Consider the following 113181-nt stretch of genomic DNA (forward strand, 5'->3'; position numbering starts at 1 on the left):
TGTTGGAGTCGGAATAGCCGAGCATCACCTCTTGGCGCATGCCCTGCGCGGCCACCAGGTCGTGATAGACACCCACCTCCAGCGCCGCGGACAACGTCGCCGCTCCGGCGCCGAGATCCTCGATGGTCTCGAACAGCGGGACGATGCCGACCGGGCAGCTCGGCGGCCCGTCCGGCTCCCCCGGGTCGAGCAGTCCGCCTTCCTTCAAGAGCAGGGCGGCTTCGAGCAGGTCGCTGACCGACGTGCACATGCTGATGATGTAGGTCGGCACCGCCGCAGCGCCGAGCGTGTCCACCACCTCGCGTGCGGCGCGGACGATGTCGAGTTCCTTGACGGCCAGTTCGCTCAGCCGTGCGTGCGGGCCGAGCAGCGGGCGGCGGGTGCGCAGCTCGGCCGCGAGCAGTTCCACCCGGCGCGACTCCGGCAGGCTCGCGTAGTCCGGGTGCACACCGGCCCAGGCCAGCAGTTCGGCGACGACCTGCTCGTGCACCTCGGAGTTCTGCCGCATGTCCAGACTCTGCAGGTGGAAGCCGAAGGTCTCCAGGGCGTGGCGCAGCGCGGCCAGGCGATCGTCGGCGAGCAAGCCGTCGCCGCTGCTGCGCAGGGAGGCGTCTATCGCGTCCAGGTCGTCCAGCACCGCCTGCGGGGTCGGGTAGGGCCGCGCCCCGGCGTCCAGTCCGTTCGGCGGAACCTCGCCGAGCGCGGCCGACGCGGTGGCGGTCAGCCGGGCCCGGACATGGTGCAGCGCACGGCGATACGGTTCGTCGGCGTGCGCGGCCGGATCGGGATATCCGGCCGCGGCGAGCGCGGCGACCTCGGGCGTCACGGCGACCAGCCGAGCCGACAGCGACAGCGTCTTCTCCAGTTCCACCAGCTCGCGCAGGTAACGCTCGAACGCGACGCCCGCCGCGCGGTAGGCGGCCTGACGCACGACCTCGGCGGTGACGTTGGGATTTCCGTCGCGGTCGCCGCCGATCCACGAGCCGGGACGCAGCATCGGGCGCGGCAGCAGCTCCACGCCCGGCCAGCGCGAGCGCAGCGCGGCGCGCACTTCGGCGTTGATCGCCGGGATCACGTCGAACAGGGTGAGGTCGTAGTAGCGCAGACCCACCGAGATCTCGTCCTGGATCCGTAAGCGCGCCAAGCGGATCAGCGCGGTTCGCCAGAGACTCAGCACTTGGCGGCGGATCCGCAGTTCCAGGTCCGCCCGCTCGCGCTCGTTCTCGGCGTAGCGCTGACGCAGGCGCATCAATTCGGTGATACGCGCTTGCGCGTCGAAGACGGTTCGCCTGCGCGTCTCCGTCGGGTGCGCGGTGATCACCGGCGACACCAGCGCGTCGGCCAGCAGATCGGCGACTCGCGTCCCGTCCAGCGCCGCCGCGTCCAGCTTGCGGTAGGTGGCCGCCAGCGACGAGTCCTGCGGCGGTTCGCCCGCCGCCTCGTGCGCCGCGCGGCGGCGATCGCGTTGGATGTCCTCGGCCAGATTGGCCAGCAGCACGAAGTAGCTGAACGCGCGGATGAGCGGCAGGGCCACCGCGATGTCCACACCGTCCAGCATCTCCGCGACGGCGCTGCGCTCGACCTCCTCGCGGCGCACCCGGAACGCTTCGATACGTACCCGCTCGATGAGGTCGAAGACCTCCGGTCCCTCGTGGTCGCGAATGGTGTCACCGAGCACGCCGCCGAGAAACCGGATGTCGTCGCGCAGCGGCCGGATGGCGTCCTGTTCGGTCGCGCTCATCGATTCGCCCATGATCAGACAGTATTGCCCGCCGGGCCGCCGGGGTATGCGACGCGGCCCACACCGGCCGCGACCGGCTCAGCCGGGAAGCTGGGAGAAGCGCAGGTGATTGCCCCACGGGTCGCGGAAGCCGCAGTCGCGCACGCCGTACGGCTGGGAGATCGGCTCCTGCGTCACCTCTACACCGGCGTCGCGCAGCCGGGCGAAGGTGGCGTCCACATCCTCGGTGGTGAAGATCAGCGTGCCCTGCGCGCCGTTGGCCAGCCGCGTCCGCGCCGCCGCACCGGCCGCCTCGTCCGGCACCATCTCCGGCGTCTCCAGGATGAACTCGATGCCCGGCTGCTTCGCCGGGCCGACGGTCAGCCAGCGCCCACCGGCGAACGGCAGGTCGGCCCGCACCTCGAGGCCGATCACGTCGCGGTAGAACTCCAGGGCCTTGTCCTGGTCGGCGACCAGGACGCCGATGTGGGTGAGGGCGAGATCTGCGCCGTTGCTCATGCTGCTGCTCCTTGTGTTCGTCAGGGTCGGGCAACAGTACAGACGACGCACGCGCGGCGAATTCATCGGCGGCGCGGCGCACTGTCGCAGCAGGCCGATCGACCCGATTTCAGCCCGCGTCTCGGGCGGTGAGGTGATCCGCACGGTGCAACAGGACCTGTTCGAGCAGCGACACCAGCACCTGCTTGACCGAATCACGTCGCCTGGCATCGCATTCCAGCACCGGGATCCACGGCTCGAGCTCGAGTGCCTCACGGACCTCGTCGAGATCGAAGCGGGTGCCGCCGTCGAAGCGGTTGACCGCCACGACGAAGGGCGTGCCGCGCGCCTCGAAGTAGTCCAGCACCGGATAGCAGTCGTCGACGCGGCTGGTGTCCACCACGATCACCGCGCCGAGCGCCCCGTCGACCAGGTCGTCCCACAGGAAGACGAAACGGTCCTGGCCCGGCGTGCCGAACAGGTACAGCAGCAGTGCGCTGTCCAGGGTGATGCGCCCGAAGTCGAGTGCGACGGTGGTCTGTGTCTTGTCCGCTCCGTGTCCCGCGTCGTCCACGCCGACCGCCACCTCGGTCATCGCCGCCTCGGTCACCAGGGGCTCGATTTCCGAGATGGCCCCGATGAACGTCGTCTTCCCGACGCCGAATCCGCCGCTGACCACGATTTTCACCGAGGACGGCATGGCAGGCGTGCGTGTGTCAGAGTGCCCGGACAAGGTCCCTGATCCTCTCGATGGCGGCGGCGGTGAGCTGATCGGCGGCGCGCACGGTCACGTGTCCGGTGGCGGCCAGGTCGCTGACGACGACCTTGGCGACCCCGATGGGGACGCCGAGCGCGGTGCCGATCTCGGCGATGGAATGCGGCCGCTGACACAACCGCACGAGGGTGTGCTGCTCGAAGCGCAGCGGTGCGGACAGCGCGGCGGGTTCGGCCCGCACCAACGTCTCGACGCGCAGTCCGTCCAACAGCGGTGTGGTGCGTCCGGCGGTGACCACGAACGGACGCACGAAACGGTCGTCGCCCCGAGCCGGTTCGTGTCTCATCGCGGCAGCGACTCGCGCAGCTCGGCGATGAGCGCGGGGTCCAGCAGCGCACCCGCACGGTCGGCGAGCACCGCCATCTCGTAGCCGACCAGTCCGACATCGCAGCCGCTGTCGGCGATCACGCCGAGACAGCTGCCGCCGCCCATGGCGGACACCAGCAGGAATCCGCGTTTCATCTCGATCATGATCAACTTCAGCCCGTCGAAGGAATAACTGCGCGACGCGCTTCTGGCGAGCCCGACCAGCCCGGACACCATGGCGGCGAGCCGGTCGGCGGAGGCGCGGTCCAAGCCGTCGGACATCGCGATGAGCAGGCCGTCCGAGGAGACCGCGACCGCCTCGCGCACACCGTCGGTGTCGCGGACGAAGTTGGCCAGCAGCCAGTCGAACGTGTGCTGGTCGGCGCTCGATATGGGGGTGGTCACCGGATCTCCTCTGTCATGGTCGCTGCGGGTTGGAGTTCGTGCGCCGCGTCGGCCACGGGGACGCGGTGGTCACGTTCGGCGGCGTGCCGCGCGGGCGCGCCACGCTGATGGCCCGATCGGAAGGCCGACAGCATGCCGCGGATCTGTTCGGGCGAGCGCTCGACCGCGGGGGCGGGCTCCGGCCGGGGTACCGGGTCGGGACGAACGCCCGAAGTGGCGGCGCGAGCCTTCTTGTTGCGTTTGACCAGGCCGTTCTCGGTTCGCCGCACGGGGTTCTCGCCCGCATCGGATCGCATTGCGGCGCGGGTTGTTTCGGCTGCGCCGAGGCTTGCCGCCGGCCCGGATCGTGCGGCACCGAACTGGGTGCAGGCCGAAGACCCCGCCTGAACCGCTGTGTGAACTCCGACAGTGGCGGTGGGGCGCGCCATCGGCGAACTGGAATCGCTCTGCCTGGCGGAGCTGGGCGCGGGCTCACGCGGGTCGCCGCGCTGTTCCTGCTCCGTCTCGAGCATCCCCGGCGGCAGCGTCAGGCGCGCGACGATGCCGCTCACCGGCGAGACGCTCAACTCCACCGCGATGCCGAGCCGCTCGGCGAGCCTGCCGACCACGTAGTGACCGAGATTACGGGTCGGCGCGACGATGAAATCCTGCTCGCCGCGCAGTCGCGCGTTGGCCTGCGCCAAGTGACCCGGGGGCATGCCGACACCGTGATCGACCACGGCGAGCAGGTATCCGTTCGGTCCGGCGCGCCCGTAGATCTCCACCTCGAGATCCGGCGGGGAGAACGCCAGCCCGTTCTCGATCAGCTCGGCGAGCATGTGTGCCAGTTCGCTCGCCGCGGCACCCGCGACCAAGACATCGTCCATCCGCCGCAGCACCACCCTGCGGTAGTCGTCGACCTCGGACAAGCCGGCGCGGATCACGTCGCTGAGCGGGATCGGTTCGGCCCAGCTGCGCGGACTGGCCTCGCCGACCAGCACGAGCAAGCTCTCGGCGTTGCGGCGCATCCTGGTGGCGAGATGGTCGAGTTCGAACAGATTCGACAGCGCCTTGGGATCGAGCTCTTCGCGCTCGAATTCGCTGATCAGGCCGAGCTGGCGACGCACGAGGTTCTGGCTACGGCGAGCCAGGCTGACCATCGACTCGGTGGTGTTGCGGCGCACCAGCGCCTGCTCCGACGCGAGGTCGAACGCGGTGGACTGCACGCGATCCAGCGCTCGGGCCACAGCGGCGATCTCGACGCCCGCGCCCGGCGGCGCCCGCACCGGGGCCGGCGGGTCCGGCGGCCGGGTGTCGGCACCGGTGCGCCAGGCGGAGATCACCTCGGGCAGTCGTCGGCCTGCCACGTCGTCGGCGTCCGCCGCCAGCGTGGCCAGCGGCCGGACGATCGCGCGCACCGCGGCGACGACCAGCGCCACTTCTGCCGCGATCGCCGCCAGCGCGGCCAGCACGAACGCGCCGAGGATCAGGGCGGCGTTGCGGCGCAGCGTCTCCGCCCGCAGCCGGACGTCGTCGCCGACCGCCTGCTGCACGGTGCGCTGCTCGTCGATGACCGCGGTCATCCGGGCCCACCAGGTGATCGGATCGACCGGTCGTGCCAGCGGTCCGGCGCTGGAGGCGATCGCGATGTTCTCCGACTCGGCCGCCGCGACCGCGTCGGCACCGTCCAGCACGGCGTCCAGACGCTCCTGTTGGGCCGAGGTCGCGTCCCGGGCGAACGCGGCCAGACCGGCCAACTTGGCTGCCCGGATGTCGAGGAACTGCACGTACTCGCCCGGCCCGAAGGCATCGGAGGCGAAGACGCCGTTCAGGAAGCCGCGTTCCCGGGCCGTCTGCTCCTTCGCCTCGCCCAGCGCGTGCAGCGCTTGCAGCCCGTGCCGGACCGCCGGGTCGGCGGCCTGGTCGAGACCGAGGGACAGACGGTTCAGTCCATCGATGGCGTCGGTGTAGAACTGGAACGCCGCCTGCCGGGATGTCCGCTGGGCATCGATCCCCGACCGGGTCGAGTCCAGGTCGGTGAACGGCCGAGCCGCCGCACGCACCCGCTCCGAGCCGGGCGGGCCGTCCGCCGAAGCCTGCCGCAACGTGCGCAGGGCGCGGTCGACCGCGTCGCGCTGGTCGTCGACCGGCTGCCGCAAGCGCTGGTCGCCGCCGAGCAAGCCATTGGTCAGGCCGCGCTCGCGCTGCGTCTCGTGCACCAGATCCTGCACCGCCAGCGCCAGCGACACCGCGCCCACCGTGTCCCGGCTCTTGCGGTACGCATCTATCTCGCGGGCGACCATCGCGCCCAGAAGGGCGAGCACCAGAACGAGCGAGACGACGAGGATGCGAGCCAGCTGCCCGCGGATGGTCCGCGGACGCACGATGCCACTGCCCGGCATTCGGCGTTCGCCATCGGGAGCGCGGAGCGGGACAACCGTTGCGCCCCCGGAATTCTCCGGTCGTCCAGGTGACCGCACCACCCTCTGCTCCTCCGATCAGCCGCCGCGCCTGCTCCACAGCGAGCACACGGAAATCAAGGGCAAACTGTCACAGGGCCACCGCGCCGTCAACGCGAAAATCGGGCAAATCGGACAGTGTGCGGACTTCTAAACACACTGGCAACGAGGAGTTACGAGCACGACAAACCGACCTCCGCGCGCACGCGCGAGCGAACGCCGAGACCCGTTGGCTCACATCCGCCTTCGACCGCCGTGAAACCTTCGGGCGCGAGTCCGATACAGCGGACGGGTGCGGCGCACAGTCACGAGACCCTCGTCACGACCGGTGCCGGAGCGCCACGCTCAACCCGCGCTCCTGGCGACAAGGTGATCCGCCCGGTGCGACAGCACCTGTTCGAGCAGTGCGACCAATACGTCTTTGACCGAGTCGCGCCGGCTGGCATCGCATTCCAGCACGGGGATCCAGTCCGCGAGCGCGAGCGCGGCACGCACCTCGCCGAGGTCGGCGCGGGCGCTGCCGCGGGCGTGGTTGACCGCGACGACGAAGGGCGTGCCGTGTCGCGCGCAATAGTCCAGCACAGCGTGGCAGTCGTGGACGCGGCTGGTGTCCACCACGATCACCGCGCCTAGCGCACCCTCGGCCAAGTCGTCCCACAGCCAGGCGAGGTCGTCCGCACCCGGGGCGCCGAACAGGTACAGCAGCAGGGAGCTGTCCAGGTCGATCCGTCCCACGTCGACGGGGACGGTGGTCGGCTTCCAGTCCGCCCGCCGCTGCGGGTCGTCCAGGACGACGATCGGCTCGGCGGTCTCCGCCTGGGTCACCAGCGGGCCGATCTCGGAGACGGCCCCGACGAACGTCGTCTTCCCGGCGCCGAGTCCGCCGCTCACCACGATCTTCACCGAGGACGGCATGGTTTGCTTTCGCGTGTCGCAGTGCCAGGACAATGGCGCTGATCCTCTCGATGGCAACGGCGACGCGCACATCACGTGTCGGGCGGCCCGGCCGCGGACGACGGCTTGCCGACCCCGATCGGGACTTCCAGCGCGGTACCGATTTCGGCGATGGAAATGCGACTGCCGGCACAGCCGCACGAGAAACGTGGTACCCGTCCTCGCCCGCCGCGAAACCTCGCGGTGCGACTCTGATACAGTCCGGCGCGACACACCGGAGGGCAAGAGGGCTGGATGGCGCACCGAATTACGTTGGTTCCCTTGGCAATAGCACTTGTACTCGGAGCGGCCGCCTGCGGCGACGAGTCCGGCGGGGCACCGGTGACCACCACCACCGCGCAGGCCGCGAGCACCGCCACCCAGCTGTTCGATCCCTGCACCGGCATCCCCGACACCGCGCTGACGAGCGCGGGCCTCGATCCGGCGAGCAAGCAGGTCGGTGTCGGCGGGGTGAAGCAGCCAGGCTGGGAGATCTGCGGCTGGAAGGGCGCCGACTTCACCCTCGGCGTGTTCTCCAACGGCATGTCCGTGGCCGAGTTCGAGCGCAAGCCAGGCAATGTCGACTTCCAGGACGTCACGATCGGCGGGCGCACCGGACGCCAGTTCCGCGTCGACGACGCCGCCAAGGACCAGATGTGCGATGTGCTCTTCCCCGCTCGCCAGGGCCTGCTGCAACTGACGCTGGTCAACAAGACCACCGATCAGAACCCCTGCGAACGCCTCGCGACCGTCGGCGAAGCGATCGTGCCCACCCTGCCGAGATGAAAGCCCCTCGGCCTCAGCCGCCGAGGATGTCGAGCACCTTGTCGGAGGTGTAGAAGGGGGCGAGGCGCTCGCGGATCAGCCCGGCGAGCACTCCTTCGCGCTTCGCGCCCTCGATGACCGCCGGTCCGTACCGGAGGATCTCCCGCATGATGTCGTCACCGGTGAGGCCGAGTTCGGGCAGCATGGCCGCCAGGGTGTAATCCCCGTACTTGGTGAAGAACACCTCCACGCACTCGTCCAGTAGCAGGCCGAAGTAGTGCTTCTCGCGGGTGGTGACGGCGATCTCGTAGCACAGCAGCACCAGCTCGTTGAGGTCCTTCCGGCTGAGGTATTCGCGCAGGCCGCTGACCGGTTCGTCGGCGTGCAGGTCCCAGAACTCCATCGCGGCGGCGTGTACCGGCGCGTCGCGCAGCATCTCGCGGATGGCGTTGTTGGTGCGTTTGAGCGCGAACAGCGCGCCCTTGCCCGCAAGATCGCCGACGAACGTGCTGTCGGCGGCGACCTTCTTGGCGCGATTGGCCGCCGACTGGCCCAGTGACATCAGCGAGGAGACGCCCGGGATCTTCTCGGCGCGCTCCCGGTTGGCTTGCATGAAGTCGTTGATCAGCTTGTCCACGAACTTCGACGCGACGGTGGCCACCAGCGGGCTCTCGGTGAGCCGGTCCAGGATGCGCTCCTGCGCCTGGTGCATGCCGAAGATCTTCTCCAGCAGCGCCTCGACCGGTTCGCGTTCGACCACCTCGCCGAGGGTGTAGTCGTCGTTGGCGGCGATGTGGTCGTAGATGGAATCGGCGAACACGCCGACCATGTCGGCGAACACCGGACTGCCGCCGATCAGTTCGACGACGGTGCGGACGGTCTGCTTGGCCTGCTCGAGCTCCACGACGTCCCGGAAGACGAGCGTGTCGGCGACTGCGAGGACCGCCTCGGTGTCGCGCGCGATCACCTCCGCGAAACGCTCGCCGGTCACCTCCGCGAGCAGGAATTCCACCTGGGCGTCCAGTAGCCGTTCGGCGATCTCACGCGGCTCGCTCATCGAATTCCACCCATCACTGTTCGTCCGGCCCGCCCGGCCCGGATCACGGCTGGTGCGGGTCGATGTCGTTGCCGTGCAACGATTTCCGTATCCGATCCAGGCGCTCCCGCGCGGCCTTCTCGCGTGCCTGCCATTGTTCGTCCACGCTGCGGCCCGCTGGAGTCTGCCGGTCGAGTTCGCCCATCCCCTGCGCGGTGCCGTAGCGCTGCTCGACCTTATCGCGAACTGACTCGAAAGTAGGAACACCGGAAGCCGAATATCCGCCGCTCGCGGCGTCGCCGGTGATACCGGGCGGCGGTACCGGTACCGCCGGTACCGCAGAACCGCCGCCTACCTGGCCGGATACCTCCGGAGCCGGGTGCGGAGGCATGTCCGCGTCGGCGGGAGTGGCGGGAGTCACATCGTCGGCGGCTCGCGCATCACCGGTCTCCAACAGCCCGGTCAGCGCCGCATGGACCGCGGCGAACCCGGGACGCCCCGCCGTGGCGACCAGCAGAACCCCGGCGAGTTCCGCGTCCGACAGCCCCGCCAACCGGGTCACCATTTCGCTGTTGTCGCTCATACCGCCAGGCTACGCAGGCGGGGGCGCACCGCACGTCGTTCAGGATCGCACGAGCGCACCTGCCCACTCACGCACCAGGTCGTACCAGGCCGATCCGCCGACGACGATCAGATCGTTGTGCCCGGCCCCGGGGAAGACGACGAGTCGTTTCGGCTCCGGCGCGGCGGCGTACAGCCGGTGCGCGTGCCGCAGCGGAAGCAGTTCGTCATGGTCGCCGTGCATGATCAGCACCGGGGCGCGCAGCGCGCGGATGCGACGTTCGTTCGGATAGGCGTTCGGCACCAGCGGGGCGGGCAGGAACGGATACACCGACCGAGCCGCATCACGCAGACCGCTGAAGGTGGACATGAGCATCACCCCGGCGGGCGGATGGTGCTGCGCCAGCTCCAGCACGACACCGCCCCCGAGGGATTTGCCCAGATACAGCACCCGGTTCGGATCGACATCCGGCTGCGCGAGCAACGCACGCCGCGCGGCATGCGCGTCCAGGTAGGTGCCGTGCTCGGTCGGTCTGCCGGTGCTGCGGCCGTATCCGCGATAGTCGAAGGCCAGCACGTCGAAACCGGCCTCGGTGAGCAAGGCGAAGATGGGCACCCGGTCACCGAGATTGCCCGCGTTGCCGTGCGCGAACAGGACGTGCCCGACCGAATGCGCGGCGGGCATCCACCACGCGTGCAGCGTTTCCCCGTCCGAGGTGCGCAGGGACAGGTCGGTGTACGCCATGCCGAGCAGCGCCGGGGTCTGCAGCAGCGTCCGTTCCGGCAGATAGGTCAGCGCGTTGAGAATCGGACGGGCCGGATGTCGCATGCCCACGTTCTTACTCCTGGACAGGCGCGGCCGGGTCCGGCGGGGTGCCGTGACACCGGCGGATCACCGCACTTCGATCTCGATGACCGAGGCCTCGATCACGAAGGCGACGAAGACCGAGGAGACGGCGACACCGGCAGAGCGGCTCGAAGCGTCCGGCCGACATCGCGTCCAACGGGCCACGCTGTCGACCGGCGGCGACGATCCACCCGCGCACCGGCCGGATGCTCTCGCTATATCGGCGAACGAGGTCCGCGCGCGGCACCGCATCGGACGGTCGAGCGAACCGGCCGAGACCCCGGCGCACCACCTCGACCGGCCGCCAACGAGCGTCGGAACACAGCGGGCGGTGACAACGAGGCCGTACGCCCTCAGCCGCACGGCCTCTGTCGCCACGAGAACTCGGCGTCAGCCGCGCAGCACCGCGCCCACGGCGTCGGCCGCCGCCGCGACGGCCGCGTCGCGCGCCGCACTGGCCTCGTCCTCGGTGAGGGTCCGGTCGCCGGCGCGGAAGCGGAGGGCATAGGTGAGCGACTTGCGTCCCTCGCCCGCCTGAGCGCCTTCGTACACGTCGAACAGGGCGATGTCCTCCAGCAGTTCGCCGCCACCGGTGCGCAGCGCGGCCTGCACCGACGCCGCGGGAACCGTCCTCTCGACGCTCACCGAGACGTCCTGGAGCACCGCCGGGAACGGCGACACCGTCGGAACCGGCCGGGCTTCCCGCAGCGGCAACGCGTCCAGGTCGAGTTCGACGGCGCAGGTGCGTGGCGGCAGACCGGAACGTTCCAGCACGGCGGGGTGCAGTTCGCCCGCGTAGCCGACGACGGCGCCGTCCACCACCAGTTCGGCGCAGCGGCCGGGGTGCCAGGGCAAGTGTGCCGCCGCGCGGCGCTCGATGGTCACACCGGCCGCGTCCGCGACGGCGTCGGCGAGAGCGAACGCGTCGGCGGCTTCGACCGGACGGCCCGGCCCCCACGGCCCGCGCGGCTCGCGACGGCCGGTCAGGACGGCGGCCACGTGCACCGGCTGTTCGGGCAGCGAGTCGAGCAGCTCGGCGATCTCCTCGTCGGTGGGGCGACGGTCCACCGGCAGCGGATCGATCGCCCTGGTCCTCGCCCCGGGCAGCACGACCTGCGCGATGCCGTAGATCGCCAGATCACGCGCGCCCCGCGAGATATTGCGGGCGGCCACCTCGAGCAAACCGGGCAGCAGGGTGGTGGCCAGCTCGGCGCGCTCGACGTCCAGCGGATTGAGCACCTTCGTGGTGGCGCGGCGCGGGTCGTCGGCGTCCAGACCCCAGGTGTCGAACACCCCGGCGGGCAGGAACACCGGCGGCGGGACCTCCACAGCGCCCGCGAACGCCAGCGCGCGGCTGACGGCGCGGCGACGGCGCTGGGTGGCCGTGAGTCCCCGCCCGGCCGGTGCGGTGGGCAGCACGGACGGGATCTGCTCGAGACCCTCCAGCCGCAGCACCTCTTCCACCAGGTCGGCGGGCTGAGCCAGATCCGGCCGCCAGCTCGGCGGGGTCACCACCAGCTGACCGTGCCCGGCCTCGCTGACGCCGACCTCGACGGTGCAGCCGATCTGGGCCAAGCGCCGCGCCGAGGTCCCGGTCGGGTACGTGACGCCCGCGACGCGGTCGGCCAGATCGATGTCGATCCGGATGGGCGCGGGCGCCGGAAGCGGGGCCCGGACGTCGGTCAGCACGGGTTCGACGGTGCCTCCGGCGATCTCGGCCAGCAGCGTGGCCGCCCGGTCGAGTGCGGCGACGTTGATCTCCGGATCGACGACCCGCTCGTACCGCTTACCCGCCTCGGACACCAGCTTGTGCCTGCGCGCGGTGCGGTAGATCAGCAGCGGGTTCCAGGTAGCCGCCTCCAGCAGGATGTCGGTGCTGTCCGCGCCGACCTCGGTGCTGGCCCCGCCCATCACACCGGCCAGCGAGATGACGCCGGAATCGTCGGCGATCACCACGTCCTCGGCGTCCAGCGTGCGCTCCACGTCGTCCAGCGTGCGCAGCGTCTCGCCCGCGTTCGCGGCGCGGACCACCAGGCCGCCCGCCACCCTGGCCGCGTCGAAGGCGTGCAGCGGCTGCCCCAGCTCGAGCATCACGTAGTTGGTGACGTCCACCGCCGGCGAGATCGGGCGCACGCCCGACAACAGCAGCCTGCGCTGCAACCACCACGGGCTGACCGCGTTCGGGTCGATGCCGGTGACCCGGCGCGCCGCGAAACGGGTGCACTTCGAATCCGGCTCGACCCGGATCGACCAGGCTTCCTGCTCGTGGTCGGGCAGGGTCCGCACCGCCGGGTCGGCGTATTCGAGATCGAAACCACAGGCCAGTTCGCGGGCCAGGCCGCGCACCGAGAAGCAGTAGCCCCGGTCGGGCGTGATGTTCAGCTCGATGACCGTGTCGTCCAGGCCGAGCAGCGCGTTGGCGTCGACACCCGGCTCGGCGGTGCCCGGCTCCAGCACCAGGATGCCGGAATGGTCCTTGCCGATGCCGAGTTCGGCGACCGAGCAGATCATCCCGTTGGAGACGTGGCCGTAGGTCTTGCGCGAGGTGATCTCGAACCCGCCGGGCAACACGCCGCCGGGCAGCACCACCACCACCAGGTCACCGACCTGGAAGTTCCGGGCGCCGCAGATGATCTCCTGCAGCTCGGGCTTGCCGATATCCACCTTGCAGAAGCGGATCGGCTTCTTGAACTCGGTGAGTTCGGTGATCTCGGCGACCCGGCCGACCACCAGCGGCGGCTCGCCGCCCTCCGGGCCCGCGACCCGCCGGAGCTCGTCGACCTCTTCGACTTCCAGCCCGACCCGGACGAATCCCGCGTCGAGCTCCTCCGGCGTCACCGACCACTCCGGGTTGGTGCGCTGGATGATATCGGTCAGCCAGGACTGCGCTACTCGCACTTGACGTTTCGCTCTCTCGATCGAAGGGTGGGGTCAGGACCGGATACCGAAGGGCAGCGTGAAGCGCACGTCGCCCTCGACGATGTCGCGCATGTCCGGGATGCCGTTGCGGAACTGCAGCGTCCGCTCCAAGCCCATGCCGAACGCGAACCCGCTGTACACCTCGGGATCGATGCCGCTGGCGATCAGCACCTTCGGGTTCACCATGCCGCAGCCGCCCCATTCGACCCAGCCGGGACCGCCCTTCTTGTCCGGGAACCACACGTCGACCTCGGCGGAGGGCTCGGTGAACGGGAAGTAGTTGGGGCGCATGCGCGTCCGGGTATCCGGGCCGAACAGCGCCCTGGCGAACGCGTCCAGCGTGCCGCGCAGATGCGCCATGGTCAGGCCCTTGTCCACCGCCAGACCCTCGACCTGCGAGAACACCGGCGTATGCGTGGCGTCCAGCTCGTCGGTGCGGAAGGTGCGGCCCGGGCAGACCACGTAGATCGGCAAGTCGCGTTCCAGCATCGAGCGCACCTGCACCGGAGAGGTGTGCGTACGCAGCACCTGGCGCGACCCTTCCGGCGCGATGTGGAAGGTGTCCTGCATGGTGCGGGCCGGATGGTCGGGCAGGAAATTCAGCGCGTCGAAGTTGAAGTGCTCGGTCTCCACCTCGGGACCTTCGGCGACTTCCCAGCCCATCGCGACGAAGACGTCGGCGACCTGCTCGGAGATGACGGTGATCGGGTGGCGGGCGCCGACGGCGGCGCGGCTCGCGGGCAGCGTCACGTCGATGGTCTCGGCGACCAGCACCGCGGCGTCGCGCTCGGCCAGCAACGCGGCACGGCGGGCCTCGCACGCCTCCGAGACCCGGGTCCTGGCGACGTTGACGCGCTTGCCCGCATCGGCCTTCTCCGACTTGGGCAGGCTGCCCAGCGCCCGCTGCGCCAGAGCCAGCGGCGCCTTGCCGCCGAGGTGCTCGGTTTTCGCGACCGCGAGCGCATCCAGGTCGGCGGCAGCGGCGAACGCCTTCTCGGCGGCCGCCGCGGCCGCGGCCAGTGCCTCCTCGGTCAGCGCTGCGTTCTGCTCGCCTGCGTCGATGTCGTCGGCCACGATGCTCCGTCTCTCCCCTTCGGTTCGCGGGCACAGCTGATCGCCTGCCCGCCCTGCTGCTGGTGAACGGCCTAGCGTTCACGGAACACTATTGCGTCGACTACACACTATTGGATCGGCCGCAGGCCCTTCACGTGGATTACCCTCGACACGGCGCAGGCCCCGGTGTCGGTCGCCGCACTGCCGTGGCGCACCGAGTGATGTGCCGGCTACTCCCGCAGGGTTTCCTCCGCACGATGAGCGGAATCGGCCGCCGCGCAGCGTACGACGCGCCGATGGTCATCCGCCCCGAGCCGCGGAGCGGGCACGTCATCGGGCCTACTGCGCATGGCGGTGACGCGCGCGGGACGACTGTGGCGCGGTCGCGGCGCGCAGGCAGACGACGAACCCTGTCCGCGCACAGCACGGACAGGGACGCACGGATCGGGCTCAGCTCGCCGCAGTGACCCGGCGCGGCAGCAGCAGCGAGGTCAGCGCCCCCGCCCCGACGATCGCCGCCCCCACCCAGACCGCGGGCACGAGACCGTCCACGAAGCTCTGCGGATCCAGGTAGGAGCCCGACGAGGCGAACACCGACGCCAGCACCGCGACACCCATCGCGACACCCACCTCCCGGACGGTGTTGTTGGTGCCCGAGGCCATCGCCTGGTCCTCCGGAGCCGCGCTGGCCATCACGATGGTCGACGCTGGCGCGAAGGTCAGCCCCATGCCCACGCCCGCCAGTACGAACGGTGCGACGTACGAGCCGTAGCCAATGTCCACCGTGGTGATGGCGGCCATCCAGGCCAGCGCGACGGCCAGCAGCACCTGCCCGGTGGTGATCAAGGTGCGCGCGCCGATTCGGTCGACCAGCAGGCCCGCGATCGGCGCGACCACCATCGGCGCCATGGTCCACGGCATGGTGCGCACGCCCGATTCCAGCGGACTGTAGCCCTGCACCACCTGGAAGTACTGGGCGAGCAGGAAGATCGAGCCGAACACGCCGACCGAGAAGGCGAAGCCGACCACGTTGCTCACGCTGAAAGCCCGGGAGCGGAACAACCGCAGCGGCAGCATCGGCTCGGGCACGCGCAGTTCCCAGACGAGCAGGCCGGCCAGCAGCACGGCGCCGCCGATCAGCGCGGACAGCACGCTCGCCGAGGTCCAGCCGTCGTCGGCGCCGTGGATGACGCCCCACACGATCGCGAGCACGCCGCCCGCCGACAGCAGCAGGCCGACCGGATCGAGGCGGCGGCCACGGCCGTGCGATTCGGCGAGCACCCGCGCCGCGAACGGCAGGACGGCCAACCCGATGGGCACGTTCAGCCAGAAGATCCACTGCCAGCTCAGTCCGTCGACCACCGCGCCGCCGATCAGCGGCCCGAGCGCGACACCGAGGCCGGCGATGCCGCCCCAGATGCCGATGGCCGCGTTGCGCATCCGCTCCGGGACGGCCGCCGACAGCAAGGTCAGCGACAGCGGCATCACCGCGGCCGCGCCGAATCCTTGCACCGCCCGCGCCGCGATGAGCAGGCCCGGCCCGGTCGCCAGCGCGCACGCCGCCGACGCCAGCGTGAACAGGGCGATGCCGAGCAGGAAGATCCGGCGCCTGCCGAGCCGGTCGCCGACGGCGGACGCGGTGAGCAGCAGGGAGGCGAACGACAGCGTGTAGGCGTTGACGAACCATTGCAGGTCGGCCAGCGAGGCGCCCAGCTCGGTGCGGATCACCGGCAGCGCGTTGGTCACGACCAGGTTGTCCAGCGTGACCATGAACATCGGGATGCCGACCGCGGCCAGCACGGCGGCGAGCCTGCGGCCGCCGATCTCGGCCGCGGGCGCGCCGACGGGCGGCGCGGTGGTGGGAAGAGTCTCGGTCATGTCCAGTCCTTGTTGTAATCGACCGATAACTTATGGAGAACGGTATGCATCGACTGATAACATGTCAAGTGAAAGCACGATTACCTTCGGAAACGGAGCATGATGGCGACCAGAACCAGGATGACGGCCTCCGAACGGGGCGAGCAGGTGCTGCGGGCAGCGGTGTCCGCGTTCGCCGAATCCGGTTACGCCGCTACCCGCACCGACGAGATCGCCCGGCGCTCCGGCGTGTCACAGCCGTACGTCATCCGGCTGTTCGGCACCAAGCAGAACCTGTTCCGGGTGGCCCTGCATCGCGTATGCGACCGGATCGAGGAAATCTTCCGCACCGCGCGGGCCGAGGCGGAGCCGGAGGCGGACCCCGAGGCGGCGATGGCCGCCCTCGGCAACGGCTACCACCACTTCCTCGCCGAACGAGAATTGCTCCAGGTGCTGCTGCACGGATTCGCCGCCAGCGCGGATCCGGAGATCGGCGACGAGGTCCGGAGCCGATTCGGCGACATCTACCACCTGATCCGGGACCTGACGGGCGCATCGGAAACCGAGGCGCGGCGCTTCCTCGCCACCGGAATGCTCCTCACCGTGATGAGCGCGATGCGGGTAGCGGGCCCGGACGCGGGGCCCGCCGCATGGGCGATGGAGATCATGGAAGACCTGATCACCCGAGGCGACTGACGACCTCGGCCACGTCATGAGCGGCACAACCCGAAGGCGACGCCACTGAAGGCGAGCGGTCACCCCATAGGAGCGCCGCGAACAGGCAATGCCGCATACGCGGGAGAATCAACCCACTGGCACCAGTAGTCACAGGAGTACCGGCGGCACATCACCGAGCACCGTATCGGCGACCGCCGTGCGGACGAAGTAGTACACAACCGTCGTGTATCGCAGGATCTCTTCGACGGCTTCGGGAATGTGACTCGAATACCCGCGGTCAGATCGAATTGGGCCGGCACCGCGCGCACCGCGTTCCGAGCCGGCCTCGGGCCGCGAACACGCCGCGCCGAAGGCGCGGCAGATCGAACACAGCTCAATACCGCACGCGCGAATTCGCGTAGAGGCAGATCGCGGCGGCCGTCGCCAGATTCAGACTTTCGGCGCGGCCGCGGATCGGGATGCGGATGCGGTGGTCGGCGCGGCGTGCGACGGCCGGGTCGAGACCGTGCGCCTCGTTGCCGAACAGCCAGGCCACCGGCCGGGTGAACAGTTCGTCGGCGTCGTCCAGGTCGACTTCGCCGTTCGCCGCCGTCGCCAGGATCGTGATTCCCGCCGCGGCGATGGAATCGAGCGTCTCGGCGACGTCGCGGTGCCGCGCGATCGGCACGTGGAAGATGCTGCCCGCACTGGCCCGCACACATTTGCCGTTGTGCGGATCGACGGTGTCGCCGGCCAGCACCACGCCGTCGGCGCCGACCGAATCCGCTACCCGCACGAGCGTGCCCGCGTTTCCCGGCTCGGCGATCTCGACGGGGACGGCCAGCATGCGCGGTCGAGCCTGGAGAATCCGGGACAAGGGCACGTCGAGCAGATCGCACACCGCCACCAGTCCGGGTGCGGTGACGGTCTCGGCCAGATGCTGTGCCGCTCGATCGCTGACCAGCGTGGTGCGAACACCCGTCGCGGCCGCCCCCGCGATCAGCGCGTGGTCGCGTTCGGCGGCCGTCTTCGAATAGAACAGCTCATGCACGCGCGTGGTCTCCAGCGCGGCGGCCACGGCATTGGCGCCTTCGGCGAGGAATCGGCCCGCCTTGCGACGCTGCGCTCCGCGCTGCAGCTTGACAGCGGAAACGACCCGCGGATTGCGCTCACTGAGCGCTTCCACGGGTCGTTCCGAAAAGTGTCCGTGTGCCAACGACTGCGGCTCAGGCGGCCGGCGCGTTGACATCCTGCGGCAGGGCGGCCTTGGCGACCGCGACGAGACCGGCGAACGCCTCGGCGTCCGACACCGCGAGCTCGGCGAGGATCTTGCGGTCCACCTCCACCCCGGCGGCCTTCAGGCCCTGGATGAAGCGGTTGTAGGTGATGTCGTTGATCCGCGCGGCGGCGTTGATGCGCGCGATCCACAGCTTGCGGAAGTCACCCTTGCGCGCCCGGCGGTCCCGGTAGGCATAGGTGAGCGAGTGCAGCTGCTGCTCCTTGGCCTTGCGGTACAGCCGCGAGCGCTGGCCGCGGTAGCCCTTGGAGGCCTCGAGGATGGAACGGCGCTTCTTCTGAGCGTTGACGGCCCTTTTGACGCGTGCCACTGGTCAGTCCTGTTCGATCTGGGGGCGCGGGGCGGCGCCCGGAAATGGGGTCGGGGGGTGGCGACGGAGTTGCTCCGGTCGCGGTGTGCTTGCCGGTCTGCGCGGGGGCGCGATCAGAGACCGAGCAGCTTCTTCACGCGACGGACGTCGGCGGCGGCGACGACCTCCACGCCGTCCAGACGACGCGTCCGGCGGGTGGGCTTGTGCTCGAACAGGTGGCGACGGTTCGCCTGCTGGCGCAGCAGCTTGCCTTTGCCGGACACCTTGAATCGCTTCGAGGCGCCGCTGTGCGTCTTCATCTTCGGCATGGATGGATTCCTCTATCTGTCGTCCCGGCGGTCGGGGCGGACCGCCGGTGTTCTGATCGGTGTTACTGCGGGCCGGCCGTCTCGGCCTGCTCCGCAGCGGGCTGACCGGCCGGGGCGGCGCTCGGCGCCGGGCGCGGAGCCGACTCCTGCTGCGCCTTCACCCGGGTCTTCGCGCCCTTGTGGGGGGCGAGGACCATGGTCATGTTGCGACCGTCCTGCTTGGCCGAGGTTTCCACGAAGCCGAGGTCGGCGACGTCGGACGCCAGCCGCTGCAGCAGCCGGAAGCCGAGTTCGGGGCGGGACTGCTCGCGGCCCCGGAACATGATCGTCACCTTGACCTTGGACCCGGCCTCGAGGAAGCGAACGACGTTGCGCTTCTTGGTCTCGTAGTCGTGGTCATCGATCTTCGGGCGGAGCTTCTGCTCCTTGATCACCGTCTGCTGCTGGTTCTTCCGAGACTCGCGCGCCTTCTGCGCCGTCTCGTACTTGAACTTGCCGTAGTCCATGATCTTGCAGACCGGCGGACGGGCATCGGGTGCCACCTCGACCAGATCGAGGTCGGCTTCGAGGGCGACGCGTAGTGCATCTTCAACACGCACGATCCCAACCTGCTCGCCGCCAGGTCCGATGAGCCGGACCTCGGGAACACGGATGCGATCGTTGATGCGGGTCTCAGTGCTGATGGGGCCTCCTAGGTCAAGCGGTGTCGTCAGACGACCGCGCGCAATAACTGCAACCCCTTTTCAACACGAAGGCCCCGGTGCGGTATTCCGCGCACGGGGCCCGATGTCGACCGATCACCGACCACGAGAGAACTCGGATCGACTCTCGTGGTCGGGTTCTCCGCGAGAACCACTACACGAGAAACCCGCCCTCGAGGGCGGGTGACCGGACCGCTGGACCGTACGATGACTCGTCGGCAACGGTGGGAGTCGGGCTCCACTTATCAGCCCCAGGGCAAGCCCGGGGCGGTCGTCAGCGGAAAGTCTAACATTCCGTTCGGCTATCGCCGAATCGGCTCTAAATCGGTTGCCCGGCCGCCGCCACCGTGCCAGGCTCCCCCGATGCGTGCACCCCGCCGTGACCTGCTGCGATGGCAGTTCGACCTGACCTGGGCCCTCGCCGGTATCCACCTCGACGCCCTCACGCCGGAGGACTTCCTCTGGGAACCCGCCGACCTCACCTGGACAGTACGTCCCGACGCCGAGGGCGTGTGGCGCCCGGACTGGGCCGACACCGAACCCGACCCCGTGCCCGTCCCGACGATCGGCTGGCTGACCTGGCACATCGACTGGTGGTGGGGCGCGGCCATCGACCACGCCGAGGGCCGCACCCCACCCGCGCGGGAGGACGTGCACTGGCCCGGTGACGGCGCCGCGGCCGTCGCCCGCCTGCGCGAGCTGCACACCGAGTGGACGCGGGCGCTCGACGGGTTCGACGAGACCGAGTTGGACCGCCCGTCCGCCCACCCGTGGCCCGCCGACGCCGGTTTGACCGTCGCCCACTCGGCGGGCTGGGTGAACGCGGAGCTGATGAAGAACGTCTCGGAGATCGGCCACCTCCGGATGCTGCGGGCGGCGTCGCTAGCCTGAAGACATGACTGACGAGCTCGACGCCTCCGTCCGCGAACTGGCCGACATCCCCGCGGTCGAGGTGATCAGCCGCGCCGCCGTGATGTTGATGAGCTCGGCGGCCGAGAAGCTGGGGCTGGCCGACGAGAACCCGGACACCAGCCCGCGCCGCGACCTGGACGAGGCGCGCCGCGTGATCACGGCGCTGGCCGGACTCGTCACGGCGTCGGTGGAGTACCTGGGCCCGCACGCCGGGCCGATTCGCGAAGGGTTGCAGTCGCTGCAACGGGCCTTCCGCGAGTCCTCCGCGCATCCGGATGAGCCGGGTAAGGGCCCGGGCGAGAAGTACACCGGCCCCGTCTACTGATCGGCTCGGCTGGGCCACCGCGACCGCGCGAACCAAGCCTCGGTCGGCGTGCTGGGCGACGACGGCCGGTACCGCACTGCGATGAGCCGCCGACCGCGAGCATTCGTCGGCATGCGGCAGGGACAGGCGCGACCGGTCCACCCCGCCTCGGCGACGATCAGCGGACCGGCCCCTCGGCGCGTGCGACCGGTGGTCTCACCGCCGCCCGCCTCGTCGCGCCATCGCCGGCAGTCGGATATGTCGGATATCGATGGCGCCGCAGGCCGAACCCACCATCTCGACGCCCCACGGAATTCCGAAGCGCGGCCGGAAATTGTGCGCGAATCACGCATGGGGACACGAAGTTTAGGAAATTTCCCAATGGGTAGGGCACAGTGAGCCCATGGCTACTCGGATTCTGCTCGCTCCCGGATTCTGGCTCGGCGCATGGGCGTGGGACGAGGTCGCACCCGATCTGCGGCAGCGTGGCAACGAGGTATCGGCGCTGACGCTGCCGGGTCTGGACGCCACCGATCCCGACCGGTTGTCGGCCACCTTGGAATCCCAGGCGCAAGCGATCATCGACGCGGTACCCGCGGGCGAGCCCGTCGTGCTCGTCGCGCACTCCGGCGGCGCGGCGCCCGCGTATCTCGCCATCGACCGGGCACCCGGCTTGTTCCGCCGGGCGATCTACGTCGACAGCGCGCCGCTGCCGAACGGTTTCGTCATCAATTCCGCACTGGACGTCGCCGCACGCGAGTGGACCCTGCCGGACTGGCCGGAGCTGGAGGCCGCGGGCAACAGCTTGGCCGGCCTCGACGACGCCGTCCTGACGCGGTTCCGCGAGCGCGCGGTGCCGCAGCCCGCGTCCGTCGCGGCCGCCCCGCTGCGCTTGAGCGACTCGCCCGCCCGGCTGGCGGTGCCGACCACCGTGATCTGCAGCAGCATGACCGCCGAGCTGGTCGAGAAGCTGCGCGACAACGGGGAAGCCCCGCTCTTCGCCGAGCTGGCCCGCATCGATGCCGAATACGTCGACCTGCCCACGGGCCACTGGCCGATGTGGTCCAAGCCGAAGGAACTCGCCGAGCTGATCCACGTCATCGCCAACCGCTGACGCGAGCAGCGGCGCGGTCCGCGGAAACACGAACCGCGCCGCATCGCAGGACGGATCAGCCGACCGCCGCGGCCTTCTTCACCGGACGCTTGGCGGCCTTCGCCGCGGCAGCCTTCTTCGCCGGAGCCTTCTTCACAGCGCTCCGTGGCGCGGGCGGCTGGTCCAGCACCTCTTTCAGGAACTGGCCGGTGTAGCTGTGCGCGACGGCGGCGACCTCCTCCGGCGTGCCTTCCGCCACGACGGTGCCGCCGCCGGAGCCGCCCTCGGGGCCCATGTCGATCACCCAGTCGGAGGTCTTGATGACGTCCAGGTTGTGTTCGATGACGATCACCGTGTTGCCCTTGTCCACCAGGCCGTTGATTACGTTGAGCAGCTTGCGGATGTCCTCGAAGTGCAGGCCGGTGGTCGGCTCGTCGAGGATGTAGACGGTGCGGCCGGTGGACCGCTTCTGCAACTCGGCGGCAAGTTTCACCCGCTGGGCCTCGCCGCCGGAGAGGGTGGGAGCGCTCTGGCCCAGGCGCACGTAGCCGAGCCCCACGTCCACCAGTGTCTTGAGGTAACGGTGGATCGAGGTGACCGGCTCGAAGAACTCGGCCGCCTCCTCGATGGACATGTCCAGCACTTCGGCGATGGTCTTGCCTTTGTAGTGCACCTCGAGGGTTTCCCGGTTGTAGCGGGCGCCGTGGCAGACCTCGCAAGGGACGTAGACGTCCGGCAGGAAGTTCATCTCGATCTTCAGCGTGCCGTCACCGGAGCAGGCCTCACAGCGACCGCCTTTGACGTTGAACGAGAACCGGCCCGGCTGGTACCCGCGCACCTTCGCCTCGGTGGTGGCCGCGAACAGCGTGCGGATCTTGTCGAAGACGCCGGTGTAGGTGGCCGGGTTGGACCGCGGCGTGCGGCCGATCGGCGACTGGTCCACCTGCACCAGCTTGTCCAGGTGGTCGAGCCCGTTGACCCGGGTGTGCCTGCCCGGCACCTGCCGCGCGCCGTTGAGCCGGTTCGCCAGCACGGTGGCCAGGATGTCGTTCACCAGAGTCGACTTGCCCGAGCCGGAGACGCCGGTCACCGAGGTCAGCACGCCGAGCGGGAAGGCCACGTCGATGCCCTTGAGGTTGTGCTCGTTCGCTCCCACGACGGTGAGCTGCCGTTTCTTCGTGACCGGACGGCGCACCAGCGGCACCTCGATCCGCTCGCGGCCCGACAGGTACGCCCCGGTCAGTGAGTTCGGATCGGTGAGCAGCTCTTCGTAGGGCCCGCTGTGCACCACCGTGCCGCCGTGCTCGCCGGCGAAGGGGCCGATGTCGACCACCCAGTCCGAGGCGCGGATGGTGTCCTCGTCGTGCTCGACCACGATCAGCGTGTTGCCGAGATTGCGCAGCCGCGTGAGGGTTTCGATGAGCCTGCGATTGTCCCGCTGGTGCAGGCCGATGGACGGCTCGTCGAGTACGTACAGCACGCCGACCAGACCGGAGCCGATCTGGGTGGCGAGCCGGATCCGCTGCGCCTCACCGCCGGACAGCGTGGCCGCCGCGCGCGACAGCGTGAGGTACTCCAGGCCGACGTCGAGCAGGAAGCCCAGCCGCGCCTGCACCTCCTTGAGCACCTGCCCGGCGATGGCGGCTTCGCGCTCGCCGAGGGTGAGCGAATTGAGGAACGCCGAGCATTCGCCGATGGACAGGTCGCTGACGTCGGCGATGGACTTCTTGTCGCCGTTCGCGGCGATGGTGACGGCGAGGATCTCCGGGCGCAGCCGGGCGCCGTTGCACACCGGGCACGGAATGTCGCGCATGTACCCGTCGTAGTGCTCTTTCATCTGCTCGGACTCGGTGCTCTCCATGCGCCGCTGCAGGAACGGCATCACGCCCTCGAAGTCCGCGTAGTACGAGCGCTTACGGCCGTAGCGGTTGGTGTAGGACACGTGCACCTGGTCGGCGCTGCCTTCCAGCACCGCCTTGCGCGCCTTCAGGGGCAGATCCTGCCATGGGGTGTCCATGGAGAAACCGATGGAATCCGCCAAGCCGGACAGCAGCCGGGTGAAGTATTCGGCGGTCTGCCCGCGCGACCACGGCGCGATGGCGCCTTCGTTCAGGCTCAGCGCCGGATCGGGCACCACCAGTTCCGGGTCGACCTCCTTGCGGATGCCGAGGCCGGTGCAGTCCGGGCAGGCGCCGTAGGGCGAGTTGAACGAGAACGAGCGCGGCTCCAGGTCCTCGATGTCCAGCGGGTGACCGTTCGGGCAGGCGAGACGCTCGGAGAAACGGCGCTCCCGGTCGTGCGCGTGCTCGTCGCGGTCGACGAAATCGAGGACCACGATGCCGTCGGCGAGCCGCAGTGCGGTCTCGATGGAATCGGTCAAGCGCTGTTTGGACGTCGGCTTGACCGCCAGCCGGTCGATGACGACCTCGACGTCGTGCTTCTCCTGCTTCTTCAGCTTGGGCGGATCGGTGAGCGGGTACACCACGCCGTCGACCCGCACGCGGGAGTAGCCCTGCGTGTTGAGCTGGTCGAACAGGTCGACGAACTCGCCTTTGCGGGTGCGCACCACCGGCGCGAGCACCTGGAAGCGGATGCCCTCCTCCATGGCCAGCACCTGGTCGACGATCTGCTGCGGCGTCTGCTTGGCGATCAGCTCGCCGCACACCGGACAGTGCGGGGTGCCCGCCCGCGCGTAGAGCAGCCGCAGGTAGTCGTAGACCTCGGTGATGGTGCCCACGGTCGAGCGCGGATTGCGGTTGGTCGACTTCTGGTCGATGGACACCGCGGGCGACAGGCCCTCGATGAAGTCGACGTCGGGCTTGTCCATCTGCCCGAGGAACTGTCGCGCGTACGCCGACAGCGACTCGACGTAGCGCCGCTGCCCCTCCGCGAAGATCGTGTCGAAGGCCAGGCTCGACTTGCCGGAGCCGGACAGGCCGGTGAACACGATGAGGCTGTCGCGGGGCAGGTCGAGATCGACACCCTTGAGGTTGTGCTCCCGAGCTCCGCGCACAGTGAGGCGTTCCGCCACAGGCCGTCCCTTCTCCTTCGTGTTCGGCGTCCAGACATACCCCCGGCCGCCATGCTAGGCATGGGCACCGACAAGTTTCGCGGACCGCCCGTCACCTCGACGAATGGCGGCAACACCGGCGGGCGGACGGTACGGATGGGGCCGGGAAACAGGCCAGGACGCCTTCGTAGCATCGCCCTCCCGGCACCACTGGTCAACAGCGCGACAGCGCCGGTCATTCCCCTCGGCCGCCGTCGCCACCGCCCGCCGGGGCAACCGGTATCCCACCGACAAGGTACCGGCAGCGGGTCCGCCCGGCTGCCGCGGGCGCGATGGTGTTCGACTTCACTCCGCGTCCGTGTGGCGGAGAACATGGTGCACACGGGGTGACCGATCCGGACGGACCGGCCACCTGGCCCGGGCCGGCGCCTCCGGCGACGTCCGCTCATCGCGATGCACAATCCGCGCCGTACGCACCGGCGTGCGATTACACTGAGCCCGCTGTGCGCACCCCACCGGCCTCCCCGACTCCTTTATGACGCACCTCATCCCCCCTCTTCCGTCAACGGTTCTCGACACCTTGCGCGCCCTTCTGCGCACCGCTACCCGCCTGGTCGACGCCCGGTACGGAGCGCTCGGTGTTCGCGGGCACGACGAGCGACCGGTCGAATTCCTCTTCGAGGGCGTCGACGACACGACGCACACCCACATCGGACGCTCGCCCGCCGGGCAGGGCGTACTCGGACTGTTGTTGGCGCACCCGCGACCGATCCGGCTGGACGACCTGTCGGAACATCCCGCCTCCGTAGGTTTTCCGGCCGACCATCCCGCGATGGGCAGCTTCCTCGGGGTGCCGGTGCGGATCGGCGAGGAGATCTTCGGCAATCTCTACCTCACCGAGAAGACGGGGGGACAACCCTTCACCGAGGACGACGAGGCCATCGTGCTGGCGCTGGCCGCCGCGGCGGGCATCGCCATCGAGAACGCCAGGCTGTACGAGTCCGCGCGAACCAGGCAAGCCTGGATCGAGGCGACCCGCGACATCGCGACCGAATTCCTCGCGGGCACGGCGCCGGACCTGGTGCTGGCGCAGGTGGTCGCGCGCGCCCGCGCGCTGACCGGCTCCCAGCAGGCGCTGCTGGCCGTGGCGCCGCCCGCGACACCACCCGACGAAGCCACCGAACTCGTTGTGGCGCAATGGTTCGGCCCCGGGCCGGGACCCGAACGACTGCGCGTCGCGGGCACCGCGACCGGCGCGGTGTTCACGCAGCGCGCGCCGGTGCAGGTGCCCGATGCCGGTCCGGATGATCTCGGCGCCGCGGTCGGCGCGGCAGGGCCCGCGCTGGTGCTGCCGTTGCAGACCGCGGACCTCGTGCTCGGCGTGCTGATCCTCGTGCGTCCACCCGACGGCGCCCCGTACCCCGGCGAGCTGGTCGAGCTGACCGCCGCGTTCACCGACCAGGCGGCGCTGGCCATGCAATTGACCGAGACCCAGCGCAGGATGCGCGAACTCGACGTGCTGGCCGACCGTGACCGCATCGCGCGCGATCTGCACGATCATGTCGTCCAACGGCTGTTCGCGGTCGGGCTGGGGTTACGCGCCACGGCGGCGCGCACAGAGGATCCCGAAGTACGGCGACGGCTTTCGGCGGAAATGGACGGTTTGCAGGAGGTCGTGCAGGAGATCCGCACATCGATCTTCGACCTGCACGGCGGCGATCCGCTGCGGCGGCGGCTGGAGGACGCCGTCCGCCAGCAGACCGCGGGCGGCGCGTTCCGCACCAGTATGCGGTTCGCCGGACCGCTGTCGGTGGTGGGCGACGCGCTCGCCGACCACGCCGAGGCCGTGGTGCGCGAATCGGTCAGCAACGCCGTGCGCCACTCCGGCGGCAGCCGGCTCGCCGTCGAGATCACCGTCGGCGACGAGCTGACCGTCCTCGTCGAGGACAACGGCACCGGGATGCCCGCGGAGGTGACACCGAGCGGGCTGGCCAACCTCGCGCAGCGCGCGACCATGTCCGACGGCCGCTGCACGGTCGGGCGGACCGAGAGCGGCGGGACGAGGGTGCACTGGTCCGCACCGCTGGCCTAGCTCAGGCGGGCGCGACGAGCGCCAGATCACCGTCGTGGCGCCGGTACAGCAGCCCGCCGCGTCCGCTGCTCGGGTCGGTGCAGAACAGGAACGGCAATCCCTTGCGGCACAACATATTCGCCGCTTCGACCGGATCCAGGCAGGCGGCGGGTGCGGCGTCCACGACGATCGGCGGGGTACTCCGGACCGTCTCCGGCGACCAGATCGGCGCAGAGGTCGCCCGCTGGCGGATGAGCCGCACACCCGCCGCCGCCCAGTGCACCACCGCGTCCTCACCGGTCTCGGCGTCGGTGAACAGGTGGGCGTCGTAGTCCATGGCGTCCAGCACCGCGACCGCTTCGGCCGGCGTGCAGGTGGACAGGGCGCACCGCTTACGGCGGACGATCGGACGCGGTGCACCGGCGCTGGCCAGCGGAGGCCGGGCCGGATCGGGCCAGGTCCGCGCCTCCCGCGCGGCCATCCTGGCCAACCGGCGGTCGAGCCGTTCGGCGGCGAAGGTCACCGCGAACCCGCGCGGCCCGGTGACCTGGACCCGGATGACGACGTCGAGATGGCGCACGTCGACCTGCACCACCGTCGGCACCTCCGGGTCGGCCGGCGCGCTCAGACGCACCCGGGCCGGAGCGTCGAGATGATGTCGGCGCAGCACGCGAGCGACGGCGCGCACCGCCCGCGTGACGTCCGTGGCGGCCACCTCCCCTCGCGTGGTCACCGCCACTTCCGGACCGGCCGCCGTCGTCCACTGTTCCGATGCGCATCGCAGCCCCGATGAGACCATCTGCATTGCCCCGCTTTCCAGAGCGATCCGTCCCGATCCATGCCAGCACCGCCTGCGGTGCCGCGAACAGGGCCGAAAGTCCCCATCGGCCGGTGGCCGCACCGGCGGGTTGCGGACTCGGGAACGACCCGGCGGTTCGAACGCCTCCGTCGAATGACGTCCGGTCCGTGGGCATCACGGCCGGGCGGGGCCGAGCACCACCGCGGAGTTGTTGCCGCCCATGCCGAGCGAGAGTTTCACGGTGATGCCGCCCTCGAACGGCGCCGGGCCGTCCAGCAACCGCGGATGCGCGGGCGCGACGATCGGGGCCGCGGGCACGATGCCGCGGTCGTAGGTGAGCGCGGCCGCCGCCACCTCGACCGCGGCGGCAGCGCCCTGGCAGTGGCCCGCCAGCGGTTTCAGCGCGTAGATATGCGGGCGGTCGGCGAACACCTGCTCCATCAGATGGTGCTCGGCCGCGTCGCACTGCCGGGTCCCGGTGCCGTGCGCGTTGAAGTAACGGACGTCCGCGGCGGCGACTCCCGCGGCGGCGAGCGCGCGGCGAGTGCATTCGAGGATCTGCTCGTGGGCCGGATCGACCGACACCACGTGATAGGCGTCGTTGGACATCGCGCCGCCGAGCACCGCGGCGTAGGGCCGATCCGCCGAGCCGGTCAGTACGAACGCCACCGAGGCCTCCCCCATGCTGAACCCGCGACTGCCCGCTTGGAAGGGGCGGCACGCGTCCATCGGTTCGGCGTCGGTGACCGCGGCGCCGAGCCGGACGAAACTCGCCAGCATGTCCGGGGTGGCGGACAAGTCGGTCGCGACGAAGATCACGTCGTCGGCCATGCCCGCGTCCAGCCAGAGCTTCGCGGTGATCAGCGCCACGTTGGCGGAACTGCACGCGGCCGAGACGTTCATCGCCGGACCGTGGAAGCCGAATTCCTGCATCAGCATCGAGACCGGCGTCGAGGGCAACAGCCGCAGGTACTCCCTCGACCGGCGGTTGCCCCCGTCGACGAGGTAGAAGTCGCGCCAGTTCGCCACGTCCCCCAGCACGATGGCGTGCAGCAGGCCCACGGTGCGGCCGGGCCGCCAGCCGCGGTCGCGGGCGTCCGCGACGGCCTCCCGCGCCGCCTCGTGCACGGCCCGGCCGTACCGGCTCGTGCTCACCTCCGGGTCGCCGCCGTCGGGCACCAGCGCGACCCACGCGTCCTCGTCACGGCCGGGCCCGTAGCCCGAGCGCAGGGCGGCCGCCGACTTGCCGCTGAGCAAGCCGTCCCACAGTCGTTCCCGCCCCCATCCGTAGCCGGTGATCGCGCCGATCCCGGCGATGGTCATCTGGTTTCCGTGCCCCGGCGGAGTAGGCACCCGCGCGGCGGTATTCGGGTCGGCACCCGGCATGTATCGCTCCTTCGCCGGCCGCCCGGGACGCTAGAGCGGTTCGCCCCTTCTCGACGCGGCAGCCGGTCTCTGCCATGATCGCCGGATCCAGGCCGGGAACGTGCCGGTACTGTGATCGAAGCAATAGCGTGGACGGTGTGATCTTGTCCACGTCGATACCAGAATAATCCCGTGTTCCAATGGCCATAATGGGGTCGATGATCGGGGGTTCGAGTGGGTGACGACAAGCTAGCCGCCGCGGTCGACGCCGCCGAACAGCTGGCTGCGCGCTACCGCTCCCTGGTCGAACACACTCCGGACGGCATCTGCGTGCACGAGCGCGGCCGGGTCGTCTACGTCAACCCGGCGACGGTCCGCCTGCTCGCCGCGGAGGACGCCGAGGAGATCGTCGGCCGCCCGCTGACCGACTTCGTCCACCCCGCGTCGGTTCCCGCGATGCTCGACCGCATCAGCACCCTCACCACCGCGGGCGCAGCCTCCGTCCCCACCGAGATGACCTTGATGCGGGTGGACGGCGGCACCGTCCCGGTGGAGACGGTGTCGGTGCTGACCGCCTGGCACGACCGCCTCGCCTACCAGGTGGTCATCCACGACCTCACCGCCCAGCGCCACGCCGAGGCGGCGCAGCGCCGAGCCGAGCACTACTTCACCACGGTGGTCTCCCAGTTGGAGGAGGGCGTCGTGGTGATCGATCCGGAGGGCCGGATCGAATCGATGAATCCGGCCGCCAAGCGCATCTTCGGCACCGAGGGGCCCGACCGCCAGGTGATCGGGCGCACCATCCAGTCACTGCCGCTGGTGCTGCTGGACGCGAACGCCCAGCCCCTGCCGCCGAGCCGGCATCCGGTGGCGCGCACGCTGGCCACGGGCGAGACCATCACCGGGTACATCTTCGGCGTCGACCGGGTGGACGGTCAGCGCCGCTGGCTGTCGGGCAGCAGCAGGCTGCTCAATCCCGGCGACTCGCGTTCGTCGGCGGTGTCCTCCTTCGCCGACATCACCGAGTTCCGCGCCAGCAGAAGACAGTTGGAATACCAGGCCACGCACGACTCGCTCACCGGGCTGGCCAACCGCTCGCTGATCCTGTCCCAGCTGGCCGCCGCGCTGGCCAGCACCGAGGAACTGCTGCCGGTGTCCACCGTGCTGTTCATCGACCTGGACGGGTTCAAGGCGATCAACGACACTCTCGGGCACGCGATCGGCGACACCGTGCTGCAGATCGTCGCCCAGCGGTTGCAGCGCGCGCTGCGCGGCGACGACATCGTCGGCAGGCTCGGCGGCGACGAGTTCCTGGTCCTGCTGTCCGGCCGCACCCGCCGCGTCGACATCGACGCGCTGGTCCACCGGCTGCGCTCCACCATGGCCGAGCCGATCATCGCGCGCGGGCACCGGATCGAGGTGAACGCCTCGATCGGCGTCACCGAACTCGGGGTGGGCGACCGGCGCAGCCCGGAGGCCGTGCTGCACGACGCGGATCTGGCGATGTACCGCGCCAAACCGCCCGGGCGACGGGAAGGCACCGTCACCAAGGGCCGCAGGCCGAACAGCACCCACGCGTCCTGACGAGCCCGCGCATGATCATCGAACACGCCCTGCTGCCGGTTCGCCCCGAGCGCGCCGCCGATTTCGAAGCCGCCTTCGCCGCGGCGCGGCCGATCATCGCGAGCATGCCCGGCTTCCGGTCGCTGTCGCTGTCGCGCGGGGTGGAGTCGCCGGGCAGCTACCTGCTCCGGGTGGAATGGGACCACATCGACGATCACGTCGTCGGATTCCGCGGCTCGCCGGAATATCAGCGCTGGAAGGACCTGTTGCACCACTTCTACGACCCGTTCCCGGCGGTCGAGCACTTCGCGCCGGTGCTCCTCACACCGTCCGGCAACCCCGCCCCTGTTCCCCCGCAAAGCACCCGACCTGGGCTTACGGCGAGCCCGCCGCAACCCCAGTAGACTCGACAACTCTGCTTTCCGTGCGTGCGCCTGCCCGGCCGGGCGGTGTGCTCGCGCCTGTTCGCGGTGACAAGGAGTTCAGTTTGCCCGACCTCACTCAGGACCGTGCCGCCCACGACGGCGCTCCCGAGCGGACCCGCGAGACCGAGCAGGAGCAGGCGTACCTGTCGGTGCTGTACGAGCGGCTCGACGAGATGCGCGATTACGCGCGCAACCGGTTGCGCACCGTGCTGCTGGAGACCGGCGGCACGCCGCAGGCCCGCAGCGAGCGGGAGTCCTTCAGCCAGCTGTACACCGAGGACCTGGCGAAATACGACGCCGCCGAACACGGCCTGTGTTTCGGCCGCATCGATCTCGACGGTGCGCAAGAGGAGTACCGCTATATCGGCAGGCTCGGCATCCTCGACGAGAAGGACGACTACGAGAGCCTGCTGCTGGACTGGCGCGCCCCGCTGGCGCGGCCGTTCTACCTGGCCACTACCGCGGCGCCGGATGGCGTGACCCGGCGCAGGCACATCCGCTCGCGCAACCGCAAGGTCACCGCGATCAACGACGAATACCTCGATCTCGAGGCCGCGCGCCGGGCCGGAGTCACCGGCGCCGACGGCGGGGTCGGCAGCGAGAGCGCGCTGCTGTCCGCGCTCAACGCCGCCCGCACCGGCCACATGAACGACATCGTCGAGACCATCCAGCACGAGCAGGACGCGATCATCCGCTCCGAGCACAAGAGCGTGCTCGTCGTCCAGGGCGGGCCGGGTACCGGCAAGACCGCCGTCGCGCTGCACCGCGCGGCGTATCTGCTCTACACCTATCGCCAGCAGCTGGCCAAGAGCGGCGTGCTGATCATCGGACCGAACGCCACCTTCCTGGACTACATCGGGCAGGTGCTGCCGTCGCTCGGCGAGACCGGCGTGCTGCTGTCCACCATCGGCGATCTCTACCCAGGGGTGCGCGCGGCCCGTGAGGACTCGCTGCGCGCCGGCGAGATCAAGGGGTCGCTGACCATTCTGGAAGTGCTCAAGCAGGCGGTGCGCGACCGGCAGGAAGTGCCCGCCGAACCGATCCGGCTCAGCTTCGACGGTTATCCGGTCACGCTGGATCGCAAGATCGCCACCAAGGCCCGCGGGCGCGCGCGATCCTCACGCCGCCCGCACAACCTGGCCCGCCCGATCTTCGCCGCGTCGGTGATCGACGCGCTGACCGATCAGCTCGCCCAGACCATGGGCGCCGACCTGTCCGGCGGCCCGAGTCTGCTCAGCTCGGCCGACCTCACCGAGATCCGCGACGAGATGCGCGCCGACCCGCATATCCAGGCCGCGATCGCGAAGCTGTGGCCGATCCTGTCCCCGCAGGACGTGCTGGCCGACCTGCTCGCCGACCCCGGACGGCTGGACCGGGCCGCGCGCTCGCTGGACGCCGCCGACCGCGCCGAGCTGCTGCGGCCGGACGACGGGCAGTTCAGTGCCGCGGACGCGCCGCTGCTGGACGAGCTGGCCGAACTGCTCGGCGTCGACGACACCGAGGAACGCGAACGCGCCCGCCGCCGCTGGCGCGCCCAGATCGCCGAGGCGCAGGACGCGCTCGACATCCTCACCGGCTCCGCGCCCCAGGATCTGGAAGACGACCTCGACCCCGAGATCCTGATGGCCTACGACCTGATCGACGCGAGCCAGCTGGCCGCGCGCCAGGACTTCCGCACCCGCCAGACCACCGCCGAGCGCGCCGCGGGCGATCGCACCTGGACCTACGGCCACGTGATCGTGGACGAGGCGCAGGAGTTGTCGGAGATGGCCTGGCGCATGGTGATGCGGCGCATTCCGAACCGGTGGGTCACCGTGGTCGGCGACGTCGCGCAGACCGGCGACCCGGCGGGCACGTCCTCCTGGCAGCGGATGCTGGAACCGTACGTCGCGTCCCGCTGGAAGCTCACCGAACTCACTGTGAACTACCGCACGCCCGCGGAGATCATGGACGTCGCCGCCGACGTCCTCGCCGCCATCGATCCGGCGGCGACCGCGCCCCGCTCGGTGCGCGAGACCGGCGTCGCGCCCCGTGCCTACCGAGTCGCGCCCGGCGACGTGCACGCCGAGGTGGCCCGGCTGGTCGCCGCCGAGACCGGGCCGGGCACCACGGCAGTGATCGCGCCGCAGGCGCTGGTGGCGGGCCTGGCCGACCTCGCGGGCCGGGCCGTTCGAGTGCTGACCGTGCACGACGTGAAGGGCTTGGAGTTCGACGCGGTGTACTTGGTGGAACCGCAGGCCATCCTGGACGAATCACCGCGGGGGCTCAACGACCTGTACGTCGCGCTGACCCGCGCGACCCAGCGGCTCGGCGTGGTGCACAGTGCGGACCTGCCCGGCGTGCTCGACCGGCTGCACTGATCGGCCGCCACGCGCGCAGACGACGAAAAGGCTCCGTGCCATCTCGCACTCGGCGAGAACACGGAGCCTTCGACCGTCGCGGGACTCAGCGCACGGTGTGCACGATCAGGACATCGGAGCGGGACTTGCGCGCCACGTCGGAGGGCACCGAACCGAGCAGCCGCCCGGCCAGCGTGTTCAGGCCCCGGTTGCCGACGACCAGCAGGTCGGCGTCGACCTCCTTGACCAGCGCCAGCAGCGACTCCACCGGCTCGCCGACGATGGCGCGCTCTACGATGTCGGCCGCACCCGCCGCGATCGCCTTGTCCCGGGCGATGCGCAGGATCTCGTTGGTCGGCGCGGAACCGCGGACCTGGTAGGCCTCCTCCTTGAGCACGTCGGCCGCGGCGGCGACGTCCCGGTCGTCGGTCGGGTAGTACGCGCAGGCCACGATCAGCGTCGCGCCGGACACGCCGGCCAGAGCGCCTGCCTTCTCGACGGCGACATACGACGAGTCCGAGCCATCGGTACCGACGACAATGGTCCGGTAGGCGGTCATTCTCTCCTCCAACTATGCGGTGGGCCGGTGCCGCGCTCGGGTTCGTTCCGGGGCGACCGGGGCGTCGGCGCGGCGACTGGGGTCGACCATAGCGGCAAACGGTACGGAAATTTCAGAAATCGCAAGACATCACACCGGGGGTGCTCGGCCATTCCCGCCGCGGATTCGCCAGGGAATGCGAGAAAGGCCGGACCAACCAGGGCAGACGCAATTCCACGGAACTAAACCTGTGAAGTGCCACAACCGCTTCGAACTCCATTGTGGGGCTGGGATATTCATCACAGAGCCAGGTCCGTCACACGAAGGGCGGCCGTTCCGCACGTGAATCGACGCGCACTGAACGGGCCGATCAGACCCGGAGCGCCGTGCCGCCATGGCCGCTGTCGATAGTTTGCCAAGAATATGCCGTGAATCGCTCCTGCGCCGTCTATGGCTTCGCCTTCCTGCGGCGAAAAGGATGCGCGGAATTAGCGCGCGGGCGCGCGCCTAGAGGTCGAAAAGCGGCCCGGTGATGGTCAATCCGAGTTCATCGACGTGGGCGAAGAACGCGAACAACATCAGCGCGGCGCCCGCAAGGGACACGTCCTTGCTGAACTGGATCAGCTCGGTCTGCTTGCCCTCCGGATCGGCCTCCTGCCAGAACCGGTGCATCACGACAGCGGTCGGCAGCAGGCCGAGGACGAGGAGCAGCGACCCGAGGTCGGCCCAGATGCCCAGCAGCACGCTCAGGCCGCCGAGCGCGAACAGCGCGCCGGATCCGAACACGGCGGCCTTGGCCATCGGCACCCCTTTGCTCTGCGCATACCCGGCCATCGCTTCGGTGCGGGTGAAGTGGCCGAGGGCGGAGGTCAGGAACAGCATCGCGAACAACACGCGTCCGATCAACACCACGACATCCATGTCCGGCTCCTCGTCGCTGTCGGGCAACTATGTCCTCGTCGGCATGACCTTGGCGGTGACCTCGTTGCGGAAACGGAGCGAATTCTTGGCATATTCCAGGGGAGCCATACCCACTTCCGTGGTGAACTCACGCGAGAAGTGCGCTTGGTCGAAATATCCGAGATCCGCGGCCAACGCGGCGAGGTCTTCGGTACGGCCCTTCGCGAGCAGTTCGGCGCCGTCCTGCAATCGGTAACGCCGCAGCACCCATTTCGGTCCAGCGCCGACATACCGGCGGAACATGCGCTGCAGCGTGCGGGCGGGCACGCCGAACCGCTCGGCGATCTGATCGACCCTGGTCAGCTCCTGGTCGGTGGCCATGGCATCGATGATGCGCAGCACCAGCCGGTAGGTCGGGTCCTCGGCCACGGGACGGTCCGCGAGGTACTCCTCGACGACGCGGCAGCGCTGTTCGACCGTCGGCGCGTCGAGCACCCGCTCGGTCAGGCGCGCGCCTTCGGGCAGCACGTCGGCGACGGGCACCGCGCGGTCGCGCAACGAGCCGACGTCCACACCGGTGAACGCGCCGAATCCGCCCGCCCGGAAACGGATCCCGAACGTCTCGCCGAGCCCCGCGAGTTCGCGGATGAATTTCGTGGTGACCACACCGTTGACGAATCCGCCGGTCCGCGACTCGGACCGTTCGAAGGTGATGTTCACGCTCGGGTACGACAGCACCTCCGCCCGATACGGCGGCCTGCCGCGCAGGTCCCAGCGCACCGCCCAATACCACTCGACGTAGCGGTCGACCGCGGATCCCGGCGGCAGGCGGACCAGGGACCGGTGCTTCGCCTGCTCGTCCGGATGCAGGATTCCCTTGGTGTCACCGGGCGCGAGGGGATTGCGGGCCCGTGGCGGCTCGGCGGCGGGTTCAGCGCTACGTGGCACGATGTCGCTTTCTTACAAGACCCCCCGGCCACGACCGGCAAAAGTTGAGGCCATGACGAACACAGTGAATCCCATCGCCGAGGGCTACCACTCGATCACCTGTTTCCTCGCGGTCGGTGACGGCAATAAGGCGATCGATTTCTACACCGCCGTTTTCGGGGCCGAGGTGATCACTCGCAACGACCTGCCCGACGGTCAGCCGGCACACGCGGAACTGAAGATCGGCGACTCGACCTTGCAGCTGGGGATGCCCATCCCGGACAACGGCGTGCTGGCGCCGAACGGCGAGTGGGTGCACACCTCGATCGTGCACTACTGCCCAGACGTCGACGCGGTGGTGCGGCGCGCCGTCGAACACGGCGCTCGCAAGGTCGAGGAGCCGCAGACCTTCGTGACCGGCGACCGGTTCGGCGTGGTGATCGATCCCTTCGGCCACCGCTGGGCGGTGCTCACCAAGGTGGAGGACGTCTCGCGCGAAGAGGCCGAGCGCCGGGTGAACGAATGGATGGCCACCCAGGCCTGACGGCTCGGCTGCCTCCGCGGTCGTTCGAGGGACGGCCCGCGGAGGCGACGGCGCGCCCCGGGTCAACTCAACCCGGCGGCGTCCATGCCGCGCAGTTCCTTCTTCAGATCCGCGATCTCGTCGCGCAACCGCCCGGCGAGCTCGAACTGCAGCTCGCGGGCCGCGTTCATCATCTGCGCGGTGAGCTCTTTGACGAGATCGGCGAGTTCGGCGCGCGGCATCGACTTGACGTCGCGGCCCTCGTAGACACCCGCGCTCACCGCCCGTCCTGGCTCGCCTTGCGCCCGCCTGCCGCGGCTGGCGTTGCGCCCGGAGCCGCCGACCTCGACCTCGGTCTCGTCGGCCTCGCGGTACACCTGGTCGAGGATGTCGGCGATCTTCTTGCGCAGCGGCTGCGGATCGATCCCCATCTGCTCGTTGTAGGCGACCTGTTTCGCGCGGCGGCGCTCGGTCTCATCGATGGCGTACTGCATGGAGTCGGTGATCTTGTCCGCGTACATGTGCACTTCGCCGGAGACGTTGCGCGCCGCGCGGCCGATGGTCTGGATCAGCGCGGTGGTACTGCGGAGGAATCCTTCCTTGTCCGCGTCGAGGATCGCCACCAGCGACACCTCGGGTAGATCGAGACCTTCGCGCAGCAGGTTGATGCCCACGAGCACGTCGTATTCGCCGAGCCGCAGCTGCCGCAGCAGCTCGACGCGGCGCAGGGTGTCGATCTCGGAGTGCAGGTAACGCACCCGCACGCCCAGCCCGAGCAGGTAGTCGGTGAGATCCTCGGCCATCTTCTTGGTCAGCGTGGTGACCAGGACCCGTTCGTCGCGCTCGGTGCGGCCCCTGATCTCGTGGATCAGATCGTCGATCTGACCCTTCGTCGGCTTCACCACGACCTTGGGGTCCACCAGGCCGGTCGGCCGGATGACCTGCTCGACCACCTCACCGCCGGTCTGCCCGAGTTCGTACGGACCCGGCGTGGCCGACAGGTACACCGTCTGCCCGATCCGGTCGGCGAATTCCTCCCACGTCAGCGGACGGTTGTCCACCGCGGACGGCAACCGGAAGCCGTACTCCACCAGGTTGCGCTTGCGGGACATGTCGCCTTCGTACATCCCGCCGATCTGCGGCACTGTGTTGTGCGACTCGTCGATGACCAGCAGGAAGTCCTCCGGGAAGTAGTCCAGCAGCGTCGCGGGCGCCGAACCGGCCGGACGGCCGTCGATGTGGCGCGAGTAGTTCTCGATACCGGAGCAGAACCCGACCTGCCGGATCATCTCCAAGTCGTACTGGGTGCGCATGCGCAGCCGCTGCGCCTCCAGCAGTTTGCCCTGCCGTTCCAGCTCGGCGAGCCGATCCTCCAGTTCGGCCTCGATGTCGCGCACCGCGCGCTCCATCCGCTCCGGCCCCGCCACGTAGTGGGTGGCGGGGAAGATCCGCACCATGTCGACCTGGCGGACCACGTCGCCGGTGAGCGGGTGCAGGTAGTACAACGCCTCGATCTCGTCGCCGAAGAACTCGATGCGGACGGCGAGTTCCTCGTAGGACGGAATGATCTCCACCGTGTCGCCGCGCACCCGGAACGAGCCGCGGGTGAACGCCATGTCGTTGCGGGTGTACTGCACATCGACCAGCAGCCGCAGCAGCGCGTCCCGGTCGATCTCCGTACCGACCTCCAGTTGCACGGAGCGGTCGAGATACGACTGCGGAGTGCCGAGGCCGTAGATGCACGACACCGAGGCGACCACCACCACGTCGCGCCGGGACAGCAGGCTGGAGGTCGCCGAATGGCGCAACCGCTCGACGTCGTCGTTGATCGAACTGTCCTTCTCGATGTAGGTGTCGGTCTGCGCGATGTACGCCTCGGGTTGGTAGTAGTCGTAGTAGGAGACGAAGTACTCGACGGCGTTGTTGGGCAGCATCTCGCGCAGTTCGTTGGCCAGTTGGGCGGCGAGCGTCTTGTTCGGCGCCATCACCAGCGTCGGCCGCTGCAACCGCTCGATCAGCCAGGCCGTGGTGGCCGACTTTCCCGTGCCGGTGGCGCCGAGCAGCACCACGTCGCGCTCCCCCGCTTTGAGCCTGCGCTCCAGCTCGGCGATCGCGGCCGGCTGGTCGCCCGCCGGCTGGTGTTCGCTGACCACCTCGAACCGGCCGCCGACGCGCTCGATCTCGCCGACGGGGCGGAACTCCGAGTGCGCGAGCGGCTGCTCGGCGGCCCTTTCCTCGAAGCCCTCCGCCGGAATCTCGGTTGCGAATGCCATGCTCACCAGCCTAGGCCCACCCACCGACAGGTTCCCGGGTGCAGGCGGATGGTCACCTACCGAGCAACCGTCACTGTGATCCTGATCACGTCGAGGCGGTGGCGTCTCACGGTGCCGACGAGGCGGCGCGGTGCGCCGCCGAGCCGCCCCACTACTTCCGAAGGCGCCGCGGAACGGCGAGCCGACCCGGCCCGGGGAGGCCGCCGCAGGCAATTGAGGAATGCGCGAAAGCCAATGGGGGTATACCGAAAACAACCGGCCCGCAACACTTTCGCCGAGCACGCGCAGGCGCGCACCGCGATCACCCTCGGGGACCGGACAGTTACCGCGGACGGCCGCGGGAACGCGCGGGACGCCTGCGCATCGCACAACCGCGCCGAGGCCACTGCGAGCGGATGGTTACATGTCCGAAATGTCCATTGCGGCAACAGGTTTCGTGTTGGCGAACACCTTATCGCGAACCGCGCGGCGACCCCGCGCCAGGTGTAACCTGATCTGGTTGTTCGGACGTGGTGAAGGACAAAGCCATGAGCGGTCTGCTTCCATTGCTCGTCGCCGTGCCGGCCGTGACCGGCCTCGCCGGGTACGTCGCCAGAGATATCCGCGCGGTGGTTCCCTCCGTCACCGGCGCCGCCACGGCCGCCCCACCGGGGCCGATCGCCGCGGCCGCACCCGCGCCGCACCGGCCCAGGGTGGAGTTCTTCAATCTGGCCGAACTCACCAATACCGACGCCAAGGGCTTCGTCCGGCCGGTCGATCGTTTCCACGCCGAGCCGTGGGGCCTGTACATGGCCCGCCGGGTCGGCGGACCGGATTCGCACTACCTCGAATCCTGGTTGCTGCCACAACTCTCATTGCGCGCGACGCTGGCGCGGACCAACCCGGCACACCACCGGGAACCGGTCTACCGCCTCGACGTCGGGGAGTTCACCCGCGTCGGCCAGAAGCGCTGGAAGGCGGTGGACCAGTACTTGTCCATCGCCGTGCGCCGCGGGCGCACCGCCGAACTGCTCGGGGTCGATGAGCTGCTCGCCGCACACGCCGCCGGGCTGGTCGACACGGCGCAGGCGCACCGGGCCTTCGAGCGGGCCACGGCCGTGCTGGACGGGCTCGCCGCGCACGAGCACCGCGTGGAGAGCTGGCTTGCCACCCACGGCATCGTCCTCACCTGGATGTAGCCCGCGGATTACTGCCCCGGCTCGACGCGTCGAGAACGGCGGTAGATCCTTGATGCATGACGCAGGCACCCATCGTCGACGTGCACCGGCCCAAAGTCGAGTACTTCAACATCGCGGATCTGACGAACACGGATCCGAAAGGCTTCGTGCGCCCGGTGGAGAAGTACCACGTCGAGCCGTGGGGGCTGTACATGGCCCGCACCTCGGATCATCCGCAGTTCCACTACATCGAGTCGTGGTTGCTGCCCAAGCTGCACCTGCGCGCGACGATCTTCCACTATCTTCCGGCGCATCGGCGCGACCAGGACTTCTACCTCGACATCGGTGATTTCACGGCAGTCGCCCCGAAGAAGTGGAAGTCCGTCGATCACTACCTCGACATCGTCGTGCGCTCCGCGCGCGACACCCAGCTGCTCGACGTCGACGAACTGATCGCCGCCCACGCCGCCGGGCTGATCAGTCTCGCCGACGCCGAAGCCGCCGTGCAGCACGCGACCGCCGCCATCGACGGCATCGCCGCCAACGGCCACACCTTCGAGGGCTGGCTGGAAACCATGGACATCACCTTGACCTGGCTGTAACCGAAGCGGTGCGGCACACCTGCCGGCCGCTAGGGCGCCGACGAGTCGCGCCAGGCAAGAGCCCGGGGATAAGCGGCGTCGAACCACGGCTCCTTGACTCCGAGGTAAGCCGCGGTCGCCTCCGCGCCGCTCAGCCCGGCCGCCTTGGCTTCGCCCTCGCGCTTGACGGCCACATACTCCGCGCGGGCCTCGGCGTCGGCGCGCAGCCAGTCCCGCAGCAGCAGCGCGTACTGCTGCCCGGGCGAACCGTCGACGCGCACGTGCACGTTGGCCAATCGGCCGGGGTCGGCGCTCTGATGGAAGCGCTTGGTCCACAGCGTGGCGTCCACACCCGCAGGGTCCTGCGGCGTCGGCTTGGGATTGTCCTGGGTGTTGTCCGGCCGCACGGGGAATCCCGCCGCACCGAGGGCGTCGCGCAAGCCGTCGGCGGCGGTCAGATCTGCGACCGTGATCTGCAGATCGATGACGTCCTTGGCCGGCAACCCCGGCACCGAGGTGGAACCGATGTGATCGATCCGGGACGCGGCGCCGCCGCAGGCCACCCACAACCGGGCGATCAGCCGCTGCGCCTGCGCGGGCCAGTCCGGATCGGCGGGCACGAGCCGGATGTCGCCGCGGCGAGCGGGCGTCCCGGCACGCAGGTTCCGCTCGAACGGCAGCAGACGCTCGTCCCACAGCCGACGCACCTCGGCCTCGACCGCACCCGGCGCGCCGCTGTTGTCCAGCAATACATCGGCAACGGCCCGGCGCTGTTCGTCGGTGGCCTGCGCGGAAATACGCGCGCGCGCATCGGCTTCGGCGACGCCACGGAATTCCACCAGACGGCGAATACGCGTTTCGGCATCGACGTCGACAATGAGCACGAGATTCATCAGGGGGGCCAAACCGTTTTCCACCAGAAGCGGAATATCCTGCACCACAACGGCGTCGAGGGGCGCGGCGGCGATCAATTCCGCCGTGCGTTTACCGACGAGCGGATGAGTGATCGCGTTCAATTTCGCGCGCGCCGCGTCGTCACCGAATGCCTTGGCCGCCAAGGCCGGCCGATCGAGGCTGCCGTCCGCGGCGAGGATGTCGGCGCCGAACGCCTCCACCAGCGCGGCCAGGCCCTCGGTGCCCGGCTCGACCACCTCGCGGGCGATCAGGTCGGAATCGATGACCACCGCGCCGAGGTCGGCGAGCGCCCGGGCCACCGTCGACTTCCCCGCTCCCATGCCTCCGGTGAGGCCGATTCGTAACATTCGACCAGTCTCGCATCCGGACCGGCCTCGGGCGTCCGCCGCCCCGATCCCTGCACCGGCCACGAAGCCGATTCGGTCGATTACCCGATGGGCTCGCACATTCCACCACTCGGGCCAGCATTTGCCCGTTCCGTGACAACGCCGAGACCGATTCGCAACAATTCCGGATGTTTGCCGTTGCGCGGCGGCGACTTTCCGACACGCCGGGGCAATTACTCGGGCAAAATACTCTGCCGGGCACTTTCGTTCCGCTAATCTTCGCCGTGGCGATCCAGGCCGACACCAGCGAAGCAAAGGAACACCATTGGGCACCAGAATCAACCAGACGGGTCGCCACCGCCTGGGCATGGCGGGGCGAGTGCACTGCATTCAGATCCCCGCTGTCGCGGCGGCGCTCGCCGAGCACCGCCGCTCTTGGTTCACCGCGTTCATCAGTCCCGCGCGGCACAGTTTCGCTGCCATGCGGAACCGTCCGGCCGCACCCGCGGTCCGGTGGGTACCTGCTACCGCAAGCTGAACCCGAGTTCGAAGTGGCCCAGCCTCTCGCCAAGGCTGGGCCACTGTTTTGCGCGCTCCCAGCGCATACGACGGGACAAGACGTCGGCACCGCGAATGCAAGTACAGATGCAAGAACGAACGCCGACGGACCGGTTCCGGCGGAACTCTGTGTCGTCTGTCGGCGAAACATCCTCGCCCCCCGAGAAGGGAACTCGGAGCGGTCCACAGACGCAGCGAACTTCGAATACTGCCGGCCTTCCCTCGATGCGCCGGAGCAAGCGAAGCCCGCCGATGCCACGGGAGACAATCCACGCCCGGTTTACATTTCGTGGCAGTCACCGGAACAACAGGAAAACCGCGCCGAACCCCGCCGATGGATTCCACCCACCTTCCCCCGGCACACTCCAAAGCACGCACCCGTACGCGTCAGTCACGGGTTCTTGCTATTTTTCCGAACCATAACGCATTCGCCGACGCCGGATGCGTTGCGAATTCTGGACGTTGGCTCATTTCTGGCTAACCATCCGGACCGGGTCACGCACTCGCATGCCACTGCCGCGGCGGATTCGGCAACCCGAGCGCGGTGTTGAGCCGGTGGGCTCCGCCCAATCCGTGGAAGATCGCCATGCTCAGACCTCCGAGGCCGATACTCGCCGCGCCGGCCCAAGGATGATCAGCCAGATCGGCCCAGTACACGATCAGCGCCGTCAGCAGCAGTCCGAGGAATCCCGCCACGGAATTGCGTACCGGCGCGTTACCCGTCACGTTCGGGAACTCCTCCCCCATCATCCCTTTCACGAAGTGCGGCACGGCGTTCACTCCGAGCTGCCTGCGGCCGAGGACAAGACGACAGTGGACCACATCGGGGCCACCTGACTCTCCAATTCAGTCAACGGTTGTAGACCGAAAATACCCCGCGGTCGTCCGCACATCCCCGCAGAGCCGATGCCGCTCCGAAATCGCCGCGGCGGCCTTTACCTAGAAGCCGAGGGAGCGAACCAGATCGCGCATCTCGACGCGGAAAAGCTTTGCCGGGTCCTGGGATTGCGGACGCAGGTGGCCGTACACCTCGAGTGCGATCGGTCCGTGCATCCGGCCCCACATACGCAGTGCGAGAGCGAGCGCGTCGGGAGGCAACTCCGGGAACTCGGACCGGACATGCTCGGCCAAGCCCGCGTCGAAGTCGGACCACGCGCAGTCCTCCGCGGACTGCGTCGCCGCGGCCCGTGGCCACGCGGCGGCCGCGAGACCGACCAGGCCCGTGCAGGCACGCAATTCGGCCGCGGCGGCGGCCCCGCCCGGCGGCGGCCGATAACCGGCGACCGGGTCGCCGTAGATGAGCCGGAATTCGGCGGGCCGCTCGACCGCCCATGCGCGCACAGCCTCGGCCCAGGCGACGATGCGCCCGGCCGGGTCGTCGAGCGAAACGGCGTCGCGCGCCGCTTCCAGCCGGTCCACCAAAGCGGTGTAGACGTCCGAGATGAGGGTGGAGATCAGGTCGTCGCGCGTGGGGAAGTAACCGTAGATCGCGCCCGCCGTCATCCCCATCTCGCGGGCGATGGCCCGCAGCGAGATCGCATCCGGGCCACCCTCGGCCAGGAGCCGCATCGCGATGGTCTCGATGTCCTCCAGCGTCTGGGCGCGCAGGCGCTCCCGGCGACTTCTCACGATCTCGGCCACGGTTGACACCCTACAGTGTTCGGCTACTATCTGCCGTATCTTTACTGAACGCCGTGCAGTAAATGAATAGCGTTAAGGAGTGGTCATGGATATCGGTGTGTTCGGGGCTACCGGCATCATCGGTTCGCGCGTCGTCACCGAAGCGCTGCGCCGGGGGCATCGGGTCACCGCTTTCACCCGCGACGCGGCGCGGTTTCCGGCCCGGCGCGGGGACGAGGCGTGGGCGGTGGCCGACTGGCTCGACGCCGACAGCATCGCCGAGGCGATCGCCGGACGCGACGTCGTCGTGAGCGCCGTGAACGCCGGGCACGGCATTGCCGACACCATCGCCAGGGCGGACGATTTCGTGGTGGGCGCGCGGGCGATGGTCGCCGCGCTCGACCGGCACCCGCGCGTACGCCTGATCGCGGTGGGCGGGGCGGGCAGCCTCGAGGTGGCACCCGGCATCCCACTGCTGGACACGGGAGACGAGTTCACCCGCACCCTCACCGAGGTGCTCGACGTGCCCGCGGAGTACGCCCGCGTCGTGCGCGCATTACGCGACGCCTTGAACATCTATCGGCTGTCCAACCGCAAGTGGACCTACCTGAGCCCCTCCTCCGGGCGGATCAATCCCGGCGAGCGCACCGGCCGCTTCCGGATCGGCGGTGATCAACTCCTGGTCGGCGGCCCGGACATCTCCGCGGAAGACGTGGCCGTCGCCCTCCTCGACGAAGCCGAACTACCGCGCTTCGTCCAGCGCCGCTTCACCGTCGGCTACTGAGCGGACGCATCAGGCAGGAAGCCGCGCTCCACCACGATTGCCACACCCGCGGGACGTGGCGTCGGCCAGGTGGCCGGCGCGAAGGCTGAGCGAGCGCGGCTCACAGCGGCTGCCGGGATGGGGTCGGCAGCGTGCGAATGGTCACCGGCGCCCTACGCGCATCGCCGCTGTCGCGTACCCGACCGCTGCGCATGCCCACGGCACCGGCCCGATCATCGACCACGGCGCGCTTGCACGAGCTGACCATCGGGACCGGTGCCGGGCACGCGGTTTCTGTCGGACCCCTCCGGCACAATACGAAGTGTCGGAAGTCGATCCGGTTGCCACACAAAGTAACCCGCAACCGGAGAGATAGGGGTCCCCATGCCCGACGTCCAAGCTTCGACGCCCGACCGACGCGCCGTGGACCACGAAGAGCTCGTGGCCTTCGCGGCGGAAATCGACCGGCACCGGTCCCTGCTGCGCCCCGCTGCGCAGGATTACCGGTGGCGTGTGGCCCAGCGGATCGAGCACCTGGATCCGTCGGACCAGGAGCCGTGGCTGCGGCAGGCGGACCACATGGTCGAGTCGCTGATGATCGACCCGGTCCGGCACAGCGATTTGGACTTGGATGCTTACCGAGCCATCCGGGACGGCATCCCGGTCCAGTACGACACCGAACGCCGAACGTACGTCTTGCGGCGTCCGGGGCAGGACCCGCTGGTGATCCGCCCCGGATTGCCCGAGCATCGACTCGGCGTCATCGCGCGGTTGGCCTCGCGCGGGTTGCGGCTCGAGCAGATACAGGTCGTCGCGCTCACCACGGCTCAGATGATGGCGCCGCACGAGGCCGCACGGCGGCCCACGCACCTGCCACAAGTCGAACGCGGCGGTACCACGAATACCTCGCGCACCGGGAAGGTCTGAAAACGCTCAACGAAAACGACTGTGCCCCAACCGAATGACGGTTGGGGCACAGTCGTTCGAACTATTGCCTATCAGGCGTTGCCGGACAGCTTCTCCCGCAGCGCCGCCAGCTGGGCGTCGCTGGCCAGCGAACCACCGGCGGGCTCGGCCTGGCTGGCGGAGGACTGCGAACCGCTCTCGGAGGAGTAGTTCGACGCGCCGCCGCCGTTCGCGGCCTCGGCCGCGGCGTCGGCCGCCATCTTCTCCATCTGCGCGGTGTGCATCTTGTGGCGACGCTCCGCCTCGGCGTAGCGGCCTTCCCACTCCTCGCGCTGCTTGTCGAAGCCCTCGAGCCACTCGTTGGTGTCGGGGTCGAAGCCCTCGGGGAAGATGTAGTTGCCCTGCTCGTCGTAGCTGTCGGCCATGCCGTACTTCGACGGGTCGAACTCGGCGTGGTAGTCCTCGTTGGCCTGCTTGAGGCTCAGCGAGATCCGGCGACGCTCCAGGTCGATGTCGATGACCTTGACCATCGCGTCGTCGCCGACGGCCACGACCTGGTCCGGCACCTCGACGTGGCGCTCGGCCAGCTCGGAGATGTGCACCAGGCCCTCGATGCCCTCCTCGACGCGGACGAACGCGCCGAACGGAACGAGCTTGGTGACCTTGCCCGGCACGATCTGGCCGATCGCGTGGGTGCGGGCGAACTGACGCCACGGGTCTTCCTGGGTCGCCTTGAGCGACAGCGAGACGCGCTCGCGGTCCAGGTCGACGTCGAGCACCTCGACGGTGACCTCGTTGCCCACCTCGACGACCTCGGACGGGTGGTCGATGTGCTTCCAGGACAGCTCGGAGACGTGCACCAGACCGTCCACGCCGCCCAGATCGACGAAGGCGCCGAAGTTGACGATCGAGGAGACCACACCCTTGCGGACCTGGCCCTTCTGCAGCTGGTGCAGGAACTCGCTGCGGACCTCGGACTGGGTCTGCTCCAGCCAGGCGCGGCGGGACAGCACCACGTTGTTGCGGTTCTTGTCCAACTCGATGATCTTGGCCTCGATCTCCTTGCCGACGTACGGCTGGAGATCGCGGACCCGCCGCATCTCGACCAGCGACGCGGGCAGGAAGCCGCGCAGGCCGATGTCGAGGATCAGGCCGCCCTTGACGACCTCGATGACGGTGCCCTTGACGGCCTCGTCCTTCTCCTTGAGCTCCTCGATGGTGCCCCACGCACGCTCGTACTGCGCCCGCTTCTTCGACAGGATCAGGCGGCCTTCCTTGTCCTCCTTGGTGAGAACGAGGGCCTCGACCTCATCACCCACGGAAACGACCTCGTTGGGGTCGACGTCGTGCTTGATGGAGAGTTCGCGAGAGGGGATGACGCCTTCGGTCTTGTAACCGATGTCGAGCAGGACCTCGTCACGATCGACCTTGACGATGGTTCCTTCGACGATGTCGCCGTCGTTGAAGTACTTGATCGTGGCGTCGATGGCGGCGAGGAAATCCTCGGCGGAGCCGATGTCGTTGACGGCTACCTGCGGCGAGGTGACGGTGGTGGGCATATGTCGGTTTGCTCCGGACGGATTGTGGTCGGTTGCGGACATTGGAACTTTCGGTACGCTGCGATCTCACCGCGAGGTGTGAAGACGGACACTTAGGAACGTACCGCACGCGACGCGCGTGAAACTCAGCACGGGTTGAACTCCGGTACGGTTGTACGGAAGACACTCGCGCGTTCAGCGTACGCGACCTCGGTCCGGGCGGGCAAACCGTCGGGTCGCCACGCCGATAGTCTGATCGGCGTGTCGGAAGATCGCCATGCGCAAGCAAACGTACTGCTCGGAACCGCGGGCACGGCGCGGACCCGGATCGGCTCGGCGGCCAGCAGGGTGGCCAGCCGGCGGTGGTGGGACGCCGACGCCGCCCAATACCACGATACCCACGCGGATTTCCTCGGCGTGGACTCCCCCGGCGGCGAGTTCGTGTGGTGCCCCGAAGGTCTCCACGAGGGCGACATGCGTTTCCTCGGGGACGTCTCCGGCAAGCGGGTGCTGGAGATCGGCTGCGGCTCGGCTCCGTGCGCGCGCTGGCTGGCGGGCCAGGGCGCGCATCCGGTCGGGCTCGATCTGTCGCGCGGCATGCTGGAGCGGGGTGCGGCGGTGATGGCGCGCGGCGGGCCGCGGGTGCCGCTGGTGCAGGCGGACGCCGAGGCCCTTCCGTTCGCGGACGCGTCGTTCGATCTGGCCTGCTCGGCGTTCGGCGCGGTGCCGTTCGTCGCGGATTCGGGGTTGGTGATGCGCGAGGTGGCGCGCGTGCTGCGGCCGGGCGGCCGCTGGGTCTTCTCCGTGAACCACCCGATGCGCTGGATCTTCCCGGACGATCCCGGCCCGGCGGGGCTGACCGCCACCATCCCGTACTTCGATCGCACGCCTTACGTCGAGGTCGACGGCGACGACGTGCCCGTCTACGTCGAGCACCACCGCACCATCGGCGACCGGGTCCGGGAGATCGTCGCGGCGGGACTGGCGGTGGAGGACATCGTCGAACCGGAATGGCCGGAGTGGCTCGAGCGCGAATGGGGGCAGTGGAGCCCGCTGCGCGGCGAGCTGTTCCCCGGCACGGCCATCTTCGTCACGAGGAAGCCCGGACCGTGAGGCGGCGGTCGTCGACCAGCTCGAGGAGGGATACCTCGTGGCTGACCAGCAGCATCTGCGTTCGGGGCAGGTCGATGAGTTTGTGCAGGCTGTCCCGGAAGGCTTCGGCCTCCGCCATGGTGTCGAAATCCAGCTCCACGAGCACCCGGTTCGGGTTGTGCGTGAATCGCCCCACCCGGCAGTTGCGGGCTCCGGCCTCCGCGAAGAACTGCTCCAGACCGTCGAACGCGGGCTTCCACGTCTCGTAGTCACGTACGGTGTCGTCGATGTGCACGATCGTGGTCATCATTTCCCCTCTCGGTGCCGATGGCCGGACATTTGCTGACACCTTGCAGTCTTCGCGCCCTCGGGCCGGGGCACCATCTCTGATCGGTATCGAGGTCGTGTCACTGCGACTTCGGTTTGCGCCCCGCCTGCTCCAGCGCCAGACGCAGCGCGTACTCGATCTGGGCGTTGATACTGCGCAGGTCGTCGGCCGCCCACTTCGCGATGGCGTCGTGGACGGCCGGGTCCAGGCGTAGCAGCAGTTTCTTGCGCTCGGCCATGGGCAGTCCGCCTCAGGAGTAGAGCGAACCGGCGTTGACGACGGGCTGGGTAGGGCGGTCACCGCACAGGACGACGAGCAGATTCGACACCATCGCCGCCTTGCGTTCCTCGTCCAGCTGCACCATGCCCTCCTGCGCGAGCCGCTCCAGCGCCAGGCCGACCATTCCGACCGCGCCTTCCACGATCCTGGTCCGCGCCGCCACCACCTGGGCGGCCTGCTGACGCACCAGCATCGCCTGGGCGATCTCGGGCGCGTACGCGAGGTGGGTGATCCGCGCCTCCAGCACCTCGATACCCGCCATCTCGGTGCGTTCCCGCAGTTCGACGGTCAGTTCCTCGGCCACCTCGGCGCCGTCGCGCAGGCTGGTGGTCTCGGCCTCGTGCGCATCGTAGGGGTGCGTCGTGGCCAGGTGCCGGACGGCCGCTTCGGACTGGGTCTCGACGTACTCCTCGTAGTCGTCGACGGCGAAGGCGGCTTTGAAGCTGTCCACCACCCGGTAGACGACCACCGCCGCGATCTCCACAGGGTTGCCGTCGGCGTCGTTGACCTTCAACTTCTGGGTCTCGAAGTTGCGCACGCGCAGCGAGATGCTCTTGCGGTCGGTCAACGGGAGCACCGAGAAGAAGCCCGGCTCGCTCACCGAGCCGATGTAGCGGCCGAAGAACTGGACCACCTTGGCTTCGTTCGGGTTCACCACCGTCAGCCCCGTCGCGAGCAGCAGCAGGACGACGACCACGACGGTCGCCGCCACCGCGCCGCCCACGGCGAGGGCGTTGCCGTCGCGAGCGCCCACGACGAAACCGAGCACCGCACCGCCGCCGGACAAGACGGTGAGCACGAACCACCCCAGCAGCACCAAGAAGCCGTTGACGTGGAACGCGGGTCGAAACTGCATGACATCCTCCCAATATCAGAGTGATATCACGAAGATAGCATGCTGCCGCCGCGCCCGACCAGGGCGCGGCGGCGGCGAATCACCCGGCGTCCGGCCGGATGTTGCGGTTGAAGCGGAACAGATTGCGGGGATCGTGCCGAGCCTTGAGCGCGGCCAGCCGGGCGTAGGTGTCCGGCCGATAACCCGTGCGGGTCTGCGCCTCGTCCGCTTCGTCGCCCGCGCCGTAGAGGAAATTGAGGCTGTGACCGAGCGTCCACGGCGTCAGCGCGGCCCGGATTCCCGCCCGGGTCGCGGTGTCGGCCGGATCGGTGATGATCCGCACGATGTACCCCGCGTCGCGATGGTCCACCGCGATCCCGGCGTCGCCGGTACGGGCCAGCGCGCCACCGAGATGACGCACGTCGACGACGGCCCCGGCGCCGGAGTCCGGGCCCGCGACGCGAAGCAGGGCCGCGGCCATCTCCCCGCTGAACTCGCCGAGCAGGGCGTTGGTGGCCGCGTAGGCGTGCGGGTGGTCGGGGTCGCTGTGAATGGTGTGCGACTCGGTGTACGGCATCGCGCGCAGGTCGTCCTTCAGGCGTTCCCCGACCGCCCGCAACGGCGCGACCAGTCGTTCGCCTTCCTCGGCGGGCCCGTTGTACGCGATCCGGACCGAGGCGACGTACCGTCCCCGCAGCGGCGCGGGCACCTGCGGGATGTCCGGGAAGGCCAGCATGGTGACCGTCGAGGTCACTTCGTCCGGCACGGTCGCGGTCCACCGCCGCCACGCCTCCAGCGCCCGCTCGACCAGCGGCGTGTCGAAGAGCAGCTGTCCGCCGTACACCGTCGTCACCGGGACCAGACCGACCTCCAGCGCCGTCACGACGCCGAAGTTGCCGCCGCTGCCGAGTGCGGCGCCGAACAGCTCGTCCCCGGGTGTGAGAGTGCGCACCCGGCCGTCGGCGGTGACCAGTTCGATCGTCCGGACATGCTCGGCCGCGTAGCCGAACCGGCGCGCCAGCAGGCCGACGCCGCCGCCGAGCAGATAGCCCACCACGCCCACCGACGGTGACGACCCGTTCAGCGGCGCCAAGCCGTGCTCGGCCGCCGCCTCGACCAGCGCGCCGGCGCGGACTCCCGCGCCGACGTACGCGGTCCGGCGGGCCGGGTCGATCCGGATGCCCGTCATCCGCCGGGTGCTGATCAGCAGCCCACCGTCGGTGGCGACGGACAGCCCGTGGCCGGTGGCCTGCACGGCGATCGGCAGATCGTGGCGCCCGGCGTACTCCACGGCGGCCCGTACGTCCTCGGCGTGTACAGCCCCGACGACCAGCGCGGGCCGATGCGTATAGGCGGTTTGGAAGCCGGCGATCTCCGCGTCGTAGCCCTCGTCACCGGGGCGGAACACCGGACCGGTGAAGACGTCGAGTTTTTCCGTGGTCTGTGCGGCGTTGTTTCCCATGCTTCGACCCTGCTCCGCCAACGCGGAGAAGTAAAACAGATAGTTCTTCTTCCTTCTATAATGCTCAGTTATGGAATTGCGCCAGCTGCGCTACTTCGTCACCGTCGCGCAGGAGGGAAGCTTCACCCGCGCCGCAGCACGGCTGCACTTGGCTCAGCCAGGGCTCAGCGCCCAAATCCGCCAATTGGAGCGCGAACTCGGCCATCCCCTGCTCGACCGCGGCGGGCGCAGCGTCACCCTGACCGAAGTCGGCGCCGCCGTCCTACCGCACGCGCGAGCGGCGCTGGCCGCCGCCGAGCGAGTCACTCACACGGTGGACGAGTTCACCGGCTTGCTGCGGGGTCAAGTCCGGATGGGCCTCATCTCGGGAGCGGCCGTCGAGGAGTTCGACGTCGCCGCCGTGCTCGCGGACTTCCATCACGACCACCCGCAGGTCGGCATCAGCCTCACCGAGGACACCTCGGAGCGGATGCTCGCCGCCCTCGGCCGGGGTGAACTGGACGTAGCCCTGATCGGGCTGACCGGCGCGGAGCTCGATCCTGCCATCGGCATCGAAGTAGTGCTGGAGACCGCGCTGGTGGCCGCGATCGCGGCGACGGATCCCGGCTGCGGTCCCGAGTTGCCGCTCACCGCGCTGCGCGATCGTCCGCTGATCTGCCTGACGCCGGGCACCGGCATCCGCGGCGTCTTCGAGCGAGCCTGCGCCGCGGCCGGATTCGAGCCCACCGTCGCTTACGAGGCGGCGGCGCCCGCGTTGCTGCTGCGCCTGGCGGCCCGCGGTCTCGGCGTCGCCGTCGTGCCCGAGCTCACCGCCGCGGAGGCCGCGGCCTTCGGGGTGCGGACCATCCGCGTCGTCGAGCCGGAACCGCGTGGGCGACTCGCGCTGGCCTGGCGCACCGACCGCCCCGCGAGCCCGGCGGCCAAGGTGCTGCTCGGGCAGTTGCGTCTCGCTCTGCGCGCCGATACCTGAGCCCAGCGACCGCCTGCCCGGGCGGCGCGACCGAGCTGCTGCTCACGCGGCCATACAGCACCGACCCTGCGGTTGCCCGCGCCGTACCGCGCACAGGAGCGGGCACCTCGGCCCAGGTGGCGCGGATCACAGGCCCGGTCCAGCCGACGGTTCGTCGCCACCGTCGGCTGGACTGTCTGCGGAAGGATCGTCGGCCCGGATCAGAGCAGTCGAGACAGAAACGCTTTGGTGCGCTCGTGCCGTGGATCGGCCAGCAGCTGCCGCGGCGCTCCCGCCTCGACCACCACACCGCCGTCCATGAACACCAGCTGGTCGGCGACCTCGCGGGCGAACCCCATCTCGTGGGTCACCACCACCATCGTCATGCCCGATCGGGCGAGTTCCCGCATGACCGTCAGCACCTCTCCGACCAGCTCCGGGTCCAGCGCGGAGGTCGGCTCGTCGAACAACATGAGCTTCGGGTCCATGGCCAGCGCGCGGGCGATCGCCACGCGCTGCTGCTGACCGCCGGACAGCTGCGCCGGGTAGGCGTTCGCCTTGTCCGACAGGCCGACGCGATCCAGCAGTTCCCTGGCTCTGGTCACCGCATCCGCCTTGCGTACCTTTTTGACCTGGGTGGGCGCCTCGATGATGTTCTCCAGCGCCGTCCGGTGCGGGAACAGGTTGAAGTGCTGGAACACCATGCCGATCTCGCGGCGCTGCTTGGCCGCGTCGCGCGGGTGCATCTCGTAGAGCTTGCCGTTCTTCTCCCGGTAGCCCACGATCTCGCCGTCCACGTACAGCCGGCCCGCGTTCACCTGTTCCAGGTGATTGATGCAGCGCAGGAAGGTCGACTTACCGGAGCCGGACGGCCCGATCAGGCACAGCACCTCGCCGCGGCCCACTTCCAGGGACACGCCCTTGAGCACCTGCAGCGCCCCGAAGTTCTTGCACACGCGATCCGCGACGATCATCGGAGCGGCGGCGGTCTTCACCACGTCCACGCTCATTTCGCCTTATCCCCCTGCTGGGCGTCGGCGAGTTCCTGCAGCTGCTTGGCGGTCAGCCGGCGGGAGACGCCGCGCGAGTAATAGCGCTCCAAGTAGTACTGCCCGATCATCAGCACGCTCGTGATCGCCAGGTACCAGGTGGCGGCGACCAGCAACAGCGGAATGGGCTGGAAGTTGACGCCGTAGATGTCGCGCGCCCGGCCGAACAGATCGGTGCTCAGCGGGATGCCGGTGACCAGCGAGGTGGTCTTCAGCATGCCGATGAGCTCATTGCCGGTCGGTGGGATGATCACGCGCATGGCCTGCGGCAGCACGGTGCGGCGCATGGTCTGGATCCAGGACATGCCGAGCGCGAACGACGCCTCCCGCTGTCCCTCACCGACGGAGTTGATTCCGGCGCGCACGATCTCGGCCATGTAGGCGGCCTCGTTGAGGCCGAGTCCGAGCACGGCGAAGGCGAACGCGGCCTGCAGCTGCTGCACGTCGAGATGGAAGAACTGCGGCCCGAACGGAACGCCGAGCTGGATCTTGCTGTACAGCGACGGGACCAGGCCCCAGAACACCAGCTGCACGAACACCGGGGTACCGCGGAAGACCCAGAGATACACCCACGATGTGGCGCGCAGCACCGGATTCGGCGACAGCCGCATCACCGCGAGCGTCGTCCCGAGCGCGACCGCGATCGCCATCGCGCACACGGTCAGTTCGAGCGTGACGACGGCGCCTGCCAGGATCCGGGTGTCGAAGAGGTACTTCCCATAGGTGTCCCAGCGATACGCCGGGTTCGTGGCGGCGCCGTAAACGAACAGCGCCACCAGGACCAGGATCACCGCCGCCGCTATCCAACGGCCCGGCCTGCGCAGCGGAACCGCTTTGATCGGCTCCGGCTCGCGCGTCGAGTCCGCTCCGCCGGGCCCGGGATCGCCGGACGCAGGCCGAGTGTCGTTGTCCACCATCGCTCAGCTCACGGCGCCGTTGACGACCGACTTGCCGATGGCGCCTTCCTGGACGCCCCAATTCTTCGTGATCTCGAGGTATTGGCCGTTGTCCATCAGGTGCTGGACCGCCTTCTGCAGCACGGCGGCCAGCGGCGCGCCCTTGGGCACCGCCCAGCCGTAGGGCGCGGAGTCGAACACCGGGCCCGCGGTCTCGATCTTGCCGTTGCTCTGCTTGATCGCGTACGCCGTCACCGGGGAGTCGGCCGACATCGCGTCGACCTGTCCGAGCACCAGCGCGTTGGTCGCGGCGCTCTGTTCGTCGAACGGCTTGATGTCGATGGCGGGCTTGCCCTCGGCGACGCACTTGGCGCTCTTGGCGGGCACCTCGTCGGTGTGCTCCACGGTCGTGGCCTGCACGGCGACCTTCTTGCCGCAGGCGTTCTCCGGGTCGATCGGCTTGCCCTTCTGCTGGGCCCACTGGACGCCCGCGTTGAAGTAGGTGGTGAAGTCGACCTGCTGCTCGCGTTCCTTGGAGTCGGTGATCGACGACATGCCCACGTCGTAGGTACCGGCCTGGATCGAGGGGATGATCTTCTCGAACGCGGACTCGACGTATTCGGCCTTCACGCCGAGCACGGAGGCGACCGCGTCCATCAGGTCCACATCGAAGCCGACGATCCGGCCGCTCGCGTCCTTGTACTCGTTCGGCTGGTAGGGGATGTTCACGCCGACGACGAGTCGGCCGGACTGCTTGATCTTGTCGGGGAGCTGGGCAGCGATCTCGTCGACCTTGTCCACCTGCACCTTGGCCACCGAGGGGCCGGTCTCCTCGGTATTGGTACACCCGGTCAGCACCAGCGCGCCCGCGGCGAGCGCACCCAAGGTGACTCGCAGGGTGCGCCTGCCGAGAAACGAACGATCAGACACAGCAGCCCTCCACATTTGGCTCCACGCAACCCGGGCGTCATCACCCGTTTGGCAATCTAAGCGACCGGGCCGCTCCGCGCTGGACAGTAATGCAACAGCAACACGAACTCCTTGCGCGAACCCGTGCCGGGCGCATCGGCGGGACACCCTACCCCGGCCCTGGGCGGAACTCCGCTGCCTGGTCGAGCGGCGGGAGGCGGCACCGCGGGTCTACCTGCGATGCACCCTGGCGCACACCTGCTCGGTGAATTCACTGGTGGAGGCCTGTCCGCCGAGGTCGGCGGTGGCGATTCCGGCCGCGAAGGTCGCGGCGACGGCCCGCTCGATCCGCTCACCCGCCCGCGCGAAGGTGACCTCGGCGTCCCGAGTCGCCAGCCAGCGCAGCAGCATCGCCGCCGACAGCTGCAGCGCCGCCGGGTTGGCCCGGTTGTGCCCGGCCAGCGCAGGCGCGGCGCCGTGCACCGCCTGGGCCATCGCCGTGGTGGCCGAGCAGTTGAGCGATGCGGCCAGCCCGAGCGAGCCGCTCAACTCCCCGGCCAGGTCGGACAGGATGTCGCCGAACAGGTTCTCGGTGACCAGCACGTCGTAATCGGCGGCCGCGCGGACCAGGTGGGCGGCCGCCGCGTCGACGTGTTCGTCCTCCACCTCGACTCCCGGATACGCCAGGCCGACCTCGTGGCAGACATCCCGGAACAGCCCCATCGTCAGCGGCAGGACATTGGCTTTGTGCACGATGGTCACCCGCTTGCGCCGGGTCGCGGCCAGCCGGAACGCCTCGTGGGCGATCCGTTCGCAGGCGGCCCTGGTCACCAGCCCGACCGACATCGCGATATCCGGCGTCGGCCGGAACTCGCCCGAGCCCGCGAACATGTTGCGGTCGGCGTAGAACCCTTCGCTGTTCTCGCGGACGATCACCAGATCGATGTCCGGCGCCGCCGCGTGCACGCCCGCGAAGGCCCGTGCGGGACGGATGTTGGCGTAGAGGTCGAAATGCTTGCGGATCACGCCGCCCGGCGCGACGCGGTGTTCGGCCGGATAGGACGCGTTGTCGTGCGGACCGAGAATCCAGGCGTCCACCCCGGACAGCTCCTCCAGTGTCCGTTCGGGCAGCGGGGTGCCGAACTCGGCGATGGCGCGGTGCCCCATCACCAACGGCACCCACTCCACCGGCGGTGCTCCCGCGGCCGACAGCGCCTCGTCGACCACTTGCCTGGCGGCTCGCACCACCTCCGGGCCGATGCCGTCGCCGTCGATCAGGCCGAGCCGCAATGCCCGCGTCGTCCGGGGTCGATTCGCGTCGTTCACCGGGACATCCTCCCGCCGAGGGGCCCGGCCGCCGGAACCGGCCCGCGGACACGCCGGTTGCGGTTACCTTCGGTGGACCATGGTGCAGTCGGTCGAACTACTTCTCGACGAGGCCGCCGACACGGAGATCCGCCGGCAATGGCAGATGCTCGCGGAGGCAGGCGTGCGGAGCCTCGCCGCGCGCACCGACGAGTCCAACCGCCCGCACATCACCGCCGCCGTGGCCAGGCAGATCTGGCCGCGCATCGAGCAGGCGCTGGACGAGCAGGCCTTCGCGCCGATCCCGGTGCGTCTGGGTGGCCTGGTGGTCTTCGGGGCGCGCCGTCCCATCCTGGTACGACTGGTGGTCCCGTCCGAGGCGCTGCTCGCGCTGCACCGCCGGATATTCCACACGATCTCCCCGTGCCCCGGCGTTCCGGCCAACGTGCACCCGGACGCGTGGACCCCGCACATCACCCTGGCCAGGCGGCTGGCACCGCACCAGCTCGGCGAGGCCATCCACGCCGTCGCGCGGGACCGGGATTTTCCGGCGACGGTGCTGGGTATCCGTCGATGGGACGGGGATCAGCGGCGCGAGTGGCCGGTCGGCCGGATCCGCCGTGGAAGATAACCGACGAAGCTCGCGTTATAGCGGGCACACCGAAACGAGAGGACGTCATGGCCACCCAGACGCTGACCCAGCACAATTTCGATGAGATCGTCACCGGAAACGACGTGGTACTCGTCGACTTCTGGGCCGATTGGTGCGGTCCGTGCAAGAGCTTCGCACCGACTTTCGAGGCCTCCTCCGACAAGCACCCCGACGTGGTGCACGGAAAGGTCGACACCGAATCCGAGCAGGGCCTCGCGGCGGCTGCCAACATCCGCTCCATCCCGACCATCATGGCGTTCCGGGAAGGTGTGCTGGTGTTCGCCCAGCCCGGCGCGCTGCCGCCCGCGGCGCTCGAGGATCTGGTGACCCAGGTCAAGGCGCTGGATATGGACGAGGTGCGCAAGCAGCTCGCCGAGCAGCAGCAGGCCGGACAGTAGTGCGCGCGGCGCGGTGAGACACTGCGCCGCAACGAGTTTTGTTCGGACCCGGAGACGGACACGCGCAAGCGGCAGTCCGTGTCCGGGGGCTGTGCGTCCGGGGTCTGCCGACACGACGCGCGGGACGGCGTGCTGCCGCCCCGCGGCTCGGTGCTCGATTCAGGACGCGCCGAGCAGGTTGACGCCCGCGATCATGGCGCGGACCGTCGACTCGGCGCCGTCATCGGCGATCGCCGCCCCCCAGCCGCGCCTGCCGTTGCATTCGCACTGCACGAAGGTGGCGGTGCCGTCCGCGGTGCGCCGCTGATGGAATTGCAGGATCTCGACGGGGTAACCCTCGTCGTACAGAGCCGACGTCATCGCCGCGACGGGGTTGCCCGTGGCGACCACGGTGCGCAGGTGACCGGCGAATTCCAGCGTGGCGGTGAACGCCGCGGTTCCGGCGCCCGCGGGCGACCATTCGCCGAGGCGGATCGGACCGCCGTGCGCGCAGTAACGGCTGTGGAACTCCGCCGAGGTCAGCCCGGCGGCTTCGGCGCGTAGGCCCTTGGGAGCGGCGGCGTGGAACATGTCTGTATCAAGAGTCAGGATGGTCATTGAAAGTAGGTCTTCCCGAAGTATGTCGTGGCTCAGTTGACAGAGGGGACCAGCACTAACAAGTGGAAAAGCCCGCAGCGAGGGGGCCGGCCCGGATCAGACCCCGCTACGGCGGGGTACTACGAGAGCGCGGGGACGCGGCGCCACCATCGCGGTGAGCGGAAGTAGCTCGGCGCGAACCTCGGGCTCGGAGGCGGTAGCCTGCGCAGCCACGGAGGGCCCGGTGAGCGACGCCGAAAGCAGAGCGCTGTCGCGGTCTGCGACAAGGAGCGCTGCGCTGCGGCGGTCGGCGGGATTCGGCACGGCATCGAGGATAGGGACATCACGACGCAATAGCAACCACATTCGATGCCCGATTTGTCTACTGACGAGTACTGTTCGCGCAGTTCAGGGCGGTGCGGCCGCGCGGAGGCTAGCGTCGGTGACATGGGTCTCCTCGTGGCCATGACCATCCCGGGCCTGGCCGTCCTGCTCATCCTGTTCGCCTTCGCCGAAGTGGCCTGGAACAAGATCACCGGCGCCCGCGCGCTGCCCTGGAACCGCACACGGTCCGGCCATCCGGTGGCGGCCGCGGGCTTCGAGGAGGTCACAGCAGTTTTCCAGGGCGGCAAACACCACGAGTTCGAGCAGCGGATGACGGCGCTGATGCACCGAGAGGATCCCTCCGACGGCGCGCCGCCCCGTGACGAGGTGGATCTCACCGCCGGCTCTGCGCGCCTGGTCACGCGCCGTCCTTCGTGAAACGCCACGACGCAGTGGGATCCAGGCGATTACACCCGGATCCCGCTGCGTAGCAGTGCTTCTCGCCTTCCTATTGCGGAAGGACCTCGTTGAGCTTGCCGGTGGCCACGTCGAAGACGAAACCGCGGATCGAGTCCTTGTGCGGCACGAACGGGCTGGCGACGATCCGCGCGATCGATTGGCGCACATCGGTTTCCAGGTCCGAGAACGCCTCCGCCGCCCACTCGGGCTTGATCCCCGTCTCCCGCTGGATGCTCGCCTTGAAGTCGTCGTCGGTGAAGGTGAGCATGCCGCAATCGGTGTGATGGATCAGGATGATCTCCCTCGTCCCGAGCAGCCGCTGGCTGATGGCCAGCGAGCGGATCTCGTCGGCGGTGACCACGCCGCCCGCGTTGCGGATGACGTGCGCCTCGCCCTCGGCGAGGCCGAGCGCGCCGTACACGTTGAGCCGCGCGTCCATGCACGCGACCACGGCCACGCCCTTGGCGGGCGGCAGCGGCAGCGGGCCCTGGAAGGTGCTCGCATAAGCCGCGTTGTTCTGCAAGTACTCATCGGTGACAGTCATGGGCCATCCCTGAGCTCGGTATGCGTGAATCCCTATGTATGACCAGCCCCACGGTAGGTCGCCGCGCGGCACGGGTCATCCGTCCCGTTCACCGTGATTCGTTTACTTGCACGCGGCGGCCCGATGATAGCTCTCGGGATGCCGGATGCCGGGCCCGTGCGGTCGGGCCCGGCATGTCCTCCTGCGTCGCGCCGGTCAGTGCGCGGCGGAATCCCAGCTGTGGCCCACGCCGACCGAGACCTCCAGCGGCACCGACAAGGCGATCGCCGCGGACATCTGCTCGCGCGCCAGCGCCTCGAGCGCCTCCCGTTCCCCCTCGGCGACCTCGAACAACAGTTCGTCGTGGATCTGCAACAGCATCCTGGAGCGCAGACCGGCCTCGCGCATCGCGCGATGCACGTTGATCATCGCCACCTTGATGATGTCGGCCGCGGTGCCCTGGATCGGGGCGTTGAGCGCCATCCGCTCGGCCGCCTCCCGGCGCTGCCGGTTGCTGGAGTCCAGATCGGGCAGGTAGCGGCGGCGGCCGAACAGCGTCTGGGTGTAACCCACCTTGCGCGCCTGCTCCACCACCTCGTACAGATAGTCCCGGATGCCGCCGAAACGGGCGAAGTAGACCTCCATCTGTTCCTTCGCCTCGGCCGTGCTGATCTTCAACTGCGCGGACAGACCGTAGGAACTCAACCCGTAGGCCAAGCCGTAGGACATCGCCTTGATCCGGCGGCGCATCTCCGGGCTGACCTCGGAGATCGGGATGTCGAACGCCTTCGACGCCACGAAGCTGTGCAGATCCTCGCCCGAGTTGAACGCCTCGATCAGCCCCTCGTCCCCGGACAGATGCGCCATGATCCGCATCTCGATCTGGCTGTAGTCCGCGGTCATCAGCGACTGGTAGCCGGCGCCGACGACGAAGGTGTCGCGGATCTGCCTGCCGGTGTCGGTGCGGATCGGGATGTTCTGCAGGTTCGGTTCGGTGGAGGACAACCGGCCGGTGGCCGCGATCGTCTGGTTGAACGTGGTGTGGATGCGGCCGTCCTCGGCGACGCACTTGAGCAGGCCGTCGACGGTGACCTTCAGTCGGGTGGCGTCCCGATGCGCGAGCAGATGCTCCAGGAACGCGTGCTGGGTCTTCTCGTACAGCGACTCGAGCGCGTCCGCGTCGGTGGTGTAGCCGGTCTTGGTGCGCTTGGTCTTCGGCATGTCCAGTTCGTCGAACAGCACCACCTGCAACTGCTTGGGCGAGCCCAGATTGATCTGCTTGCCGATCACGTCGTAGGCCGCCTCGGCCGCCTCGGCGACCCGGTCGGCGAACTGGCGCTGCAGCGTCGCCAGCTGGTCGGTGTCCACCGCGATGCCCGCCTCCTCCAAGGTGGACAGCACGCCGAGCAGCGGCAGCTCCATGTCCGCCAGCAGCGGGGTGGACTCGATCCGGGCCAGTTCTCCGTCGAGCGCGTCGGCCAGGTCCGCGACCGCACGCGCGCGCAGCATCTGCGCCCGTGCGAGTTCGGCGTCGACCGCGTCCTCGTCGTCGAGCAGCGACAGCTGCGGGGTCTCACCGACCTCGGCGCGCAGTTCCCGGTGCAGGTAGCGCAGCGACAAGTCATCGAGGTTGAACGTGCGCTGGCCGGGACGGACCAGATACGCCGCCAGCGCGGTGTCGCTGGTCAGCCCGCCGAGGGTCCAGCCGCGACCGCGCAGGGCGTGCAGCGCGGCCTTGGCCTCGTGCAGCGCCTTCGGCACCGCCGGGTCGGCGAGCCAGGCCCCCAGCGCGGCCTCGTCCTCCGGGGTGAGCACCGTGACGTCGATGTAACCGCTCTCGCCGTCGCCCGCCGCGATGGCGAGCGCGCGCACGTCGCCACCGGCCGGAGAACCCGTGCCGACGATCGAGACACCGTGGCGTACACCGGCTTTCGCGTGCTCGGCCAGCCAGCCCGCGACCGCGCCGATCTCCAGCGCGCCGCCGCTGATCTCGAAACCGGCCTCCGCCTCCGGCTCCGGCGGAGCCAGCGTCTCGAACAGCCGGTCGCGCAGCACGCGGAACTCGAGATCGTCGAACAGCTGATGGATCTTCTCGCGATCCCACGGCCCCTGCGCCAGCTGATCGGGGGTGTAGGGCAACGGCACCTCCCGCATCAGCTCGGTGAGTTGCCGGTTGAGCACCACGCTGCTCAGGTTCGCCCGCAGCGCGTCGCCGACCTTGCCCTTGACCTGGTCGACCTTCTCCACCAGGGTGTTCAGGTCGCCGTACTCGCGGATCCACTTGGCGGCGGTCTTCTCCCCCACACCCGGGATACCGGGCAGGTTGTCGCTGGGATCGCCGCGCAGCGCCGCGTAGTCGGGGTACTGGTTCGGGGTGAGGCCGTATTTGGCCATCACTTCCTCCGGCGTGAACCGGGTGAGGTCGGAGACGCCCTTGCGCGGGTACAACACCGTGACGTTCTCGTCGACCAACTGGATCGAGTCCCGGTCGCCGGTGACGATGAGCACGCGGAAACCCGCGGCCGTCGCCTGCGTGGTGAGCGTGGCGATGATGTCGTCGGCCTCGAAGCCGTCGATCGCCATCACCGGGATGCCCAGGGCGCCCAGCACGTCCTTGGTGAGTTCTACCTGGCCGCGGAACTCGTCCGGCGTCGTGGTGCGGTTGGCCTTGTACTCCGGGTACGCCTCGGCGCGGAAGGTCTGGCGCGAGACGTCGAACGCCGCGGCCACATGCGTCGGCTTCTCGTCGCGCAGCAGGTTGATCAGCATCGCGGTGAAGCCGTACACCGCGTTCGTGGTCTGCCCGGTGACCGTCTTGAAATTCTCCGCCGGTAGCGCGAAGAACGCGCGATAGGCGATCGAATGCCCGTCCAGCAGCAGCAGCGTCGGCCGGGCTCCCGAGCCGGGATCGCCGGAGCCGGACGCGGGGGCAGGACGGGGAGCGGTCGTGGGTGAACTCACGTCCCAGAGTCTAGGGACCGGCACCGACACGGCGATACGCCGACACCCGGCAGCCGCGCGCCGCCGGGTACCAGTGCTCGGGTTCGTGGGGCGCGGATGTCCGCCGCGCCCTCGGCGTCAGAGCGTGGCGACCAGTTCCCGCAACACGGGCAGGCTCACCGACCCGGAACCGAGCACCACGTCGTGGAAGGCCTTGATGTCGAAGGCCGCGCCGAGCCGCTCGGTGGTCGCGACCCGTTGGCGCATGATCTCCAGCTGACCGATCTTGTAGGCGACCGCCTGGCCCGGCATCGCGATGTAACGGTCCACCTCCACGGTGATCTCGGCCAGGCCGACCGGCGCGTTGGCCACCATGAAGTCGATCGCCTGCTGCCTGCTCCATCCCTTCGCGTGCAGGCCGGTGTCGACCACCAGGCGGCAGGAGCGCCAGGAGTCCCCGGCCAGCATGCCGAGCCGGCCGAGATCGTCCTCGTACAAACCCATCTCGTCGGCCAGCCGCTCGGTGTAGAGCGCCCATCCCTCGACGAAGGCGGTGTTGGCGAAGGACTGGCGCTGGAAGCGCGGCAAGTGGTCGAGCTCGTTGGCGATGGTCAGCTGCAGATGGTGGCCGGGAATCGCCTCGTGATAGGCCACCGACGCGGTCTCGAAGCGGCCGCGGCCGGTGGGATGGTGCTGGTTGACGAAATACGTGCCCGGCCGGGAACCGTCGGCGGCGGGCGGGAAGTAATACGCCGCAGGCGAATCGGCGGCCAGGAACTCGGGCACCGGCACGATGTCGCAGGACTCCTTCGGCAGGCGCCCGAACCAGTTCCCCATCTCGGCGGTGGCCAGGGCCAGCGCCCGGCGGGCGTCGAACATGATCTGCTCGGCGTCGTCGTAGCACAGCGCGGGGTCCTCGCGCAGCCGGGCGAAGATCTCGCCGAGATCGGCGGTGCCGAACAGGCGCGCGCCCACCGTCGCGTATTCCTCGCGCAGCTTCGCCAGTTCCCCGAGACCCAGGTCGTGGATCTCGTCGGCGCCGAGCTCGGGCAGCGTCGTGTGATGGCGCAGCAGCCGTCGGTAGATGTCCTCGCCGTCGGCGCCGAGCCAGCACAGACCAGGCCGGTCGTCGGGACGGGCGGCGGGCAGCAGTTCGTCGTAGAGCGCGTCGCGGTAGACCTGGAACGCGGGCCGGATGACATCCCGCGCCACGTCGGCCAATTCGGCGCGCCACGCGGCCTCACCGTCCCAGCCCTCCGGCCCGGGGAAGGTGACGAAGGGGTCGGCGGCGATGTCCGAGTCCAAGTAGCCGTCCAACTGGTTGAGCGAGCGTTCGATGGTGATCCGCGCCGGCGGGCGGCCCGCGGCGAGTCCGGCCCGGAAGCGTTCCACGGCCTGGCCGAGCATGTCGCCGAACTGCCGGTAGCGACGCACCAGCGCCAGCGCGTGCTGCGGCTGCGGCGCGTTCGTCTGCGGCGCGACCATCAGCACTCCCGCGTGCACGCCGTTCATCTGATCGGAGGCCAGTTCCACCGGCCGCCATTCCAAGTGCTCCACCGCGCCGCTCAACTCGGTGCGCAACAAGCTGCGGGTGATGCGGTCGGCCGGGCTCAATCGCTCCGCGTCGAGCGCGTCCACCGCGCGCAGCAGCTCGCGCCAGGTCGACAGCAACCGCTGCTCGGCGTCGACGGACAGATCCTCGATCCGATCGTCGAAGCGGCGGTCGCCGAGCAAGGTCGCCTCGCTCGGCGCCGCCTCGAGCACCGCGTCCCAGTACCGCTCGGCCAGGCTCATCAGCTCGTCGTGACCATCCATGGTCACGATCATGCCTCGAGCCGGGCCGCGCGGCACCGGAGCAGACACGCCCGCGGACCGAAGCCGCCTAACCCACGCCGAGATACGCCGACTTCACCGCGGGATCGGTGAGCAGTTCCGCGCCGCGACCGGTTTTGGTGACCTCCCCGGTTTCCATGATGTAGGCGCGGTCGCTGCGGGCCAGCGCCTGCTGGGCGTTCTGCTCCACCAGCAGCACCGTGGTGCCCTGCCGGTTGATCTCGCCGATGATCCGGAAGATCTGCTGGATCACCATGGGCGCCAACCCCATCGATGGCTCGTCGAGCAGCAGCAGCCGCGGCCGCGCCATCAGCGCGCGGGCGATGGCGAGCATCTGCTGCTCACCGCCGGACAGCGTGCCGCCGACCTGCTTGCGTCGCTCCAGCAACCGGGGGAAGAGCTCGAAGACCCACTCCAGCGTCCGCTCGTACTCGGCCTTCTGCTGGAAACCCCGTCCGTAGCAGCCCATGTCGAGGTTCTCCTGCACCGTCATGCCGGGGAACACGCCCCGGCCCTCCGGCGCCTGGATCAGCCCGTGCGTCACCCGCTCGTGCGCCTTCATCCGGGTGATGTCACGGCCCTCGAACATGATCCGGCCGCGGGTCAGCGGCAGCAGTCCGGACATCGCACGCATCGTGGTCGTCTTGCCCGCGCCGTTGGCGCCGAGCAGGGTGACCAGCTCGCCCTCGGCGACGGTCAGCGAAATCCCGTGCAGCGCCTGGATTCTGCCGTAGTTGACGACCATGTCCTCGACTTCGAGCAGCGGGGCCGCGCCACCGCCTGCGGGCTTGCGCGCCGCCTCCGTCACCGGCTGGGTGATCGCCGGCTTGCCGGGCGGCACAGCGGCGGATTCCGGCTCCGACGGGGTGACGTCGCGGGTCTCGCCGTCGCCGGTTGCGCTGCTCGCGGATTCGCTCACCTCGCGGTCCGGCACGCCGAGGTACGCCGCGATCACCGCCGGGTTGTCCCGGATGTCCGCGGGCAACCCGTCGGCGATCTTGCGGCCGAACTCGAGCACCACGATGCGGTCGGTCACGCCCATGACCAGACGCATGTCGTGCTCGATCAGCAGCACGGTGAAGCCGTCGTCGCGGATCTTGCGGATCAGGTCCATGAGCGCGGACTTCTCGCTCGGATTGAACCCGGCCGCGGGCTCGTCCAGACACAACAGCTTCGGCTCGGTGGCCAGCGCGCGGGCGATCTCCAGGCGACGCTGGTCGCCGTAGGACAGATTGCGCGCCTTCTCCACCGCGCGTGGTGCGATGCCGACGAACTCCAGCAGCGCCATGCCGCGCTCGATGGCGTCGCGTTCCTCGCGCCGATGCCGCGGCGTCCGGAACACCGCGCCCGGCACCGAGGTCTTGTGCCGTGCGTCCGTGCCGACCACGACGTTCTCCAGCGCGGTCATCTCGCCGAAGAGCCGTACGTTCTGGAACGTGCGCGCGATGCCCAGGCGGGTGATCGCGTTGCGCTTGGTCTTGGTCAGCGGCTTGCCGTCGAAGGACACCAGGCCTGCGGCGGGCTGGTAGACGCCGGTGATCGCGTTGAAGCAGGTGGTCTTGCCCGCGCCGTTGGGTCCGATGAGGCCGAGGATCTCGCCGCGGCGGATCTCGAAACTCACCTGGTCCAGGGCGGTGAGACCGCCGAACCGCACGGTGAGGCCCTCGGTGCGCAACAGCGGCTCGCCCACCGCGGTCTCGATATCGCGGCGCGGAGCGACGACTTCCGCGACGGTCTCGGCGTCGGCGAGGTCCGGGATCACCTGGGTGACGTCGACCGTGCCCGCGGACTCGACCTGCGGTTCGGCCGCGTAGCCCGCGGCCATGTCCTCGTTGTCGAACAGCGCGTCACCCGCGCCCGGCCCGGTCATCGGCCCGCTCCGATCGGCTCGGCCGGGGCCGGTCTGCGCACGGCCTGGTACACCTGCCTGCCGTAGGTGAGCAGCTTCTGCCGCACCGGGAACAGACCCTGCGGACGCAGAATCATCATCACCACCAACGCGATACCGAAGTACAGATATTTGAGGTCACCCAGCGACTGCGCGCCACCCTTGCGGAACAACAGCACGCTGCCGAGCAGCAGCAGCGCCAGCACACCGGTCAGCACCATGCCGGTGATCACACCGCGGCGCGGCCACACGCCCAGCCGGGCCGCCCACAGCCGCCAGACGACGATCAGCGCGACGAACACCGCCACGTCGATCACCAGCAGGACGTAGCCGGTCGACTCGTTGCTCACCAGGTTCACCGACTGCAACCGGGCGGGCAGATAGGCGATGACGAACGCGCCGAAGATCACGCCGAGTTTGTTGCCCTGGCCGCCGATGACCACCGCGCACAGGAACAGCATCGAGTTGATGATGTTGAAGCCGGTGGGATTGATGAACTGCACCTGCCCGGCGTAGATCGCGCCGGACATGCCGCCCACCGCGGCGCCGATCATGAACGCCCACAGCTTGAACTTGAACGTCGGCACGCCCATGATCTCGGCCGCGTCCTCGTCCTCGCGGATGGCCACCCAGGCGCGGCCGACCCGGCTGCGCTCCAGATTGCCGACCACCAGCAGCACGACGACCACCAGCGCCATGCCGAACCAGTACCAGTAGGTGCCGTAGCTGGCGCGGTCGAGAAGGTTGGCGCTGTCCGGGTCACCGCTGTTGCCTCCGGAGAACACGCCCTCCGGTCTGCTCGCGGATTCGCCCACGTGCGGGTAGGCGACACCCGACAGGCCGAGGCTGCCGTTGGTGATCTCGGTGAGGTTCTCGGCGAGCAGCCGGACGATCTCGCCGAAGCCGAGCGTCACGATCGCCAGGTAGTCGCCGCGCAGACGAAGCGTCGGCGACCCGAGGATCAGGCCCGACACCGCGGTCACCGCGACCGCGATCGGCAGGCAGGCCAGCCAGGCCCACTTCGGATCGAGCCAGCCGCCGTCGGTCTGGTTCCACGGGCTGTTGGGGCTGGTGAGCAGGCCGACGGTGTAGGCGCCGACCGCGTAGAAACCGACGTAGCCGAGGTCGAGCAGGCCTGCCTGGCCGACCACCACGTTGAGGCCGATGGCCAGCAGCGCGTACATCGCCACCTGCGCCATCACCAGGCCGAAATTGTAGGAAGGAGTGTTCAGCAGCGGCGGCGGGAACAGCGGAAGCAGCGCGAGCAGCAGGAGGATCGGGACGCCGACGCCCCACTGCGCGGGCCTGCTCAGGCCGTCCCACCAGGTGCGGATCGCGTCGCCGAGGCCGCGGCGCGCGGTGTCCGGCGCGGACGCCGTCTTGGTCGTGTCGGTCATGCCCGCGCCCTTCCGAGACTCTCGCCGAGGATGCCGGTCGGACGCACCATCAGCACCAGGACCAGCACCACGAACGCGACCACGTCACGCCACTCGGTGCCGAACAGGATCTGGCCGTACTGCTCCACCACGCCCAGCACCAGTCCGCCCAGCAGTGCGCCGCGCAGGTTGCCGATGCCACCGAGCACCGCGGCGCTGAACGCCTTGATACCGAGGATGAAGCCGCCGGAGTAGATGATCCCGTTCGGGATCTTCAGCGTGTACAGCATCGCCGCCGCGCCCGCGAGCACACCGCCGATGAGGAAGGTCAGCATGATGACCCGCTCCCGCGAGACGCCCATCAGCGTCGCGGTGTCGGGATCCTGCGCCACGGCGCGGATGCCGCGCCCGAACTTCGTCCGGTTGATCAGCAGTTCGGTGACGATCGCCAGCACCACCGCCGCGATCACGATGAGCAGCATGATGTTGGTGACGTCCGCGCCGCCGAAACTGAACTGCACGGTGGGCTCGACGAGCCGGATGGCCTGCTGGGCGTTGGTGCCGCCGAGGTCGGGGCGGATCTTCGGCAGCACGAAGTGCACCAGTTCCTGGAGCACGAACGACATGCCGATCGCGGTGATCAGGAAGGCCAGCGGTTTGGCGCCCCGCTTGCGCAGCGGTCGATAGGCCACCCGCTCCAAGCCGACGGCCGCGCCGCCGGATACCGCCATGCCCACGACCATCGCCAACCCCAGATAGACGACGGTGAGCACCACGCCCTGGGTGTAGACATCGGGACTGGCGACGAATCCGAAGATCATCAGGCCGATCAATTGCCCGAACAACCCGAGCATGAAAATTTCCGAATGGGCGAAATTGATCAGCCGCAATACGCCGTACACCAAGGTGTAGCCCACGGCGACCAAGGCATAGATGGCGCCGTAGGTCACGCCGTCCACGGTCAGTCGCCAGAAACTATCGATCAGCCCCTCGTAGTTGAAGTCGATCGAACCGGCCGCGAGTTGTATGCCACCGGCCAATGCCGTTTGTTTCATTTATTTCCGCCCTCATCCATTCGCCCACCGAACAACGGCACGTACGGGGATTCGGATGAACCCCCGTACGTGCCGTGCGCCCGGAATCCGGGACTACTTGACCTCGTACACCCAGATCAGCGCGTTCGACAGCTCGCCGTTCGGGTTCCACTTGTACTGACGCGCGAGGCCGGCACCGTCGTACGTCCGCACATAGTCGAGCAGGTCGGGGCGGGTCACCTTGCCGCCGTCGATGCCCTTGGCCAGGATCGTGGTGAGGTCATAGGCCTCGACCGAGTAGACCCCGGGCGCTTGGCCGTTGAGCGCCTCGTAGTCCTTGGCGAACTTCTCCGGCGCGGGACCGCACGGGCAGGACAGCTTCGCTCCCTTGGCCGCGCTGCCCGCCTGAGAGACGAACTGCGGGTCGTTGGTGCCGTCGGCGGAGACGAAAACCGCCTTCACGCCACCGGACTTCAACTGCTGGGCCAGCGGCGCGGCCTCGGAGTAGTAGCCGGAGTAGAAGATGGCGTCCGGATTCGCGGCCGCCACCTTGGTGACCGTCGCGGAGAAGTCCTTGTCGCCCTTCTTGATGCTGGCGGCGCACGCCGGGTCGGCGGCGGCCCCCAGACCCTCCGTGATGGACTTCGCCAGGCCGGTGCCGTAGTCGGTGTTGTCCTGGATCACGCAGACCTTCTTGTAGCCCGCGCTGTTGACCAGGTACTTCGCCACCGAGGGGCCCTGCACGTCGTCGTTGGCCAGACCGCGGAAGAAGGTGGTCCAGCCGTTCTGGGTCAGCGTCGCGTTGGTCGCCGAGGAGGTGACCGAGACGAGGCCCGCGTCGCTGAGGATCTTGCCGGTCGCCTTCGTCTCCCCGGAGAAGGCGGGACCCACCAGGCCGATGATCGAACGATCGTTGACGATCTGCGGGATCACCTGGGTGGCCTTCTGCGGATCACCCTCGGTGTCGAACTGCTTGAGTTCGATCTTGCACCCGGGGTTGGCCTTGTTGTGCTTGTCGAGGGCCAGCTTGACGCCGTTGACGATGTTGATGCCGAGCGCGGCGTCGGGACCGGTCAGCGCGCCCGCCATCGCGACAGCCGTGCCCGGCGCGCAGGTCGCCTTGCCGTCGCCCGCGGGATCGGCCGCCGTGGCCGCGTCGGCCTTCGGCACTTCCTTGCCCTGCTGGTCGACCTGCAGGAGCGGCTGGATGGACAGGCCACCCGCCCCGTTGGTGCCCGAGGAATCCGAACCGCTGCTGGTGGATTTGTCGCTACAACCGGTCAGCACCAGCGCGGCGGCGGCGCCGATGGCCAGAACAGCTCGCGTCGAGCGACTGCGCCATGTCGAACTAAGCACGTTTCACCTCATCTAAGTTCTGTGCTCCCCCGGGGTCGCCGAGGAGGCCGACTCACATCAGCCCGGTCAGAACATAGCGTCGGTACGTTAGTTCCGCATCACATTCGGATCATGCGCGCGACATCGTTTCGAATTCTTGTTCACGACGACGTTTCAGCTGCGTAAATTTTCTCGCCGCGCATGCGCGATCACTTCGGCGTCAGGTTCTCCAGCACGACCTCGGCGACCGCCTTCATCGTCGTGCGGCGATCCATTGCGGTGCGTTGAATCCACTTGAACGCCTGCGGCTCCGAAAGGCCCTGCGTCTGCATCAGCACGCCCTTGGCCCGCTCGACCAGCTTGCGCGTCTCCAACCGCTCGGCGAGATTCGCGACCTCGCTCTCCAACGCCGTGATCTCGTGGAAGCGGCTGGCCGCCAATTCGATGGCAGGCACCAGATCAGATTTCGTGAACGGCTTCACCAGATAGGCCATCGCGCCCGCGTCGCGCGCCCGCTCCACCAGGTCGCGCTGGCTGAACGCGGTCAGGATGACCACGGGGGCAACGCGTTTGGACGCGATCTCGGCCGCCGCGTCGATACCGTCGCGGCGCGGCATCTTCACGTCCATGATGACCAGGTCCGGGCGGTGCTCGACGGCCAGATCCACCGCCTGCTGGCCGTCGCCCGCCTCACCGACCACCTGATAGCCCTCTTCGGTCAGCATCTCGACCAGATCCATGCGGATGAGCGCTTCGTCTTCGGCGACGACGACCCGCTTCGCCCCGGCTTCCCGCTTGGTGCCGGCGCCCCCAGCTGTTGTGCTCATAGGTAGACCCCTCTGGTTCCGATGCCCTGTACCCGACCCAACCAAAGGAAAGCCGCGCTCGCACGGCGCGACCGTCGGCCGTCCATCGGGCTGTCGAGTGATGTAAAGAGTACCTTTCACTTCGGCATAGAACGCATATACCCTGCGCAAACCGTGCGCCCGCGCCGTACGGACCAACCCATTCGCGTCCACGCCACCCGACCCGCTATAGTTGCCACCCGGTGCGCCGAGTTGGCGGAACTGGCAGACGCGACGGTCTCAAAAACCGTTGTCCGAAAGGACGTGTGGGTTCGAGTCCCACACTCGGCACCAAGGTAGTGGGCGGTTTTCTCGAAGCGGCCCACATTCGCCCCTTCACGCAGTCCGCAGATAGTCCGCAGCTGCCATCGCTCCGGCATCCATCGCATCGGCCACGGTGTCCAGATCATCCGGGAACAGATGCCCGTAGAGGTCGAGGGTCAGAGTCGCCGTCTTGTGCCCGAGCATCCGCTGAACGACCTTGATGTTCGCCCCCGCGCTGATCGCCAGCGACGCGGCCGTGTGACGCAATCCATGCGGCACCACTCCGGTCAGGCCGACATCGTTCGCCGCCTGGTCGAACACCCACCGGAACTCCGTCGAGGTCAGGTAGCCGCCCTTGTGACTCGGGAACACCAGCGCATCCGGCCGCCGACCCCTCAGCAGGTTTCCCAGATCCACGGCTAAAGTCCCCGGCACCGGCACCGCCCGAGTGGTGTGATTCTTCGTGTCGGTTTCCACGATGCCCTCGCCCGTGACGCCAGTTGCCGAACGGCGAACCCAGATACGCCGACGCTCCAGGTCGACATCCGCCGTCCGCAGCGCGATGGCTTCACCGAACCTGATTCCGGTGTAGCCGAGCGTGAACACCAGCGTCCGGAACCGACCAGCAGCCAGAGCCAAACGCATCACTTCCACGTGCGTCAGATAGCGCCGCTCCCCTGCCAACATCGAGGGCAGATCGATGTCTTCGGCCGGGTTCACCGGAAGCCGCTTGGCCTTGATCGCGAACTTCAGAACCTGACTGAGCACCTGGTAGGACTGGATGACCCGCGACGCCGACAATCCACGGCCCTCGAATCGAGAGCTCCCCGACACCGACAGGTTTACCACCCATTCCTGGATGTCCTCGAATTCGATATCGCGCAGCGGAACAGCGCCCCACCGCGGAATCACGATCGTGTCCAGCAGTGACCGGTAACCCGCCACCGTTTTTGGTTTGCGGAATTTCTTCGTCGCAAACCACTTCTCCGCCACGACCTCGAACAGGACACCGCTCCGGTCAGGATCGACCCATGTCCCGGTAACCACCTTCGTTGTCACGTCGCTATCCAGAAACTTCTGAGCAGCCGCCTTCGTATCGAACGACCGCGAGCGCTCCACTCCATTCGGATCGACGTAGCGAGCCCGCCACCGCTTGCCCTTGCCGAAACGCTCTTCCGACTTGACCTTCTTCTTGGTGGCCTTGCCCGTTTTCGGATCGACCACGACCTCAGTCGGGTACCAACGATCCTCGATGCCCGAGCGAGGATTGCGCCGTGTCGCCATCAGGCAGCCTCACCCGAGCTGGTCAGCTTCTCCTGCTCCGCGATCCACGCCAGCACCACAGACTTACGCCAAACGCGCCGACGCGGACCCAGCTTGAAACTGGCCGGACCCGAACCGACGTGCGCCCACCACCGCCAAGTCGCCTCGGGAATCCCGGTCAATGCCTCACAGTCCTTGGCCCGCAGGTAGGTCTCTTCCTCACTCATCTCGCTCTCCTCCCTTGCGGCTTGCTGAATTGCCGAATGTTCCTGTCATGCCGCTGTTCCCGCTGCGAGTAGGGCGTTGGTGTATTCCGCACGCCATTTCGTGCGTTGGGCGATCGCGGCCAGGATCAGGTGATCGCGCGGCGGGGCAGACTGGTCTCCAGGTTCGACCGGCCGGATGATCAGATGCGAGGTGTCGGGCTTGTGGATGCCGACCGAGGCCAGCAGTTGCCGAACGAACTCCGCCCGATCGGCCTTGTGATCCGGCAGCGTCTTCCCGCTCCAACGCCGCGACACCAGCACCCGCCGACCGGGCAGGCCGAGAGTGTCCCGGCGGTGGGCCTTGCCCTTGCAGCGGCCGGGAATGGTCTTGTCGCTGGCACCCTGGGGGACGATGCCGTAGCGCAGCCACACCGCGCACCGAGGCGAGCACGGCGTGTGCTGCAACTCGGCGTGGAGCCGGTCGTAGTGGATCGCGGTGCGCGTCGAGTCGGTCTCCAGGACTTCGCTGATCGACTTCGTCAGGTACTTCGTCACGTAGCCGATGGCCCGGTCCGCTTTGTCGCCGGGGATGTAGCCGCGCATGTGGCCGGGGTCCATGCGTTCGCCGAACCGCACCGTGTAGGCCGGTTCCAGATCATCCACCGCATCCAGGACGTCCATCGCGTCGTCCCAGCCGGTCAACGCCTGCCCGGTGTCGGGGTCCACGAACGTCATGGCCCGGTAGTCCCACACCGGCATCTTCTCCCCGGAGTACACCTCGTTCTCCGGGTCGAAGTGCGGCCACCAGACTTGGTGGTAGGTCGCCGCGGTCACCATCCGCAGAATCTCCCGCGAGATCACACCCCGCAGCAACAGGTGCAGGTGCGGGGCACCCCGCTTCTGCGGTTCGACGGTGGCGAAGTACTGCACGTCGTAGCCGACGCAGCGCCGCAGGTTCTGAATCCAGCGATCGACCAGCTTGGAGAAGAACACGATGTCGCGAGCCGCGCGCGCATAGTCGTAGCTGTCGGGGTTGCGGGGTGAACCGTCCGAGCACGGCTTGCCCTCACTGTCCACCGCGCCGTCTTGGTTGATCGACCCGTAGGACGGCATCGTGAGCGTGACCATCATCGAGGACCGGTAGCCGCCGATCACCCGCCCGATCGTGTGCCGTTCGACCTTCTTCCGAGGCAGGTTCGGCACGTCCTGCCGCCGCTTGGTCGAGCGGGACCGCCGCTTCCGCTCGGTCGGGTCCAACGGTGGGATCGGCCCACGGAACCCCGAGTCACGCAGATCGCGGTCCAGGCTGCCCACCAGTGCACCGATGGCGTCGGCCATCTCGTCGTCACTGTCGTCGCGGGCTTGGTGGTACTGCTGGACCAGATCAGCGCGAGTCGCGAGCAGCTCGGTTTGGGTCTCGGACGGCTCGCGGGTCTCCTCCACCGGTTCGACGTCGGCGTGCCAGCCTTCCCGGCATTGCGTCATCCGCAACCACCGCGCCTTGTCCGCACACGGCTTGCACACCGACGCGACGGTGGACTTGCACGGCGAAGCGACGTATTCAACCTTCCCCGTCTTGGGGTCGAACGACCGCATCGTCACCGGCCGCGTGCAGACCCCGAACTTCTCGGCCGTGGCTATGGCGACATCGGTGAAGTTCGGGAGCGCACGCCGCTCGGCAGCGGTCTGCCGGGCCGGAGCAGTCTCGGTGTTGTCGTTGTCCAGGTTGATGGGTGTGGTCATGCCGCCTGTCCTCCTTTGGTCCAGTGATCCACTCGCGGCAGGATGACCGTTTCGGCGAGCGAGTCCGAGCGGCAGAACGCCAACTCGACGGTGCCGGGTCCGGTGATGGTGGCCCGGCAGGCCAGCGCGCCGAAGGCGTGCGCCAGATGCGACACCCGATTCTCGAAGTCCGCCGGGCAGTGCCCGTCGAGCATCCGCACCCGCACCCGATCAGTCGCCGGGCCGATCTGCACCCCGAGTAGGCGCGGGATGAAGGTGCGGTCGCCGCGGTCGATGCTCAGATGGCAGGCTCGCATCAGCCGAGCCCAGCGCCGCCGGTAGCGGAACCAGGTCAGGAACCGGACACGAGCCCGCGCGGTGACCCACCGCTCGAACATCTCCGGACGCCGAAGTCGCCAGAGCACGACACCCGCGGCCGACAACCCGGCCACCACGAGCGCCGCGGCCGGTCCGACCAAAGCGCCGGCCACGCACGCGAGGACGATCGGAACGGAGACCACGGGCAACAGCAGCAGCCACCACAAGCCGAGCAGCGTCCCCCAAACGAGGTTGAGCAGGCCCAGCGCGAACAGGTCGAACGCGTCCAAACGCGTGGTGTGCCGGATAGAAACGGTTTTGGTGCTCATCGGTTCGTCTCCGAGGTAGAGGGATCGAACAGGGTCAGTTGGTCGCGGCACTCCCACCGCGGCAGCTCCCTGGCCTTGCTGGTGCTGCGACGACGCTTGGACTTCGCCACCTGCTCGGCCGCCGCGGTGACGATCGGGTTCGTGGGCCGTGCGCTGGTCCCGGACACGTCGCTGCTCATGCCGCCCAGTCCCCGCCGTCGAAGTCGTCGCCGTTGTCGCTGGTGTCCCACAGCGGGACAACCCCGGTCTCCACCAGCAGATGCGCAGCGATCGCGGCCGAATCCAACCCGGAACGCTCCAGGCGGCAGCGACGCCGGGCCGCCAGGTCGATGACGTTGTCGTCGTAGCGGTGGTTGCTCATGGTCGGGCCTCGATCTCGGGGACGCCGCACACCTCGCAGGTGCGGGAACGGGTGGAATTTCCCAGCGGCCACACCGTGGTGCGCCAGGACTCGGGGAAGGTGTGGCCGTGCTCGACGCACCGGTTGGTGGCCTGGCAGCCGTCACAGGTCACTTTGTCGCCGTCGTAGACCCAGCCGACACCGCCCGCGGAGTGAACGGTGAGATAGGCGATGGCTTGGGTGATGGAGTCGAAGCAGACCGCCTCGTTCTCACCCTCGGTGTAGTGGTCGCCGCAGGTGTCGCAGTAGACGACCACGTGCTGTTCGATGACCAGACCGCGTTTCATGCCGCCACCGGCCCGTCCTCAGGCTCATCACCCAGGTCATCGGGATCGAAGCCGCTGTAATCCTCAGCAGGAGTGGCAATCTCGGGAGCAGGCGAGTACGCATCCACGATGGCGTCGATGTCGTCATCGGAGACGAAGTACGCCCGCACCCGCACGAACTCGCTGGTGCCGTCTTCGCCGACATAGCCGACGCCCGGTGTCTGATCGGAGATCTCATCGCAGCGGGCACCGCGGTCGCGTGCACCTTGACCGTGGACCATCGCGCTCTGGGTCGGTTCGTCCAGGCGCAGGCCGATGCGGACGGGGAACAGTTGCCGGTTGGGCATCGTCTCCTTGGACGGGTCCTGCAACGCCGCGATCACCGACACCGCCGCCGCGCGACCCTGCGACAACAACAGCCCAGTCAGACGGCGGAACTCTTGTTGTTCGTCGCGGGTGGCGTACGAGGACAGCGACGCGGCCTCGTCGATGATGATCAGAATCAGCGGCTCGTCCGTGCTGGGCACGATCTTGCGCAGACCCGCCGCCCGCATCCTGGCGAGACGCTCACGCATCAGCTCGACGGCTTCTGCCAGCATGGCGAGGATGGTGGTGTTGTCGGTGGCGAAGCGGACGAACAACCGGTTCTCGCCCTTGCCGAACTCCGCGCCGCCCTTCGGATCAGCCAGATACAGATCCACCAACCCGGCAAGGATCGCGGGGCCGAGTGCGGCGATGATCGACCACAACACCGAGCCCTTACCCGACCCGGTCGCACCGGCGAGCAGGATGTGTCCGTAGAGCACCCGCACCCGCCAGGTGTCGAAGTCCTCGGTCACGCCGACCGGGACCGCTTCCAGGTCCACACCCGCCGCGGACGCCGAGCCGGGCAGGGTTGCGGTGTCGGCCAAGGTGTCGAACACCCGCAGTTCGAGACGGACCACGCCCGGGTGCGGGAACACCACCCGCACCTCCGGCACCCCGAGGACCTGGCACAGGGCGTCGCGGGTTTCGTCCTTGGACCAGTCGTTGCGGGTCTGACCCGACAACATCAACAGATCGACTTGAAGGCCGTAGTCGGTGTACACCCAGTCCTCCAGCACCGGGAAACCGGTCTCGACCGACCCCAGTTTCAGCGCCAGGAACATGCGCGGACGCTGCTCGGGATCAGCGATCACCAACACCGCCGTCCGCAGCTCGACCGGAGCCGCCGCGACAGCCTCACGGACATCACCGGTCGGTTGCATCTCCGAGCCGCGTGCCGCGATCGACCGCAGCCACCACCACGCCGACGCGCCCGTGCACATCCCACCGGCGAGCATCACCGTTCCCGCGACACTCATCAGAACCCCCCATCTTCCCGGCCGCGCTCCAACTCACAGAACAACCGGCACCCCTCCGGCACCGGAGACGCCGGAACCATCTCGAACTCCGACCGACCCGGCCCGGAGTCCTCGCAGAACATCACGCACCCACGCGAAGCCGGGCTCGCGGGCGTGGTGGCCACCACCGAGGACGCAGCCGCCGGAACAACCGGGGCCGGAGCATCCGGCGTCTGGTCCACCAGCACCCCGACCCCGGCCAACACGGTGACCAGCGCGGACACACCCGTCGCTACAGCAGGAACAAGAGCAGTCATCTCAACCCCCAACAGGAACAGCGATCGGCAGCATGGTCTGGACCGGTCGCGAAGAACGAACAGGAATGTGGACCGGCGCATCAGGCACCGGGCGAAGCTCTGCCACCCGCACCGGCTCAGGCAACGGCTCAGGCTCGGGTTCGGGATCGGGGACGGGCACCGGTTCCGGCTCACGCTCGGGTTCGACCGGGACCTGCTCTGCGGCAGGCTCGACCACGGGAGCAGGAGCCGGTTCGGGTGCCGAATCTCGTTGTGCCGCACGGATCAACAGCGCCAACCCGTGCGTATCGGCCAGCAGGGAAATCGGGGCGATCGCAGCCACCAACGCCGAAGCCCACCACGGCAGCTCCCGACCGGCCGCGACCGCGTGCAGCGAGTTACCCGCCACCGACACCACCGAGCCGATCACCAGGACCGTCACGAAGAACCGGCGTTCCGGAGCGTTGGCCAGGACCAGCACCCCGAACGTCGCCAGCAGGATCGTGCCGTCCACGATCAGCGGGAACAGCCACGCATCCGACGCCGGGATATGCGCCAGGACCGCGAGGTCCTTCAGCGTGGCGAACGACAGCCGGAACGCCGCCGCCCCGACCGCGATGATGATGACCACGGCGGACCAGCGCGCAAGACGCATCCCCGCCGACCGGTCCGCCGTATTCATCGTCAGGCCGCCTTGTCCGACGACGCCGCCGCAACCTCGACCGCATCATGCTCGGCCAACACCACGGGCAACTGAGCCAGCAGCGACCGGGCATCCGCGATGCTCAAGCTCAAATACCCATTCGTGCCCGACAACTCGATGAACACCGTCGCCGGGAGCACACCGCCGCTGTATACGGCCTCACGCTCGGCGTGGTACTCCGCGGTGATCCCGTCATGACCGGAAACGGAGGTGTTGAAGAACGACATGATCACGCCGCCTTACCGGTCGCACGAGCCGCACCCGGATCAGCCGCAGGCTGCTTCGCACCCGAGGTATCGCCCTTGATGCCAGTCGCGCGGATGTAGAAGCCGATCGACTTGAACTGGCCGTTACCGACAATGCGAGGCTTGAGCAGCAGCCCCTCCAACTCGATCGGACGCAAGCCCTCCATAACCTCCGGCTCCGACGGAACCGGCATGTGATCAGCAACAAACGTGATGTCGAAACCAGCCTGGTTCGCCTTGCCTCCCGCCCGGTCCATGATCGTCGCCTTCCACAGGCGCTTACCCGAGCCGTTGCCCTCCCGGTCGTAGTCGACCGCCTGACGCTTCGGCGCATTACGGTCCTCGCTGAACTCGGTCTGCGCCTCGATGTCCCCGAGCAGCAGCACGCCCTTCGGGAACACGGAACGGAAGTCGGTCGGGATCCACATGTCCTTCAAAGCCATCTCTGAATCTCCTTGGATTCTGCGAATTTCGATGCACCCTCTGTGCGGTACATCACTAAGGTAGCAACTGCTTTCGTCCGAAAGCACGTGCTTCTACATGTAAATCCTCAGCAACCACCGAGCGGCAAGTATCCGCAGGTCAGCCTGTCGTCTCAGGCTGATACCCTGCGTGTAGCAACTGCTACCAAAGGAGAGTTCGTGCCGGATCGTGACCACACTTCGCCGTCTGCGCCAGAGCGCATCGCGCAGGACATCCGGAACGACATCGAGTCAGGCCGCCTACGTGATGGCGAGCGGCTCAAGACGACGCGGCAGTTGGCCGATGAGTACCGAGCGAGTCAGCGAACAATCACCGACGCTATGGAGATCCTTGCGAAGGACGGTTACATCACAGCCAAGGACCGATCCGGCCGATTCGTCACTACGCCCACCGAACTCGGACGCACTTTGTCATCACCTATGCGCCCGGTTCGGCCACGAATCGTGCGGGTAGGCGGATTCCCTGGCAGCGGGAAAAGCGAGTTCGCCCGGACGCTCGCCCGTCTGACGAACTGGGCAATCCTCGACAAAGACACCATCGCTCGTCCGCTGATCGAACCCGCCCTCGAAGACCTCGGACGCAGTGTCAACGACCGCGACTCTGCTATCTACTTCGACCGAATCCGCCCGCGCGAGTACGACGCCCTTGCCGCTGTCATCGAGGAAAACGTCGAGTGCGGCAACTCCGTAATCGCTACCGCGCCGTACATCCGCGAATTCAACAACCAAGCGTGGCTCGACAAGGCCGTTGCATCAGCCGAGACGAACGATGCCATCCCGATGTTCGTTTGGGTCCAGTGCTCGATAGACACGATGCACATGTATTTGAAGAAGCGCGGAGCCGGACGCGATGCGCACAAGCTGGCGCACTGGGACGAATACGTTGCGAATCTCGACTTGGACTTCCGGCCACGAACCGAGCACGTCCTGATCGACAACGATCCCGGTAGCGAACCTCTGAAAACCCAGGCCAAGCGCCTGGTCGACTCGTTCCGGTCAGAATCGCGATGAACGTCGGCATTCTTCTATACGGGGCACCAGCAACAGGCAAGGACACCATCACGACAGCCCTATCCCGGCTCGATTCGAGGTACCGACTCTACGAACGGCTGAAGGTAGGTCCTGGCCGGACCACCGGATACCGCATGACCACAGCCGCCGAGTTCGACGCTCTCCAAGAGGCCGGAAACCTGATCTGGCAGAACCGGCGATACCAAGCCCGATACGGCATCGATCGGCACGGACTCAACGAGCTCATCGACGCCCACAAGATTCCCGTGGTCCATGCCGGACAGCCCGAGGTGATCACCGCAGTTACGAAAGCGTTTCCGAACGTGGAGTGGACCACCGTCGCACTGCGTTGCTCACGGGAGACCGCCGCCGCACGAATCATCGACCGAGCTACCGGCGACACCTCCGAACGACTGAAGGCATGGGACGAGACTCCCGTAATCGCGACGGCCGACCTGACCATCGACACCAGCACTACCGCCCCTGCCACCGCTGCGGCACTGATTCACAGACGCACCTTGGCATGAAGGAACGCTACGCCACGCACCGGTTCACGTGTGCTCGTCGCCTTCGCAGGTTGTTGCCGAATTTCGCCATACAGGATCAAGAGCGCCCCGGCGGCGCTTCGCGCCGCCGCCGCGCTGCGACGCGCAGCGCGGCTGATGGGGCGTCGCTCGCGGCGCGTCGAGCGCGTCGGCGACACTCGGCCGCCGGGGCGCACACAGTTCCTGTCTGGTCACTTTCTGCATCAACCGAAGCAGTGCTGGGCACGCCGAGAGCCGTACCCGACTTACCTCCCGCAGCCGAGCACGAATCGGCCGGCACTCTGCCCGGTCCACCGGCTGTGGTCCCGCCGAGGTCCCCGAATTGCACGAGCGAGATCACCGCATCCAGCCGACAGGGCTCGCCGGTCACCAGTTCCTCACCTGCCGTGGCGGTCTGACTGATCCGAGGGCTATCACGCCACCAGCGGGCATCAAGAGCGCCTACGGCGTCACTACGTGATGGGCGATGCCCACTCTTGACACCCACCGGAGCCGTGATCGAGACGCCCTCAGCCAGACCACCCCAACCGGAGAGAAACCCGCGATGATCACCAAGCCCACCACCTGCCAGCTCCGCGGATGCGACAACACCGCCGCCGTCCCGTTCACCTCCAAGTACGGCCCGCAGGACGAGGTCATCTGGCACTGCACTCCATGCAACACCCAGTACCGCCGCAACTTCGAGATGCTCGACCGCTACCCGCACTAATCCGGAATGGGGCTTCGGCCCCTTTCCCGCTTGCGGCAAACGACGAAGGCCCCGTCCAGTTACAGGACGGGGCCTTCGCAGCCTCAGCCGAGACTACCGAGGCTTAGGGGTGATGACGATCTTCTTCACCGGCCCGGGCAGCGTGATCGTCTTCCGCTGGCCCGGCCGGAGGGTGATGCGCTTTGTCGGCACGGCCCTATCCCTCCGGCGGAAACGGATCGTTGCCCGGGGCAACCGTGTCGGAGCCGCGAATACGGCCGTTCGGCCGATGAATCACGGCCTCCCCGCCACCGTCGTTGCCCAAAATCCGCTTGGCGATCTGAGTCGCTTCCGCCTGGGTTCCGGCGGTCGCACTTGCGCGGCTGGCCCCAGGCTTCACCACCCTCCACCCATCCGCACTCGGCACCACGTGGCGCTCATTCCGAGGCATCGAAGCCTCCAATCTGCCAGCATCAACACCGGCAGTCCGCGCGGTTCTGGTACCGCCGCGAACCGTGTGAGGTATGTTCGCGATGCACGGCCGACCAAAGCAAGTGCAACACCGAACGAGCCTCAGCCGGTAGCCCCGGCCTGGGGCTCGTTCCCTTTTGGGCACTCACTGGCTGAGCGAAACACTACACCTTGGGGGTGACACAGTCACGTGGCACGACATGTTGTGTATTGCAGTTATGTAATTTCGCTCTTGTAAGTTACGCTGTTGAGCGTCCCCTGCTCAAGCCAGGGTTGCGACCTAGCTCCCTCCTCATACCTCGATCGTCTCGCTCCACTCGCGCGAGTCAAGGACCACCTTCGGTGTCCGCTACGCGGTGGCTGCGCCATCCCTGACACGCCCTCCTTCCGCCGAGGGAGGCAAGTATGAGGAAGCAGGCAGGAAAGAAGTCCCGAGCGGATGGGCGATCTAGCGGAGTGGGTCTTCCAGTCCGAAACCAGTCCGCAACAGCCCACCGGGTGGTCGAGAACTGCCAACGAAGTCAACGATCGAATTCCCTGGTCGATCACACTTCGCCGCCCTAGCCAACGACACCCAAATTCGACAAACGTCGAGAGTGACAACCTCAAAAACCGTTGTCCGAAAGGACGTGTGGGTTCGAGTCCCACACTCGGCACCAAGGTGGAACGCAGTCCGTGCGATTCCCACTCTTCGCACTCGTTCACGCAGTCCGCAGCTGCGATCGCCGCAGCGTCCATCGCGTCGGCCACGGTGTCGGGGTCATCCGGAAGCGGACGCCCGTTCAGGCCCATGGGCGGAGCCGCCGTCTTGCGCCCGACCATCCACTGATCCACACAGACCCCGGCGACCGCCCCTTGTCGTCACTCGCTATCGAGTAACCTCTGGGCAGCGAGCTCGGGATCGAACGACCCGGAACGATCCACTCCATTCGGGTCGACGTGCCGCGCCCACCTCCTTGCTCGGAATCAGGAGACCGCTCGGCGCCACCGAATGTGCCGATTCAGCCTCCTCCCTTTGTGCAGCAGCAACCACCACGTCCCTACGTCGGGCTGCATCCGCCCCCAGCACCTCATACGTGGGGGGCCGGTCGGCGGAACGTGAGGTAGCCCTCCCGGAGCGCCTAACCGGCGCACGACCGGGCCGCCGGGGGCGATCGTCGGCGTCGATGTCTCGGATGAGTTCCGTTTCGTTTCGCTCGAACCGATTCGGTCGCTGGATCGTTATTCCGTATGGCGGCATCGGGTGGCCGGGGCAGCGGAGGTATGCGATGAGGGTGAACAGGACCACCGTGGATCTGTCCGAGTATCCGGACCTGGTGGTCATCTATATCGGCATGCGGGTGCGGCGACCGCGCGGGATGCTGCGGCTGCTCGGGCTCGGGCCGAAACTCTATCGTTCGCACAAGGATCGGCCGGACGGGTTGCTGCTGCACGAAGACCTCGTCTGGGCGCTGTTTCCGCCGCACTGGGGCGCACGGCAGTACTGGCGCGACCTCGACAGCCTCGAAGCATGGACGCGGACCGCGCCGCACCGGGACTGGTGGCAGAAGTTCCTGCGCGACTCCGGCGGCACCGGGTTCTGGCACGAGGCCTACTTCGCCCGCGGCGGCATCGACGCCATGTACGACGACATGGACCCGGCAACCGGGCTCGCGCGGTTCGCGCCGGTCGTCGCCTCCCGTGGTCACCGGTTCTCCACCCGCGGTCGCGTCCAGGGCGGACCGCCCGGGATCGAACCCGTCGTGAGCGAATCCGTCTACTACCGTGGCGAATCCGAGTAGCCTGTCCGCCCGGTCATATCACGATGCAATCACAACGCAGCGTTTGAATGCGTGAGCCCCGAGGTACGGCCAGGAGAAGAAACGATCCATACCACCCCTCGAAGTGACCTACGTCGCAGGCCGGCGGCCGAAAGCGGCGCACTTCGTGTACAGCGCGCTACGAGCAGATGAATATGTTGTTCCCACATGTGGGACGAACGACTCGGACCCGCCTGGTAGCCTCTGCGCCGTTTATCGTTATCGGTATGCACGTCCTGTTCGTCTGCAACGGCAACGTTTGCCGTTCGGTGATCGCCGAGCGGCTCACGCGCGCCCTCGCGGTCGAACACGATCTCCCCTACCTCACCGCCGAGAGCGCCGGAACGCGTGCGCTGGTGGGCTTCCCGGTCGAGCCGCTCGCCGCGCAAACCATCGCCGGGCTCGGTGCCGACGCGGGCAACTTCCGGGCCCGCCGGCTGAAGCCGGAGATGATCGACAAGGCCGACCTGGTCCTCACGATGACCGAGCAGATTCGCGAGCAAGTGATCGACTTGGCCTTCGGCGCCGGAGCGCGCACGTTCACGCTGCTGGAGGCCCACCGCATCGCGCACGTCACCGGTGCGCGCACGGTCGCCGAATTACACCGGGCGCGCAACGACCTGTCGCTGGTCGGCCGAGAGAACATCGCCGATCCGGTCGGGCTGTCGGCCCAGGCGTTCTGTGAAGTCGGCGACCGTATCGCCGAAGCGCTGGTGCCGCTGCTGCTGGCGTTGGCTCCCCACGAACAGCCGCGCTGGCCACACGACGAGCGCCGGGGACTGGTGATTCGTCCCGGCGGCGCGCCCGCACCGCTGGCGACCTTCCTCGCCGCCCAACGCACCCGCTGACCGCAGGGGACGCTCGCACGCGACAGCGCGCCCGGAACCATCGCGTATCAACCTGTTACCAACCGGCTGTGTTCTTTTCCGCGTCGGACGCACTAAACTCCCGCCGGACACCATTCCCGCCGTTGCTGGTTCGACACAGGACAGGAATCAGACATGCCGAAACGCATTTCGGATGTTTCTCTCCATGTTTATGTGACACCGGAAACCCTTGAACGCGTCGTCGATACCGTCCGTGCGGTGGTCGACGAACACCTCGCCGAGCGGGACGTGTTCGCCTGGCGCTTCACTTTGCCGGTCGACACCGACGACCCGGCCCACGTAGCGCTGCAAAGCCGCTGCCCCACGGATCCCCCTGGCGCTGTTGCGGACCGCGCGACCTACGAGATCGCGCTCAGTCTGGTCGGCGCACCCGACCAGCTCACCGACGAGCACCTGGCCGAACTCGAACGCCAGCTGCTGCGGGCCGTCTCAGGGTTGGCGCGAACCGAGCCGGGACCCGGGATCCCGGTCTCGATCCGCGCATCGCAACGCACGCACGTCGATCTCGACATCGATCGCGACCTCGAACTGCTGTGAACCCCCGGTCCGCGGCGAACCTCAGCGTCGCGCGGGGAAATGGCGGATGAGCCCCTCTTGCACCGTGGTGGCCAGCAGATCACCGCTGCGGGAGTAGAAGCGGCCGGTCGCCAGGCCGCGGGAGCCCGCGGCCACCGGTGACTCGGTGCAGTACAGCGCCCACTCGTCGAAACGGAACGGGCGGTGGAACCAGATCGAGTGGTTGACCGTGGCCGCGACGATGCGGTCCAGACCCCACGACAGCCCGTGGGTGGTGATGATGGAGTCCAGCACCGTGGTGTCGGACGAGTAGCCCAGCGTCGCCACGTGGATCAGCGGGTCGTCGGGCAACCTCCCGTCCGCGCGCATCCACACGCGGTTGTGGTTGAGCCGTTCCCCCGTGCCCTTGAGAATCCAGGCGGGATCATTGGTGTAGCGCATGTCGATCGGATGTGGCGCCTTGACGAACATCTCCAGCTTGTCCTCCAAGCCTTCGAAGCTCTCCTCCACCCGCGGCAGCGTCTCCGGATCCGGCACCTCCGGCTGGGCGTGCGCGTGCTCGAGCCCCCTGCCCCAGTCCTGGAACGCGGCGAGCATGACGAACAGCTCCTGGCCGTCCTGGCTCGCGGTCACCGTGCGGTTGGCGAACGCGCGACCGTCGCGATGCCGGTCCACCCGGTACTCGATCGGCTTCTTCACGTCGCCGCCGCGCACGAAGTGCGCGTTGACGGCGTGTACGGGACGGTCACCGACCGTGCGGCCCGCCGCGATGATGGCCTGCGAGACGAGCTGGCCACCGAAGGTTCGGCTCCACACCTTCTCCGGGTGCTGACCGACGAATACGTCCTCGTCCATCTGCTCGAGATCGAGCAGGCCGAGCAGCACATCCAGATCGGAACGCTGCGCATCCGGCTCCGCGACGCCGACGGGGCTACTCAGGGAAGCACTCACTAATGGTCCTCCTCACCGATTCGGTGCACGTGGATCAGGTTGGTGGAACCGACGGTACCGGGCGGCGACCCGGCCACGATGACCACCAGGTCACCCTTCTGGTATCGGTCCATCGACAGAAGTGCTACATCCACCTGGTGGATCATCGCGTCGGTGCTGTCCACGGTCGGCACGATGAAGGTCTCGGTGCCCCAGGTCAGAGCCAGCTGGCTGCGCACTTCCGGCAACGGGGTGAACGCCAGCAGCGGCAGCGGCGTGTGCAGCCGGGCCAGGCGGCGCACCGTGTCGCCCGACTGGGTGAACGCGACCAGCGCCTTGGCGTTGAGCCGCTCGCCGATGTCGCGGGCGGCGTAGGAGATCACGCCGCGCTTGGTGCGCGGCACGTGGGTCAGCGGCGGCACCCGGGTCGACTCGGTCTCCACCGCGTGCACGATGCGCGCCATCGTGCGCACCGTCTCGATGGGGTACTTGCCCACCGAGGTCTCACCCGACAGCATGACCGCGTCGGCGCCGTCGAGCACCGCGTTCGCGACGTCCGAGGCCTCGGCGCGAGTGGGACGGGAGTTGTCGATCATCGATTCCAGCATCTGCGTGGCGACAATGACCGGCTTGGCGTTCTCCCTGGCCATCTGGATGGCGCGCTTCTGCACGATCGGCACCTGCTCGAGCGGCAGCTCGACACCGAGGTCGCCGCGCGCGACCATCACCGCGTCGAAGGCCAGAACCACGGCCTCGAGGTTGTCGATCGCCTCCGGCTTCTCCAGCTTGCCGATCACCGGCACCCGGCGGCCTACCCGGTCCATCACGTCGTGCACCAGCTCGACGTCGGACGGGGACCGCACGAACGACAGGGCGATGAAGTCCACGCCGAGCTTCAGCGCGAACTCCAGGTCCTCGATGTCCTTCTCCGACAGGGCGGGAACCGACACGTCCATGCCGGGCAGCGACACGCCTTTGTTGTTGGAGACCGGACCGCCCTCGGTGACCCGGCAGACCACGTCGTTGCCGTCGACGCGAGTGACGGTGAGGCCCACCTTGCCGTCGTCGACCAGCAGGCGGTCGCCGGCCTTGGCGTCCTGCGCAAGTTCTTTATAGGTGGTGGACACGCGGTCGTGGGTCCCGTCCACGTCGTCGACGGTGATGCGGACCTCTTCGCCCGTCGCCCAGACGGTTCTACCTTCCAGGAAGCGCCCCAGGCGGATCTTGGGACCCTGCAGGTCGGCGAGAATGCCGACCGCCCGGCCGAGGTGGTCGGCTGCCTGACGCACCTTCTTGTAGTTCTCGGCATGGTCGCTGTGCTCGCCGTGGCTGAAGTTCAGCCGAGCCACGTCCATACCGCTCTCGACGAGTTCGCGGATACGGTCCTCGGTGGCAGTGGCCGGCCCGAGCGTGCACACAATCTTCGTCCGTCGCATCACGAGTAGAGCCTAGTCCCGCTCGGTGTGCAGGTCCCGCCGTGGCCACGGTGAATCCTTGGTGAAAAAAATGAACGACAGCTCCATTGCAGGTACAAACGGGTAGTCATCGGGCGACATGACGGGCCAACCTCGTTTCCAGCCGGGTCTGCCCGAATCCGAGGATCAAGCAGATCACCCAGTAATACAACGCCGCCACTCCATAGAGCGCGAAGAAGTCGAACGTGGGAGCGGCCGCGAGTTGGGCGACGCGCAGTAGCTCGGTCACCAGGATGGTGGAGGCCAGCGAGGTGTCCTTCACCAAGGAGATCAGCGTGTTGGACAGCGGCGGCACGGCGATCCGCGCGGCCTGCGGCAGGATGACCAGCCGCAGCATCATCGGGTACGGCATGCCGAGCGCCTGCGCCGCCTCCCACTGCCCCGTCGCGACGCTGAGAATGGCCGCGCGCACCACTTCGGCCGCATACCCGCCGACATTGAGACCGAACGCGATCACCGCGGCGGGGAACGGGTCGATCACGATACCGAATTGCGGCAGCGCGTAGAAGACGATGAACAGCTGCACCAGCAACGGCGTGCCGCGAATGATCGAGATGTAGCAGCGGGCGGCCGCCGACACCGGCCACATCGGCGACATCCTGGCCAGCGCGACGAACAGCGCGAGCACCAGGCCGATGGCGAAGCTGATCGCGGTGAGCGGGAGCGTCTTGGTCACGGTGGCCTGCAGCATCGGCCACAGGTTGTGCCAGATGAGGTCCCGGGTGGCGGCGTCCATCAACGGTGTGGCTACCGGCTGACGTCGGTGCCGAAGTATTTCTCGGAGATCTTCGCCAAGGTGCCGTCGGCGCGCAGCTGGTTCAGCGCGTTGTCCACGTCGGCGATCAGCGCGTCGCCCTTGCGCGCGGCGAACGCCTGTTTACTCACCGATCCGGTGCGGGCCGCGATCTTCACGCCGGTGTCGCCGGTCTTCTTGGTGTACTCCGCGACGGCGAGGTTGTCGTTGACGGTGGCGTCCACGCGGCCGTTCTTCAGCAGCTGGATGGCCTGCACGAAGCCCTCCACGGCTTCGACTTTCGCGCCCGCGTCGGTCGCGACCTTGCTCCAGTTGCTGGTGGCCGACTGCGCACAAGTCTTCCCGTCGAGGTCGGCGAGGCCGGTGACGGCGTTGTTGTCGGCACGGGTGACGATCACGCCCGCCGACGTGGTGTAGGGCGCCGAGAGCGCGTATTTCGCCGTGCGCTCGTCGTTCACGGTCACCTGGTTGGCCACCAGGTCGAAGCGCTTGGCTTCCAGCCCTGCGAAGATGGCGTCCCACGGCGTCTGCACGAACTCGACCCGCTTGCCGAGTTTGTCGCCGACCGCCTGGATCACCTCGACGTCGTAGCCGGTGAGTTTGCCGTCGGAGCCCTGGAAGCTGAACGGCGCGTAGGTGCCCTCGGTGCCGACCTTCAACACGTTCGGGTCGCTGTCGCCGCACGCGCTCAGGCCGGTGGTGGCGACGACGGCGAGCAAGGCCGCGGCGAACAATCTACGACGCACAGGATCCCTCTCTTCGGTGCGTGGAACTCCACACACGGCACGCGAATCCGGTCATGCTACGCCCGGACTTCCGCGAGCGACAGTATCGCGATCATGGTGCGCCGAAGGGTTGTGCTCGACGTCCGTCCCACGACGACCTGGAGGCGGGCACGCGCCGCGCCCGCCTCCAGGTACTGCCGACACCGCGTCAGTCGCGCAGCGGCCGGCCGTTGCTGTCGGGCACCTTGCCGGTGAGCATCAGGACTCCGTCGACGATGCCCCAGATCCAGCCGACGGTGAAGCAGGTGAGCACACTCACCACCAGCTGGGCGATGCCCAGACCGGTGTATCCGAGGTAGAAACGGCCGACCCCGAAACTGCCGAGGAAGATCTGCAGCAGGCCCGCGACCAGTTTCTGCTTGTCCGACAGCGGCGCACCGAAGGGGTCGCGACCCCAGGGCGCCTCCGGGTCGTTGGGGTTGTAGCCCTGCGGGCCGCCCGGGTACGGCGCGGGCGGGTAGCCGCCCGGCTGCTGACCGTAGGCGTCGACGGGCTGGCCGTACTGCGGCTGACCATAGGGATCCGACGGCGGGCTGTACTGCGGCTGACTCTGCGCGTCCAGTGGCTTGGTCAGGTCGGGGCCGGTGCCGGGCGGGCCGTACTGCGGGCCTCCGGAACTCGGATTCTGCTGATAAGGGTCGGTCACTCATGTCCTCCTCATTAGTGCGGGCACCCTCTGTATCGGCCCCCGGCCTTGCTGGACCGCCGAACCGCGCTCGCGACGATCAGGAGCCATTGTCACCGGGATAGACCGGCTTGTCGCGCCCGGAAGGTTCGGTCCTCCGCGTAGTTATCGCCGCCGATCGCTCGATCGTTGCCACCGAGGAGGATTCGATTGCCGACCGGACGCATCGCGAAGCGGGCCGAGTCCGCACGCGCACCCGGCCACGCCCCGGGCGATCAGTTCTTGTCCGAAGCCGTCTTTCCCGAATCCGCCGATTCCGAGGCGGTTCCGGAGGACTCGGCCGCAGGCTCGGCGGTCTCGTTCTCCCGTCGTCCTTCCGTCGGACGGGGTTCGGCCTCCGGCACACTCTCCGACCCGACGGCAGCGGTCCCGGTCTCGGATCCGCCGGCCGCCGAGGGCTTCTCGGCCGGGGCCGCCCCGGCGGCGCGCAGCGCGCGGAACTGCCACGGCCACGGCCGCGGGCTCGCGCCGGGTCGCAACTGCTCGGGCGTCTCGCGGCCTTTCGTCGCGAACAGGAAGTAGGCGATCGCGCAGAGGAACACGACGGCGGAGGTGAACGAATTGATCCGGATACCCGCGATCTTCGTCGCCTCGTCGGCGCGCATCAGTTCGACGAAGAACCGTCCGAAGCAGTAACCGGCGACGTACAACGCGAACAGGCGCCCGTGGCCGATCCGGAAACGCTTGTCCACGTACACCAGCAGCACGACGACGAGCAGGTTCCACAGCAGCTCGTACAGGAACGTGGGGTGCACGACCTTCTCCACCACGCCGGTGGAGACGCCGTTCATCATGTCGAGCCGGCCGTCGTCGCCCACCCGCCGGTAGATCTCCAGGCCCCACGGCACGTCGGTCTCGCGCCCGTACAGCTCCTGGTTGAAGTAGTTTCCGATTCTGCCGATGGCCTGCGCCAGCAGGATCGGCGGCGCGACGGCGTCGCCCAAGGCGGGCAACGGGATCTTGTACACCCGGCAGCCGATCCACGCCCCGACGCCGCCGAGGAGAACCGCGCCCCAGATGCCCAGTCCGCCTTGGTAGATCTTCAGCGCGTCTACGGGATTGCCGTCCGCGCCGAAGTATTTCTGCCAGTCGGTGGCCACGTGATAGAGCCTGCCGCCGACCAGGCCGAACGGCACCGCGAACATCGCGACGTCCAGGATGGCGCCGGGCTGCCCGCCGCGGGCGCGCCAGCGCCGTTCGCCCCACCAGATCGCGACGATGATTCCGAGGATGATGCACAGGGCGTACGCCCGCAGCGGGAACGGCCCGAGCTGCCAGACGCCGCGCGCGGGGCTGGGAAGGTAGGCCAGCACGGCGCCGCTGACGCCGCCGTCGGCCAGGACACTGTCTGCGAGGACTCGTAACGTCACGGGGCCACCGTAGCGGAGATGCCCGCACGCCTCGCCACCACCGCACCGCCCTTGTCGCGGGCGGGCCCGCTCACCCGGCGCCGAGCGGCCGATCCCGGGTCAGCGTGGCACCGGGCGGGCGCATTACGGCGGCTGCCGATTCGCAGCGCACCCGTGTCCGGTCAGAGGATCGGCGCGCACCGCGCCGCAAGCGGTTGCTAGGACGCGACGGTCGCCGACCGCACGCCGTCGGCGAGTTCCGCCGTCAGCGCACGCACCGCGTCCAGCCCCTGGCCCGCCGCGCTCACCAGCGCCGATCCGACGATGACGCCGTCGGCGTAGGACGCGATCTCGGCGGCCTGCGCCCCGGAGCGAACACCCAGCCCGACGCCGATCGGGATGTCGGAGTGGGCCCGGATTCGCGCGCACAACGCGGGCGCGGCCGAGGACACCATGTCCCGAGCTCCGGTGACGCCCATGGTCGACGCCGCGTAGACGAAGCCGCGGCTGGCCTCCAGCGTCTTCACCAGGCGCTCCTCGGTGGACGACGGCGCGACCAGGAAGATGCGATCGAGATTGTGCGTGGACGAGGCGACGAACCAGTCGTCGGCCTCCTCCGGGATCAGGTTCGGGGTGATGATGCCCGAGCCGCCCGCGGCGGCCAGGTCCCGTGCGAAGGAATCCACGCCGTACTTGAGCACAGGGTTCCAGTAGCTCATCACGACGGCCTGGCCCCCGGCGCCGGTGATCGCCTCGACGACCGAGAACACGTCGCGCACCCGCACGCCGCCGCGCAGCGCCTGTTCGGCGGCGGCCTGAATGGTGGGGCCGTCCATCACGGGATCGGAGTAGGCGACGCCGACCTCGACGATGTCGCATCCGGCGTCGACCATGGCGCGCACGACCTCGATCGACCCGGCCAGATCGGGGTAGCCCGCGGGCAGATAGCCGATCAGCGCGGCGCGGCCTTCGGCGCGGCAGGCGGCGAAGGTGTTCGCCAAGCGGGACTGCTGGCTCACCGGCCCTGCTCCTTCGGCTCGTCGAACAGCCCGAACCACCGCGCTGCCGTGTCCATGTCCTTGTCACCCCGGCCCGAGAGGTTCACCAAGATGATCGCGCCCGGCCCGAGTTCCCTGCCCAGTTGCAGCGCGCCCGCTACCGCGTGCGCCGACTCGATCGCCGGGATGATGCCCTCGCTGCGGCTGAGCAGCAGCAGTGCGTCCATCGCCTCGGTGTCGGTGATCGGCCGGTACTCGGCGCGGCCGACGTCCTTGAGATAGGCGTGCTCCGGACCGACGCCCGGGTAGTCGAGGCCCGCCGAGATCGAGTGCGATTCGATGGTCTGGCCGTCCTCGTCCTGCAGCAGGTACGAGTAGGCGCCCTGGAACGCGCCCGGCGTCCCGCCGGTGAACGTGGCGGCGTGTCTGCCGGTGTCGACGCCGTCCCCGGCCGCTTCGTAGCCGATCAGCCGGACGTCGGCGTCGTCGAGGAACGCGTGGAAAATGCCGATGGCGTTGGATCCGCCGCCGACGCACGCGACCACGGCGTCGGGCAGCCTGCCGGTGGCGGCCTGGACCTGGGCGCGGGCCTCCATGCCGATGATCCGCTGGAAATCCCGCACCAGCATCGGGAACGGGTGCGGCCCCGCCGCGGTGCCGAAGCAGTAGTAGGTGTCGTCGGCGTTGGTCACCCAGTCGCGCAACGCCTCGTTGATGGCGTCTTTGAGCGTCTGGGAGCCGGAGGTCACCGAGATCACCTCGGCGCCGAGCAGGCGCATGCGCGCCACGTTCAGCGCCTGGCGCGCGGTGTCGACCGCGCCCATGTAGACGACGCAATCCAGGCCGAGCAGCGCGCACGCGGTCGCCGTGGCGACGCCGTGCTGGCCCGCGCCGGTCTCCGCGATCACCCGGTTCTTGCCCATCCGCTTGGCGAGCAGCGCCTGGCCGAGCACGTTGTTGATCTTGTGCGAGCCGGTGTGGTTCAGGTCCTCGCGCTTGAGCAGGATGCGGGCGCCGCCCGCGTGCTCGGCCAGGCGCGTGCACTCGAACACCGGCGACGGGCGCCCGGTGTAGTCGCGCTGCAACCGGTCGAGTTCGTTGAGGAAGGACTCGTCGAGCCGGGACTTCTCGTACTCGGCGGTGACCTCTTCGATGACCGCCATCAGCGCCTCGGGGACGTGCCTGCCGCCGTAGACGCCGAAGTGCCCGCCCACGTCCGGCTCGTGGCCGCTGCGCTGGGCGACGCCGTCGCTGGCCTGGGGTACCGCCGTCACGCCGGTCACCGGCCCCGCCGCGCCGGCTTCGGGCAGGACGGGTGAGTGCCCGCGGTCACCAGCTCGGAGACCGCCGCGCGCGGGTCGCCACTGGTCACCAGTCCCTCACCGACGAGCACGGCGTCCGCGCCGGCGCCCGCGTAGGCCAGCAGGTCGGCGGTGCCGCGGATGCCGGACTCGGCGATCCGGATGACCTCGGTGGGCAGGCCGGGCGCGATCCGCGCGAACACGTCGCGGTCGACCTCGAGCGTCTTGAGGTTGCGGGCGTTCACGCCGATCACCGACGCGCCCGCCTCCAGTGCGCGGTCGGCCTCCTCCTCGGTGTGCACCTCCACCAGCGCGGTCATGCCCAGCGACTCGGTGCGGTCGATCAGCGAGGACAGCACGTCCTGCTCCAGCGCCGCCACGATCAGCAGGATGACGTCCGCGCCGTGCGCGCGCGCCTCGTGGATCTGATACGGGCCGACGACGAAGTCCTTGCGCAGGATCGGAATGTTCACCGTGGCGCGGACCGCGTCCAGGTCGTCCAGCGACCCGTTGAAGCGGCGGCCCTCGGTGAGCACGCTGATGATCCGCGCGCCGCCGTCCTCGTAGGCCTTGGCCAGGCTCGCCGGGTCCGGGATGTCCGCGAGTTCGCCCTTGGACGGGCTGGCCCGCTTGACCTCGGCGATCACGCCGATGCCGTCCTCGAGCAGCGCCGCGCGGGCGTCCAGCGGCGCGGGCGCCGCCGCGGCGGCCGCCTTGACCGCCTGGAAGTCGAGAAGGGCTTCCCGAGCGGCCACATCCGCGCGGACCCCGTCGAGAATCGAGTCGAGTACCGTCATCTGGCTCGAATCCTTTCTGGGGAGACGGACTTGCTACCTGAGAATCCCCCCAGGCGCTGTCTCACCGATGCTGACAAAGAATAAATGGACCTACCGGGCGCGTATGCGCCGGGGCTCGGGTTGAACCACGCGGAAGGGCTCCGCGCAAGGTGGCACCCGCCACACCCGCCGCGCGGGGACAGCTCAGCGGCCACGTCGGCCCGCCTCCCCGTGGTCGGGGTCCGCCGGCGGTTCGTGCCCGGGCGCGGGTTCGTCGGTCGGGTCGGTGCCCGCGTCCAGGGCGTCCCACAGCACGCGTTCGGACAGCTGCGGAGCCGACGGGTCGTCCGCGCGCCGCTGCGTGACTTCCGCCGAGGCGGCGGCGCGCCGGAACACCGGGTTGTCGTACTTGCCGGACAGCCGCGCCGACTCGGCGGGCATGCGGGCCAGCAGTGCGCCAGCGCCGAACGCGGCGATCGCGCCGAGCAGCGCGAGCACGGCCGGGAACGCCGATGTGGTCGCCGTCTCGACCTGGGCGCGCGCCGGGAGCTCGGCGAGCGTCGCGGCGCGTTCGGCCGTCTTGCCGGAATTGGTCAGCAGCGCGAACGCGGGCACCGCGGCCACCGCCGCGACCAACGCGATGAGCACGCCGACCACGCGGCGCAACCAGCCCTTGGTGGCCAGCACCGCCGCGATCGACGCGAGCAGCACCAGCGCCAGCGGGGTGAGCGCGCCGAACCAGACACCACCGTCGAGGTGATCGGTGCGGGGCTGGGTGAGGCCGTCCGAGGAGGTGATCGTCACCCAGGTCATCCGGGACGACGCCCACAGCGCGGCGGCTGCGACGGCGAGCAACGCGACCGGCGCCACCGGGTAGTTGCGGCGGGACTCGGTCGCCTCGCCCGGTGCCTCGGTCGGTGTCACGGAGCTCTCCGCCGGCCCGGGTGCCTGCTGTGCCGCGTTCGTCTCGGGGACCGGTTCCCGCGCCCGGCCCGATTCGTCTTCGGGATGGGCAGCCGTCATAGCGCCCCGCCGTCCGCCGTACCCGGCTCCGCGCCGTAGGCGCGCACCGTTTCGGCCGCCGCCACCGCCTTCAGCACCGCCATCGCCTTGTTGCGCGATTCCACGTCCTCGTACTCCGGATCCGAATCCGCGACGACGCCCGCGCCCGCCTGCACGTAGGCCGTGCCGTCCTTCAGCAGCGCGGTGCGGATGGCGATCGCGGTATCGGCGTCACCGGCGAAGTCCAGGTATCCGACGACGCCGCCGTAGATGCCGCGCCGAGTCGGTTCGAGTTCCTCGATCAGCTCCATCGCGCGCACCTTGGGCGCACCGGACAAGGTGCCCGCCGGGAAGCAGGCGCGCACCGCGTCCAGCGCGATGCGGCCGGGCGCCAACCGGCCCGACACCGTCGACACCAGGTGCATGACATGGCTGTAGCGCTCGATGTGCCGGTACTCGGTGACCCGCACGCTGCCCGGCTCGCACACCCGGCCCAGGTCGTTGCGGCCGAGATCGACGAGCATGAGGTGCTCGGCGTTCTCCTTCTCGTCGGCGAGCAGGCCCTTCTCCAGCAGCAGGTCCTCCTCCTCGGTGCCGCCGCGCCAGCGGGTCCCCGCGATCGGATGGGTCGTCGCCACACCGTCTTTCACGGTGACCAGCGCTTCCGGGCTGGAGCCGACGATGGAGAACGCGGTGCCGCCCGCGCCGTCCGGGATGTGCAGCAGATACATGTACGGGCTCGGATTGGACGCGCGCAGCATCCGGTACAGGTCGATCGGCGCCCCGTCGTAGTCCATCTCGAAACGCTGCGACAGCACCACCTGGAACGCTTCGCCCGCCTCGATCTCCTTCACCAGGCGGCGCACGCCCGCGCCGAACTCCTCGGTGGTGCGCCGGCGCCGGTACCGCGGCTCGGGCCGGTCGAACACCGACACGGTGGAATCCGCGGGTGCGCCGAGCGCGGCGGTCATCCGGTCCAGCCGGGCCACCGCGTCGTCGTAGGCTTCGTCGACCCGCTCGGCGGTGCCGTTCCAGTTGACCGCGTTGGCGATCAGCGTGATCGCGCCCTCGTGGTGGTCGAACGCGGCCAGATCGGTGGCCAGCAGCAGCACCATCTCCGGCAGTCGCAAGTCGTCGACCGCCAGGCTGGGCAACCGCTCCATCCGGCGCACCGCGTCGTAGCCGAGGTATCCGACCATGCCGCCGGTCAGCGGCGGCAGCCCGGGCAGGCGCTCGGTGCGCAGCAACTCCAGCGTCTCGCGCAGGGCCCGCAGCGGATCGCCGCCGGAGGGCGCGTCGGCCGGGACGCTGCCCAGCCAGGCCGCCTCGCCGTCCACGACGGTCAGCGCCGACGGGCTGCCCGCGCCGATGAACGACCAGCGCGACCACGACCGGCCGTTCTCCGCGGACTCGAACAGGAACGTGCCGGCCCGGTCCGCCGCGAGTTTGCGGTAGGCCGACAGCGGAGTCTCGGAGTCCGCCAGGACCTTTCGGGTCACCGGGACCACCCGGTGCTCCGCGGCCAGCTGATGGAACTGTTCGCGGGTCGTGGTGGTGGGAGTGGACGCGCCTGGCATGCACTCATCATCCCAGGCCGGGTCGGTCGGCCGGTGAGCGGTGCCGATGTCGCGACGCCGGAGGCGACAAACCCGACAAATCAGGTCGACCGTCCGGTTCCCACGCGGCCGCCGGAGGTGTGGCGCCGCTCACTACACTCGCGGCGTTCCACGTCGCATGCGGTATCCATCTCGAGAGGAGACAACTGATGTACCCCTCGCCATCGGTAGCGCCCGAGGGTTCTCGGCACGTCCCGAACCACAGCGCCCCGCACCGCCATACTCCGCGGACGGCGGGCACGAGCCATCCCGTCCGCGCGCAAGGCGCTCCCGGTAATGCGCTCGCCTCCTTCGTCACCTACGTCAAAGCACTGGAGTCCCTGGACAAGAACCGTTTCCCCGACGAGTACGCCGTGCACAGCGACCGCATCAAAGAGCTGCGGCCGTTCCTGCGCGCCCACGGCATCCTCGATGTGATGGCGATCAAGAATCCGGAGGTGGCGGCGCTCATCGGCGCGTAGCCGCCCTCGCACCCCGGCTCGTGCCCGCCCACCGACGCGGCGATCGGATCCCAGGCGGCGCATCGACGGGCACGAGCGACAGGTTCCCACGCGGGAACGCGATATCCGCTTCGACCAAGCGCCCGGTAGTGTTCCCGGGTATGCAGCAAGGACAGCTCGCCCCCGATTTCGAGCTTCCCGATCAGTCCGGCACCCCCCGTTCGCTCGGCGCGCTGCTGGCGGACGGTCCACTGGTCCTCTTCTTCTATCCCGCGGCCAATACGCCGGTGTGCACGGCCGAGGCCTGCCACTTCCGTGACCTCGCCGCCGAATTCGCCGCGCTCGGCGCCACCTGCGTCGGCATCTCCACCGACAAGGTGGACACCCAGGCCGGGTTCGCCGAGAAGCAGCGCCTGGGCTATCCGTTGCTGTCCGACGCCGACGGCGCGGTCGCCGCGAAGTTCGGGGTGAAGCGCGGGCTACTGGGCAAACTGGCGCCGGTGAAGCGGCAAACCTTTGTCGTCGACACCGACCGCTCCATTCGCAAGATCATCACCGGCGAGTTGCGCGCCGCCGTGCACGCCGACGAAGCCCTGAACTACCTGCGCAACCGGTAGCCCGCGCGCCGCAGCCGGTTCCCGCCGACAGGGCGGCCTAGGCTGGAACCATGACTCCGACCGACGTTCAGCCGGGCGAGCGCAAACCCGCGGCAGCCGTCTGGCGCACACGGATCATCGGCGGCGCCGTCATCCTCGCGGTCCTGGTCGTCTGCTACGTCATCCTGTCCGCGTTCATCCCGCGCTGGTGGGCGCAGCGGGTCGGGTCGATGGTGCACGGAAGCTTCGCCAAGGGCATCGGCTGGGGTCTGTTCTTCGGCGGATTCTGCACCCTCGTCACCCTTTTCCTGCTGTTGTTCGCCGTGCTGGTGTGGCGGCGAAAGGCGGGCAGGTTCCTGGCCGGGGCGGCCGCGGTCGTCGCGATCCTGTTCGCGATCCCCAACCTGATGACACTGACCATCGTGCTGGGCAACAGCAGCGCCGCCCACGCGGGCGAGCGGATCCTGGATGTCGACGCGCCCGCATTCCGCGGCGCCGCGCTCACCGGCGCCGTGATCGCGACGCTGCTATTCCTTATCGCCGTCGCGCTGTTGCTACTGCGCAGGTGGCGGCGCACACACCCGGCTACTCCGAAGACCGAGGAGACGCCGCCACCGAACGTGTGAGTGAACTCACGCCACGCAGCATCTTTATGACGGTCGAGCGAAGTCGTGGCAAACTCGATGTCGCGGGTGACTGTGCACAAGCTTTTCGACAATCACTAGGACTACGAACAAAACCACGTCACTTGGCTTGAAAGAAGGCACACAGTGACGAAGTGGCTCGACCCGGTCGAACAACGCGCGTGGCGGGCGATCGTGGCGTTGATGACCCGGCTGCCGGGAGCTCTGGACACCCAGCTGCAGCGCGAGTCCGGCGTGACGCATTTCGAGTACTGGGTACTGACCCTGTTGTCGGAGGAACCGGGCCACCGACTGCAGATGAGTGAGCTCGCCCACAAGGCAAATGCATCGTTATCGCGGTTGTCGCACGTGGTCTCCAAGCTGGAGCGCATGGGGTGGGCGCAGCGCTCCGCCACGGCGGGGCGGCGCGGCGTGCACGCCGTGCTCACCGACGAGGGCTACGTGAAGGTCGTCGAAGCCGCTCCCGGATATCTCGAGGCGGTGCGTCACTTGGTCTTCGACGGCTTGGACGACGCGCAGAAAGCCCAGGTCGCCGAGCTCGGCGAGCTGCTGGCCGAGCGGCTCGCCGCCGCGCTCGACCAGCTCGGCGGACTCGCCCCGGCCAGTCGGAACGACCGCTCGAACGGCGCCTAGCCGGGCGCCGTCAGGAGCGCGCGGCCAGCAGCACGTCCGAGTCGAAGCAGGTGTGCGTGCCGGTGTGGCAGGCCGCGCCCTCTTGATCGACCACCAGCAGGATCGTGTCGCCGTCGCAGTCGAGTCGCACTTCGTGCACGTACTGGGTGTGGCCGGAGGTCTCCCCCTTGACCCAGTACTGCTGCCGGGAGCGCGAATAGTACGTCGCCTTACGGGTTTCCAGCGTGCGCGCCAGCGCCTCGTCGTCCATCCACGCGACCATCAGCACGTCACCGGTGGCGCGTTCCTGCGCGACGGCCGACACCAGCCCGGCGTCGTTGCGCTTGAGACGGGCGGCGATTGCGGGATCGAGACTCATAGCACCGTTATAACAGGGCCGTCCGCCGCCGGACATGCGCGGTCAGCCCACGTGGGAGCGCTGGAGTTCACCCAGCACCGCCCAGGTGCGCCGCTGGTCGTCCAGGGTGGTCAGATCGGTCTGGGAGAAGACCACCTCCGTCGCGCCCGCCGCGAAGTACTCCGCGACGCGGGCCGCGATCAGCTCCTCGCCACCGATCACGACCAGTTCCGCCGCCCGGGACGCCCCGGACAGCTCGATCATTCGGGCATAGGACGGGATGTCGTCGTAGAACGCCGTCTGGGCCGCGGCGGCCGCACGCGCGGCCTCCACGTCGGCGGTGACGACGCCGGGGACCAGCACGGTGATCCGCGGCGCCGGGCGTCCCGCCCGCTCGGCCGCGGCGGTGAGCGGCGCGACGATGTGCTCGGCCAGCGCGCTCGGGCCGACCAGGAAGGGCAGCGTGCCGTCGGCCAGCTCACCGGTGACGCGCAGTGCCTGCGGCCCCATCGCGGCCACCAGGATCGGCACGGGCGGGTGCGCGCCGGCCACCGCGGCGGGCAGCGGAGCGGCGGCGGTGAGCGTCTCGCCGTGAAAATCCACCGTGCCGGTGTGCAGCACGGTGCGCAGCGCGGTGAGGAACTCGCGCAATCGGGTGATCGGCCGGTCGAAGGAGCCGCCGAATACCGGCTCCGCGAAGGTTTTCGCGCCGAGTCCCAACCCGAGCGTGAACCGGCCGCCGGTGGCGGCCTGCGCGGTCTGCGCCTGACCGGAGATCAGCAGCGGATGCCGCGCGATGATCGGGACCGCGGAGGTGCCGACCGCGACTTCGGGCACGGCGCGGCCGACGATCCCGGCCAGCGCGATGGCGTCGTGGCTGAACGTCTGGCCGAACCACAGCGACGACAGTCCCGCGGCGGCCGCCGACGCCCCGAGCGACACCGCCGCGTCCACAGCGTTGCCGGTGGCATCGAGAGCGAACGGGGACAGCGCGATTCCGATGGTCATGCCCGATGCAACCGCGCCGCCGGGAACCGCCTTCCGGCTCGGCGGATTTCCGCCAGCCGCTACCGGATGACGATCTTCTCCGCCCGCATCGACTCCTTGACCTGGCCGATGGTGAGGTCGCCGAAGTGGAACACGCTGGCCGCGAGCACCGCGTCGGCGCCCGCGTGCACGGCCGGGGCGAAGTGCTCGACCGCGCCCGCGCCACCGCTGGCGATCACCGGCACCGTGACCGCCGCCCGCACGGCGCGGATCATCGGCAGGTCGAAACCGGCCTTGGTGCCGTCGGCGTCCATCGAATTCAGCAGGATCTCGCCCACCCCGAGCTCGGCCCCGCGCACCGCCCATTCCACGGCGTCGATGCCGGTGCCGCGTTTACCGCCGTGCGTGGTCACCTCCCAACCGGACGGCGTGTCCGGCTGCCCGTCCGGCACGGTGCGCGCGTCCACCGACAGCACGATGCACTGCGAGCCGAATCGCTCGGACATCTCGCGCAGCACCTCCGGCCGCACGATCGCCGCGGTGTTCACCGACACCTTGTCCGCGCCCGCGCGCAGCAGGCGGTCCACGTCCTCGACCGTGCGCACGCCGCCGCCGACGGTGAGCGGGATGAAGATCTGCTCGGCGGTGCGGGTCACCACGTCGATCATGGTGCCGCGGTCGCCGGTGGAGGCGGTCACGTCGAGGAAGGTCAGCTCGTCGGCGCCCTGCGCGTCGTAGAGTGCGGCCAGTTCGACGGGATCGCCCGCGTCGCGCAGGTTCTCGAAGTTGACGCCCTTGACCACGCGTCCCGCGTCGACATCGAGACACGGGATCACCCGTACGGCCAACGTCATTGCCTCACCCTTTCTCCGCGGCCGCCGGGTCGGCCACCGTGCAGATCATGTCGAGCAGTTCCTCGTGCACGCCGGGCGCGGCCGCGAGCACGGAGCCGGAGGTGATGGTCCACGGCCGGCCCACCAGGTCGGTCACCACGCCGCCCGCCGCCCGCACCAGGGCGACGCCCGCCGCGTTGTCCCAGGGATGGTGCCCGAACACGATCGCGCCGCCGAGTACGCCGGAGGCGGTGAACGCCAGATCGATGCCGGTCGAGCCGTGCATGCGCACCCGGGAGGACAGCCTGCTCAGCGGCCCGAGCAGGTCGAAGCGGAACTGTCCGGGGATGCGGCCGTCGGAGTCCACGTTGAACGCGCCGAAACCGATCATGGCCTCGGCGAGTCGGCCGCGCGGCAGCGGCGGCAGCGGCCGTCCGTCCAGCAGCACCGGACCGCCCGCCATGGCGGCGTAGCGGCGGCCGAGCAACGGCAGCCAGGTCAGTCCCAGCACCGGTTCCCCGTCGCGGACCAACGCGAGCAGCATGCCCGACAGCGGATGGCCGGAGGAGTAGTTGAACGTGCCGTCGATCGGGTCCAGCACCCAGGCGGTGCCGGAGGTGAGCTGCGGTCCGCCGAATTCCTCGCCGTGCACCTCGATGCCGGTGCGCCGCAGCAACTCGGCGGACACGGTGCGCTCCAGCTCGAGGTCGAGTTCCGTGGCGAAATCGTTGCGGCCCTTCTCGACCGCGCTCGGCGCGCCGATGCCCTCGGCGAACCGCGAGCGCACCGAGTCGAGGACCTCGCTCGCCTCGGCGAGCAGTCGCGACAGGTCCTGGGTCATCTCACCGCGGCCAGCGCCTCGGGCAGGGTGAACCGGCCCGCGTAGAGCGCCTTGCCGACGATCGATCCCTCGACGCCGTCCGGCACCAGTTCGGCGATCGCGACCAGGTCCGCGATGGTGGAGACGCCGCCGGAGGCGATGACCGGGGCGTCGGTGGCCGCGCACACCTCGCGCAGCAGGTCCAGGTTCGGGCCGGTGAGCGTGCCGTCCTTGGTCACGTCGGTCACCACGTAACGCGAGCAGCCGTCCCGTTCCAGGCGCTCGAGCACCTCCCACAGGTCGCCGCCGTCGCTGACCCAGCCGCGGCCGCGCAGCCGGTGCTCGCCGTCGACGATGCGCACGTCCAGGCCGACGGCGATGCGCTCGCCGTGCCGGGCGATGGCCTTCGCGCACCAGACCGGGTCCTCCAGCGCGGCGGTGCCGAGGTTGACCCGGGCGCAGCCGGTGGCCAGGGCGGCCTCGAGGCTCTCGTCGTCGCGGATGCCGCCGGACAGTTCCACTTTCACGTCGAGTTCGCCGACGACGCCCGCGAGCAGCTCCCGGTTCGAGCCGCGCCCGAAGGCCGCGTCCAGATCGACCAGATGCACCCACTCCGCGCCGGCTTCCTGCCAAGCCAGCGCCGCCTCGCGCGGCGAGCCGTAGCTGGTCTCGCTCCCGGCTTCTCCTTGTACGAGGCGCACGGCCTCTCCGTTGGCGACATCGACGGCGGGTAGCAGCACAAGACTCACGAGAGCAGCCTAGTGGTTACCCGGCCGCGTCCGGGCGCTGGGCCTGCGCGGATGCGACCTCGATCACCGCGGCGAGCCGGCGGCGTGGGCGTCCAGGATGCGGGTCAGCAGCGTGACCAGGGTGTGCCGATCCCGCTCGGAGAAGCCGGGCAGCAGTTCGTCTTGGGCGGCTGTCAGGCGCTCGTCGAGGTCGTCCAGGTGGCGGGCGCCCCCCGCGGTGAGGGTGACGATGTTGCGGCGGCGATCGGCGGGATCGGGGCTGCGCTCGACGAACCGGCGCTCGGCCAGGTCGTTCACCGTGGCGACGATGTCGCTGCGGTCGATGCGGGTGCGTCTACCCAGCTCGGCCTGGCTCGCCGGACCGAATTCCGCGAGCGTGGCCAGCAGCGCGTAGTGGTGACGACGGGACCCGGTGGACTCCAGCGCCCGCTCGGTGGCCCGGTTCGCCACCAGCGCCACCTGATTGACCAGCCGGGTCGGCAAGGCCCGGAGCCGTTCGGCGGCGACCTCGTGCGGGATGTCCATGCGCTCACTCTAGCAAAACTTGTTGGCACGACCCACAATCTGCTACGTTGGCATCACCAATGTTGGACTCGCCAACATTCAACGAAAGGCACCCCCGATGCGTACCCTTCGCCTCGCCCTCTCCCTGCTGGCCCTGCCGCCGGCCGCGCTCACCGCCGCCTGCGCCTCCGGTACGGCGACCCCGACCGCCGAAGTGCGCGAGCTGCTGGACCGCAGACAGATCACCGACTTGGTCGACCGGCTCGGCCGCGCCTTGGACGAGGGCCGCTTCGACGACCTGCGGACGATCTACACCGCCGATGCCACCGCGAAGACACCCGGCGGCACGGCGGAGGGTCGCGCGGCGCTGATCGCGCAGGCGAGCCGGAACCACCGCGCCGACCAGCGCATTCAGCACGTCATCGGCAACGTGCTGATCGACCCGCGTGGCGATGCGGCCGACGTCCGGGCCAACCTGATCGCCACCTTCGCGCCCGCCGCCACGGACGGGACGATTCCGCAACCGCAGTACACCCTCGGTGAGGTCTATCGCTTCGACGCGGTCCGGACCGAGGAAGGCTGGCGCCTGTCCCGGGTGGAGACCACCCCGATCTGGTCCACCGGCACGCGTCCGTGATCAGGGCGTGGCGAGCACCCGGGCGCGGTAGCAGGCCAGGGCGGCGAGCACCGCCGTCGCCGCGGCCGCGGCGATCCGTAGGCCCTGACCGATCTGGAATTCCGTCGCCGCGCGTTCGATCTCGGCGAGCGTGTGCGCGTTCCGGTCGTCGAACAGGATCGAGGCCCGCGGCCACAGGTTGTAGATCCAGGGCCGTCACCTGCGGATCCGGAGCGAGCCCCGATAGACGGCTCGGGGTCTACCCGGAAACACCGGCCCGAAAGTCGGGCGCCGGCGCACCCGGTTTGCGATGGATCGCACCGAGTGCGCGGCGGGGCTCGCGGGTGCGAGACCGGCGGAACCAGCCGGACACCGGGCGAGATCCCGCCGCGACATCGCTCCGGTTCGGGCGGCGCGGGCGGTATCGTCTCCGCTCGGCGATCACCCCCGGTCGCCGCTTCCCCTTCGCACCGAGGAAGTGCATGTCACGATCCACACTGGCTGCCGCCCTGTCGCTTTCGGCAGCCGCCTGCTCCGCGGCGTTCGTCGCCGCACCCGCCGCCACCGCCGCCGCGCCGGAGGAGGCGCGCCTGGCGGGCTGCGAATTCGGTTACGCCGCCGCGACTTACGACTACGCGCGGTTCGGCGAGCACGCCCGCCGGATGCTCGACCTCAGCACCGGAGAGTTCCGGGCGGAGTTCGAGAGCTTCCGCGCCAACATCCAGTCCAGCGCGGAGGCCGCGCACATCCGCGCCGAGGCCAACTCGGCCGACTGCCGCATCGTCTCCGGCGACGACCGCCGGGCCGAGGTGGACGTCGACGTGGTGCGGACGGTGACCAGCGACGAAACCGACGGTCTCCCGCAGACCAGCCGCATGGCGATGACCGTCACCGTGGACAACGTCGACGGACGCTGGCTGGTCAGCAAGGTCCGCAAGCACTGACCGGGCGGGCGGTCCCGCGCCCCGATGCGCGGGACCGGCCCCTACAGCGAGTTCACCCAGTTGCGCAGCAGGTGGGCGCCCGCGTCACCGGATTTCTCCGGGTGGAACTGGGTCGCCGACAGTGCGCCGTTCTCCACCGCCGCCAGGAACGGCACCCCGTGCTCGGACCAGGTCAGCTTGGGCGCGGCGAAGTGCTCGCTGGGCGGCAGGTCCCAGGTCTGCGCGGCATAGGAGTGCACGAAGTAGAAGCGGGTGTCCGCGTCCAGCCCCGCGAACAGAACGCTGTCGGACGGGGCGGAGACGGTGTTCCACCCCATGTGCGGCAGCACCGGCGCGGACAGCCGTTCCACCGTGCCGGGCCATTCGGCGCACCCGTCGGTCTCCGCGCCGAACTCGACGCCCCGTTCGAACAGGATCTGCATGCCGACGCAGATGCCGAGCACCGGCCTGCCGCCGGCGAGCCGCTGACCGATCAGGCGCTCGCCCCGCACGCCGCGCAGTCCCGCCATGCACGCGGCGAACGCGCCGACACCGGGGACGACCAGGCCGTCGGCGGCCAGCACCGCCTCCGGGTCGGCGGTCACCTCGACCTGCGCGCCCGCCCGGGCCAGCGCCCGTTCGGCGGAGTGCAGGTTGCCGGAGCCGTAGTCGAGCAGAGCCACCGATTTCGCGCTCACAGCGTCCCCTTCGTCGACGGAACCCCGCTCACCCGGGGGTCGAGTTCCACCGCGGCCCGCAGCGCCCGCGCCACCGCCTTGAATTCGGCCTCGGTGACGTGGTGCTGATCGCGTCCGTAGAGCACCCGCACGTGCAGGGCGATGCGCGCGTTGAGCGCGATCGACTCGAACACGTGGCGGTTGAGCACGGTGGAGTACGGCGCGCCCGGGCCGGAACCGGGAATCACCGTGTGCACCAAGTGCTCCGGCTCGCCGGTGTGCACGCAGTAGGGGCGGCCGGACACGTCGACCGCGGCGTGCGCCAGCGTCTCGTCCATCGGGATGTAGGCGTCGCCGAACCGGCGGATCCCCGCTTTGTCGCCCAGCGCCTTGCCCAGCGCCTGACCGAACACGATCGCGGTGTCCTCGACCGTGTGATGTGCCTCGATCTCGATGTCGCCCTCCGCGCGCACCGTCAGGTCGAAGCTCGCGTGCGCGCCCAGCGCGGTCAGCATGTGGTCGTAGAACGGCACGCCGGTGGCGATCTCGGTCTTGCCGGTGCCGTCCAGATCCAGCTCGACGACGATGCTGGATTCCTTGGTGACCCGCTCCACCCGGGCGGTCCTACTCATGCTCACGTCCAATCGGATCGGCGCCGAACGCTGCTCGGCGCTGGTTCATCGCGGTGCCAGTTCGGTGCCCGCCAGCACCGCGCTGACCCGCAGCAGTTCGTCGTTCTCGGCGGCGAGGCCGATGGTGGTGCGCAGATAGCCGGGCAGGCCGACGTCGCGGATCAGCACGCCGTGGTCGAGGTAGCGCTGCCAACTGGCCGCGGCGTCGGCGAAGCGGCCGAACAACAGGAAGTTGGCGTCGCTGGGGATCACGTCGTAACCGAGTCCGCGCAGCGCGGCCGCCACCCGGTCACGCTGCGCGGCCAGTTCGGCGACGCTGCCGAGGGTCTCCTCGGCGTGCCGCAGGGCCGCGCGCGCGGCGGCTTGGGTGACCACCGACAGGTGATAGGGCAAACGCACCAGCAGCATCGCGTCGATCACCGCGGGCGCGGCGACCAGATAGCCGAGCCGCCCGCCCGCGAACGCGAAGGCCTTGCTCATCGTCCTGGTGACCACGAGCTTCGCCGGGAACCGGTCGATCAGCCCGATGGCGCTGGGCTGCGCGGAGAACTCGCCGTAAGCCTCGTCCACCACCACGATGCCGGGCGCGGCCGCGAGGATGCGAGCCAGGTCGTCCGGCGGAACGCTGTGCCCGGTGGGATTGTTCGGGCTGGTCACGAACACCACGTCCGGCGAGCGCTCGGCGATGGCGGCCAACGCGTGGTCGATGTCGAGAGAGAAGTCGGCGCCGCGCTTTGCTTCGATCCATTCGGTGTCGATGCCCTCGGAGATGATCGGGTGCATCGAGTAGGACGGCACGAAACCCAAGGCGCTGCGGCCGGGCCCACCGAAGGCCTGCAACAGCTGCTGCAGGATCTCGTTGGAACCGTTGGCCGCCCAGACGTTGCCGGTGCCGACCTCGACGCCGGTCTGCGCGGTCAGATACCGCGCCAGGTCGGTGCGCAGCGCGACCGCGTCGCGGTCCGGGTAACGGTGCAGGTCCGCCGCGGCCGCGCGGATCGACTCGGCGACGTCGTCGATCAGCGCCCGGCTGGGCGGATGCGGGTTCTCGTTCGTGTTCAGCTGCACGGGGACCGTCAACTGCGGTGCGCCGTAGGGCTTCTTGCCCCGCAGGTTCTCCCGCAGCGGCAGATCGTCCAGGGTGAGGCCCGCGCCGGGCGCGCTCGCCGCGCGCGTCACGACAGGGCCTCGAAACGCGCCTGCACGGCCTGGCCGTGCGCGGGCAGGTCCTCGGCGTTCGCCAGCGCCACCACGTGGCCCGCGACGTCCTTGAGGGCCGCTTCGGTGTACTCCACGACGTGGATGCCGCGCAGGAAGGTCTGCACGCTCAGACCGGAGGAGTGCCGCGCGCAGCCCGCGGTGGGCAGCACGTGATTGGAGCCCGCGCAGTAGTCGCCCAGGCTGACCGGCGCATACGCGCCGACGAACACCGCGCCCGCGCTGCGCACCCTGGCCGCGACCGCTGCCGCGTCGACGGTCTGGATCTCCAAGTGCTCGGCGGCGTAGGCGTTGACCACGCGCAGGCCCTGCTCGATGTCGTCGACCAGGATGGTGCCGGACTGCTTGCCGCGCAGCGCCTCGCTCACCCGGTGGGCGTGCTTGACCACGGTCAGCTGCGCGGTCAGCGCCGCGTCCACCGCGTCGGCCAGCTGCTCGCTGTCGGTGACCAGCACGCTCGCGGCCAGCACGTCGTGCTCGGCCTGGCTGATCAGGTCGGCGGCGACGTGCACCGGATCCGCGGTCGCGTCGGCCAGAACGGCGATCTCGGTGGGACCCGCCTCGGCGTCGATGCCGACCAGGCCGCGGCACAGCCGCTTGGCCGCGGTGACGTAGATGTTGCCCGGCCCGGTGATCAGGTCGACCGGTTCCAGCTGCGCCCCGTCGGTGTCCAAGCCACCGTAGGACAGCAGCGCGATGCCCTGGGCGCCGCCGACCGCCCACACCTCGTCGACGCCGAGCAGCTGCGCGGCGGCCAGGATGGTGGGGTGCGGCAGCCCGCCGAACCGCGCCTGCGGCGGCGAGGCCACCACCAGCGACCCGACGCCCGCGGTCTGGGCGGGCACCACGTTCATCACCACGCTGGACGGGTAGACGGCGTTGCCGCCCGGCACGTACAGGCCGACCCGCTCGACGGGCACCCAGCGCTCGGTGACGGTGCCGCCGGGCACCACCTCGGTGGTCTTGTCGGCGCGCCGCTGATCGGCGTGCACCTTGCGCGCCCGGGCGATGGACTCCTCCAGCGCGGCGCGGACCGCCGGGTCCAGCCGCTCCAGGGCGGCCTCCAGCTCGGCCGCGGGCACGCGCACCGTCGCCGGGATCACCCCGTCGAAGCGCTCGCTGAACTCCAGCGCGGCCGACACGCCTCGATCGCGGATCGCCTCGACCACCGGACGCACCTGATGCAGCACCGAGTCCACGTCGACTCCCCCGCGCGGCAGCGCGGCGCGCAGCTCGGCGACGGAGGGAGTACGACCGCGCAGATCGACGCGGGCGAGCTCGATGCGGGATGTCATGTGGTGTCGGTCCTTGTCTCCAGCTGATTCCGCAACAGGAAAGTTGCCGCTACCAGCCTAATGGGCGACCGTCGGCCGTTATCCGCGCGGTCGGGGCGGCCGGGCCGCGCCGGGCCGGTGTGCGCAGGTCCGGCCGCCGGAGGCATGCCCGGTGCGCGCCGAGGTGTGGCGTCGCTCTCGTCCGGACCTACTGCGAGCGGTTTCGGATGGAACTGCGGAACCTGCACACCCGTCAGCGGGTGTCGCTGTCGATGAGCGAGGACCCGTTGCCGGGATTGACCAACCGGAGCGTCACCGATTTGTTCTGGCCGCCGTAGGTCACGCTGGCCACGTTGACGTCCACCGAACCGTCCGCATTGGCGCCGGACCCGCCACCGGCCGCGTCGACGGTGTTGAAGCCCGTGACCCGGTTCTGCGTCCAGTAGGTCTCGAACGCCTGCTGACTGCCGTAGACCTGCTGGGCGGCCGGGGTCAGCTGCTTCCACGCCGCGGAGAAGCTCAAGTACGTCAGATTGTTGTAGAAGTCCACCACTTGATCGATGGACTGCCGTGGATCGGCCTTGCCGACGCTCTTCGTCTCCCCCACCGGCGCCGCGGCCGACGTGGTGTTGCCGCCCGGTCGCGTCGACGCGACAACCGACGAGGAATTGCCCTGAGCGGCAGTGGTGTTCGAGCCCGACGAGCTCAGCAGGTTCACCATGAAGGCTCCGGCCACCACGATCGCGCCGATCAGCGCGCCGATCAGCACCGCGCGGCGCTTGCCCGACGAACCCTGCCGCTGCACCGGACGCGGCTGCGCCATCGTGCGGGGGTGCGTCGCGGCGTCCGGGTGGGCGGGCGGCGCGGGCGCGGGGCGGGGACGCGGCTGGCGCTCGGTCGGCGTGTAGGGCGTCGAGGCCATCGCCGAGGGGCGCAGCTCGCGGGTCGCCGATTCCGGCTGGCCCGCTCGCGGCCGGGCGAACGCCTCGCTGGCGGGCACGAACCCGGCGGCCACCGGGGCCGGACCGGCGTCGGCGAACGCGGCGAGGTGGTCGCGCGCGGCCCGCATGCTCGGGCGCTCGCGCGGCTCGGGGCTGAGCAGGTCGAGCAGGAAATCCGTGGCGGGCCCGGCGTTGCGCGGTTCGCTCAGCTGACCGTTCGCGGCGGCGTAGAGCACCGCGAGCGGGTTGGAACCCGCACCGTAGGGCGGCTCCCCCTCGAGCGCGTGGAACAGCGTGGCGCCCAGCGCGAACACGTCGGAGGCGGGACTGGGATCGGAGCCGCGGGCGACCTCGGGCGCGAGGTAGGCGGCGGTGCCGCAGATCAGTCCGGTCTCGGTCAGGGTGACGTCGCCGGTCGCGCGGGAGATGCCGAAGTCGGTGATCTTCACCGTGCCGTGATCGTCGAGCAGGATGTTGCCCGGTTTCACGTCGCGGTGCACGATGCCCGCTTGGTGCGCGGCGATCAGCGCCGAGGCGACCTGCTCGCCGATCCGCGCGACCTGGGTCAGCGGCAGGGTGCCCTGGGCGGCGATCACGGCGGCGAGACTCTTGGATTTCAGATACTCCATCACCAGGCAGGGATCGCCCTCGTGCTCGGTGATGTCGAACACGACGATCGCGTTCGGATGCTGGAAGCGGGCGGCGTTGCGGGCTTCCCGGATCGCGCGCTGGCGGACCACGTCGCGTTCGGCCTCGGGCAGGCTCGGCTGGATGTGGATCTGCTTGACGGCCACGGAGCGCTGGAGGCGTTCGTCGACGGCACGCCAGACCACGCCCGTGCCGCCGCTACCAATCCGCTCGACCAGGCGGTAATGCTCCGCGATCAACTGACCGGTATCGATGGCGCCTACTCCGAACCTTCTCGAAATCGTGACATCCCGCATATTGATTACTCACGCGGTCCGGGGATGAGTGTAGCGGGCGCCGGAATGCTCGTACGCGTCAGCCGGGCCATCTCGCGGCCCCAAATCGCCCGAAACGGACTATTCGCGGGCACGCAGCATCCGCCCCGCGGCCTCCACCGCGGGAGCGGAACTGCCCGCGTCGCTGATGAACACCGAAAACGCCAGGTCGCCGTCGATGCCGACGAACCAGCCGTGCGCGTGCTTGTCGTCGATGTATTCCGCGGTACCGGTTTTGCCGAGCAGCCCGGGAAGGTCGCGCAATTGCGTCGCGGTGCCGTCGGTGACGGTCTCGCGCATCATGGTTTTCAGCTGGTCGTCGACCTGTGGCGGCAATGCGTCCTGGGTGCGGTCCGGGGTGCCCGGCTTGCCGGTGACGAGCGTGGGCGCGGGCACCGCGCCGCGAGCGATGGACGCGGCGACCAGGGCCATGCCGAACGGCGACGCTGTCACCTGCCCTTGACCGATCGCCGACTCGACACGCTGCGCGGAGGTGCCCGCCGCCGGAACTTTTCCGGTGACCGTGGTGAGGCCCGGTGTGACGTAATCGACGCCGAGCCCGAGTTGTGCGGCCGCTTTCGTCAGCGCGTCGGCCGGCAACTGCACGGCGAGCGAGCCCATCGTGGTGTTGCAGGACCGGGCGAACGCGGTGTGCAGCGGCACCGAACCGAGATCGAAGTTGTTGTCGTTGGGGATGCGACGGCCCTCGATGTTCGCGGTGCCGGGACAGGGCAGCACGGTATCGGGTGTCACGGTGCCCGCCTGCAACGCGGCGGAGACGGTGACCGTCTTGAAGGTCGACCCCGGCGGGTAGAGTCCGGTCAGCGCGATCGGCCCCTGCGCGTCGGCCGGGGCGTTCTGCGCGATCGCGACGACCTCGCCGGTCGACGGTCGCAAGGCGACGATCGCGGCGGGCTGAGCGACCGGGGCGAGCGCCGCCTCGGCCGCGCGCTGCACACCGAGATCGAGCGTCGTCGCGATGTCGGCGGTGGGCGTGGGATCGGTACCGGCGACGCGCTCGGTGCCCTGCGGCGTCTGGGCCCGCACCGCCCACCCGGCGTGCGCGTCGGCGGACTGCTGCCACAACTCGGCCAGTCCGGACAGAGTCGGCGCGGCCAGCGCCTTGTCGGTGGTCAGCAGCCGGGTCTGCGGTGCGAGGGTGACGCCGGGCAGCGCGCTCAGGCGATCCCGGATCGGGGCGAGGTCCCTCTCGCGGAGCGTGATCGCGGTGACCGGCTTTCCTTGCGCCGCCGCCAGTTCCGTCTGCAGCGACGGCGCGGTGAGGCCGGGCGCGAGCGGACCGAGCAGATCCGCGACCGCGGAGAGGTCGGCGCTGGGAGCGACGTTCACCAGCGTGACGATCTGCTCGGTCATCAGTTCGCCGCCCGCGGCGTCGAGGATGCGGGCCGGCGCCGGATAGACCCTGCTGTAGCTCAACGGTCCCGCGGCCAGCCCGGGAGCGATCGTGGCGGGATCCCACTTCACCCGCCACCCGTTCCCGTCGTCGTGGGCGGTGCCGTCGGTGGTGTAGGTCCACTCGGACTTGCCGTCGTCGCCCAGCTTCCAGGTGGCGGCCAGCGCGAAACCGTTGTCGCCGACCGAGCGGACCTCGAAGCGGACGTCCTTGCCGAGCCCCTCGTAGAGCGCGCCGAGGGTGTCGGAAGCCGCCGCCGGGTTGTCGGTGAGCGCGGCCGCCGCGGCGATGTCGTCGCTGTTCAGCGCTTCGGCGAACTGCCCGGCCACGGTGTCGGGCTGGTCCGGCCCGGACGAGCAGGCGGCGAGCACGAGCACCGGTGCGGTGAACAGGACGAGGGATTTCCGGTTGGTACGCACGCCGACGACCCTAGCGGGCCGGGGCGGGCCGCGAGATCAGTCGCGCGACCACCGGGCCTGCGCCAGGGCGGCGGCGTCGGCGTCGGACAGGTCGATGTCGAAGACCTCGGCGAGGATCTTGGGCAGGTCGGCGGGTTCCAGTTCCCGCGTATCGCTCGTGCCGTCGGGGTACTCGGTGACGAAGGTGGTGCCGTCCAGCACATGGTGCACGTCCGGGTGGAAGCGCTGCACGTACGGCCGGGTGGTGAACGGGGAACGGGGCGAGGTCGACACGAAGTGGTTGCCGACGGCGTAGTCGATGCGGTACTGCGGATTCGAGGTGAAACTGTGCCGGTCGATCCACCCCTCGCGGCCGTATTGGTGCAGCACCCACAGGTCGGAATCCAGCTCCCCATGGGTGCGCTCCAGCCGGAACCTCCACTTGCCCGCCGCGAATTCGCCGGTGTCCGAGGACAGTTCGAACGGCGCGAGCGGCCCGGCGCCGAAGCCGACGTCGCACAGCCAGACTCGGTCGTCGTCGGCGGTCGTCACGCGCAGCAGCGCGTGGGTTGCGGGGCGCAATCCCGCGCCGGCGCCCATGCTCACCCGGCCGCTGAGCCCGGTGACGCCGAAACCGAGTCGTTCCAGCGCGGCCGCGAACAGTCCGACGTTCTCGTAGCAGTAGCCGCCGCGGCGGCGGTGCACGATCTTGTCCTGCAAGCTCGCCAGGTCGAGGGGGATCGACCGGCCGAGGATGATCTCCAGGTTTTCGAACGGGATCGCGGTGGTGTGCGCCCGCACCAGCTCGTGCAGCGTCCGGACGGCGGGGGCGCGCTCGCCGTGGAAACCGATCCGGGCCAGATAGGCGTCCAGGTCGAGTTCCGGTCCGTCCCAGTGGTAGGCCGGGTCTTCCGGCTTGCTCATCGCGTCCTCGCTTCGTCGTCGGTCTTTCTCCGTCAACCGCGCGGAGACCCGATCGTGTTCCCGCCTTACGCCGCGCACTTCGCGCCCGCGGGAGCGGGCGGGGCGGTGACGACGCCGTGCGCGACGTCCACGAGGTAGTCGCGGTCGGGGCCGTCGACCGGTTCCGTGCCGAGCAGCAGCCGTTCGACGACGCAGCCGCCCTCGAAGAAGGCCGGTCCGACGCTGTGGTCGCCCGGGGCCACCCGCCCCTCCAGGTCGCGCCCGGTGACGACGGTGTACAGGGAGGTGGGCTTGCCCGCGGCGGCGAGCCCGGCGCGCATCTCGAGACTGGTGGCGTAGGGCACCACGTCGTCGGCGGTGCCGTGCACGAGGAACGCGCGCCGCACGTCCATCCGGGCGGCCAGCAGGGCGGGCGAGCGTTCGGCGTAGGCGAGCGGACAGGCGGTAGGCGGGCAACCACCCGCGTCGCGCTCGATCTGGGCGGGCAGTGCCGGATCAACGACCGCCGCGCCCAGCCACATGGTGAAATCGTCGGCGGGACCGTAGTTGTCCACCCAGTAGTCGAACATCCCGCGCGGCCCGTGCGCCGCGGCGAGGCCGCTGGTGATGCCGCCCTGGCTCCAGCCCCACAGCACCGTGCGGGTGATCGAGCCGTGGGCCTGCCGGTACCACGCGGTCGCGGCGACGACGTCACGCCGGCCCGCCCACAGATTCCAGTCCCCGGTGCGCCACGTGCTCTGCGCGGAGCGCAGGTCCATCGCCAGGATCGGCGTCGCGGTGCGCCGCGCGATCGACTCGAGGTAGGCGGCGAAGTCCGCCGACGACCCGCCGTGCCCGTGCACCGCGATCACGAGCGCTCGCGGGGTCACGTCACCCGCGGCACACCGGTAGGGCTCGTACACCCGCCCGGTCGCCTCCTCGCCGTCCACGGGCAGCGACACCGGGCCCACCACGACCCCAGGCGCGCAGGCCGGATCCGCCGAAACACGTGGCGGCGCAAGAATTGCCACGAGCACGCCGGCCAGCGCGCAGCACAGTGCGAGTACCCGTCGCATCCTCGGATGATGTCACGTCGTCACGGCCGCCGCGACGAACAGTGGAAGCGAGGCCGCGACCAGCGACCCCACCAGCGCCGCCGTGCTCGCCACGGTCACGACCGCACCGCCGAGCAGGATG

At 69.1% G+C, this 113181-nt stretch carries 113 protein-coding genes, 1 tRNA gene and 2 pseudogenes (2 of these 116 cut by a window edge); 32 read left to right on the top strand and 84 right to left on the bottom strand.

Going from position 1 to position 113181, the window contains the following annotated elements; translation table 11 throughout:
• From ppc to GVY64_RS24195, 7 genes are all read right to left on the bottom strand, one after another.
• On the bottom strand, positions 1 to 1753 hold the 5' portion of the coding sequence (gene ppc / locus GVY64_RS24165; RefSeq protein ID WP_442939622.1) for a phosphoenolpyruvate carboxylase. 1019 nt of this gene lie to the left of the window's left edge; the window shows 1753 of its 2772 coding nt (coding positions 1-1753); it begins with the start codon at positions 1751 to 1753; its stop codon lies beyond the left edge, outside the window.
• Between the two features lie 66 nt (positions 1754 to 1819).
• Complete coding sequence (locus GVY64_RS24170; protein ID WP_159845616.1) at positions 1820 to 2239, bottom strand: VOC family protein; 420 nt, start codon at positions 2237 to 2239, stop codon at positions 1820 to 1822.
• Between the two features lie 109 nt (positions 2240 to 2348).
• Positions 2349 to 2918, bottom strand: a complete 570-nt coding sequence (locus tag GVY64_RS24175; RefSeq protein WP_159845993.1) for a GTP-binding protein — start codon at positions 2916 to 2918, stop codon at positions 2349 to 2351.
• A gap of 16 nt (positions 2919 to 2934) precedes the next feature.
• Positions 2935 to 3279, bottom strand: coding sequence for a DUF742 domain-containing protein (locus GVY64_RS24180; protein ID WP_159845619.1), 345 nt, complete (start codon positions 3277 to 3279; stop codon positions 2935 to 2937).
• Positions 3276 to 3704: a roadblock/LC7 domain-containing protein gene (locus GVY64_RS24185; protein WP_159845622.1), complete on the bottom strand. Its 429-nt coding sequence runs from the start codon at positions 3702 to 3704 to the stop codon at positions 3276 to 3278. The genes GVY64_RS24180 and GVY64_RS24185 overlap by 4 nt, the downstream gene beginning before the upstream one ends.
• Complete coding sequence (locus tag GVY64_RS24190; RefSeq protein ID WP_236567120.1) at positions 3701 to 6067, bottom strand: sensor histidine kinase; 2367 nt, start codon at positions 6065 to 6067, stop codon at positions 3701 to 3703. Before GVY64_RS24190 ends, GVY64_RS24185 begins: the two co-directional genes overlap by 4 nt.
• Before the next feature lie 420 nt (positions 6068 to 6487).
• Complete coding sequence (locus GVY64_RS24195; protein ID WP_159845628.1) at positions 6488 to 7057, bottom strand: GTP-binding protein; 570 nt, start codon at positions 7055 to 7057, stop codon at positions 6488 to 6490.
• Positions 7058 to 7357: 300 nt separating this feature from the next.
• On the opposite strand from GVY64_RS24195, the gene GVY64_RS24200 reads away from it, so the two are divergent.
• A complete protein-coding gene (locus GVY64_RS24200) occupies positions 7358 to 7861 on the top strand; it encodes a DUF3558 domain-containing protein (protein WP_159845631.1) in 504 nt (167 codons plus the stop codon).
• Positions 7862 to 7874: 13 nt separating this feature from the next.
• Here GVY64_RS24200 and GVY64_RS24205 read toward each other — a convergent pair whose 3' ends face one another.
• The 6 genes from GVY64_RS24205 to GVY64_RS24230 all read right to left on the bottom strand — a co-directional run bounded on the left by GVY64_RS24205 (position 7875) and on the right by GVY64_RS24230 (position 16134).
• Positions 7875 to 8897 (bottom strand): hypothetical protein, encoded by a 1023-nt coding sequence (locus tag GVY64_RS24205; RefSeq protein ID WP_159845634.1) that lies wholly within the window; start codon positions 8895 to 8897, stop codon positions 7875 to 7877.
• 43 nt (positions 8898 to 8940) lie between these two features.
• Positions 8941 to 9459, bottom strand: a complete 519-nt coding sequence (locus GVY64_RS24210) for a PspA/IM30 family protein (protein WP_159845637.1) — start codon at positions 9457 to 9459, stop codon at positions 8941 to 8943.
• Between the two features lie 39 nt (positions 9460 to 9498).
• Positions 9499 to 10266 (bottom strand): alpha/beta hydrolase, encoded by a 768-nt coding sequence (locus GVY64_RS24215; protein ID WP_159845996.1) that lies wholly within the window; start codon positions 10264 to 10266, stop codon positions 9499 to 9501.
• Positions 10267 to 10674: 408 nt separating this feature from the next.
• Positions 10675 to 13182: a phenylalanine--tRNA ligase subunit beta gene (gene pheT, locus GVY64_RS24220; RefSeq protein ID WP_159845640.1), complete on the bottom strand. Its 2508-nt coding sequence runs from the start codon at positions 13180 to 13182 to the stop codon at positions 10675 to 10677.
• A gap of 33 nt (positions 13183 to 13215) precedes the next feature.
• A complete protein-coding gene (pheS, locus tag GVY64_RS24225; RefSeq protein ID WP_159845643.1) occupies positions 13216 to 14277 on the bottom strand; it encodes a phenylalanine--tRNA ligase subunit alpha in 1062 nt (353 codons plus the stop codon).
• Between the two features lie 429 nt (positions 14278 to 14706).
• Positions 14707 to 16134 (bottom strand): MFS transporter, encoded by a 1428-nt coding sequence (locus tag GVY64_RS24230; RefSeq protein ID WP_159845646.1) that lies wholly within the window; start codon positions 16132 to 16134, stop codon positions 14707 to 14709.
• A 99-nt stretch (positions 16135 to 16233) separates the two neighbouring features.
• On the opposite strand from GVY64_RS24230, the gene GVY64_RS24235 reads away from it, so the two are divergent.
• Positions 16234 to 16809 (top strand): TetR/AcrR family transcriptional regulator, encoded by a 576-nt coding sequence (locus tag GVY64_RS24235; RefSeq protein ID WP_236567122.1) that lies wholly within the window; start codon positions 16234 to 16236, stop codon positions 16807 to 16809.
• Between the two features lie 355 nt (positions 16810 to 17164).
• Here GVY64_RS24235 and GVY64_RS24240 read toward each other — a convergent pair whose 3' ends face one another.
• The 4 genes from GVY64_RS24240 to infC all read right to left on the bottom strand — a co-directional run bounded on the left by GVY64_RS24240 (position 17165) and on the right by infC (position 19413).
• Positions 17165 to 17956 carry a TrmH family RNA methyltransferase gene (locus tag GVY64_RS24240; protein ID WP_159845649.1) on the bottom strand — a complete coding sequence of 264 codons (792 nt, stop codon included), beginning with the start codon at positions 17954 to 17956 and terminating at the stop codon, positions 17165 to 17167.
• A gap of 40 nt (positions 17957 to 17996) precedes the next feature.
• Positions 17997 to 18377, bottom strand: coding sequence for a 50S ribosomal protein L20 (gene rplT, locus GVY64_RS24245; protein WP_039797323.1), 381 nt, complete (start codon positions 18375 to 18377; stop codon positions 17997 to 17999).
• Positions 18378 to 18490: 113 nt separating this feature from the next.
• Positions 18491 to 18685, bottom strand: coding sequence for a 50S ribosomal protein L35 (rpmI, locus tag GVY64_RS24250; RefSeq protein ID WP_159845652.1), 195 nt, complete (start codon positions 18683 to 18685; stop codon positions 18491 to 18493).
• Between the two features lie 62 nt (positions 18686 to 18747).
• Positions 18748 to 19413, bottom strand: coding sequence for a translation initiation factor IF-3 (gene infC / locus GVY64_RS24255; protein WP_084823654.1), 666 nt, complete (start codon positions 19411 to 19413; stop codon positions 18748 to 18750).
• Positions 19414 to 19749: 336 nt separating this feature from the next.
• On the opposite strand from infC, the gene GVY64_RS24260 reads away from it, so the two are divergent.
• The 3 genes from GVY64_RS24260 to GVY64_RS24270 all read left to right on the top strand — a co-directional run bounded on the left by GVY64_RS24260 (position 19750) and on the right by GVY64_RS24270 (position 21716).
• Positions 19750 to 20277, top strand: coding sequence for a DinB family protein (locus GVY64_RS24260; RefSeq protein ID WP_159845655.1), 528 nt, complete (start codon positions 19750 to 19752; stop codon positions 20275 to 20277).
• 4 nt (positions 20278 to 20281) lie between these two features.
• Complete coding sequence (locus tag GVY64_RS24265) at positions 20282 to 20623, top strand: DUF1844 domain-containing protein (protein WP_159845658.1); 342 nt, start codon at positions 20282 to 20284, stop codon at positions 20621 to 20623.
• A gap of 382 nt (positions 20624 to 21005) precedes the next feature.
• Entirely contained in the window at positions 21006 to 21716 is a 711-nt protein-coding gene (locus GVY64_RS24270) for an alpha/beta fold hydrolase (protein WP_159845661.1), read from the top strand.
• Positions 21717 to 21771: 55 nt separating this feature from the next.
• On the opposite strand, the gene uvrA is transcribed toward GVY64_RS24270, so the two are convergent.
• Positions 21772 to 24726, bottom strand: coding sequence for an excinuclease ABC subunit UvrA (gene uvrA / locus GVY64_RS24275; RefSeq protein ID WP_159845664.1), 2955 nt, complete (start codon positions 24724 to 24726; stop codon positions 21772 to 21774).
• Positions 24727 to 25285: 559 nt separating this feature from the next.
• Between uvrA and GVY64_RS24280 the strand changes: the two genes are divergently transcribed.
• Positions 25286 to 26797 (top strand): GAF domain-containing sensor histidine kinase, encoded by a 1512-nt coding sequence (locus GVY64_RS24280; protein ID WP_236567123.1) that lies wholly within the window; start codon positions 25286 to 25288, stop codon positions 26795 to 26797.
• A 1-nt stretch (position 26798) separates the two neighbouring features.
• Here the strand turns inward: GVY64_RS24280 and GVY64_RS24285 are convergent, their stop codons facing one another.
• Together GVY64_RS24285 and GVY64_RS24290 are read right to left on the bottom strand one after the other, a co-directional pair.
• On the bottom strand, positions 26799 to 27509 hold the full coding sequence (locus GVY64_RS24285; RefSeq protein WP_236567125.1) for a sigma 54 modulation/S30EA ribosomal C-terminal domain-containing protein: 711 nt from the start codon (positions 27507 to 27509) through the stop codon (positions 26799 to 26801).
• Between the two features lie 240 nt (positions 27510 to 27749).
• Positions 27750 to 28898, bottom strand: coding sequence for a beta-ketoacyl synthase N-terminal-like domain-containing protein (locus tag GVY64_RS24290; protein WP_159846003.1), 1149 nt, complete (start codon positions 28896 to 28898; stop codon positions 27750 to 27752).
• 276 nt (positions 28899 to 29174) lie between these two features.
• Here GVY64_RS24290 and GVY64_RS24295 point away from each other — a divergent pair, with 276 nt between their 5' ends.
• From GVY64_RS24295 to GVY64_RS24305, 3 genes and pseudogenes are all read left to right on the top strand, one after another.
• A complete protein-coding gene (locus GVY64_RS24295; RefSeq protein ID WP_159845670.1) occupies positions 29175 to 30524 on the top strand; it encodes a diguanylate cyclase domain-containing protein in 1350 nt (449 codons plus the stop codon).
• Positions 30525 to 30535: 11 nt separating this feature from the next.
• Positions 30536 to 30820, top strand: a pseudogene (locus tag GVY64_RS24300) (antibiotic biosynthesis monooxygenase family protein); the annotation flags it as partial.
• Positions 30821 to 30990: 170 nt separating this feature from the next.
• A complete protein-coding gene (locus GVY64_RS24305) occupies positions 30991 to 33288 on the top strand; it encodes a HelD family protein (protein ID WP_159845676.1) in 2298 nt (765 codons plus the stop codon).
• An 85-nt stretch (positions 33289 to 33373) separates the two neighbouring features.
• On the opposite strand, the gene GVY64_RS24310 is transcribed toward GVY64_RS24305, so the two are convergent.
• From GVY64_RS24310 to GVY64_RS24320, 3 genes are all read right to left on the bottom strand, one after another.
• Complete coding sequence (locus GVY64_RS24310) at positions 33374 to 33826, bottom strand: universal stress protein (protein ID WP_159845679.1); 453 nt, start codon at positions 33824 to 33826, stop codon at positions 33374 to 33376.
• Between the two features lie 486 nt (positions 33827 to 34312).
• On the bottom strand, positions 34313 to 34726 hold the full coding sequence (locus tag GVY64_RS24315; RefSeq protein ID WP_159845682.1) for a DoxX family protein: 414 nt from the start codon (positions 34724 to 34726) through the stop codon (positions 34313 to 34315).
• 27 nt (positions 34727 to 34753) lie between these two features.
• Positions 34754 to 35653, bottom strand: coding sequence for a helix-turn-helix domain-containing protein (locus GVY64_RS24320; RefSeq protein WP_159845685.1), 900 nt, complete (start codon positions 35651 to 35653; stop codon positions 34754 to 34756).
• A gap of 52 nt (positions 35654 to 35705) precedes the next feature.
• Between GVY64_RS24320 and GVY64_RS24325 the strand changes: the two genes are divergently transcribed.
• Positions 35706 to 36176 (top strand): VOC family protein, encoded by a 471-nt coding sequence (locus tag GVY64_RS24325; RefSeq protein WP_159845688.1) that lies wholly within the window; start codon positions 35706 to 35708, stop codon positions 36174 to 36176.
• Positions 36177 to 36238: 62 nt separating this feature from the next.
• Here the strand turns inward: GVY64_RS24325 and uvrB are convergent, their stop codons facing one another.
• On the bottom strand, positions 36239 to 38428 hold the full coding sequence (uvrB, locus tag GVY64_RS24330; protein ID WP_159845691.1) for an excinuclease ABC subunit UvrB: 2190 nt from the start codon (positions 38426 to 38428) through the stop codon (positions 36239 to 36241).
• A 527-nt stretch (positions 38429 to 38955) separates the two neighbouring features.
• On the opposite strand from uvrB, the gene GVY64_RS24335 reads away from it, so the two are divergent.
• Positions 38956 to 39606 carry a DUF402 domain-containing protein gene (locus GVY64_RS24335; protein ID WP_159845694.1) on the top strand — a complete coding sequence of 217 codons (651 nt, stop codon included), beginning with the start codon at positions 38956 to 38958 and terminating at the stop codon, positions 39604 to 39606.
• Between the two features lie 56 nt (positions 39607 to 39662).
• Entirely contained in the window at positions 39663 to 40187 is a 525-nt protein-coding gene (locus tag GVY64_RS24340) for a DUF402 domain-containing protein (protein ID WP_159845697.1), read from the top strand.
• Between the two features lie 29 nt (positions 40188 to 40216).
• On the opposite strand, the gene coaE is transcribed toward GVY64_RS24340, so the two are convergent.
• From coaE to GVY64_RS24360, 3 genes are all read right to left on the bottom strand, one after another.
• Positions 40217 to 41428 (bottom strand): dephospho-CoA kinase, encoded by a 1212-nt coding sequence (gene coaE, locus GVY64_RS24345; RefSeq protein WP_159846006.1) that lies wholly within the window; start codon positions 41426 to 41428, stop codon positions 40217 to 40219.
• 1032 nt (positions 41429 to 42460) lie between these two features.
• A complete protein-coding gene (locus GVY64_RS24355; RefSeq protein ID WP_201298135.1) occupies positions 42461 to 42736 on the bottom strand; it encodes a hypothetical protein in 276 nt (91 codons plus the stop codon).
• 168 nt (positions 42737 to 42904) lie between these two features.
• Positions 42905 to 43606 carry a TetR/AcrR family transcriptional regulator gene (locus tag GVY64_RS24360; protein WP_159845700.1) on the bottom strand — a complete coding sequence of 234 codons (702 nt, stop codon included), beginning with the start codon at positions 43604 to 43606 and terminating at the stop codon, positions 42905 to 42907.
• Between the two features lie 85 nt (positions 43607 to 43691).
• Between GVY64_RS24360 and GVY64_RS24365 the strand changes: the two genes are divergently transcribed.
• Entirely contained in the window at positions 43692 to 44369 is a 678-nt protein-coding gene (locus GVY64_RS24365) for an NAD(P)-dependent oxidoreductase (RefSeq protein ID WP_159845703.1), read from the top strand.
• Positions 44370 to 44732: 363 nt separating this feature from the next.
• Complete coding sequence (locus GVY64_RS24370) at positions 44733 to 45275, top strand: hypothetical protein (protein ID WP_159845706.1); 543 nt, start codon at positions 44733 to 44735, stop codon at positions 45273 to 45275.
• A gap of 71 nt (positions 45276 to 45346) precedes the next feature.
• Here the strand turns inward: GVY64_RS24370 and rpsA are convergent, their stop codons facing one another.
• Positions 45347 to 46813, bottom strand: a complete 1467-nt coding sequence (gene rpsA / locus GVY64_RS24375) for a 30S ribosomal protein S1 (protein WP_063022430.1) — start codon at positions 46811 to 46813, stop codon at positions 45347 to 45349.
• Positions 46814 to 47053: 240 nt separating this feature from the next.
• Here rpsA and GVY64_RS24380 point away from each other — a divergent pair, with 240 nt between their 5' ends.
• Complete coding sequence (locus GVY64_RS24380) at positions 47054 to 47905, top strand: class I SAM-dependent methyltransferase (RefSeq protein ID WP_159845709.1); 852 nt, start codon at positions 47054 to 47056, stop codon at positions 47903 to 47905.
• Here the strand turns inward: GVY64_RS24380 and GVY64_RS24385 are convergent.
• From GVY64_RS24385 to GVY64_RS24395, 4 genes are all read right to left on the bottom strand, one after another.
• Positions 47883 to 48194, bottom strand: a complete 312-nt coding sequence (locus GVY64_RS24385; protein WP_159845712.1) for a hypothetical protein — start codon at positions 48192 to 48194, stop codon at positions 47883 to 47885. The two genes, GVY64_RS24380 and GVY64_RS24385, sit on opposite strands and share 23 nt — an antisense overlap.
• Positions 48195 to 48291: 97 nt before the next feature.
• A complete protein-coding gene (locus tag GVY64_RS37320; protein WP_168434213.1) occupies positions 48292 to 48450 on the bottom strand; it encodes a toxin-antitoxin system HicB family antitoxin in 159 nt (52 codons plus the stop codon).
• Positions 48451 to 48462: 12 nt separating this feature from the next.
• Positions 48463 to 49347 (bottom strand): SPFH domain-containing protein, encoded by an 885-nt coding sequence (locus GVY64_RS24390; protein ID WP_159845715.1) that lies wholly within the window; start codon positions 49345 to 49347, stop codon positions 48463 to 48465.
• A gap of 79 nt (positions 49348 to 49426) precedes the next feature.
• A complete protein-coding gene (locus GVY64_RS24395) occupies positions 49427 to 50788 on the bottom strand; it encodes an FAD-binding oxidoreductase (RefSeq protein WP_159845718.1) in 1362 nt (453 codons plus the stop codon).
• 70 nt (positions 50789 to 50858) lie between these two features.
• Here GVY64_RS24395 and GVY64_RS24400 point away from each other — a divergent pair, with 70 nt between their 5' ends.
• Positions 50859 to 51758, top strand: a complete 900-nt coding sequence (locus GVY64_RS24400; protein WP_159845721.1) for a LysR family transcriptional regulator — start codon at positions 50859 to 50861, stop codon at positions 51756 to 51758.
• 200 nt (positions 51759 to 51958) lie between these two features.
• Here GVY64_RS24400 and GVY64_RS24405 read toward each other — a convergent pair whose 3' ends face one another.
• The 4 genes from GVY64_RS24405 to GVY64_RS24420 form a co-directional block, all read right to left on the bottom strand.
• Positions 51959 to 52711 (bottom strand): amino acid ABC transporter ATP-binding protein, encoded by a 753-nt coding sequence (locus GVY64_RS24405; protein ID WP_159846009.1) that lies wholly within the window; start codon positions 52709 to 52711, stop codon positions 51959 to 51961.
• A gap of 32 nt (positions 52712 to 52743) precedes the next feature.
• Positions 52744 to 53703 (bottom strand): amino acid ABC transporter permease, encoded by a 960-nt coding sequence (locus GVY64_RS24410; RefSeq protein ID WP_159845724.1) that lies wholly within the window; start codon positions 53701 to 53703, stop codon positions 52744 to 52746.
• Between the two features lie 3 nt (positions 53704 to 53706).
• On the bottom strand, positions 53707 to 54627 hold the full coding sequence (locus tag GVY64_RS24415) for an ABC transporter substrate-binding protein (RefSeq protein WP_159845727.1): 921 nt from the start codon (positions 54625 to 54627) through the stop codon (positions 53707 to 53709).
• 195 nt (positions 54628 to 54822) lie between these two features.
• Positions 54823 to 55917 carry an isocitrate/isopropylmalate dehydrogenase family protein gene (locus GVY64_RS24420; protein WP_159845730.1) on the bottom strand — a complete coding sequence of 365 codons (1095 nt, stop codon included), beginning with the start codon at positions 55915 to 55917 and terminating at the stop codon, positions 54823 to 54825.
• A 79-nt stretch (positions 55918 to 55996) separates the two neighbouring features.
• Here GVY64_RS24420 and GVY64_RS24425 point away from each other — a divergent pair, with 79 nt between their 5' ends.
• Positions 55997 to 56527: a 2'-5' RNA ligase family protein gene (locus GVY64_RS24425; RefSeq protein ID WP_159845733.1), complete on the top strand. Its 531-nt coding sequence runs from the start codon at positions 55997 to 55999 to the stop codon at positions 56525 to 56527.
• Positions 56528 to 56574: 47 nt separating this feature from the next.
• The gene (gene trxA, locus GVY64_RS24430) at positions 56575 to 56946 is read left to right on the top strand and encodes a thioredoxin (protein ID WP_063022420.1); all 372 of its coding nucleotides are present in this window, start codon (positions 56575 to 56577) and stop codon (positions 56944 to 56946) included.
• A 159-nt stretch (positions 56947 to 57105) separates the two neighbouring features.
• Here the strand turns inward: trxA and GVY64_RS24435 are convergent, their stop codons facing one another.
• Complete coding sequence (locus GVY64_RS24435) at positions 57106 to 57543, bottom strand: alpha-isopropylmalate synthase regulatory domain-containing protein (RefSeq protein WP_159845736.1); 438 nt, start codon at positions 57541 to 57543, stop codon at positions 57106 to 57108.
• Positions 57544 to 57969: 426 nt separating this feature from the next.
• Between GVY64_RS24435 and GVY64_RS24440 the strand changes: the two genes are divergently transcribed.
• Positions 57970 to 58284: a DUF6191 domain-containing protein gene (locus GVY64_RS24440; protein WP_159845739.1), complete on the top strand. Its 315-nt coding sequence runs from the start codon at positions 57970 to 57972 to the stop codon at positions 58282 to 58284.
• A gap of 70 nt (positions 58285 to 58354) precedes the next feature.
• Here GVY64_RS24440 and GVY64_RS24445 read toward each other — a convergent pair whose 3' ends face one another.
• The 9 genes and pseudogenes from GVY64_RS24445 to GVY64_RS24480 form a co-directional block, all read right to left on the bottom strand.
• Positions 58355 to 58849: a beta-class carbonic anhydrase gene (locus tag GVY64_RS24445; RefSeq protein ID WP_159845741.1), complete on the bottom strand. Its 495-nt coding sequence runs from the start codon at positions 58847 to 58849 to the stop codon at positions 58355 to 58357.
• Between the two features lie 195 nt (positions 58850 to 59044).
• The gene (gene polA / locus GVY64_RS24450; protein ID WP_159845744.1) at positions 59045 to 61789 is read right to left on the bottom strand and encodes a DNA polymerase I; all 2745 of its coding nucleotides are present in this window, start codon (positions 61787 to 61789) and stop codon (positions 59045 to 59047) included.
• Positions 61790 to 61906: 117 nt separating this feature from the next.
• The gene (locus GVY64_RS24455) at positions 61907 to 63583 is read right to left on the bottom strand and encodes a DUF885 domain-containing protein (protein WP_236567129.1); all 1677 of its coding nucleotides are present in this window, start codon (positions 63581 to 63583) and stop codon (positions 61907 to 61909) included.
• A 67-nt stretch (positions 63584 to 63650) separates the two neighbouring features.
• Positions 63651 to 64346 carry an ABC transporter ATP-binding protein gene (locus tag GVY64_RS38015; protein WP_236567148.1) on the bottom strand — a complete coding sequence of 232 codons (696 nt, stop codon included), beginning with the start codon at positions 64344 to 64346 and terminating at the stop codon, positions 63651 to 63653.
• 168 nt (positions 64347 to 64514) lie between these two features.
• Positions 64515 to 65471 (bottom strand): annotated as a pseudogene (locus GVY64_RS38020) (ABC transporter ATP-binding protein); the annotation flags it as partial.
• Positions 65468 to 66886, bottom strand: coding sequence for a branched-chain amino acid ABC transporter permease (locus GVY64_RS24465; RefSeq protein WP_159845753.1), 1419 nt, complete (start codon positions 66884 to 66886; stop codon positions 65468 to 65470). The gene GVY64_RS24465 and the pseudogene GVY64_RS38020, both read right to left, overlap by 4 nt.
• The gene (locus tag GVY64_RS24470; RefSeq protein WP_159845756.1) at positions 66883 to 67920 is read right to left on the bottom strand and encodes a branched-chain amino acid ABC transporter permease; all 1038 of its coding nucleotides are present in this window, start codon (positions 67918 to 67920) and stop codon (positions 66883 to 66885) included. Before GVY64_RS24470 ends, GVY64_RS24465 begins: the two co-directional genes overlap by 4 nt.
• Positions 67921 to 68013: 93 nt before the next feature.
• Positions 68014 to 69255 carry a branched-chain amino acid ABC transporter substrate-binding protein gene (locus GVY64_RS24475; protein ID WP_442939623.1) on the bottom strand — a complete coding sequence of 414 codons (1242 nt, stop codon included), beginning with the start codon at positions 69253 to 69255 and terminating at the stop codon, positions 68014 to 68016.
• Between the two features lie 188 nt (positions 69256 to 69443).
• Positions 69444 to 70061: an ANTAR domain-containing response regulator gene (locus tag GVY64_RS24480; RefSeq protein ID WP_159845759.1), complete on the bottom strand. Its 618-nt coding sequence runs from the start codon at positions 70059 to 70061 to the stop codon at positions 69444 to 69446.
• 225 nt (positions 70062 to 70286) lie between these two features.
• Here GVY64_RS24480 and GVY64_RS24485 point away from each other — a divergent pair.
• Positions 70287 to 70373, top strand: a tRNA-Leu gene (locus tag GVY64_RS24485).
• 42 nt (positions 70374 to 70415) lie between these two features.
• On the opposite strand, the gene GVY64_RS24490 is transcribed toward GVY64_RS24485, so the two are convergent.
• The 11 genes from GVY64_RS24490 to GVY64_RS24540 all read right to left on the bottom strand — a co-directional run bounded on the left by GVY64_RS24490 (position 70416) and on the right by GVY64_RS24540 (position 77856).
• The gene (locus GVY64_RS24490; RefSeq protein WP_201298136.1) at positions 70416 to 71627 is read right to left on the bottom strand and encodes a tyrosine-type recombinase/integrase; all 1212 of its coding nucleotides are present in this window, start codon (positions 71625 to 71627) and stop codon (positions 70416 to 70418) included.
• Positions 71627 to 71833: a helix-turn-helix transcriptional regulator gene (locus GVY64_RS24495; protein ID WP_159845762.1), complete on the bottom strand. Its 207-nt coding sequence runs from the start codon at positions 71831 to 71833 to the stop codon at positions 71627 to 71629. The genes GVY64_RS24490 and GVY64_RS24495 overlap by 1 nt, the downstream gene beginning before the upstream one ends.
• 45 nt (positions 71834 to 71878) lie before the next feature.
• Positions 71879 to 73555, bottom strand: coding sequence for a replication initiator (locus GVY64_RS24500; protein WP_159845765.1), 1677 nt, complete (start codon positions 73553 to 73555; stop codon positions 71879 to 71881).
• Positions 73552 to 74181 carry a hypothetical protein gene (locus GVY64_RS24505; protein WP_159845768.1) on the bottom strand — a complete coding sequence of 210 codons (630 nt, stop codon included), beginning with the start codon at positions 74179 to 74181 and terminating at the stop codon, positions 73552 to 73554. Before GVY64_RS24505 ends, GVY64_RS24500 begins: the two co-directional genes overlap by 4 nt.
• Positions 74178 to 74360 carry a hypothetical protein gene (locus GVY64_RS24510; RefSeq protein WP_159845771.1) on the bottom strand — a complete coding sequence of 61 codons (183 nt, stop codon included), beginning with the start codon at positions 74358 to 74360 and terminating at the stop codon, positions 74178 to 74180. Before GVY64_RS24510 ends, GVY64_RS24505 begins: the two co-directional genes overlap by 4 nt.
• Entirely contained in the window at positions 74357 to 74542 is a 186-nt protein-coding gene (locus GVY64_RS24515) for a hypothetical protein (protein WP_159845774.1), read from the bottom strand. Before GVY64_RS24515 ends, GVY64_RS24510 begins: the two co-directional genes overlap by 4 nt.
• A complete protein-coding gene (locus tag GVY64_RS24520; protein WP_159845777.1) occupies positions 74539 to 74868 on the bottom strand; it encodes a hypothetical protein in 330 nt (109 codons plus the stop codon). Before GVY64_RS24520 ends, GVY64_RS24515 begins: the two co-directional genes overlap by 4 nt.
• Positions 74865 to 76190, bottom strand: a complete 1326-nt coding sequence (locus tag GVY64_RS24525) for an FtsK/SpoIIIE domain-containing protein (protein ID WP_159845780.1) — start codon at positions 76188 to 76190, stop codon at positions 74865 to 74867. Before GVY64_RS24525 ends, GVY64_RS24520 begins: the two co-directional genes overlap by 4 nt.
• 297 nt (positions 76191 to 76487) lie before the next feature.
• Positions 76488 to 77147 (bottom strand): DUF2637 domain-containing protein, encoded by a 660-nt coding sequence (locus GVY64_RS24530; RefSeq protein WP_236567130.1) that lies wholly within the window; start codon positions 77145 to 77147, stop codon positions 76488 to 76490.
• Positions 77148 to 77149: 2 nt separating this feature from the next.
• Positions 77150 to 77395 carry a hypothetical protein gene (locus tag GVY64_RS24535; protein WP_159845783.1) on the bottom strand — a complete coding sequence of 82 codons (246 nt, stop codon included), beginning with the start codon at positions 77393 to 77395 and terminating at the stop codon, positions 77150 to 77152.
• Between the two features lie 2 nt (positions 77396 to 77397).
• Complete coding sequence (locus GVY64_RS24540) at positions 77398 to 77856, bottom strand: hypothetical protein (protein WP_159845786.1); 459 nt, start codon at positions 77854 to 77856, stop codon at positions 77398 to 77400.
• Positions 77857 to 78054: 198 nt separating this feature from the next.
• Between GVY64_RS24540 and GVY64_RS24545 the strand changes: the two genes are divergently transcribed.
• The 3 genes from GVY64_RS24545 (at position 78055) to GVY64_RS24555 (ending at position 80160) form a co-directional block, all read left to right on the top strand.
• Positions 78055 to 78906, top strand: a complete 852-nt coding sequence (locus GVY64_RS24545; protein WP_159845789.1) for a GntR family transcriptional regulator — start codon at positions 78055 to 78057, stop codon at positions 78904 to 78906.
• Positions 78907 to 79040: 134 nt separating this feature from the next.
• Complete coding sequence (locus tag GVY64_RS24550) at positions 79041 to 79433, top strand: kinase (RefSeq protein ID WP_442939624.1); 393 nt, start codon at positions 79041 to 79043, stop codon at positions 79431 to 79433.
• Between the two features lie 562 nt (positions 79434 to 79995).
• Positions 79996 to 80160 carry a hypothetical protein gene (locus GVY64_RS24555; protein WP_159845795.1) on the top strand — a complete coding sequence of 55 codons (165 nt, stop codon included), beginning with the start codon at positions 79996 to 79998 and terminating at the stop codon, positions 80158 to 80160.
• A 196-nt stretch (positions 80161 to 80356) separates the two neighbouring features.
• Here GVY64_RS24555 and GVY64_RS24560 read toward each other — a convergent pair whose 3' ends face one another.
• Complete coding sequence (locus GVY64_RS24560) at positions 80357 to 80590, bottom strand: DUF2188 domain-containing protein (protein ID WP_159845797.1); 234 nt, start codon at positions 80588 to 80590, stop codon at positions 80357 to 80359.
• A gap of 1288 nt (positions 80591 to 81878) precedes the next feature.
• Here GVY64_RS24560 and GVY64_RS24565 point away from each other — a divergent pair.
• The 3 genes from GVY64_RS24565 (at position 81879) to GVY64_RS24575 (ending at position 83833) form a co-directional block, all read left to right on the top strand.
• Positions 81879 to 82391, top strand: coding sequence for a monooxygenase family protein (locus tag GVY64_RS24565; protein ID WP_159845800.1), 513 nt, complete (start codon positions 81879 to 81881; stop codon positions 82389 to 82391).
• 245 nt (positions 82392 to 82636) lie between these two features.
• A complete protein-coding gene (locus GVY64_RS24570) occupies positions 82637 to 83257 on the top strand; it encodes an arsenate reductase/protein-tyrosine-phosphatase family protein (RefSeq protein ID WP_159845803.1) in 621 nt (206 codons plus the stop codon).
• A 237-nt stretch (positions 83258 to 83494) separates the two neighbouring features.
• A complete protein-coding gene (locus GVY64_RS24575; protein WP_236567132.1) occupies positions 83495 to 83833 on the top strand; it encodes a hypothetical protein in 339 nt (112 codons plus the stop codon).
• 21 nt (positions 83834 to 83854) lie between these two features.
• Here GVY64_RS24575 and GVY64_RS24580 read toward each other — a convergent pair whose 3' ends face one another.
• The 11 genes from GVY64_RS24580 to GVY64_RS24630 form a co-directional block, all read right to left on the bottom strand.
• Positions 83855 to 84667, bottom strand: a complete 813-nt coding sequence (locus tag GVY64_RS24580; RefSeq protein WP_228830105.1) for an acyl-CoA thioesterase — start codon at positions 84665 to 84667, stop codon at positions 83855 to 83857.
• A gap of 95 nt (positions 84668 to 84762) precedes the next feature.
• The gene (gene pyk / locus GVY64_RS24585) at positions 84763 to 86181 is read right to left on the bottom strand and encodes a pyruvate kinase (protein ID WP_201298137.1); all 1419 of its coding nucleotides are present in this window, start codon (positions 86179 to 86181) and stop codon (positions 84763 to 84765) included.
• Positions 86182 to 86284: 103 nt separating this feature from the next.
• A complete protein-coding gene (locus GVY64_RS24590; protein WP_159845809.1) occupies positions 86285 to 86953 on the bottom strand; it encodes an amino acid ABC transporter permease in 669 nt (222 codons plus the stop codon).
• An 11-nt stretch (positions 86954 to 86964) separates the two neighbouring features.
• The gene (locus GVY64_RS24595; RefSeq protein WP_159845812.1) at positions 86965 to 87717 is read right to left on the bottom strand and encodes an amino acid ABC transporter substrate-binding protein; all 753 of its coding nucleotides are present in this window, start codon (positions 87715 to 87717) and stop codon (positions 86965 to 86967) included.
• 187 nt (positions 87718 to 87904) lie between these two features.
• Positions 87905 to 88402, bottom strand: a complete 498-nt coding sequence (locus tag GVY64_RS24600; protein ID WP_159845815.1) for a TM2 domain-containing protein — start codon at positions 88400 to 88402, stop codon at positions 87905 to 87907.
• 254 nt (positions 88403 to 88656) lie between these two features.
• Positions 88657 to 89781: a prolipoprotein diacylglyceryl transferase gene (gene lgt, locus GVY64_RS24605; RefSeq protein ID WP_159846026.1), complete on the bottom strand. Its 1125-nt coding sequence runs from the start codon at positions 89779 to 89781 to the stop codon at positions 88657 to 88659.
• A 227-nt stretch (positions 89782 to 90008) separates the two neighbouring features.
• Positions 90009 to 90809 carry a tryptophan synthase subunit alpha gene (trpA, locus tag GVY64_RS24610; protein ID WP_159845818.1) on the bottom strand — a complete coding sequence of 267 codons (801 nt, stop codon included), beginning with the start codon at positions 90807 to 90809 and terminating at the stop codon, positions 90009 to 90011.
• Positions 90806 to 92062: a tryptophan synthase subunit beta gene (gene trpB / locus GVY64_RS24615; RefSeq protein WP_442939625.1), complete on the bottom strand. Its 1257-nt coding sequence runs from the start codon at positions 92060 to 92062 to the stop codon at positions 90806 to 90808. Before trpB ends, trpA begins: the two co-directional genes overlap by 4 nt.
• A 5-nt stretch (positions 92063 to 92067) precedes the next feature.
• Positions 92068 to 92886, bottom strand: a complete 819-nt coding sequence (gene trpC, locus GVY64_RS24620; RefSeq protein WP_040777193.1) for an indole-3-glycerol phosphate synthase TrpC — start codon at positions 92884 to 92886, stop codon at positions 92068 to 92070.
• Positions 92887 to 93069: 183 nt separating this feature from the next.
• On the bottom strand, positions 93070 to 93789 hold the full coding sequence (locus tag GVY64_RS24625) for a TIGR02234 family membrane protein (RefSeq protein WP_236567136.1): 720 nt from the start codon (positions 93787 to 93789) through the stop codon (positions 93070 to 93072).
• A 95-nt stretch (positions 93790 to 93884) separates the two neighbouring features.
• A complete protein-coding gene (locus tag GVY64_RS24630) occupies positions 93885 to 95444 on the bottom strand; it encodes an anthranilate synthase component I (RefSeq protein WP_159845827.1) in 1560 nt (519 codons plus the stop codon).
• Positions 95445 to 95632: 188 nt separating this feature from the next.
• Here GVY64_RS24630 and GVY64_RS24635 point away from each other — a divergent pair, with 188 nt between their 5' ends.
• The 4 genes from GVY64_RS24635 to GVY64_RS24650 all read left to right on the top strand — a co-directional run bounded on the left by GVY64_RS24635 (position 95633) and on the right by GVY64_RS24650 (position 97796).
• Positions 95633 to 95944: a hypothetical protein gene (locus tag GVY64_RS24635; RefSeq protein ID WP_159845830.1), complete on the top strand. Its 312-nt coding sequence runs from the start codon at positions 95633 to 95635 to the stop codon at positions 95942 to 95944.
• Between the two features lie 140 nt (positions 95945 to 96084).
• Positions 96085 to 96540: a peroxiredoxin gene (locus GVY64_RS24640; protein ID WP_159845833.1), complete on the top strand. Its 456-nt coding sequence runs from the start codon at positions 96085 to 96087 to the stop codon at positions 96538 to 96540.
• Positions 96541 to 96590: 50 nt separating this feature from the next.
• Positions 96591 to 97145: a permease gene (locus GVY64_RS24645; RefSeq protein WP_159845835.1), complete on the top strand. Its 555-nt coding sequence runs from the start codon at positions 96591 to 96593 to the stop codon at positions 97143 to 97145.
• Between the two features lie 201 nt (positions 97146 to 97346).
• Entirely contained in the window at positions 97347 to 97796 is a 450-nt protein-coding gene (locus GVY64_RS24650; protein WP_159846028.1) for a MarR family winged helix-turn-helix transcriptional regulator, read from the top strand.
• Between the two features lie 10 nt (positions 97797 to 97806).
• Here GVY64_RS24650 and hisI read toward each other — a convergent pair whose 3' ends face one another.
• The 6 genes from hisI to GVY64_RS24680 form a co-directional block, all read right to left on the bottom strand.
• Positions 97807 to 98154 carry a phosphoribosyl-AMP cyclohydrolase gene (gene hisI, locus GVY64_RS24655; RefSeq protein WP_040777184.1) on the bottom strand — a complete coding sequence of 116 codons (348 nt, stop codon included), beginning with the start codon at positions 98152 to 98154 and terminating at the stop codon, positions 97807 to 97809.
• Between the two features lie 42 nt (positions 98155 to 98196).
• Positions 98197 to 99141 carry a TIGR03564 family F420-dependent LLM class oxidoreductase gene (locus GVY64_RS24660; RefSeq protein ID WP_159845838.1) on the bottom strand — a complete coding sequence of 315 codons (945 nt, stop codon included), beginning with the start codon at positions 99139 to 99141 and terminating at the stop codon, positions 98197 to 98199.
• Between the two features lie 59 nt (positions 99142 to 99200).
• Positions 99201 to 99974, bottom strand: a complete 774-nt coding sequence (gene hisF, locus GVY64_RS24665; protein WP_159845841.1) for an imidazole glycerol phosphate synthase subunit HisF — start codon at positions 99972 to 99974, stop codon at positions 99201 to 99203.
• 4 nt (positions 99975 to 99978) lie between these two features.
• Positions 99979 to 100794, bottom strand: a complete 816-nt coding sequence (locus GVY64_RS24670) for an inositol monophosphatase family protein (protein ID WP_159845844.1) — start codon at positions 100792 to 100794, stop codon at positions 99979 to 99981.
• A complete protein-coding gene (gene priA / locus GVY64_RS24675; RefSeq protein ID WP_063022395.1) occupies positions 100791 to 101522 on the bottom strand; it encodes a bifunctional 1-(5-phosphoribosyl)-5-((5-phosphoribosylamino)methylideneamino)imidazole-4-carboxamide isomerase/phosphoribosylanthranilate isomerase PriA in 732 nt (243 codons plus the stop codon). Before priA ends, GVY64_RS24670 begins: the two co-directional genes overlap by 4 nt.
• 63 nt (positions 101523 to 101585) lie before the next feature.
• Positions 101586 to 102047 (bottom strand): MarR family winged helix-turn-helix transcriptional regulator, encoded by a 462-nt coding sequence (locus GVY64_RS24680; RefSeq protein ID WP_159845847.1) that lies wholly within the window; start codon positions 102045 to 102047, stop codon positions 101586 to 101588.
• A 97-nt stretch (positions 102048 to 102144) separates the two neighbouring features.
• Here GVY64_RS24680 and GVY64_RS24685 point away from each other — a divergent pair, with 97 nt between their 5' ends.
• Both GVY64_RS24685 and GVY64_RS24690 read left to right on the top strand, forming a co-directional pair.
• Positions 102145 to 102663: a nuclear transport factor 2 family protein gene (locus GVY64_RS24685; RefSeq protein WP_159845850.1), complete on the top strand. Its 519-nt coding sequence runs from the start codon at positions 102145 to 102147 to the stop codon at positions 102661 to 102663.
• Positions 102664 to 103124: 461 nt separating this feature from the next.
• On the top strand, positions 103125 to 103586 hold the full coding sequence (locus GVY64_RS24690; RefSeq protein WP_159845853.1) for a hypothetical protein: 462 nt from the start codon (positions 103125 to 103127) through the stop codon (positions 103584 to 103586).
• 41 nt (positions 103587 to 103627) lie between these two features.
• Here GVY64_RS24690 and hisH read toward each other — a convergent pair whose 3' ends face one another.
• The 9 genes from hisH to GVY64_RS24735 form a co-directional block, all read right to left on the bottom strand.
• A complete protein-coding gene (gene hisH, locus GVY64_RS24695) occupies positions 103628 to 104263 on the bottom strand; it encodes an imidazole glycerol phosphate synthase subunit HisH (RefSeq protein ID WP_159845856.1) in 636 nt (211 codons plus the stop codon).
• A complete protein-coding gene (gene hisB, locus GVY64_RS24700; RefSeq protein WP_159845859.1) occupies positions 104260 to 104874 on the bottom strand; it encodes an imidazoleglycerol-phosphate dehydratase HisB in 615 nt (204 codons plus the stop codon). Before hisB ends, hisH begins: the two co-directional genes overlap by 4 nt.
• Positions 104875 to 104919: 45 nt before the next feature.
• Positions 104920 to 106053, bottom strand: coding sequence for a histidinol-phosphate transaminase (locus GVY64_RS24705; RefSeq protein WP_159845862.1), 1134 nt, complete (start codon positions 106051 to 106053; stop codon positions 104920 to 104922).
• A complete protein-coding gene (gene hisD, locus GVY64_RS24710; RefSeq protein WP_159845865.1) occupies positions 106050 to 107387 on the bottom strand; it encodes a histidinol dehydrogenase in 1338 nt (445 codons plus the stop codon). Before hisD ends, GVY64_RS24705 begins: the two co-directional genes overlap by 4 nt.
• A 232-nt stretch (positions 107388 to 107619) precedes the next feature.
• Positions 107620 to 109251 carry a serine/threonine-protein kinase gene (locus tag GVY64_RS24715; RefSeq protein ID WP_159845868.1) on the bottom strand — a complete coding sequence of 544 codons (1632 nt, stop codon included), beginning with the start codon at positions 109249 to 109251 and terminating at the stop codon, positions 107620 to 107622.
• Between the two features lie 99 nt (positions 109252 to 109350).
• On the bottom strand, positions 109351 to 111102 hold the full coding sequence (locus GVY64_RS24720) for a penicillin-binding transpeptidase domain-containing protein (RefSeq protein ID WP_159845871.1): 1752 nt from the start codon (positions 111100 to 111102) through the stop codon (positions 109351 to 109353).
• Positions 111103 to 111138: 36 nt separating this feature from the next.
• Positions 111139 to 112005, bottom strand: a complete 867-nt coding sequence (locus GVY64_RS24725; protein ID WP_159845874.1) for an arylamine N-acetyltransferase family protein — start codon at positions 112003 to 112005, stop codon at positions 111139 to 111141.
• 65 nt (positions 112006 to 112070) lie between these two features.
• Positions 112071 to 113060 (bottom strand): alpha/beta hydrolase family protein, encoded by a 990-nt coding sequence (locus tag GVY64_RS24730; RefSeq protein WP_159845877.1) that lies wholly within the window; start codon positions 113058 to 113060, stop codon positions 112071 to 112073.
• Between the two features lie 12 nt (positions 113061 to 113072).
• On the bottom strand, positions 113073 to 113181 hold the 3' portion of the coding sequence (locus tag GVY64_RS24735) for a hypothetical protein (protein ID WP_159845880.1). Its footprint extends 41 nt past the window's final position; 109 of the gene's 150 nt are visible here — the last part of the coding sequence; its start codon lies off the right edge, out of view — the gene reads right to left on this strand; its stop codon occupies positions 113073 to 113075.

Origin of the sequence: Nocardia sp. CY41 (assembly GCF_009829325.1) — a bacterium.
GTDB lineage: Bacteria > Actinomycetota > Actinomycetes > Mycobacteriales > Mycobacteriaceae > Nocardia.

Coding starts and splice junctions, on each gene's coding strand:
- GVY64_RS24540 (WP_159845786.1), bottom strand. CDS start 77,856: ATGGCTTTGAAGGACATGTGGATCCCGACCGACTTCCGTTCCGTGTTC.
- GVY64_RS24530 (WP_236567130.1), bottom strand. CDS start 77,147: ATGAATACGGCGGACCGGTCGGCGGGGATGCGTCTTGCGCGCTGGTCC.
- GVY64_RS24630 (WP_159845827.1), bottom strand. CDS start 95,444: ATGCCAGGCGCGTCCACTCCCACCACCACGACCCGCGAACAGTTCCAT.
- GVY64_RS24470 (WP_159845756.1), bottom strand. CDS start 67,920: ATGAAACAAACGGCATTGGCCGGTGGCATACAACTCGCGGCCGGTTCG.
- GVY64_RS24410 (WP_159845724.1), bottom strand. CDS start 53,703: ATGGTGGACAACGACACTCGGCCTGCGTCCGGCGATCCCGGGCCCGGC.
- GVY64_RS24415 (WP_159845727.1), bottom strand. CDS start 54,627: ATGTGGAGGGCTGCTGTGTCTGATCGTTCGTTTCTCGGCAGGCGCACC.
- GVY64_RS24440 (WP_159845739.1), top strand. CDS start 57,970: ATGGGTCTCCTCGTGGCCATGACCATCCCGGGCCTGGCCGTCCTGCTC.
- GVY64_RS24505 (WP_159845768.1), bottom strand. CDS start 74,181: ATGAGCACCAAAACCGTTTCTATCCGGCACACCACGCGTTTGGACGCG.
- GVY64_RS24565 (WP_159845800.1), top strand. CDS start 81,879: ATGAGGGTGAACAGGACCACCGTGGATCTGTCCGAGTATCCGGACCTG.
- GVY64_RS24480 (WP_159845759.1), bottom strand. CDS start 70,061: ATGAGCACAACAGCTGGGGGCGCCGGCACCAAGCGGGAAGCCGGGGCG.
- GVY64_RS24400 (WP_159845721.1), top strand. CDS start 50,859: ATGGAATTGCGCCAGCTGCGCTACTTCGTCACCGTCGCGCAGGAGGGA.
- GVY64_RS24645 (WP_159845835.1), top strand. CDS start 96,591: ATGACTCCGACCGACGTTCAGCCGGGCGAGCGCAAACCCGCGGCAGCC.
- trpC (WP_040777193.1), bottom strand. CDS start 92,886: ATGACGGTACTCGACTCGATTCTCGACGGGGTCCGCGCGGATGTGGCC.
- GVY64_RS24465 (WP_159845753.1), bottom strand. CDS start 66,886: ATGACCGACACGACCAAGACGGCGTCCGCGCCGGACACCGCGCGCCGC.
- GVY64_RS24680 (WP_159845847.1), bottom strand. CDS start 102,047: ATGGACATCCCGCACGAGGTCGCCGCCGAACGGCTCCGGGCCTTGCCG.
- GVY64_RS24195 (WP_159845628.1), bottom strand. CDS start 7,057: ATGCCGTCCTCGGTGAAGATCGTGGTGAGCGGCGGACTCGGCGCCGGG.
- GVY64_RS24730 (WP_159845877.1), bottom strand. CDS start 113,060: ATGCGACGGGTACTCGCACTGTGCTGCGCGCTGGCCGGCGTGCTCGTG.
- GVY64_RS24520 (WP_159845777.1), bottom strand. CDS start 74,868: ATGAAACGCGGTCTGGTCATCGAACAGCACGTGGTCGTCTACTGCGAC.
- GVY64_RS24725 (WP_159845874.1), bottom strand. CDS start 112,005: ATGAGCAAGCCGGAAGACCCGGCCTACCACTGGGACGGACCGGAACTC.
- GVY64_RS24340 (WP_159845697.1), top strand. CDS start 39,663: ATGACGCAGGCACCCATCGTCGACGTGCACCGGCCCAAAGTCGAGTAC.
- trxA (WP_063022420.1), top strand. CDS start 56,575: ATGGCCACCCAGACGCTGACCCAGCACAATTTCGATGAGATCGTCACC.
- GVY64_RS24435 (WP_159845736.1), bottom strand. CDS start 57,543: ATGACCATCCTGACTCTTGATACAGACATGTTCCACGCCGCCGCTCCC.
- GVY64_RS38015 (WP_236567148.1), bottom strand. CDS start 64,346: ATGGTCGTCAACTACGGCAGAATCCAGGCGCTGCACGGGATTTCGCTG.
- GVY64_RS24635 (WP_159845830.1), top strand. CDS start 95,633: ATGTACCCCTCGCCATCGGTAGCGCCCGAGGGTTCTCGGCACGTCCCG.
- GVY64_RS24270 (WP_159845661.1), top strand. CDS start 21,006: ATGGCTACTCGGATTCTGCTCGCTCCCGGATTCTGGCTCGGCGCATGG.
- GVY64_RS24510 (WP_159845771.1), bottom strand. CDS start 74,360: ATGAGCAGCGACGTGTCCGGGACCAGCGCACGGCCCACGAACCCGATC.
- GVY64_RS24670 (WP_159845844.1), bottom strand. CDS start 100,794: ATGACCCAGGACCTGTCGCGACTGCTCGCCGAGGCGAGCGAGGTCCTC.
- GVY64_RS24230 (WP_159845646.1), bottom strand. CDS start 16,134: ATGACCGAGACTCTTCCCACCACCGCGCCGCCCGTCGGCGCGCCCGCG.
- GVY64_RS24385 (WP_159845712.1), bottom strand. CDS start 48,194: ATGATGACCACGATCGTGCACATCGACGACACCGTACGTGACTACGAG.
- GVY64_RS24535 (WP_159845783.1), bottom strand. CDS start 77,395: ATGTCGTTCTTCAACACCTCCGTTTCCGGTCATGACGGGATCACCGCG.
- GVY64_RS24265 (WP_159845658.1), top strand. CDS start 20,282: ATGACTGACGAGCTCGACGCCTCCGTCCGCGAACTGGCCGACATCCCC.
- GVY64_RS24555 (WP_159845795.1), top strand. CDS start 79,996: ATGATCACCAAGCCCACCACCTGCCAGCTCCGCGGATGCGACAACACC.
- GVY64_RS24170 (WP_159845616.1), bottom strand. CDS start 2,239: ATGAGCAACGGCGCAGATCTCGCCCTCACCCACATCGGCGTCCTGGTC.
- GVY64_RS24650 (WP_159846028.1), top strand. CDS start 97,347: ATGACCCGGCTGCCGGGAGCTCTGGACACCCAGCTGCAGCGCGAGTCC.
- GVY64_RS24660 (WP_159845838.1), bottom strand. CDS start 99,141: ATGACCATCGGAATCGCGCTGTCCCCGTTCGCTCTCGATGCCACCGGC.
- hisD (WP_159845865.1), bottom strand. CDS start 107,387: ATGACATCCCGCATCGAGCTCGCCCGCGTCGATCTGCGCGGTCGTACT.
- GVY64_RS24570 (WP_159845803.1), top strand. CDS start 82,637: ATGCACGTCCTGTTCGTCTGCAACGGCAACGTTTGCCGTTCGGTGATC.
- coaE (WP_159846006.1), bottom strand. CDS start 41,428: ATGTTACGAATCGGCCTCACCGGAGGCATGGGAGCGGGGAAGTCGACG.
- GVY64_RS24715 (WP_159845868.1), bottom strand. CDS start 109,251: ATGCGGGATGTCACGATTTCGAGAAGGTTCGGAGTAGGCGCCATCGAT.
- GVY64_RS24290 (WP_159846003.1), bottom strand. CDS start 28,898: ATGACCATCGCCGGGATCGGCGCGATCACCGGCTACGGATGGGGGCGG.
- GVY64_RS37320 (WP_168434213.1), bottom strand. CDS start 48,450: ATGGCCGAGCGCAAGAAACTGCTGCTACGCCTGGACCCGGCCGTCCAC.
- hisB (WP_159845859.1), bottom strand. CDS start 104,874: ATGAGTAGGACCGCCCGGGTGGAGCGGGTCACCAAGGAATCCAGCATC.
- GVY64_RS24525 (WP_159845780.1), bottom strand. CDS start 76,190: ATGAGTGTCGCGGGAACGGTGATGCTCGCCGGTGGGATGTGCACGGGC.
- hisF (WP_159845841.1), bottom strand. CDS start 99,974: ATGACGTTGGCCGTACGGGTGATCCCGTGTCTCGATGTCGACGCGGGA.
- GVY64_RS24560 (WP_159845797.1), bottom strand. CDS start 80,590: ATGCCTCGGAATGAGCGCCACGTGGTGCCGAGTGCGGATGGGTGGAGG.
- GVY64_RS24455 (WP_236567129.1), bottom strand. CDS start 63,583: ATGGATGGTCACGACGAGCTGATGAGCCTGGCCGAGCGGTACTGGGAC.
- rpsA (WP_063022430.1), bottom strand. CDS start 46,813: ATGCCCACCACCGTCACCTCGCCGCAGGTAGCCGTCAACGACATCGGC.
- GVY64_RS24310 (WP_159845679.1), bottom strand. CDS start 33,826: ATGACCGCCTACCGGACCATTGTCGTCGGTACCGATGGCTCGGACTCG.
- GVY64_RS24395 (WP_159845718.1), bottom strand. CDS start 50,788: ATGGGAAACAACGCCGCACAGACCACGGAAAAACTCGACGTCTTCACC.
- GVY64_RS24550 (WP_442939624.1), top strand. CDS start 79,041: ATGACCACAGCCGCCGAGTTCGACGCTCTCCAAGAGGCCGGAAACCTG.
- GVY64_RS24690 (WP_159845853.1), top strand. CDS start 103,125: ATGTCACGATCCACACTGGCTGCCGCCCTGTCGCTTTCGGCAGCCGCC.
- rpmI (WP_159845652.1), bottom strand. CDS start 18,685: ATGCCGAAGATGAAGACGCACAGCGGCGCCTCGAAGCGATTCAAGGTG.
- GVY64_RS24180 (WP_159845619.1), bottom strand. CDS start 3,279: ATGAGACACGAACCGGCTCGGGGCGACGACCGTTTCGTGCGTCCGTTC.
- GVY64_RS24390 (WP_159845715.1), bottom strand. CDS start 49,347: ATGCAGTTTCGACCCGCGTTCCACGTCAACGGCTTCTTGGTGCTGCTG.
- GVY64_RS24215 (WP_159845996.1), bottom strand. CDS start 10,266: ATGCGACATCCGGCCCGTCCGATTCTCAACGCGCTGACCTATCTGCCG.
- GVY64_RS24365 (WP_159845703.1), top strand. CDS start 43,692: ATGGATATCGGTGTGTTCGGGGCTACCGGCATCATCGGTTCGCGCGTC.
- GVY64_RS24580 (WP_228830105.1), bottom strand. CDS start 84,667: ATGGACGAGGACGTATTCGTCGGTCAGCACCCGGAGAAGGTGTGGAGC.
- GVY64_RS24325 (WP_159845688.1), top strand. CDS start 35,706: ATGACGAACACAGTGAATCCCATCGCCGAGGGCTACCACTCGATCACC.
- GVY64_RS24425 (WP_159845733.1), top strand. CDS start 55,997: ATGGTGCAGTCGGTCGAACTACTTCTCGACGAGGCCGCCGACACGGAG.
- GVY64_RS24175 (WP_159845993.1), bottom strand. CDS start 2,918: ATGCCGTCCTCGGTGAAAATCGTGGTCAGCGGCGGATTCGGCGTCGGG.
- GVY64_RS24515 (WP_159845774.1), bottom strand. CDS start 74,542: ATGAGCAACCACCGCTACGACGACAACGTCATCGACCTGGCGGCCCGG.
- GVY64_RS24495 (WP_159845762.1), bottom strand. CDS start 71,833: ATGAGTGAGGAAGAGACCTACCTGCGGGCCAAGGACTGTGAGGCATTG.
- GVY64_RS24590 (WP_159845809.1), bottom strand. CDS start 86,953: ATGGACGCCGCCACCCGGGACCTCATCTGGCACAACCTGTGGCCGATG.
- GVY64_RS24640 (WP_159845833.1), top strand. CDS start 96,085: ATGCAGCAAGGACAGCTCGCCCCCGATTTCGAGCTTCCCGATCAGTCC.
- GVY64_RS24260 (WP_159845655.1), top strand. CDS start 19,750: ATGCGTGCACCCCGCCGTGACCTGCTGCGATGGCAGTTCGACCTGACC.
- GVY64_RS24210 (WP_159845637.1), bottom strand. CDS start 9,459: ATGAGCGACAACAGCGAAATGGTGACCCGGTTGGCGGGGCTGTCGGAC.
- GVY64_RS24205 (WP_159845634.1), bottom strand. CDS start 8,897: ATGAGCGAGCCGCGTGAGATCGCCGAACGGCTACTGGACGCCCAGGTG.
- GVY64_RS24500 (WP_159845765.1), bottom strand. CDS start 73,555: ATGACCACACCCATCAACCTGGACAACGACAACACCGAGACTGCTCCG.
- GVY64_RS24405 (WP_159846009.1), bottom strand. CDS start 52,711: ATGATCGTCGCGGATCGCGTGTGCAAGAACTTCGGGGCGCTGCAGGTG.
- uvrB (WP_159845691.1), bottom strand. CDS start 38,428: ATGGCATTCGCAACCGAGATTCCGGCGGAGGGCTTCGAGGAAAGGGCC.
- GVY64_RS24235 (WP_236567122.1), top strand. CDS start 16,234: ATGATGGCGACCAGAACCAGGATGACGGCCTCCGAACGGGGCGAGCAG.
- GVY64_RS24445 (WP_159845741.1), bottom strand. CDS start 58,849: ATGACTGTCACCGATGAGTACTTGCAGAACAACGCGGCTTATGCGAGC.
- GVY64_RS24370 (WP_159845706.1), top strand. CDS start 44,733: ATGCCCGACGTCCAAGCTTCGACGCCCGACCGACGCGCCGTGGACCAC.
- GVY64_RS24685 (WP_159845850.1), top strand. CDS start 102,145: ATGCGTACCCTTCGCCTCGCCCTCTCCCTGCTGGCCCTGCCGCCGGCC.
- GVY64_RS24335 (WP_159845694.1), top strand. CDS start 38,956: ATGAGCGGTCTGCTTCCATTGCTCGTCGCCGTGCCGGCCGTGACCGGC.
- GVY64_RS24315 (WP_159845682.1), bottom strand. CDS start 34,726: ATGGATGTCGTGGTGTTGATCGGACGCGTGTTGTTCGCGATGCTGTTC.
- GVY64_RS24490 (WP_201298136.1), bottom strand. CDS start 71,627: ATGGCGACACGGCGCAATCCTCGCTCGGGCATCGAGGATCGTTGGTAC.
- hisI (WP_040777184.1), bottom strand. CDS start 98,154: ATGAGTCTCGATCCCGCAATCGCCGCCCGTCTCAAGCGCAACGACGCC.